Below are 112886 nucleotides of genomic sequence, written 5' to 3' on the forward strand. Positions count from 1 at the left end.
ACCGGCTGGACCAGCACGCCCGGGGGCGGCGGTTCGAGCACGCGCAGCATGGAAGTTTTGAACGGCAGCAGAGACTTGCCGTCGGTGCAGGTGCCTTCGGGGAACACGGTGATCGACCAGTTGTCGGCCAGCGCCTCCTTGAGGCGGTTGATCTGGTCGGCCACGCCCATACGGTCTTCGCGGCTGACGAATACGGTGCGGTTGATCCGTGCCAGCCAGCCGACTACCGGTGCCTGGGAAAGTTCTGCCTTCGCCACGAACGCCGTGCCGCTTGCGCCGCCCAGGGCAAGGATATCGACCCACGAGAGGTGGTTCGAGATGTAGAACACATCGCGCTTCAGTGGCACGCCATGGACCCGTACACGCGCACCGACGATGCGCGCGGCGATGAACAGGAACAGCTTCGGGAAGGGCGAGCCATAGTGCACGACCCGATAGAGATAGTGCAGCGGCACGCACACCAGCATCGCCAGCACCAGCAAGACCCCGCGCAGGCAAATCCGTCCCCAGCCCATCCAGGTGATGGGGGCGCCGCGTTCCGGACCAACCTTGCGGCGGGCCCTACGCCTCGCGATCAGACTTGACACCATAAAGCTCCATGCGGTGGTCGACGAGGCGGTATCCGAGCCGTTCTGCGATCTGGCGCTGCAGTGCTTCGAGCTCGGGATCGACGAATTCGATGACCTTGCCGGTCTCGACATCGATCAGATGGTCGTGATGGGCTTCCGGCGTGGCCTCATAGCGGGCGCGGCCATCGCCGAAATCATGGCGGTCGAGGATGCCCGCCTCTTCGAACAGGCGCACGGTGCGGTAGACCGTGGCGATGGAAATGCGCGGATCGCGTGCCGAGGCGCGCTCGTGCAGCTTTTCCACGTCGGGATGGTCGTCGCTTTCCGACAGGACCTGCGCGATCACGCGGCGTTGCTCGGTGATCCTGAGACCCCGTTCCGCGCAAAGCGCCTCAATGTCGATTGCCTGATGCAAGAGTGCGCCCATCCCGGTTAGCTTGCCCGCAGCATAGTTTGCTGTGCCAATTCTTCAACCGGTCGCGCAGATGTTTTGCGCCATTGGCAGTGCCGGCGCGGGGGAGAACAGCAAGATGGCAAGGCCGCTGGCGCCGCAGCGCGCGGGGCCTCGCCTGTCTTGGTCCCGGTTCAGCCGGCAGCCTTGGCAGGGCGGCCGCGCTTGGGCGCAGGCTTGCGGCCGAGGCCGATCTTCTTGGCCAGTTCGCGGCGCTTCTCAGCATAGGCCGGAGCGACCATCGGATAGTCCGCCGGCAGATTCCAGCGCGTGCGATATTGTTCCGGGGTCATGTTGTAGCGCGTCATCAGGTGGCGCTTCAGCATCTTGAGCTTCTTGCCGTCTTCGAGGCAGACGATGTGATCGTTCTTCACCGAAGCGCGGATCGAAACGGCAGGTTCGGGAGCCGGTTCGGCAGCGGGTTGTGTGGGATTGAGCCCGGCGAGCGCAGCATAGACGTTGCTGATCAGGACCGGCAGATCGTTGACCGCGACGCTGTTATTGCTGACGTGCGCAGCGACAATGTCGGACGTCAGCGTGATGAGCGTTTCCCGCATGTCGTTTTCGATTTCACTCATAGTACCCTTACCTTCTACGGTGGTTATCTTTGTTTTTGCCCAGTCAAGGCTTTTGGCGGCCAGATTAGACCACATTGCATATACGCTTGTGCATCAGGGATACAACCATTTCGGAGTGACAATGGCCTTTTCCTGTCGAAATTTTCACAAATGGACGACAGTAGTCGTAAATATGCCTACTTATCCGAAATCTGAAGTTCCTGCGTGAGCGCGTCGAGCCGCTGACCACCAGCAGTGCGGTAGTAACCGGGCCTTACGCCGATATTTTGGAATCCGAAGCCTGTGTATAACTTGCCGGCCGGATTGTTTCGCCGCATTTCCAGAAACATCCGGCTGACACCGCGGCTTCTTGCACGAGCAATAACCTCGGCCAGCAATGTCGCACCGAGGCCCTTCCGGCGATACTGTGGCAGCACTGCGAAGAGCAGCAGTTCTTCTTCGTCAACAATGGCGCGCGTGAGGGCAAATCCAGCCACTGGTTCGTCGTCAGTGACATCGAACGAACCTCGTGCCCCGATCAGACAATAGCGGGTACTTGGGAGAAGCAGCGCATCCGTGATCTGCCGCCGGTTCCATGCCTCGCCGTATTCGGGCGCGAAGGCACCGGCCATGACCTCCATGATCCGGTCGATATCATCGTCGTGGTCCATCGGTCCAAGGCTCATCGCCGCGCGTCTCTCATGCAGCGCCTCCGCTGGCCAGCCCGGTCATGCCGCAGGAAGACGCGCATCCGGCGCGCGGCCATAGCGGGGCAAGGGATCGGGCCAAAGGGCATCAGTCCCGAGCAGCGCGAAGGCGCGCGCGTCGGGCCAGAGCGGATGGGCGGTCCCTGCGCCGCCGCGCCGCCCCGCCAGCGCCTCTGCCTGGCTTCCGGCGAGCACGGCGGCCTGCGAGCGCGCTGCTGCTGCAGCCGGCAGCAGGGAACTCGCCTCGTCGTTCGCGGTGCCATTGGCTGCGAAAGGCTGGAAGAACCATTCGCCGTGCCCGCCACTCATCACCACGTCGATCGGTATATCGGGATGCGCGGCGCTGGCCATCGCGGCCACCAGCGCGAGACAAGAATAGCCTTCGATCTGCACTTCCCAGGCCAGAGCCAGCGCACGCGCTGCGGCAAGACCCACGCGGATCCCGGTAAAACTGCCCGGGCCCGCGTTGACCGCGATCCGGTCCGCGCGCCCCTTGCCGGGCAGCGCCGCGATCATCGGGACGAGCTGTTCGGCATGGCCCCGGCCCAGCATCGCGTGGCTACCAGCGACAAGCTGCCCCGCTTCGAACAGGGCCACCGAACAGGCTTCGGTCGCGCTGTCGATCACCAGCCTGCGCACGTGCGTGCGCCTCAGTCGAGCCGGTTGAAGGTGGCGAAATCGGGGCGGGGGCTGCGCGGGAAGATCGTAGCCGGATCGCCGTAGCCCAGAGTCGAAATGAAGTTCGAACGCACCCGCGTCCCGGCAAAGAACGCCTCGTCGACCGCGGCATTGCTGAAGCCCGACATCGGACCGGTATCAAGGCCGACCATGCGCGCGGCGATGATGAAGTAGGCGCCCTGCAGCGTGGAATTGCGCATGGCCGAAACCTCGCGCAGCGCTTCGTTGCCCTCGAACCAGCTCTTCGCGTCGGCATGGGGAAACAGCCATGGCAGCTGCTCGTGAAAATCAAGGTCCATGCCGATGACCACGCTGACCGGTGCCTTGCGGATCTTGTCGGGGTTTGTGCCACCGGCGCAAGCCGCCAGCTTCTCCTTCGCCTCCTCGCTCACGCACCAGACCAGCCGCGCGGGCATCTGGTTCGCCGAGGTCGGCCCCATCTTCATCAGGTCCCAGATCGCGTGGAGTTGGGCCTCGCTAACCGGCTTGTCGAGAAAGCCGTTGTAGGTGCGGGCGGTGCGGAAGACCTGATCGAGCGCGGCATCATCGAGAGGCTGGGACATCTGGCGTGAACCTTCGGCAAACGGATCAGGCAGCGCGGACTTCGCTGACTTCGGGCACGTAATGCTTCAGCAGCGATTCGATGCCGTGCTTTAGCGTGGCGGTGGAAGACGGGCAGCCCGAGCAGGCGCCCTGCATCTTCAGATAGACAACTCCTTCGCGAAAGCCGCGGTAGATGATGTCTCCGCCATCGTTGGCGACGGCCGGACGCACACGCGTCTCGATGAGGTCCTTGATCTGTTCGACAATGTCGGCATCTGCCGGGTCGTCACCATAGTTTGTGTCGTCGTCCGCTTCGCCGGGCACCGAGAAATCCGCGCCAGCCGACGTGAACAGCGGCGCCTGCGCCACGAAGTGATCGAGCAGCAGCGCCAGCACTTGCGGCTTCAGCGGTGCCCATTCAGCGCCCGGCGCAATCGTCACAGCGATGAAATCGCGCCCGTAGAGCACGCCCGTGACATCGCCCAGCGCGAAGAGCGCTTCTGCCAGCGGAGACGCCGCCGCTGCCTCGGGCGAGGTGAACTCGCGCGTTCCGGAGGCCATGACGATCTCGCCCGGAAGGAACTTCAGCGTGGCGGGGTTCGGGGTGGTTTCGGTCTCGATGAACATGTCCCTGCATGTAGGCCGCCGCCGATGGGGGTCAAGGGCCTTGGGGGCCATGAAACCGGCGCAGGCGCGAATTGAAGCGGCGGTGCGGCTGCGGCGTGTTTCCCTGCTGGAAGCTGTAACATGGCTCGTCTAAAGGCCCCGGCCATGAGCATACAGCACAGCGGCCTTCGCCGAATCGCCCTTTCCGCTTCCCTCGCCGCCCTGGTGGCCCTGCCGGTGCAGGTCCAGGCCCAGGCTGCAGCCCCGGCGCCCGCCCCCGCTGCGGCGCGCGCGGCCGATATCCTGCCGGTGCCGCTGAACCCGGTGGTTCCGGCCGACAAGCGACAGTGCAGCGTCAAGGAAGCCTCGGGCATCGGCACGCTCGTTCTGCGCGAAGCGGCCGGGCCGAAGCCTTCGGCGGGTGACTTCATCCTCGTCAACTACATCGGCTACCTTGCCGCCGACGGCACCGTGTTCGATCAGAACGTCCAGCAGGCCTTTTCGACCGGCGCCGTGATCAAGGGCTTTGCCGAAGGGCTGCTCAAGATGAATCAGGGCAGCATCTGGCGCATCTGCATCCCCGCCGCGCTCGGCTATGGCGAGAAGGGGGCCGGCCCGATCCCGCCGAATTCCGATATCGTGTTCCAGGTCGAACTGCTCGATTTCAAGACGCAGGCACAAGTGGCGGCGATGCGCGCCGAAGCCGAAAAGCAGGCTGCAGCCCCGCAGGCTGCCGCACCGCAGGGCGATGCCGCCGCAGCCAAGCCCGCGGCAGACAAGCCGGCAGCAGGCAAGCCGAAGAAGTAAGCACCGGCGCGGCAAGGAACGTTGGACCAATTCACTGGTCCTTCATTTCTTGCCGCCCTATACAGTCGGCATGACTTTTCTGTCCCGGTTCGTCCCGCGCAAGCCGCGCACCGTCACACCCGTTCTTGCCGCGATGCTTGCCGGTCTGCTCGGAGCCGGGGCGCCGGCCCTGGCCAAGGCGCCGGCCAAGGTGCCAACCAAGACGCCTGCAGTCCGCGCGGCCAGCGCCGCCGGCCCCTGGCTCTATCGCGGCAGCGACGTTCCGCAGGACAAGGCATGGGTCTTCGGCGTCCTGCCCAATGGCCTGCGCTATGCGGTGCGTCGCAATGGCGTTCCGCCGGGGCAGGTATCGGTGCGCATGCTGATCGATGCGGGCTCGCTTTATGAGACTGATCCGCAGCGCGGCTATGCGCACCTGATCGAGCACCTGACGTTCCGCGATTCGAAGTATCTCAAGGCGGGAGAGGCGATCCCGGCTTGGCAGCGCCTTGGCGCCACCTTCGGCAGTGACACCAATGCCGAGACGAGCCCCACCCAGACGGTCTACAAGCTCGATATTCCTGACGTTTCGCCGGCCAAGCTCGACGAAACGTTCCGCCTTCTCTCGGGCATGATCACGGCACCGATCTTCACCGATATCGGCGTGAAGACCGAAGTGCCAATCGTGCTCGCCGAAATGCGCGAGCGCTCGGGCCCGCAAACGCGCATCGTCGATGGCACGCGTGCGGTGTTTTTCGCCGGACAACCCCTCGGCAGCCGTTCGCCGATCGGGACAGAGGAGACGCTGAACGCCGCCACTCCGGCCAAGGTCAAGGCGTTCCACGATGCGTGGTACCGGCCGGACAACGCCGTAATCGTGGTGGCCGGAGATGCCGATCCGCAGGCGCTGATCGCGCGGATCAAGCAGTGGTTTGGTGCGTGGAAGGGCGCGAAGCTCCCAGGGGGCAAGCGCCCGCCGCATCCCGATTTCGGCGCGCCCAAGGCGCCGGTCGGTGGCGATCCTGCAAATCCGGTGGGCGAAGCCAAGGTCATGGTCGAACCCGATCTGCCGCGCGTGTTCAATTATGCGGTGCTGCGGCCGTGGCATCAGGTGCACGATACGATCGTCTACAACCAGGGCCTGATGATCGACCGGCTCGGCATCGCGATCATCAATCGCCGGCTTGAAGGCCGCGCGCGGTCGGGCGGCAGTTATCTTTCGGCTTCTGTGGAATCGCAGCGCATCAGTCGCTCCGCCGATGCGACGCTGGTGACGGTCACGCCGCTCACCGACGATTGGAAAGCGGCGGCGAAAGACGTGCGCGCCGTGATCGCCGACGCGCTGGCCACGCCGCCTAGCGAAGAGGAAATTGCCCGCGAGGTTGCGGAGTTCGACGTGGCCTTCAAGGTGCCGGTGGAAACGCAGGAAACCCTTGCCGGCTCGAAGCTCGCCGAAGACATCACCGATGCGGTGGATATCCGCGAAACGGTGGCCAATCCCGATACGGTCTACGGCATCTTCCGCTCGTCGATTCCGCTGTTCACCCCGGCTTCGGTGCTGGAGCACACCCGTGCGCTGTTCAAAGGCACCGTGGTCCGCTCCGTGCTGATCACGCCGAGCGCTGCAGACGGCACCGAGGCGGACCTGCGCTCGGTGCTGCTCGCGCCGGTTGCACCTTCGTCGGGCAGCCGCCTTGCCGCCAGCTCGCTGAGCTTCAAGGACCTCCCGCCGATCGGCGAGCCTGGGAAGATCGTCAGCGCCGAAAGCGCGGGCCTGCTCGGGATCGAGCGGATCGAACTGGCGAACGGCGTCCGCGCGCTGCTGTGGTCGAATGATGCCGAACCCGGGCGCGTGATCGTGCGGGTCCATTTCGGCGGCGGCTATGCGGTGATCGATCCGCGCGATGCGGTCTATGCCTCGCTCGGCGAGACGGCGCTGATGGATACCGGCTTCGGCAATGTCGGCCGCGAGGATCTCGACCGGCTGGCGACGGGCCGCAAGCTCAGCCTCGATTTCGATATCCAGGACACGAGCTTCAAGATGTCGGCCGATACGCGTTCGGCCGACCTTGCCGACCAGCTCTATCTCTTCGCGGCCAAGCTCGCGGTGCCGCGCTGGGATGCCAATCCGGTGGTGCGCGCGCAGGCTGCGGCGCGGCTCGCCTACGAGGCGACCAATGCCTCGGCCGCCTCGGTGCTGCAGCGCGATGTGCGCTGGCTGCTGAAGGATGGCGATCCCCGCTATGCGCTGCCCAATCCGGCCGAACTCGCCAAGGCCAGCCCGGACGGCTTCCGCCGTGTGTGGTCGGCGCTGCTCAAGCAGGGGCCGGTGGAAGTCGACATCTTCGGCGATTTCAAGCGCGAGGAGACGGTTGCCGCGCTCGAGCGCACGTTCGGTGCGCTGCCGGCGCGCGATCCGCTCCCTGCCACGGGCTTTGCCCCGCGGGTGCCCGCACCCGTCGGCGATCCGCTGACGCTGACCCACCACGGCGATGCCAACACGGCGGCGGGGCTCGTCGCCTGGCCGACCGGCGGCGGCAATGCCGGGCTTCATGAGGCGCGCCAGCTCGAACTGCTCGCGCAGGTCTTTAACAACCGCCTGTTCGATGCGATGCGTGAGAAGATCGGGGCCAGCTATGCGCCGCAGGTCTCCTCCACCTGGCCGCTCGATCTGCCCTCCGGCGGCTACTTCGCGGCGACGACCCAGCTGCGCCCGGGCGACCTCACCGCCTTCTTCGCCGCGACCGACAAGATCGCCACTGATCTGGCCACCACGCCGCCGACTGCCGACGAGATCGCGCGCGTCACCGAACCGATGAAGCAGCTGATCACCCGCGCCAGCACCGGCAACGGCTTCTACATGTTCCAGCTTGAAGGCGGGGCCTTCGCGCCGGAGAAGTTCAGCCAGATCCGCTCGATCCTTGCGGACTACAGCCAGATCGCGCCGGAGCGGCTGCAACTGCTCGCGCGGCGTTATCTCGTGGCGGACAAGGCCTGGCGGATGCAGGTCGTGCCGGGCAAGTGACCCGGCGCACGGCCCAGTGCCGCTGCGGGCAGCTGACCGCGACCTGCTCGGGCGAACCGGTGCGCATCTCGGTCTGCCACTGCCTCGAATGCCAGAAGCGCAGCGGCAGCGCCTTTGCGGTGCAGGCGCGCTGGCCGCAGGATCAGGTCGAGCTCGGCGGCGCCTACCAGGAATGGGTGCGGGTGGGGGAAAGCGGCAAGCCCGCGACATTCCGCTTCTGCCCGACATGCGGGGCCACCTTGGCGTTTGTTTCGGCTTCGATGCCCGAACTCATCGCCGTACCCGTGGGCGCATTTGCCGATCCGACCTTCCCTCCGCCGCGCTTTTCCGTGTTCGAGACGCGCCGGCATCCCTGGGTGCGCGTTTCCGGGGCTGATGGGGAGCATTGGGATTAGGGCCGCTCTGGTCAGGCACTGCGCGGCGCAAACGGCGCGAAGCAGAGAATTTTAACCCCGTTCGGCTATTCGCAAACGCGGTCCAAGGTTGCGGAGCGGAGCATGACTAACAGGTTGGTCGGGGCCATTGCAGCTTTTTTGATGACGCTCGTTCCGGCCACCATGATTGTCCATGTCATGCTGCTGGGCCAAGGCCTGACAGCGGAAAACCTCTTCGCGGTCAGCCTGCTTGCCGCGCTCATGGGCGTCAGCATTTCCGTCATGCCCGCCGTCATGACCTGGCGGCGACTTTCGCCGGAGGAAGTGGCCGCCGGGCCGATGTGGCGCCGCGCAAGGCCCGCGCGCGTGCCGATCGACGCCGAAGATGAGGTGGCGCTCAGAAAGCGCGCCCTGTTTGTCTTCTTGATCGCCCTGCTTGCGATGCTGGCGGTGCTGAATGCGTGGGACAGCCACGGTATGGGCGCGCTGACTTACCAGCCGCATCCCGCGACGTATTTGCCGGCATTTATGGTTGCGGCCGCCGTCGCCGCTTCGGCCTATCGCCAAGCGCGGGATCGCCTGGCTACCCCGGCTGGCGATGCCGATGAGAAGCCTGTCACCCCGACATCGGAAGCTCCAGCCAAACAGCCATTGCCTCGTGAAGTGGCGGTCCGGACATTTGGCAGGGCAGATCGCAACAAACCATCACGCCGCGCGCCGGCGCATACCGCCCCTGATTGGGGTCTCCTTGCCCTTCTGTTCGGTTTCGGCTGCCTGTTTCTGGCGCTTGGCGTGCTGAGCAACTCCGGCATGTCATTCCTGTTCGCGTCCCTGCAGCTCGGCACGGCGGCGGCAATGGCCTATGATCGCAAGGTCGGCGTGCTGCTGCGAAAGGTGGCCATGCCGGGGCCGCGCCAAGCCCTTTTGCTGGTGGCCTGCTGGTTTACTTTGTTGGTGTTGCTGACCACGCTGGACTATGCGCTGAAGCCGCTCGACGACAGCCGCGCGGTCCCTGCGCAGGTCGCAATCAATCTGATCGCCCGCATCCTGTCTGCTTTGGCCGCATTTCTTCTGGCGTTGCCGCTGCTCGCGGCAATCGTCCGCGAAACGCCTGCCGAGGGCGAGGAACGGCCGCTCTGGCCGCTGTTTGCGGCTTTGGCGGGCGGAGGCCTGTGCTGGTATTTGCTGGCCGTGCTGTGGGCCGCTTTTACCGGGCCCACGGCGCAGTACGGAAACGTTTACTGGGCGGAATCGTCATGACTGCCAATGTCATGCCCCCGGCTTCGCTGCTGATCGGGGCAAGCCTTTCTGTGTGGTGGCAGGCGCTCACCCGCGCCGATCAGCCCAGCCTTGATCGGGACCGCCTGTTCCCCGCCGCGATCCGGGGTGCTGTCGCCATGATAGCGCTGGCGCTGCCAGCGTTCCTCATCGTCGCTTCGGGCCTGTTCGGTTCCGTCCGATCAATCCTCGAGGGGAGCGCAACGCTAAGCCTGATCACCGGCCTTGTCTGGCTCTATGCATTGACGCGCATTCTGCCGCTGCAGCCCACATCAGGGCTGCGGGCACTCGGCGTCGGCTTCGCCCTCACTCTGCTCATGTCGCTCATGTTCGGTATTGCCGGCTACAACGGTTGGGACCCTTATCTCGGGGATCTGTTGCAAGTCCTCGTCGGTTTTCCCGTCCTGCTTGCGGGCTGGTGGCTGGTCGTCACGAAAGTCCCGCGCTGGGCGAGAGAATTTATCTAGGAGCCTGCCGTCCCCGCCAAACCTTTGCATTTGTGCACCGGTACCGCTAAACGCGCGCGTCCTTCAGGAAAGCGAGTACCGTGGCAACGAACTGGAATGCAAACAGCTGGCGCGCGGCAGAGGCCAAGCACCTGCCCACTTACCCCGATGCGGCAAAGCTCGTCGCGGTCGAGGAAACGCTGACCCGGTTTCCCCCGCTGGTGTTTGCGGGCGAGGCGCGCGCGCTGAAGGCCGATCTCGCGCAAGTCGCGGCCGGCAAGGGTTTTCTGCTTCAGGGCGGGGACTGCGCCGAGAGCTTCGCCGAGTTCCATCCCAACAACATTCGCGACACCTTCCGCGTGCTGCTGCAGATGGCGGTCGTGCTGACTTTCGCCAGCAAGCAGCCGGTGGTGAAGGTGGGCCGCATGGCCGGCCAGTTCGCCAAGCCGCGCTCCTCGCCGGTCGAGAAGATCGGCGATGTCGAACTGCCGAGCTACCTCGGTGACAACATCAATGGCATCGAGTTCTCGGCCGAGAGCCGCATTCCCGATCCGGAGCGCATGCTGCGTGCCTATTCGCAGGCCGCCGCCACGCTCAACCTGCTGCGCGCGTTCTCGACCGGCGGCTATGCCAACTTGCGGCAGGTTCACCAGTGGACGCTCGATCATATCGGCAAGAGCCCGTGGGCGGCCAAGTTCGGCGAGATGGCCGACAAGATCGGCGAGGCGCTCGATTTCATGGAGGCCTGCGGGGTCAACCCCGGCACCGTGCCGCAGCTGCAGGGCACCACGTTCTACACCAGCCATGAGGCGCTGCTGCTCCAGTACGAGCAGGCGATGACGCGGCAGGATTCGCTCACCGGCCAGTGGTACGATACCAGCGCGCACATGCTGTGGATCGGCGACCGCACCCGCTTTGAGGGTTCGGCACATGTCGAGTTCCTGCGCGGCGTGGGCAATCCCATCGGCATGAAGTGCGGGCCGAGCCTGACGCCCGACGCACTGCTGCGCATGCTCGACACGCTGAACCCCGCGCGCGAGCCGGGCCGCATGACCCTCATCAGCCGCTTCGGGCACGACAAGGTTGAAGCCGGCCTCCCGCCGCTCGTCCGCGCCGTCGCGCGCGAAGGACACCCGGTGGTGTGGTCGTGCGATCCGATGCACGGCAACGTGATCAAGGCGGACAACGGCTACAAGACGCGTCCGTTCGACCGCATCCTGAGCGAAGTGAAGGGCTTCTTCGCCGTCCACCGCGCGGAAGGCACGCATGCCGGCGGCATCCATATCGAGATGACCGGGCAGGACGTGACCGAATGCACCGGCGGCGCGATCGCGATCAGCGAAGCCAGCCTTGCGGACCGCTATCACACCCACTGCGACCCGCGCCTCAACGCGGCGCAGTCCATCGAGCTTGCCTTCCTGCTGGCCGAGGCGATCAACCTCGAACGCGCCGAACGCAAGGCCGAAGCCGCCTGAGCGCCTAGACCGGCGGCAGCGGGGGCCGGAAGTCCCCCTGCCGCCAGGGCGCATCCGGCATCTCTTCCGCATCCGGCACGGCAAAGCGCAGGTAGCCGAAGAACGTAGCGATGGTCCGTTCCGCGGCGTCGGTGATGGCGCGCCGCCCATGCAGGAAGCGCGTGTTGTCGAGCAGAAGCACGTCGCCTGCCTGCCAGCGCACTTCGGCGGTGAGCGCCTCTCCGGCCGCGTGGATGGCCTGCAGCCACGCCTCCGGCACCGGGGTGAGGTCATCGAGCAGCGGGAAGTTGCCGCGGCCATTGTTGAAGCGGGCAAAGAGCAGGAAATTGCCGAACGCGGGGCCTGCCGAAAACATCGGCCGGTGCAGCGCGGGCCGTGAAAACTCCCGCGCGATGCGGCCATCGGGCATGCGAAAGAAGCGATAGGGGCAGGGGCGCGGCGGGCTTGCCAGCAGCGCATCGCCTGGCGTTTCCGTACCCAGCCAGAACCGCAGCAGTTCGGGCCAGACGCCCATCACGTAGACAAGGCGGCGGTCGGCCAGCCCCTTGCGGACCGGTTCCGGCAGCGCGTCGGCAAGCGCGATCCCGTCACACAGTGTCGTCTCGCCGCCCGTGCCCGGCGGGCTCAGGCAGCCGAACAGCGCGGCATCGGGTTTCCACGGCTCGCGCGCAAGTTCGGGGTGCAGCGCAAAGGGCTGGGTCCCGCCGTCGACGCCTTGGATTGCGTGCACGGCATCGAGCACTGCGCGGCCCGGGGTCTCGTTGATTACTGCGGTGGCGCACACGGTGCGGGCGAAGGTGCGGAAGGCATCGAGGTCTGCCCCGAAGCCGCGCAGCAGCAGCGCGCCGTGGGTCTTGTATGCTTCTTCGACGAAGGCGGGATCGATAGCCCCAATCCCTTCGCAGCCTGAGGGCGTGACCACGGCGTAGGGCCGTCCGGGGGCGGGGGGATTGATCACAGCCATGGTGCTTGTGGCCTAACCCACCCCCAGCCCCTCCCGCAAGCGGGAGGGGAGAAGAGCAGGAGGCTGGCCGCAAGCGGGAGGGGAGAACGACCCGCCAGCACGTGCGGGCGGCGTGAAATCGCGTTAAGGCGCTACGATGCAGCTGACCCTCGCAGCCATTGCCGCCTCGCCCGATCACTACCTTCATTCGTTCGAGGGTGCGGACGCGGTGATCGTGCCGATGGACCGGGCGGCCTATGCGCGGTCCATCTTCCTCGATGCTCGCATTTCGCCAGCGGGGGATGGTGCGGCGCTGTTTCCCGCCTCAGCGCTGGCCGAAGCTGCGCCACCGCCGCAGACCACTGCATGGATCTTTCATGTCGCCCACTGCGGCTCCACCCTGCTGGCCCGCGCGCTGGAGCATGTGTCCAGCGGTCTCGTCCTGCGCGAACCGATGGCGCTGCGCCAGCTGGCATTTGCGCCCGATCCAGTCCGGCTGCGCCTGGCGCTTGCCATGCTGTCGCGGCGCTATGGCGGGGAGGCGCCGACGCTGATCAAGGCCAATGTCCCGGTCAATGCGCTGCTGCCTGCGTTGGCCGCGGCAGACCCTGCGGCGCCTGCCGTGTTCCTCTACCTTGGCCTTGAGGATTACGCTCTGGCCGTGCTGCGCAGCCCGCAGCATCGCGGCTGGGTGCGCGAGCTGGCCGCGCGCTTTGCGGGGGCGCTCCCCGGTTCAGACGATGCGGCCAGCCTCGCCGCGCTGTGGCTCTGGCAGATGCGCGCCTTCGCCGCTGCTCTGGATGTCATGCCGCAGGGCGTCACGCTCGATGCCGAGCGCTTTTATGCAGCGCCCGGGCCAACGCTTGCGGCGCTGGCGCCGCGTCTCGGCCGGGCGGTCGATCCGGCTCGCGTGGCCGAGGCCGTGTCGGGGCCATTGTTCCAGACTTATTCGAAGCGCCCCGGCGCGGCGTTCGACAACACCGCCCGGCTCGAACGCCGCGCTTTGCTGATGCGCGAACTGGCTGGAGACCTGGCGCAGGTGCGCGGGCTTGCCGCGCGCACCGCGCCGGATCTGCCCGCGCTCGAAACGCGGATCGCCTCGGCCGCGCTCTGACCGCGGAGTCTGGTCAGAGCACCAGATCGGCTGCCGTCAGCGCATTCACGCCGGTCAGCAGGATCGCCAGCTCGGGCTTCGCATCGGCGTTGGTGCTGGCATAGAGCATGTGGGTCGCGGCATCGAACCAGACCACGCCAGCGGCCTGACCATCGCCCGGCGCGGCATTCGCGAAGGCGAAGGCGCTGCCCGGCGTGCCCGCGACGCCATCGATCGCCGAAAGGTCGATCTTGTCCACGCCGCTGACGAAATCGGTGATCACGTCGGGCTTGCCGCTGCTGTCGGCAACCGCCGTGAACACGAAGACATCGGCGCCGGCACCGCCCGAGAGCTTGTCAAAGCCGAGGCCGCCCTGCAGCGTGTCGTTGCCGTCGCCGCCGGTGAGGACGTCATTGCCATCGTCGCCGCTCAGATTGTCATCGCCTGCGCCGCCCTTGAGCGTATCGGCTCCCGCGCCGCCAGTGAGGTGATCGCTGCCGGTGCCGCCGTCGAGCTTGTCGTTGCCGAGGCCGCCTTGCAGCGTATCGTTACCATCGTCGCCAGCCAGCGTGTCGTTGCCGTCGGCGCCGGTCAGGCTGTCGTCGCCCGCGCCGCCGTGGAGCGAATCGACGCCGACGCCGCCTGCAAGCGCGTCGTTGCCAGCGCCGCCGTCGAGCTTGTCGTCGCCGAGGCCGCCCTGCAGCGTGTCATTTCCGTCGCCGCCCGCGAGGGTGTCGTTGCCGTCGTCGCCATTGAGATCGTCGTTGCCGAGCCCGCCCTTGAGCGTGTCGGTGCCAGCACCGCCGTTCAGGATGTCGGCGCCGGTGCCCCCGTCGAGGCTGTCCTTGCCGTCACCGCCGCTGAGCGAATCGTCATCCGCGCCGCCGAGCAGCTTGTCGTTGCCGGCGTCGCCCGCGATCACGTCGAGCCCGACGCCGCCGTTGATGGTGTCGTTGCCCGTACCGCCGAACAGATCGTCGTCGCCTTCACCGCCGTCGAGCGCATCGTTGCCGTCGCCGCCATTCAGATGGTCGTTGCCGATCCCGGCGTTGACGTGATCGCTGCCAACCGTGCCGCCGAAGTGCTGGTCTACCCCGCTGTTGCGCGGATCGCCGGGCAGCGCGGTACCGTCGGGCGCGGTGAACAGGTTGCTGGTGCGCACGTAGAACGTCGGATCGTCGGTCGTGCTCGGGGTCTGCGTGAAGACCTCGATTTCAGTGAAAGTCGCGAACTTCGTCGTCAGGGTTACCACGCCGGCGGGATCGGCGCTGATCGTCTGGTTGCGATGCAGATCCTCGGCGTGCCAGTTACCGTCATCGAACTCGAAGCGATGTACGCCGCTGGCGTCGATCACGAACTTGAAGGTACCATTGGAATCGCTGCCATGTTCGCCGCTTCCAGCGTGGGCTTCGCCTTCGCCCTGGTGCTGCGGCGGGGTGATCACGTTGCCCTGCGCGTCCGTGATGACCCGGCTGGTACGCAGATAGAAGGAGGCGTCATCGCTCGTGTCGGGCGTCTGCTTGAACACCTCGGTCACCGTGAACTTGTCGAACTTCGACACGATGGTCACATCGAGCGAGGCCGGGTCGGCAACAGTACCCATGGTGATGGTCTGGTTGCGATGATCATCCGGCTTCCAGGTGCCGTCGTCGTATTCAAAGCGGTGCACGCCGGTGCTATCCTTGACGAACTTGACAATATTATCGAACGGACCGCTCATAAGTATTTCCTGTTATATCTTTTGTTGCAGCAACACCTTGCAGGCCGTTGCTTGTGATTGGTGCTGACTCGCGCATTACTCCGGGCCTGTTACAAAGTAATGCCGGAAATGTTTCGATTTGCAAATTTTCGGATTTGACAGGATGCTTCGCCCAACTGGTCTCGCTAGATCGGATGCGATGGTGGCTTGCCGCTCGCGGGGCCATTCCATAGGCTGAGGGCCTGAATTCCGTTGCGGTCGGGGGGCCAGATGCACGCACGTTTTGGTAAACACGCAGCCGTGCTGGCGGGTCTTGTCCATGCCGTCATGGCTGCGACGCTGGCTGCCGCCGAACCCCCTGCTTCCCAATCCCCGGCCACATCTGTGGCCGTGACAGCTGCCCCGGCTCCGGTGCCATCTCCCGGTGCGACAGGCCTCGCTGGTTCGCCGGAAAAGATTTCGACGGCGCTGCTCTCGCAGCTGCCCTTCCTCACCGGCCCGCGTCTCTCTCCCGATGGGAAGCGGATCGCGGCCTATGTGACGATGAAGGGCAAGCAGATGCTCGGCATCTTCACGCTCGAGGACGGCAAGACGAAGGTGTTCAATCCTGGCGATACGCTTGAACTGGGCTGGTTCCGCTGGGCCGGCAACGGCAGGCTGCTGTTCAGTGTGGGCAAGACCGTGCCGTGGGACGGCGACGATGCCTGGCAGACGCGGCTTCTGGTCTACGATCTGGCCGAGGACAAACAGCGCTTCATCGGTGGCTCGACCGAAGGGCTGACGGGGGACGACGTGCTCTGGGTCGATCCCGAGGGCAAATCGATCCTGCTCGCCTACCAGCGGACGATCTACGACTATCCCAGCGTTTCCTTGATCGACCTTGGCACCAACAAGGGCAGGCAGGTGGTCGCCGCGCGCGACGGGGTATGGGACTGGTATGCCGACGACAAGGGCGTGGTGCGGGCCGGCTTCATGTTTGGCGAGAGCCGCTGGAAAATGATCTATCGGGCGAAGGATGGCGAAGGTTTCCGCACGGTCGTGCGCGCCGACAACGACGATGACGACGCCGGTTTCGACGCCTTCCGCATCTACCAGGGCAGCGACGATGGCTACCGCATCATGCTCAACGAGGCGACCGGGCGCTATGCGCTGTGGCGCTTCAACTTTTCCACCCGCAAGCGCGGCGATCTGGTGTTCGAGGCGCCGGGTGTCGACATCGACGATTTCGACACGCAGGTCGACGGCTCCAATCTCTACGCCGCCTGGTATACCGATGACCGCCCGCGCGCGCACTGGTTCGATGCGGAGCTCGGCAAGGTGCAGGAGGCCATCGACAAGGCCGTCAATGGCGCCGTGGGCGACCGGACGGCGACGATCGTCAGCTACACCCGCGATCGCATGCGCATGCTGGTCCATATAGGCGGGTCCAACGATCCGGGGCGCTATTACGTGTTCGACCGGGATGCCGGGGTCATGCAGCTCTTCGCCCAGGCCAACGAGAAGCTGAAGCCCGCACAACTGACGGCGACGCGCTACACCACCTACAAGACCCGCGATGGCCTGGAGATCCCGGCCTATCTCACGCTGCCAAAGGGACGCGAGGCGAAGAACCTGCCGCTGGTGATCATGCCGCACGGCGGCCCTTATGATGTGCGCGACGACGGGACCTACGATGTCGATGTCCAGTTCCTGGCCAATCGGGGCTATGCCGTGCTGCAGCCCGAGTTCCGCGGGTCGGGCGGCTATGGCAAGGCGTTCTACGAAAAGGGCGAGGGGCAGTGGGGCCGCGCCATGCAGGACGATCTCGACGACGGGATGGACTGGCTGGCGAAGCAGGGCACGATCGATCCCAAGCGGGTCTGCATCGTCGGCAGTTCCTATGGCGGCTATGCGGCACTGTGGGGGGCCGTGCGCAATCCCGAACGGTATCGCTGCGCGGCGAGCTTTGCCGGCATTTCCGATCTCAAGCGCCAGCTCAAGTACCAGATCGCCTTCAAGATTTCGAAGCGCTACCGCAAAGATTGGCGCAAAAAGGTGCAGGGTGAGGAAACCTTCGACCTGACAACCGTCTCGCCGCTCTATGCGGTCGACAAGCTCAAGGTGCCGCTGCTGATCGTCCACGGCGATGCAGACCAGCGCGTGCCCTACAAGCAATCGAAGCTCTATGCCGATGCGCTGGCCAAGGCCGGAAAGAGTTACGAATTCATCACGCTGAAGGGTGAGGGGCACGGGTTTTCGAGCGATACCAACCAGCAGCTCTGGCTCGACAAGCTGGAGGCCTTCCTGACGAAGTACAATCCGGCGTCCTGAGCTCTCGCCATCGGCGCAGGGATCGGGCAGGATGCCCGGCATGACCCGTACTCTGCTCGCCGCTGCCGTGCTGGGGCTCTGCTCCACCACCGCCCCAAGTGCTGCCAATGCCGAAACGCTCTATGTCCGCGCCGGCCACCTCGTCGATCCCGAGGCAGGCGCGGTGCTGGGCCCGCGGCTGCTCAGGGTCGAGGATGGGCGGGTCGCCGCCGTGCTCGCCGATGGCCCCGTCCCGCAAGGGGCAAGGCTGGTCGACTGGTCTGCATTCACCGTTCTGCCCGGCCTGATCGATTGCCACGTCCACCTGGCAGATACCGGCCAGACTGCGAATGTCGCTGAGCCGCTGCTCCATTCGGCGATGGAGATCGCCTATCTCGGCGCGCGCAATGCGCGCACAACGCTGATGGCGGGCTTCACCACGGTGCATGATGTTGGCAGCTTTCGGGCCTTTGCCGATGTCGAGCTGCGCGAGGCGATCAACCGGGGCGATGTGGTCGGTCCGCGCATGCAGGCGGTCGGCGCTTATGTCACGGTGCCTGGCGGGGGCGGAGAAGTGACCGGTTTCGCGCCCGACGTGCGCATTCCGGAGGACCTGCGCGCCGGTGTCGTGACCGATGCGGCGGATGCGCGGGCAAAGGTGAGCTACCTGTTCCAGCACGGCGCGGACTCGATCAAGCTGATCGCGACCGGTGCGGTGCTGGCCAGTGGCACCGAGGCCGGCCAGCAGGAACTGACCGAGGACGAAATGCGCGTCGCGGTCGAAGTGGCTGCCGCGCGGCATTCCTGGGTGACCGCCCATGCGCATGGGGCGGCGGGCATCAAGGCCGCCATCCGCGCCGGAGTCCGCGCGATCGAACATGCCAGCCTGATCGACGATGAAGGCATCGCGCTCGCCAAGGCCAAGGGCGTCTGGCTCGACATGGATATCTATAACGGCGACTACATTGCCGACGTCGGCCGGCGTGAGCACTGGCCCGATAACTACCTGCGCAAGAACGACGAGACCACGGCTGCGCAGCGCGAGAGCTTTCGCAAGGCTGTCAAGGCGGGGGTGAAGCTCTCCTTCGGCACCGACGCGGGGGTCTATCCGCACGGCGAGAACGCACGCCAGTTTGCCTACATGGTGCGCTACGGGATGACACCGATGCAGGCGATCCAGTCCGCCACGACCAGCGCGGCGGAACTCATGGGCTGGAGCAAGGACGTCGGCGCGCTCTCACCCGGCCACTTTGCCGACATGATCGCGGTGCCGGGTGATCCCACCGCCGACGTGACCGTGCTGCAAAAGGTGGCGCATGTGATGAAGGGCGGCGAGGTGGTGCGCTGAGACTTTTGTGGGGCGCGCCGCGCGGCGCCTTGCCATAACCTTGGCGCAGTACAGTCTGGAGGGGAAAGCGGGATGCACGACGTGATCATCCGAGGCGGCAGGATCGTCGATGGCTCGGGCTCCGCGCCATTCATCGGTGATGTGGCCTTCAAGGACGGGGTGATCACCGAGGTCGCCTCCCGGATTTCCGGCCCGGCCCGGCGCGAGATCGATGCCGAGGGCCATATCGTCACGCCGGGCTGGATCGACATCCACACCCATTACGACGGCCAGGTCAGCTGGGACGACGAGCTGGCACCTTCCTCGCACAATGGCGTGACCACGGTGGTGATGGGCAACTGCGGCGTCGGTTTCGCGCCCGTCCGGCCCGGGCAGGAGAAGGAGCTGATCGAGCTGATGGAGGGGGTGGAGGACATCCCCGGAACGGCGCTCTACGAAGGGATCGAGTGGGGGCGCTGGGAGAGCTTCCCCGAATACATGGACTACATCGCCTCCCGTCAATACGCGATCGACGTGGGCGCGCAGATCGCCCACGGCGCGGTGCGTTACTACGCGATGGGCGAGCGCGGGCGGACCAACGAGGACGCGACGCCGGAAGAGATCGAGCGGATGGCCGATCTGGTCGAGGAAGCCGTGGCGGCTGGCGCGGTCGGCTTTTCCACCTCGCGCACCATCGGCCACCGCGCGCTCTGGGGCGAACCGGTGCCGGGGACCTTCGCGCCGGAGGAAGAACTTCTCGCCATCGCACGCCGCTTCAAAAAGCTCGGCAAGGGGGTGATCGAGGCGATCCCGGCGGGCACCGTCGGCAAGCTCGAGGCGCTGGGCGGCGAGCGCAGCGAACCGCTCGCCGAACTGGAGCTGTTCCGCCGCATTTCAGAGGAAAGCGGCAGGCCGCTGACCTTCACGCTGGTGGAGATCCGCGAATATGCGCCCGACCTGTGGCGCCAGATGCTGGACCGCTGCCGGGAAGCGAACGCGGGCGGCGCGCACCTCTTCCCGCAAGTGCCCTCGCGGATCATCGGCTTCATCCATGGGCTCAGCAGCTATCACGCCTTCATGCGCCGCCCGACCTATCTGGAGAAGGTGGCGCACTTGCCGCTGGCCGAGCGCGTCGAAGCGATGCGCGATCCCGAGATCAAGCGGCAGATCCTTTCCGAACGCGATGTGCCGCATGAGGCACCGGGGTCGATGCAGAACGTCTACGGCCTGTTCCGGCGCGGCGCGGCGAGCCTCTATCCGCTGACCGAGCCGATCGATCTGGAGGCCGGCAAGTCCGCCTCGATCGGCGCCAGGGCCAAGGCCGAAGGGCGTGAGGCGCTGGAGTATCTCTACGATGCGATGCTGGAGGACGAAGGCAAGAGCTTTCAGGCGCTGACCCGCGACAACCAGCCCAAGAGCCTTGCCGTGCTGGAGGAGATGCTGCGCCACCCCGATACGGTGACCGGCCTCAGCGATGCGGGCGCCCATGTCACGCTGATCTGCGACGCGACGATGCCGACGACCCAGCTCAGCTACTGGACCCGCGACCGCAAGAGCGGCCCGACGCTGCCGCTGGAGTTCCTTGTCCACAAGCAGACCGCGCGCAACGCCGCGCTCTATGGCTTCACCGATCGCGGGCTGCTGCAGCCGGGCAAGCGCGCGGACATCAACGTGATCGACTACGCGGGGCTTACCGTCTCGCCCCATGTCGCGCACCACGATCTGCCGGCGGGCGGCACGCGGCTGATGCAGCCGGTGAAGGGCTATGCCGCCACGTTCTGCAACGGCGTGCTGATCCGCGAGAACGACACCGATACAGGTGCACGGCCGGGGCGGCTCGTGCGCAGCTGACGAGTCCCGCTGCAGGACAAGTTGACACGGTTGACACAGTCCTGAGGGGAAACTTGCCGGCGCGCGCACGTCTCGTTCCGGCACACCCGGACGGTGCGAGAAACGGCTGATTTGCGTTGGATTCGCGGGGCATCCGGGGATCATGCCGGAAGGCCGCGGCTGTAGGACAGTGGTTTGTCGGCGCCAGCGATGCCGGGAGCCCCTGGGTTCAAGGGCCGCGGCCCTTACCCGTCGGAGGCTTTTTTCCTTGCCTGGTCCTTGCGCCGGCACCGCCAAGGCGCTTCACTGCGGCCATGGCAACAACCCCGCGCCTCACCCGGCGATCCGCTCTGGCACTCGCTGCCGCGTCTGCTGCTGTGCTGGCGGAGGCGCGGGCGGCTGCGGCGCGCCCGTCGGGGCCGATCATGGCGCTGCCGGCGCACCGGCTGGCGACGATGATCGCGGCACGGGAGGTTTCGGCGGCCGAGGTGATGGCGGCCTGCCTCGACCGGATCGAGCGGCTCAATCCCAAGGTCAACGCGGTGATCGCGGTGCAGGACCGGGAGGGGCTGCTCAAGCAGGCGGCAGCGGCGGATGCGGCAGTCAAGGCTGGCGCCGCACTTGGCCCGCTGCACGGCCTGCCCCATGCGGTGAAGGACCTCTCGCCGGTGGCGGGGCTGCCCTTCACAATGGGATCGCCGCTCTTCAAGGGCCAGATCGCCGCCGCCGACGGGCTGATGGTAGAGCGTCTGCGGCGGGCGGGCGTGATCTTCATCGGCAAGACCAATTCGCCCGAGTTCGGACTTGGCAGCCACACCTTCAACCCGGTCTGGGGGACCACGCGCAATCCGTGGGACCTGACGCGTTCGGCGGGCGGCAGCACAGGGGGCGGTGCGGTCGCGCTAGCGCTCGATCTGGTGCCGCTGGCCGATGGCAGCGATTATGGCGGTTCACTGCGCAACCCGGCGGGCTGGAACAATGTCTTCGGGCTGCGGCCAAGCCTGGGCCGGGTGCCCAATGATTCCGCCGATGACTGGCTGACCTCGATGGGTGTCGCGGGGCCGATGGCGCGCTCTGTCGCCGATCTGGCCCTCCTGTTTTCGGTGCAAGCGGGGTTCGATCCGCGCAAGCCGATGATGCTGGAAGGGAGCGGCGAGGCTTTCCGCGCCGTGACGCCCGAGGCGATGAAGGGCAAACGGATCGGCTGGGCGGGCGATCTGGGCGGGGCGGTGCCTTATGAACCCGGCGTGCTCGAGACCTGCCGCAAGGCGCTGGCGCGCTTTGAGGCGATGGGCGCGGTGGTCGAGGATGCGGTGCCCGATTTTCCGGTGGAGCAGGCGTGGCAGGCCTTCGTGAAGCTGCGCCACTGGCAGCAGGGCGGCAACCTGCTGGCGCTCTATCAGGACCCTGCGAAGCGCGCGCTGCTGAAAGAGGCGGCGGTGTGGGAAGTGGAGGGCGGCCTTGCGCTTTCAGCCTATGCAGTGAACGCGCTGTCGGCGGTGCGCAGCCAGTGGAGCCGCGCGGTGCACAATCTGTTTCAGCGCTTCGATTACTGGGTCATGCCGACCTCGCAGCTGTTCCCGTTCCCGGCGGACTGGGTCTACCCCGAGGCTATCGCCGGGCAGACCATGCGCACCTACCACGAGTGGATGAAGGCGACGTGCCTGGTGACGCTTTCGGGCTGTCCGGCGGTGGCGGTGCCGGCTGGGTTCGGCCCTGCAGGCCTCCCCATCGGCCTCCAGATCGCCGCGCCGGTGCATGGGGAGGCGGCCTGCCTCGCGGCGGCGGCGGCCTGGGAAGCGGCGAGCGGCGACATCGTGGGCAGGAAGCCGCCGCTCGTGTGAGGGGCCCAAGCCCTGACCCTAGATCTTCAGCTGGCTGCCGAGTTCGACCACGCGGTTGGTGGGGAGCTTGAAGAAATCCATCGCGCTTTCTGAGGCCTTGAGCATCCAGGCGAAGAGCCTCTCGCGCCACAGCGCCATGCCGGGCACGGCGCAGGAGGCGATGAGCTTTTGCCGGCTGAGGAAGTAGCTGGTGTGGAGCGGTTCGAAGGTGAGGTCTGTCCCCGTGCAGGCGGCGGCAAGATCACGCGGGATGTCGACGTCTTCCATGAAGCCGTAGTGGAGGACCATGCGGTAGAAGCCGTGGCCTTCGGCATGGAATTCGGCGCGGGTGGCGGGGTCTAGCTGCGGCACATCCTCCACCTGCACGGTGAGCAGCACGACGCGCTCGTGGAGGACCTGGTTGTGCTTGAGGTTGTGGAGGAGCGCCGCGGGCAGAACGTCCGGCGAGGCGGAGAGGAACACGGCGGTGCCGCGCACGCGGTGCACCGAAGCGGCGGTGGACTGGATGAACACGGTGAGCGGCAGGCTGCCCTCCAGCATGCTCTCGCGCATCAGGCGGCGGCCGGTGGACCAGGTGGTGAGCAGGGTGAAGATGGCGAGGCCGACGGCAATCGGGAACCACGCGCCTTCAAACAGCTTGGCAAGGCCCGAGGCCAGCAGCACGCTGTCGATGGCGATGAAGGTGAGGAAGCCCACCACCCCGCGCCAGACCGGCGCGCGCCAGATGCGGAAGACGACGACGTACTGCATCAGCGTCGTGATCAGCATGGTGGCAACGACAGCGAGGCCATAGGCAGGAAGCATGGCGGCCGAGGCCTGAAAGCCGATGACGAGCAGCGCGACCATGACCGCGAGGGTCCAGTTGATCGCGGGAATGTAGATCTGCCCTTGCGCGTGGCTCGATGTGTGCAGGATGCGCAGGCGGGGGAGAAAACCGAGCTGGATCGCCTGCTGCGTGACCGAGAAGGCTCCCGAAATGACCGCCTGGCTGGCGATGATCGTGGCGAGCGTCGCGATTACCAGCAGCGGGATTGTGAGATGGGCCGGCACCATGTGGAAGAACGGATTGTCGACGAATTCGGGGTGCTTCAGCAGCATTGCGGCCTGGCCCATGTAGTTGAGCATGAGCGCGGGAACGCAGATCGAGAGCCAGGCGATGGTGATGGGCACGCGGCCGAAGTGGCCCATATCGGCATAGAGCGCCTCGGTGCCGGTGATCGCGTAGACGATGGCACCCAGCGAGAGAAACGAGAACAGCGGATGCGCGGCGAAGAACCGCACCATCCAGACGGGATTGAGCGCGCCGACGACTTCCGGGGTCTGCACGATATGGGTGATGCCCATCGCGGCTATGGTGGCGAAATAGACGAGCATGACCGGGCCGAACAGGCGGCCGACCTTGTCGGTGCCGCGGCTCTGGATGGCAAAGAGGCCGATCAGGATGGCGAGTGCGATCGTCACGATCCACGGCTTGAAGGCGGAGCTGACGACGCCGAGCCCCTCGACCGCCGAGATGACGGAGATGGCGGGCGTGAGCATGGCATCGGCGAAGAAGAGCGCGGTGGCAAACAGCGCGCCGGTGAGGAGCAGGCGCTGGGGTGCACGCGCGCCGAGTTCGCGGTTGATCAGGGCATAGAGCGCGAGGCTGCCGCCTTCGCCCTTGTTGTCGCAGCGCATGACGATGAAGACATATTTGACCGTGACGACGAAGACGAAGGCCCAGAAGATGAGGCTGACGATGCCGTAGAGATCGGTGATCGTGGTGGAGAGGTGATAGCGCGGATCAAGCGTGGCCTGCAGGGCATAGAGCGGACTGGTGCCGATATCGCCGAAGACCACGCCGAGCGCGCCGAGGGTGAGCGCGGCGCGGCTGGTGCCGTGGGCGGGGGTGGGAGAAGGGGCGGGTGATGCCGTGGAGACGGCCGAGTCTGGCTGTTTCATGCCGCGCGAGGTGCGCCGGGTGTGCATTAAGTTTCCATGTGGATTGCGATCAGCCGGGCGCGGCGGCGCGGGACTTTGGCGGTGCGGCGCGGTAGAAGGCGGGCATGACCCCGTCTCAACCCGGATTGCCCGCAGCCATGCGCCCGCGCCTATCGTGGCAGGCCGCCGGCGGGCTGGCGGCGCTGTTCGTGATGGCGACGCTGATCGGGCTCGCCATGGCGGCGCAGTGGGGCCGCACGCCGATCGTGCTGCTCTATCTGCCGCCGGTGCTGGCAGCGGCCGCCTTTGCAGGGCGCGGACCAGCGCTGCTGACCGCGGTGGCGGCGACTCTGGTGTACAATTTCTTCTTCACCGAGCCGACCTACACGCTGCTGATCCGCGATCCGGGCGACGGGGTGACGGTGGCGATGCTGCTCATGGTCGGGCTCGTCACCAGCCACCTGGTGACCTCGCTGCGGGTGCAGGGCGCGCTGGCAGCGTTTCACGCGAGCCGGAATGCGACCATCGCGGGCTTTGCGCGGCAGCTGCTGTCCTGCGCCGACGAGGCGGCGATTGCGGCGGTGGCGGCGGGCGAGCTGGCGCGGATTTTCGATTGCCATGCCTGCGTAGTCGGCGGCGGGCCGGACGCGCGGCTGCTGGCCGGGGTGGACCGGCTGACCGAGGCCGATCTGGCGGTTGCCGGGCAGGCGCTGGCACACGGGGAGCCGGCGGGGCGGCACATTTCCGGGGGCAGCCTGACCGACTGGCAGTTTCATCCGGTGCGCGCGGCGGGGCGCGCGCTCGCTGCAGCCGGCCTCGCTCGCAGCGACGGCATGTCGCCGGTGGAAGCAGAGCGGATGGACCTCCTCGGCAACTTGCTCGATCAGGTCGCGCTGGCGCTGGAGCGGGCGCGGCTGGAAAGCGCGGGGCGCGAGAACAGCGTGCTGCGCGAGCGGGATGCCTTGCGCTCGGCCCTGCTCGGCTCGATCGGCCGCGATCTGCGGCCGCACCTCAACAGTATCGCGGCGGACCTCAGGAAGCTGCAGCGCGCGGGCGGCTGCGATGCCGAAGTGCTGCATGCGGTGGCCGGAGAGACCGCGAAACTGACCGGCCTCATCGACAATCTGGCCGACCTCGATCTCACGCAGAACCAGGATCCGGTGATTGTGGAGGACGTGGCGATAGACCTCTACCGGCGGACGGTTTCGCGGCGCGGCGAGGCGGTGCATCTGACGCCGAAGGAATTTGCGGTGCTTGCCGAACTCGCCCGCAATGCGGGGCGCGTGCTGACGCACCGCTATCTGCTGCGCGCGGTGTGGGGGCCGGCGCACGAGGATCACGTCGATTACCTGCGCGTTGCGGTGAGCGCGCTGCGCAAAAAGCTGGGCGAGGATGTGATCCAGAACGAGCCGGCGGTGGGCTACCGCCTCCCCGTTCAGTCTGCCCAGTAAAGCCGCATCGGATTGTCGACGAGGAGTTTGCGCTGGAGCGCCTCGGTCGGCGCGATGCGCGGGATCATGTCGACGAGGTGGCCGTCGTCGGGTATCTCGGTTTCCATGTTGGGGTGCGGCCAATCGGTGCCCCAGAGGCAGCGGTCCTGATAATCGGCAACGAGCGGCGCGACGGCATGGGCGAAGGCATCCCAGGGATCGCCCGCGCCGCCTTCCTTGATGGCGTCGAGCCGATCGGGGCAGGTGGCCTTGAACCAGATGTCCTCGCGGGCATCAAGTAGGGCGCGGAAAGCGCGCATGTCCGGCCCTTCGGGGCCCTGACGCACATCGGGGCGGCCCATGTGATCGATCACGAGGGGGACGGGGATCGCATCCATGAACGGGCGCAGTTCCTCGAGGATATCGGCCTCGAAATAGATCACCACGTGCCAGCCTTGCGGCAGACGATTGGCAACTTCAAGGAACTTGTCCTTGGGCGCATCATCGACGAGGCGCTTGAGGAAGTTGAAACGGATGCCGCGGATGCCGCCTTGGTGGAGGGCATGGAGATCGGCTTCCGAAATGGCGGGATCGACGACGGCGACGCCTCTGGCAAGGCCGTTGCTGGCCGCGATGGCGTGGAGCGTGGCCGCGTTGTCGGTGCCGTGGCAACTGGCCTGCACGATGACGTTGCGGGCGAAGCCGAGGTGATCGCGCAGCGCGAAGAGCTTGTCGGGACCGGCGTCCTCGGGGAGGTACTTGGCCTTGGCGCTGAAGGGGAACTGGGCCATCGGGCCGAACACGTGGCAGTGCGCATCCACCGCGCCGGGGGGCGGGGTGTAGCGCGGCTTGCTCGGGGCGGCATGCCAACTGGTGATGCGATCAACCATAAACAATTCCATCCATCAGCTTGCGTGCGGTGCGCAGGAGGGCGGCGGTGCGGACGGCGCCGGTCTCATCGGTTTCAAGGACGCAGCTCATTTCGCCGGTGGGGTGCTCGACCGAGAGGAGCTTGCGCGCGCCTTCGGGAATGACTGCGACCTCTGCGGCAGGTGAGCCGGGGATCAGGCAGGCGGTGGCGACGCTGACAGCGCCGAGAACACCGATGGTGGCGTGGGCGCGGTGGGGGATGAAGCTGCGCACGGTGACCGCGCCGCCGTGCTTGGGCGGGGCGACGAGCATCATCTTGGGGACGGACTTGGCGGTGACATCGCCGAGGTTCATGCGTTCGCCGACGGCGAGACGGATGGCTTCGATCCTGGCCTTGAGGTCTGCCGCGCTGTCGAGCCAGTCGCGGTCTTCGTAGCCGGTTATCCCGACATCCTCGGCCTTCATCACGACGCAGGGCATGCCGTTGTCGATGAGGGTGACGGGGACGCCGTTCACGACATCGACCGCGTTGCCGGTGGGAAGGAGCGCGCCGCAGGAGGAGCCAGCGGTGTCGCGGAATTCGAGGGGGACGGGGGCGTGGCTGCCGGGGACGCCGTCGATTTTTGCCTCGCCCGTGTAGGTGACCGCGCCGCCGGGGGTCTGGACCGTAGCGACGGCGACTTGCCCCGTGTTTTCCATGTAGATCGCGACGCGGGTTTCATCGCCGGTGGCGGCGACGAGGCCGCGCTCGAGGGCGAAGGGGCCTATCCCTGCAAGGATGTTGCCGCAGTTCTGCGCGTCCGTCACGATGGCCTGATCGACGAAGACCTGCAGGAACAGGTAATCGACATCGATCCCTTCGCGAGTGGATTTGGAGACCACCGCGACCTTGCTGGTGAGCGGATCGGCACCGCCCATTCCGTCGATCTGGACGGGATCGGGGCTTCCCATCATGGCGAGGAGAAAGGCGTCGCGCTGCGCGGTATCTGCGGGCAAATCGTCCTTCAGGAAGTAGCCGCCCTTGGATGTGCCGCCGCGCATCCACATGCATGGTATGCCTTCGGGGATGCCCTCAGACATACTTGAGGCCTTCCTTCTCCAGCCGTTCGCGCATCTTGTACATGTCGAGGCCGAGGACGCCGGAGGCCAGCTTGGCGCGCTTTTCGCCTTCGTTGGCTTCGCGGGCCTGCGCGGCCTTCAGCACGGCTTCGGCATTGGCACGGGGGACGACGCAGACGCCGTCGTCATCGGCGACAATGACATCGCCCGGATTCACGAACTGGTTGGCGCAGACGACGGGGACGTTGACGCTGCCCAATGTGTTCTTGACCGTGCCCTGCGCGTAGATCGCCTTGGACCAGACGGGGAAATTCATTTCGGTGAGATCGCGCACATCGCGCACGCCCGCATCGATGACGAGGCCGCGGCAGCCGCGCGCCTGCGCGCTGGTGGCGAGAAGATCGCCGAAGTAGCCGTCCTCGCAAGGGGAGGTGGGGGCGAGCAGGAGGATGTCGCCCGCCTTGAGCTGTTCGATGGCGACGTGGACCATCCAGTTGTCACCCGGAGGGGCGCTGATGGTGAGCGCGCTCCCGGCCACGCGCGCGCCGCGATAGATCGGGCGCATGTAGCTGGCGAGGAGGCCGGTGCGCCCTTGTGCTTCGTGGACCGTGGCGACACCGCAGGCGGCGAGGCCGTCGATCACTGCCGGATCGGCGCGTTCGATGTTCTGGACGACGATTCCGGACATGGCCTTCTCCCGATGTGCGTGGTTCGCGCTTCCTTCGGCCTCGTGCGCGGGCGGGGCCAATGCAATGTTTGGTGCGGGGCATAAGGAAATGCTAAGTGAGTGGTCATGAGTGAGCCAGCTTACAACATCCGTCACTATGCCGCCTTTGCCGCGACCGTGCGCCACGGGAGCGTGACGCGGGCCGCGCGCAGCGTGAACCTGACGCAGCCGGCGCTGACGCAGGCCATCGCGCGGCTGGAGGCGGAACTGGGCTGCGCGCTGTTCGAGCGGGGCTCGGGCGGGATGGCACCGACCGAGCCAGCGCGGCTGCTCGCGCCGCGAGCCGAGGCGGCGATTGCGCAGATCGGCAGCCCGCGCGTGACGGGGACGCAAGTGCGCGCGTTTCTGGCGCTGGCGCGCGCCGGGTCTTATGCCGGGGCGGCGGAAGCGACGGGGCTTTCGGCAGCTTCGCTGCACCGCGCGGTGGCTGATCTGGCGGTGGCGCTGGGGCAGCGTCTGGTCGACCGGCGCGGGCGGCGGGCAGCGCTGACCCCGCAGGGCGAGCGGCGGGCGCGCGGGTTCGGCCTTGCCATGGCAGAGCTGCGCAGCGGGCTTGCCGAAGTGGCGGCGTGGCAGGGCAAGGCGGCGGGGCGGATCGTGGTGGGCGCGATGCCGCTCTCCCGCGCACGGTGGCTCCCCGAGACGATCCTGCGCTTTCGCAGCCTCCATCCGGGGGTGGCGATTGCCGTGGTCGAGGGGAGCCATGCGGAACTGGCGGGGCCGCTGCGCGATGGTGATATCGATCTGATGCTGGGCGCACTGCGGGATGGAACGGTGCTGGAGGACCTGGCGCAGGAGCCGGTGTTCGAGGACAGCCCGCAGCTGGTGATGCGGGCCGGGCATCCGCTGCTGGGTGTGGAGGCGCTGGACGCGCGGCTGGCCGATTATCCCTGGGTGCTGCCGGCGCGGGGAACGCCGCTGCGGCAATACTGGGAAGGGATGATGCGGGCGGCGGGGGCGGAGCCTCCGGAGGTGGGGATCGAGTGCGGATCGGTGTTGACGGTGCGGCAATTGCTGCTGGGATCGGACGCGCTGACCCTGCTGAGCCCGGCGCAGCTTGCTGTCGAACTGGAGGCCGGGGTGCTGGCCTGCCTGCCGACTCCCGCACCGGTGCGGCGGCGGATCGGGATCACCACGCGCGAGGGGTGGCAGCCGACGGGGCCGCAAGCGGCGTTTCTGGCCTTGCTGCGCGAGGTGGCGGCGAAAGGTTTCGCATAATCTTATAGGCTCGCCCGGAAATGCATTTGTTTGGCCGTCCGGCGCGACGCAGGAGGGCAGCCATGGAGAGTTTGATCGCCCTGATCGGTTTCGGCGAGGCCGGATCGACTTTTGCCGAGGCGGCTGGCTGGGAAGCCGGGGCTGCGGCCTATGACGTGCTGCCCGCGCGCCGCGCGGCGATGGAAGCGGCGGGTGTGCTGGTCTGCGCGACAGCGGAGTGCGCACTTGGCGATGCAGGACTCGTGCTCTCGCTGGTGACGGCGGATGCGGCGCTGGCGGCGGCGAAGGACTATGCCGCGCTGGTGAAGCCGGGCGCGTTGTGGTGCGACATGAATTCTGTGGCACCCGATACCAAGCGCGCGGCGGCGGCAGCCATCGAGGCGGCGGGTGGGCGCTATGTGGATGTGGCGGTGCTGGCACCGGTGAACCCCGCGCGGATGAACGTGCCGCTGCTGGTTTCGGGCGCCGCGGCGGAGGATGCGGCTGAAGCCCTGCGCGGTGCCGGCTTTGCCAATGTGCGCGTGGTCGGGGCCGAGGTCGGCCGGGCGAGCGCGATCAAGATGATCCGTTCGGTGATGGTCAAGGGGATCGAGGCGCTGACGGCGGAGATGATGCTGGCGGCGGACGCTGCGGGCGTGACCGACGAGGTGCTCGCCTCGCTGGATGCAAGCGAGAAGGCGCAAAGCTGGGCGGCGCGGGCTGCCTATAACCTTGAGCGGATGACGACCCATGGCCTGCGCCGCGCTGCCGAGATGGAAGAAAGCGCCAAGACGCTGATCGGCCTCGGCGTGGAGCCGGTGATGACCAGCGGCACCGTGCGCCGCCAGCGTGAATTGGCCGGACGGGCCGACCTGTTTTCCGAAGAGAGAGAAGCCGCGCAATGACGATGATCATCGACTGCCATGGCCACTATACCGTGCTGCCCAAGGCGCACGACGAATGGCGCGAGGCGCAGAAGGCGGCGTTCAAGGCGGGAACGCCGTGCCCGCCCTATCCCGACATTTCCGACGACGAGATCCGCGCGACGATCGAGGCGAACCAGTTGCGCCTGATCAAGGAGCGCGGCGCGGACATGACGATCTTTTCGCCGCGAGCGAGCGCGATGGCACCGCATGTGGGCGATCAATCGGTCGCGGTGCCGTGGGCGCAGGCGTGCAACACCCTGATCGCGCGGGTGGTGGGGCTGTTCCCCGAGACCTTTGCGGGCGTGTGCATGCTGCCGCAATCGCCAGAGGCAGACCTGACCTCGTCCATCGCGGAGTTGGAGCGCTGCGTGACCGAGCTGGGCTTCATCGGCTGCAATCTCAATCCCGATCCGGGCGGCGGCTTCTTCAAGCATCCGCCGCTCACCGATCCGTACTGGTTCCCGCTCTACGAGAAGATGGTGGAACTGGATGTGCCGGCGATGATCCACGTGTCCGGCTCGTGCAATCCGGCCCAGCACGCGACGGGGGCCTACTACATCGCGGCGGATACCATCGCCTTCATGCAGCTGCTGGAAGGCGATCTCTTCAGCCGGTTCCCGACTTTGCGCTTCATCATCCCGCATGGCGGCGGCGCGGTGCCCTATCACTGGGGGCGCTATCGGGGCCTTGCGGACATGCTCAAGAAGCCGGACCTGCAGAGCCACCTGATGAACAACGTGTTCTTCGATACCTGCGTCTACCACCAGCCGGGGATCAACCTGCTGGCCGATGTGATCGAGACCAAGAACATCCTGTTCGGCAGCGAGATGGTCGGCGCGGTGCGCGGGATCGATCCGACGACCGGGCACTATTTCGACGACACCAAGCGCTATGTCGACGCGCTCGATATCACCGACGAGGCGCGCCACGCGATCTTCGAGGGCAATGCCCGCCGCGTCTATCCGCGCCTCGATGCCAAGCTCAAGGAGATGGGCAAGTGACTGAAGCTGCCAAACCTGCTGCGGACATCCACGCCTATCTGGCGGAGCTCGAGGATATTCCCGGCACGCGCGTCTACACGGCGGCGCGGGCCCGCAAGGGGTACCATATCAACCAGTTCGCGATGAGCCTGATGAAGGGCGACAACCGCGAGCGCTTCAAGGCGGACGAGCGGGCCTATCTCGACGAATGGCCGATTTCGGAAGAGGCCAAGCAGGCGCTGCTGAAGCGTGACTACAACGCCCTGCTGGACATGGGCGGGAACGTCTATTTCCTCTCCAAGCTGTTCTCGACCGATGGCCTCAGCTTTGCCGAGGCGGTGAGCACGATGACCGACATGACGTTCCCGGAATATCGGGACATGATGCTGAAGGGCGGGCGCTCTCCCCTCGGCAATCGCTCGATCAAGGGAGGCTATTGAGATGGCGCGTTTGACTGCCGGTGTCGGCTCCAGCCATGTGCCCTTGCTGGGCGTCGCCGTGGATCAGGGCAAGACCGGGGACGATTACTTCGGCCCGATCTTTGCGGGCTATGAGTGGACCCGCGAGTGGGAAAAGGCCGAGAAGCCGGACGTGGTGGTGCTGGTCTACAATGACCACGCCAGCGCCTTCGACATGAAGATCGTGCCGACCTTCGCGATCGGTTGCGGCGAGCTCTACAAGCCTGCGGACGAGGGCTGGGGCCCGCGTCAGGTGCCCGACGTGGAAGGCCATGCCGATCTTGCCTGGCACATCGCGCAGAGCCTGATCCTCGACGATTTCGACATGACGATCATCAACGAGATGGACGTCGACCATGGCCTGACGGTGCCGCTCTCGATGATGTTCGGCCAGCCGGAGAAGTGGCCGTGCAAGGTCGTGCCGCTGGCGGTCAACGTCGTGACCTACCCGGTGCCTTCGGGCAACCGCTGCTGGGCACTGGGCGAGGCGATTGCCCGCGCGGTGGCGAGCTTCCCCGAGGACCTCAACGTGCAGATCTGGGGCACGGGCGGCATGAGCCACCAGCTCCAGGGGCCGCGCGCGGGGCTGCTCAACCGCGAGTGGGACAACAAGTTCCTCGACATGCTGGAAAGCGACAGCGATGCGGTACGCTGGATCCCGCATATCGAATACCTGCGCGAGACCGGCAGCGAAGGCATCGAGATGGTGATGTGGCTGATCATGCGCGGGGCGCTCGGCAAGAAGGTCAAGACCCTGCACCGCCACTACCACATTCCGTGCAGCAACACGGCCATCGGCCATATCGTTCTGGAGCCAGAGACATGAGAATTGCACTCGCAGGCGCCGGTGCTTTTGGTGAGAAGCACCTTGATGGCCTGAAGAAGATCGAAGGGGTGGAGATTGTCTCCATCATTTCGCGCACTGCCGAGCAGGCGGCGGCGGTGGCGGCGAAGTATGGCGCGAAGCATAGCTCGACCGAGCTTGAGGATGCGCTGGCCCGCGATGATGTGGACGCCGTGATCCTGTGCACGCCGACGCAGATGCACGCGTCTCAGGCGATTGCCTGCATGGAGGCGGGCAAGCATGTGCAGGTGGAGATCCCGCTGGCGGACAGCTGGGCGGACAGCGAGGCGGTGCTGGCGAAGCAGAAGGCGACCGGCCTGACCTGCATGGTCGGCCACACGCGGCGGTTCAATCCGAGCCACCAGTTCGTGCACAACAAGATCAAGGCGGGCGAGTTTGCCGTCCAGCAGATGGACGTGCAGACCTACTTCTTCCGCCGCCGCAACATCAACGCCAAGGGCGAGCCGCGTTCGTGGACCGACCACCTGCTGTGGCACCATGCCGCGCATACGGTGGACCTGTTTGCCTATCAGGCGGGCCGGATCGTCAAGGCGAATGCGCTGCAGGGGCCCAAGCATCCCGAGCTGGGCATCGCGATGGACATGTCGATCCAGCTGCTGAGCGAGACGGGCGCGATCTGCACGCTTTCGCTCTCGTTCAACAACGACGGGCCGCTGGGGACGTTCTTCCGCTATATCGGCGATACCGGCACTTACATCGCGCGTTACGATGATCTGGTGAACGGCAAGGAAGAGCCGATCGACGTGAGCAAGGTCGACGTTTCGATGAACGGGATCGAGTTGCAGGACCGCGAGTTCATTGCCGCCATCCGGGAAGGCCGCGAGCCCAATTCGTCGGTGGGCAAGGTGCTCGATTGCTACCGGGTGCTGGGCGAACTGGAGACGCAGCTTCAGGGCTGAAACAGGAGGCGCGGGTGGAGGCTTGGATTGCCTATTCGGGACGTAACTTTGCCCGCCCGCGCTATTACGCCAACGCGCATGAGCGGGACGAGGTGGATATCGTGCCGGTGTTGATGCCGGTGCTGGACGGGCGCGCGGCGGAGACCGGGGTCGACCGTGAAGGCTTCCAGCTCGTCTCGCACCGGAGCGCAGTGCGCAATTTCCGGGACCGCGAGGAAGTGGCGCGCGTTCACCGGCGCGAGATCGAGGACCTGGTGCAGGCCGAGACGGGGGCGGATTTCGTCCATGTCGGCGCGCCGGGGCTGCTGCGGTTTTCGGAACGGTCTGGCCTTGCGGGCAGCCTCAACAATTCGATGCCGGCGCGCTTTGCGCACATCGACATTTCCGATGACACCGCGGCACAGTTTGCCAAGGCCGGCGCGAATGGGCGCGCGTTCAGCCGCTGCGCCCACTACAACGTGTGGCGCGCGCTATCCCCGGCGCCGCAAGACGTGCCGCTGGCGATGTGCGATGCGCGGTCGCTGGCGGCGGCGGACCTGATCGCGGCCGATGCGGTGTTCGACGAGCCGGGGAAGCCCGAATGGTCGTTCGAGGGGCTGGTTGTGGCGCACAATGCGGCGCACCGCTGGCACGCCTTTCTCGATCTGAACCCCGACGAGGCGATCCTGTTCAAGACCCACGACAGCGACCGCGCGCGGGCTATCCATGTGCCGCATGTGGCCTTCGATCTGCCCGGATGTCCGGCCGATGCTCCGCCGCGGGTTAGCATCGAAATGCGCGCGACAGCGTGGTGGTGGCACTAGAGCAACACTTTGCAGCGCGAAGGGCCCGCGCCATCAGAAGTCTATTGCACCCACTCTCTTTATTGTTATGAATCATACCTGATCGCGCGAGCCAATCGCCGACATAGGGAGGGTACCATGGCCAGATTGACGGCCGCCAAGCGCGTAATGCGTCTTGCCGGCATGACCGCAGCGATGATCTCCGTGCCTGCTTTTGCGCAGGAAGCGAGTGCGCCTCAGGCCGCCGGCGATGCTGCGGCCGCGCCTTCCACGCAGGAAATCGTCGTCACCGCGCAGTTTCGCGCGCAGAAACTGCAAGATACGCCGCTGGCGATCACCGCGGTGAACTCCGCCGTGCTCGAGGCGCGCGGGCAGACCGACATCTCGCAGATTGCGGCGCAGGCTCCGAACGTGACCCTGCGCGCGCAGCCGCAGAGCGGCGGTATCGGCCTGATCGCGTTCATCCGCGGCATCGGCCAGACCGACTTCAACTACGCGCTGGAGCCGGGCGTCGGCATCTATGTCGACGACGTCTATATCCCGACGCTGTCGAGCTCGCTGCTCGACCTCATGGATCTCGAGCGCGTCGAAGTGCTGCGCGGGCCGCAGGGCACGCTGGCGGGCAAGAACTCGATCGGCGGTGCGATCAAGCTGTTCAGCAAGAAGCCCAACGGCGAAGGCGGCGGCTATCTGCAGGCGACCTATGGCAGCTATAACCGCATCGACGTGCGCGGCGTGGCTGACCTGAAGATCACCGACCACCTGTTTGCGCGTCTTTCGGGCGCGACCAAGAACTCGGACGGCTATGTCAAGCTGCTTGACTACGGCCTGTCGCATCCGAATTCGAACGTGCCGGCCAACACCAACCAGGGCAACGGCATCGAGCGCGGCACGCTGGGCGGCCGTTCGTTCTCGGCCGGGCGCCTTGCGCTGCGGTGGGAAGCCTCGCCGGATATCGAGGTCAACATCGCTGCCGACTACACCCGCGAGCGCAACGATGCGGGTGCGCAGGTGCTGCTCTATGGCGGCAGCCCGGCCACGACGCCGGAAGGCCTTCCGTGGCTGAAGGGCAAGGACGGCAACGCCGTGCCGCTGAGCAACGCGTTCGTGCCCTACAGCACGCGCTTCCAGCAGAGCGGCTCGGCCACTCCGGCCGGCTATGACCCGCGCTTCATCAACTACGCCAACTTCCTCGACGCGCGCACCCCGACGACGCAGGCGCCGTTCAAGCCCTATGCGGCCACCAACCAGCAGAACTATGATGGCTGGGGCGTGACCGGCAACGTGACGGCGAAGCTGGCCGACAACCTGAGCGCGGTGTGGATTTCCTCCTTCCGCCGCTACAAGATGAGCTTCGGCTTCGACCAGGACGGCTCGCCCGTGCCGGTTGCGCAGCTTGACAACATTCTCAAGCACCGCGCGTGGAGCCAGGAACTGCGCCTCAACGGCAGCTTCATGGACAAGCGCATCGAGTACACGCTGGGCGGGTTCTACTTCGACCAGAACGGCACGTACAACGCACGCGTCGACCTGAACTATGCGGGCATCGACTTCATCCACGGCCCGGACAGCACCCCTTCGACCTCGAAGGCGCTGTTCTTCAACGGCACGTTCCATGTGACTGAAGCGTGGGGCGTGACAGGCGGCATCCGCCACACGTGGGACAAGAAGGACTACACCTACTTCCGGTCCAACCCGGACGGTACGGTGCCCGGGCCGCTGCCGTGCGAATTCTTCCTTGGCGCGCCCACCGCGGGCCCGACCGGCGTGGGCAACTCTCCGAACTGCCTCCTGATCGGCCTCTACAACGTGACCGGCCAGTTCAAGGGCGAGCGCACCGACTGGCGCGTGGAAACCGACTACCGTTTCAGCCCGGAAGTTTTCGCCTATGCCTCGGTGGCGACGGGCTACAAGGGCGGCGGCGTGAACCCGCGTCCGTTCTTCGGTCCTTCGGCGGGTGATTGCACGAAGCTGCCCTTTGGCGCGCCGTGCAACCAGATCACCTCGTTCCAGCCGGAAACGCTGCGCACCTATGAAGCGGGCGTAAAGACCGACCTGTTCGATCGCAGGCTGCGCTTCAATGCCTCGGCGTTCTACAACAAGTACGACAACATCATCCTGACGCTGACGCGCTGCCACGGCTTCTCGCCGTGCCTCATGCCCGCCAACGTCGGCAAGGCGGATGTCTGGGGTCTGGAAGCCGAGACGACTATCCGTCCGGCCGAAGGCTTCACGCTGGATGGTTCGCTCAGCTACCTGCACTTCAAGTACAAGGACACCGGCACCACGAATGTGCCGCTGACCAACGTCACGCCTTATACTCCGAAGTGGAACTGGAGCTTTGGCGCGCAGTATGACTATGCGCTCAAGGCCGGCAAGATCAGCGTTCGTTTCGACGGCACGTACCAGTCGTCGATCTTCACCGAGGCCTTCAATGGCGCCGACAACCTCGTTGACGGCCGGTTCCTGGGCAATGCCAAGGTGACCTACACCAGCCCGGACAAGGCCTGGCAGCTTTCGGGTGAAGTGCAGAACGTGTTCAACAAGTACTATTACAACACCATCGAAGACGTGAAGAGCTCGCTGGGCGCGATCACGGCCAACCCCGGCCTGCCGCGCACCTGGGCCCTGACGCTCAAGCGCACGTTCTGATCGGCACGCGCCGGTAAGGCTTGAGGGCCGCTCCACTCCGGTGGGGCGGCCCTTTTGCTTGGGCGAAACGGGTTGAAATCGGCTCGGCGCGTGATAGACCTATTCTAACAATTGATAGAATGGGGCGAGGGCCATGGATGCGTTTCCGCAGACGATGTATTTCACCGGTCTCAACGCGCCGGTGGGCGAGGAAGTCAGCCTGACCGGTTTGGCCGTGGAAGGCACCTTGCCGCCGGAAGTGCGCGGCAGCTTCTACCGCGCGGTGCCCGATCCGGCCTTCCCGCCCAAGTTCGCAAACGACCATACGCTTTCGGGCGACGGCATGGTGAGCCGGCTTTCGTTCAACGGCGATGGCACCGCAGATTACGCGATCCGGTTCGTCGAGACCGCGCGCCATCTGGCAGAGAAGGCGGCGGGGCGGGCGCGCTTCGGCAAGTACCGCAACCCCTATACCGACGATGCCGACGTGGCGGGCGTGGATCGGACCGTGGCGAACACCACGCCCGTCTGGCACGCGGGGCGGCTGCTGATGGCGAAGGAGGACGGGCGACCCTACCGCGTCGATCCGGTCACGCTCGATACGCTGGGCTCCTATGATTTCGGTGGTGCGCTGAAGTCCGAGACAATGACCGCGCATGTGCGGATCGATCCCGTCACCAAGGAGCTGTTCTTCTATGGCTACGAGGCGGACGGCCTCGCCTCGACGAAGGTGGCCTATTGCGTGGTCGGGCCGGACGGGGCGCTGAAATCGGAGCAGTGGTTCGATGCGCCCTACTGCGCGATGATGCACGATTTCACGATATCCGAGAACTACGCGCTGTTTCCGATCTATCCGACGACGGCGGACCTTGAGCGGCTGAAGGCGGGTGGCGAGCACTGGCACCATGAGCCCGAGACGGTATCGTGGCTGGGCGTGATGCCGCGCTATGGCGATGTTCCCGAGATCCGCTGGTTCAAGGGGCCCAAGGGCGTCCATTCCTATCACATGATGAATGCGTGGGAGGATGCCGACGGGCTGTTGCACTTCGATGCCTGCCTCAATTCGACCAATGCCTTCGCCTTCATCCGAGAACCTTCGGGCATTCACATCCAGCCATGGGAAATGCAGGGCGCACTGACGCGCTGGACCGTCGATCCCAAGGCGGATGGCGGCCCAGAGACACTTGCAGTCAAGGAAACGGTGATCGGGCCTCCGGGCGACTTTCCGGTGATCCCCGCGGTGCGGCAGGGCCGGCCCTATCCGCACGGCTGGATGCTGACGATGAACCCGGAGCTTCAAGGGCCGCCGCTGCCGGGCGGGCCGGTGGGCGCAATGTTCAATCTTCTGCTGCGGCTCGATATGCGCGGAGGGCCTCCGCAGGCGCTGGCCTTGCCGCCGTTGTCAGGGTTCAACGAGCCGGTGCATGTGCCTTCGGCGACCGAGGGCCATGAGGGGTGGCTGGTGACGATTGTCGACCAGCAGATCGGCGATGATCGGTTCCTGCATCAGGCGTGGGTGCTCGATGCGGCGAACGTGGCGGCCGGACCGGTGGCGAAGGTGACGATCCCGCATCGCCTGCGTCCGCAAGTCCACGGCTGGTGGGTCCCGCAGGCGGAACTGGACGCGGCTTCGGCATGAGCGCCATCGTCATTACCGGAGCCTCGGGCAACTATGGCCGCGGCCTTACCGACCGGCTGATCGCGGCAGGCCGCGCCGAGGACCTGATCCTGATCACACGCAGCCCGGACAAGCTGGCCGACCGCGTGGAGCAGGGCTGCACCGTGCGCTATGGCGATTTCGACAAGCCGGAAACGCTGGCCGCCGCGGTGCAAGGTGCGGAACGGATGCTGCTCATTTCCGGCACGCGCGTTGGCGCCCGGGTCGTGCAGCACAAGGCGGCGATCGATGCGGCGGCCGCAGCGGGCGTGCGCCATATCGCCTATACCAGCTTCATCGGCATCGACGATCCGGCCAACCCCGCCGAAGTGCGCCACGACCATATCGAGACCGAGCGCCTGATCCGCGCCTCGGGCATGGCCTGGACCATGCTGCGCGACGCGCACTATGCCGATGCCATGATCCTGATGGCCGGCCCGGGGGTGATGCAATCGGGCCAGTGGGTGAGCAATGCGGGCGAGGGGCTGGAGGCGATGGTGTGGCGCGACGACTGCATCGCCTCTGCCGCGGCGGTGCTGACAGGCGAAGGCCATGAGGGGCAGGTCTACAACATCACCGGCCCCGAATTGCAGACCTTCCGCGAAGTGGCGGCTATCATGGCCGAGGTGACGGAGCGGCCCGTGGCTTACGTTTCGACCACCGACGAGCAGCAATATGCCATGTTTGATGCCATGGGCATCCCGCGCCGCCCGGTGGACGACCAGAGCGTGGCGGGTATCCCGTGGAACAGCGATGACATGGTGAGCTTCGGCCGCGCGATCCGCGAGGGCTTCCTCGCGGTGTGCAGCGATGATGTCGAGCGATTGACGGGGCGCCGGGCGCGTTCGGTGCGCCAGATGATCGAGGACAACGTGGAGATGTTGCGCAGCGTCTAGTGCCAGGTCGCCTTCATCGCACGGACCACGTCGGCGGTTTGCTGGAGGATATCGTCGAGCTGTTCGGACAGGAAAGCCCTGGGGTCACGGTAGGCCATGGCCCACGCTCCGTAGCGGCGTGACACGAGCGGCGCATCGGCCAGGACTGTAAGGCTGTGGTGGCGCGGATCGCCGATGATGCGCCGAAGCGCTGCCCGCACGGCATCTTCGGGGCCTTCGAGTACTTGTGCGAACCGGCCGCGGTGCAGCGTCAGCACGCTGGAGACGCCGATCCGGGCGTTGCGATCTTCGGAGCGGGCGCAGATTTCGTGCGCCTGCCGCAAGGCCTCGTCGTGCGAGCCAACCGCGACGCTGGTGTAGGACAACTTCCACAGGCGCATGGGCGGATGGGTCCTGCCGGTCCCCCCCGCACCCGTTGCGCGGTCATGGAACGCTAACTTGTGGTAGGCTTTCCCCGCGGAATTGGAAGAGGGCGGGCGGCCACGCGGCCCAAAAGTACCAGCAGGTGTGGCCGCAGTGCCGCTATCACGCTCCTAGAGGTTCGCCGCGTAGAGCGCGAGCATACGGCTCCATGCCTTTTCGGCCTGCACCTTGTCGTAGATCGGGGCGTCGATCGTGCACCAGCCGTGCTGGGCGGGGTAGACTTCGACCTCGGCGGGGCGACCGGCGGCCTTGGCGGCGGCGGCAAGGGCGGTCTTGTCGCTGGGCGCGCTGGCATCGTCGTTCTGGGCGATGGCGAAGAGGAAGCCGGCCTTTGTTTTGGCGAGCAGGTTGACCGGGCTGTCTGCGTCGGGGCCGACAAGGCCCGCGCCATGGAACGAGGCTGCGGCGCCGACGCGGGTGGGCACGGCGGCGGCGGTGCGCACGGTGTAGGGGCCGCCCATGCAATAGCCGCAGGTGCCGATGCGCCTGGTGGTATCGACTTCGGCTTGCGCATCGAGCCATGCAACAAAGGCCTTGGCGTCGCTCATCGTGCCGGCTGGGGTGATACCGGCGATCAGAGGCTTCAGTTTCGCCTGACCTTCAGGCGTGCGCCACGCGACGAGCGAATCGAGGACCGGGGCGACGGCGCCGCGGTAGTAGTGGTTGACGACGAGGACGGCATAACCGGCAGAGGCAAGGCGGGCGGCCATGGTCTTGTAGGCCTCGCGCAGGCCGGCGATATCGGGCCACATGATGACGGCGGGATGCTTGCCGGTTTCGGGCGCGTAGAACCAGGCATCGACCTTGCCATCAGGCGTGGTGACGGTGACCGCGCGGCCCTTGACGGGGAGTGCGCCCGGCGCAGGCTCGGCCATGCTGCAACCGGGCAGGCTGGCGAGCACGGCGGCGCTGGCACCGGCGGCGCCGAACTCGCGGCGGCTGAGCCAGAGGGCGTTTTCGGCTTCGGTCTGTTCGTCACACATGGGTTGGGCCTTTGGTTGGGGGAACGGTCGCGCGAGGAAGATTATCGCAGCGGGTAGGCCGCGCAAGCGTCTCTCAGGTCAGGTTAGATCGCTCAGGCCGATGATCGTTCCGGCTTCGGCAGCGGCCATCGCGGCGCGGCGGAGGCGTTCGATCTCGAGCCGGGCGGGCGGGGCTTCTTCGTCCGGAAGGGCAGCGAGGCTCTTTTCGTAGATAGCGCGGAAGTCGTCGGCAAATTCGGGGTGGGTGAGGATGAGACCGTCGCCGCGTTCCATGCCGGCGAGGATCTTGGTGCCGACTTCGTACGGGTCCATGCCGGCTTCGAAGGCGGTGCCGAACTGTTCGAGTTCGCTGCGGTCGGCGGGGGCAAAGCCGCTCTCGGCAAAGGCTTCGGGTCGCTTGAGCGCGGAATCCCACGCGTTGGTGCGGGTGAGCGCGGGGCAGCAGAGCGAGCAGCCAATGCCGTGGGGCGCGAGATTGTAGCGCAGCGACTCGGTGAGACCGCGCACCGCGAACTTGCTGGCGGTGTAGATGCCCGCCTGTGGCCCCGGCAGGAACGCGGCCATGCTGGCGACGTTGACGACGTGGCGGCGGCCGGTGGCGGCCTTGAGGCTGGGCAGGAAGCTGACGAGGCCATTGACCACCCCGCCGAAGTTGACGCCCATGATCCAGTCGTAATCGGCGTAGCTCGCCTCGTCCGTGGGCCCGAAGACGCTGACCCCGGCGTTGTTGACGAGGACGTGGACCGCCCCGAAGCGTGCCTCCACTTGCGTGGCAGCGGCGGCGAAAGCGGCGCGGTCGGTGACGTCGAGCTTGACGAAGAGCGGCTCCTCCCGGCCCTTGGCGGCGAACCACGCGGCGGTCTGGGCGCGGTGGTCCTCGTTGCGGTAGCTCAGGGCAAGGCGCAGGCCCGCATCGCTGAAGGCCTGCGCGACACCGAGGCCAATGCCGGTGACGCCGCCGGTGATGAAGGCGACTTGTCCTTGGAAACTCATGGCTTTTCATTCTCCACAAGGCGTTTGCCGGCCGTTTCAGGAAGGCCGAATGTGGCGACCACGGCAGCGATCGCGACCATGGCGAAGGGATACCAGAAGCCCGCCATGACGTTGCCGGTGCTGGCGACGATGGCCTGCACGATGAAGGGCATGAACCCTGCAAAGATGCCGACGCCAAAGTTGTAGGAGGTGGCGAGCGAGGAATAGCGGGTGCGCGCGGGGAACTGTTCGGTGAGCCATGCGCCCATCGGGCCATAGGTGAGGATGCCGGGCAGGCCGATCACGACCATGGCGATGACGATCACGATGAGATTGCCCGCAGGCGGCGTGACGGGCTTCGTGGTGTATCCCGCAGCGGCAAGGGCTGCATCGAGGCTGTCCATCGCGGCGGGCCTGCCGCCGATGGTGATGGCAGGCGGCGAGCCGGCGGGCGCGTCGACCTTGGTATAGGGCACGCCCGCACGAGTGAGGGTATCGAGCACTTTGCCGCAGGCGGTCGCCTGCCCGTGCTGGGCGAAGGGATTGAACGTGCAATCGGCGCCCGACACGACGACCGGATGCTCCTTCGCGGCCAGGGCAAGCGCGGGATTGGCCGCATCGCCGAGGATGTGGAAGCCGGGGAACAGCACCACCATCATCATCACGTAGCCCGCCAGCACCACGGGCTTGCGCCCTACGAAATCGGACAGCCAGCCGGCCAGCACGTTGGTGAAGGCCATCACGGCCAGTACACCGATGAGCAGCGTGCGCGTCAGCACCGGGTCCATGTGGACCGAGACCTGCATGAAATTGAGCAACTGGATCATGCCGACATAGCCGCAGATCGCCTGTCCCACCGCGCCGCCGAAGGTGACGGCGAGGAGGCGGCGCAACTGCTTCGGGGTCGCGTAGGCTTCGCGCAGCGGGGTGCGGGCGAGTTCGCCGGCCTTCTGCATGGCGGCAAAAACCGGGCTTTCGGACAGCTTCAGGCGCATCCACACCGAGACGGCGAGGAGCACGAGGCTGGAGATGAAGGGCAGGCGCCAGCCCCACGCGAGCCAGGCTTCCTCTCCCACCAGGGTTTCGGTGGCGAGGACGACAAGGAGGCTGAGCGAGAAGCCCGCCGAAGCGCCGATCTGGATCCAGCCGGTGTAGAAGCCGCGCTTCCTGAGGGGAGCGTGTTCTGCAACGTAGATCACCGCGCCGCCATATTCACCGCCAACGGCAAGGCCCTGCAGCGCGCGCAGGAGGACGAGGAGGATCGGTGCGGCAATCCCCCACTGCGCATAAGTGCCGATGAGGCCGATGGCGGTGGTGGCAAGGCCCATGAGCGTGATGGTGACGAGGAAGGTGACCTTTCGCCCGAACCGGTCTCCGAAGGTGCCGAAGATCGCCGCGCCGAAGGGCCGCGCGGCAAAGCCGACGCCAAAGGTGGCAAGCGCGAGGAGGAAGCCCGCCGCCGGGCTGGAGCCGGGAAAGAACAGCTTGCCGAACAGCGGCGCGAGTGTGCCGTAGATGTAGAAATCGTACCATTCGAAGGCCGTTCCGGCCGCCGAGGCGGCAATCACGGTGCGGATATCGGCCGCGCTGGGCTGCCCTTTCGAATCCATTCTTCTCTCCCCTTTGCCGCAGCATGACCGCAGCAGAGGCGATTGCCAATCGTTTCGAGATTAGTTAGCCTCGCTTACAAATTTCCGCTGGAGCGGAATCGATGGGAGCGGGATAAATGTCTGATATGGAAGCGCGTCTTGCCGCCCTTGAAAACCGCGTCGGCGAACTGGAAGACATCAACGCGATCCGCCGCCTGCAATGGGCCTATGGCTACTACATCGACTACAACCGGCCCGAGGAAGTGGCGGCGCTGTTTGCCGAGGACGGTGCGGTGGTTTTCCTCTCGGGCGAATACCGCGGCCATGCAGGCGTGATGCGGCTTTATGGCACGTGGATCCAGGAGCTGTTCACCAAGGGCAAGCGCGGGCCCGTCCACGGCCTGCTGCTCGATCATTTCCAACTGCAGGACGTGATTACCGTGGCGCCCGACCGGCAGACCGCCAAGGGCCGCTTCCGCGGTATTCTGGCGGGCGGCTGGCACGACGAGGTGCTGGGCGAGAAGCCCGAGCACATGCCCCAGCAGTTCTGGGAATCGGGGATCTACGAGAACGACTATGTGCGCGAGAACGGCGTGTGGAAGATCAAGCGGCTCGACTACCTGATGCAATGGCAGGGCGATTACGAGACCGGCTGGGCGCACACCGTCTCGCACCTCCAGCCCGCCGTGGTGTGCTACCCTGAGAACCCCATCGGGCCCGACGTGATCCTGCCCGAAAACAACTACCGCCAGACCTGGCCGCACCGGCAGGAAGTGCCGATGAGCTTTGCGCACCCGGTGCTTGCGGAAGCGTTCAGGCTGGAGGCGTTTGCGGCACTGAAGGGGAAGTAAGGGGCGTTTCTGTCCGGGGCGCGTCGTTCGCTGCAAGAAACCACGCCCCGTGTCAGGCACAGGGCGACAAGGGTTTTTCGTGTTGCCTTGAAGGCTGAACTAACCGCCCGTCATCCGCGCCAGGATGGCCTGTGCCGCTGCGTGAAACACCGCGCGTTCTTCGGGTGTGAAGTCCGCGAACAAGTGCCCGCCGACCTGGGCCATTGCCGGGATTGTCTGGCGGAACAGGTCCATGCCCGCGGCTGTCAGGCGCACCGGCTTGCGGCGGCGGTTCGAGGCGTCTTCGCCGGGTTCGACCAGCCCGCGCGCGGTGAGTGCGGCGATTGCGCGGCTCACGTTCATCGGTGGCAGGCCCATGATTTCGGAGAGCTCGTGCCCGGCGAGTTCGCCCTCGCCGCCCAATGCGAGGATGATCTTGAGGTCGTTGGCCGAGAGTCCCATCGGCTCGGCCACGCCTTCGCGCATGGGCCTTGCGATGAAGGTGCCCAGTTTGAGCAGATCGACGAGCAGCGCGGCATCCTCGCCCAGATCGAGATCGGGGCTGGCAGGGGCTGCAGTTTTGGCGGACATGGTTGCCATGGCGCGCTTATCGCGTTGCCGGGGCGGGACGGCAAGGGGGCTGGTGCGGTTGAACCACGCCGGTGGAAAGACCGACGCACCGCGTGTCGCAAGGGTCTTGCCAAGGCGAAATTTGTATGCCTTACTAACAATCGGTAGAACGGCCCCGCAGAGGGCTTCAATAGGAGAGGGGTTCCCCATGGCGAAGACACCCACGCAATTCGTGCGCCTGCTGGCTGCAGGCAGCGCCCTCGCGCTCGCGCTCGGTCAGACTGCTCCGGCGTTCGCGCAGGCGGCTCCGCAGAACGCGCAAGCTGCTGATGACGCGGCGGCCGACACCGGCGGCATCAAGGAAATCGTTGTCACCGCGCAGTTCCGTTCGCAGAAGCTGCAGGATACGCCGCTCTCGATCACCGCGGTGGACGCGAGCCTGCTGGCCTCGCGCAACCAGACCGACCTTTCGCAGATCGCCGCGCAGGCCCCCAACGTGACGCTGAATGCCATGGGCGGCGCCTATGGCTCCTCACTCGGCGCCTCGATCCGCGGCATCGGCCAGTTCGACTTCAACCCCGCCTATGAACCGGGCGTGGGCATGTATGTCGACGATGTCTACTACGCGACGCTCACCGGCGGCATCTTCGACCTGCTCGACCTTGACCGCGTCGAAGTGCTGCGCGGGCCGCAGGGCACGCTGACGGGCCGCAACTCGATCGGCGGCGCGATCAAGCTGTTTTCCAAGAAGCCGACCGACGAGAATTCCGGCACGGTGGAATTGGTCTATGGCAGCCGCCAGCGCATGGACGTGCGCGGCAGTGCCAACTTCAAGCTGGCCGACGGGCTCTACGGCCGCGTTTCGGGCGTCTACAAGCACCAGGAAGGCTATGTCGACCAACTTGACTACGGCTGCGTCTATCCGAACAACGCGCAAGGCATCGGCGCGCGGCCGAGCAGCGGTCAGGGCTGTCTGATCGACAAGCTGGGCGAGAAGGGATACGCCGGCGTGCGCGGTTCGCTGCGCTACAACCCGAACGACGCGATCGATTACACCGTCATCGGCGATTACACGAACGAGAGCCGCACCAACTCGGCCGAAGTCGTCACCAGCGTCAACCCTGCCAAGGTGAGCAGCACTTATCTGTGCGGCCGCTACTGCACGTTCGCCAACTTCTACGCCAAGGGCAACACCGCGCCTCCGGGCCTTTCGATCCCCGGGCCGTGGGGCCAGGTCAAGGACGGGTACTACATGCCCAATCGGACCAAGTTCACCGGGTGGGGCGTTTCGGGCAACGGCACGTTCAAGCTGGGTGATGGTTTCAACGTCCAGTCGATCACGGCCTACCGCGAATACCGCCAGAAGTGGGGCACCGACGACGACTTCACGCCGGACCTCAACGTGGTCGGCCAGGGCTACAATGATCTCAAGTTCTGGTTCTTCAGCCAGGAACTGCGGCTCAACGGCAAGGTGGGCGACAAGATCGACTTCACCCTCGGCGGGTTCTATTCCAAGCAGAAGTCGACCTACTTCACCCGTCAGGACATCCGCTACATCGCGCCGGGCCTGAACTTCCAGTTCCAGGGCAACGACCCGGTCAACGCGGACAGCAAGGCGGTGTTCGGCACGGTGATCGCACGGCCGATCGAAGGCCTGACCCTGACCGGCGGCCTGCGCTATACCAAGGAGCACAAGGACTACACCTTCGTGCGCCAGAACTTCGACGGGTCGGTCTCGTACTTCCTCGGCGCGCTCAACGGCGTGAAGGCGGTCTACGATGGCCACAAGACCGACTGGCGCGTTTCGGCGGACTACCGCTTCAGCCCGCAGATCCTCGCCTATGTCACCGTCGGCACCGGCTTCAAGGGCGGCGGCGTGACCGCGCGTCCGTTCGACGCCCCGCAGGCCCTGAACGGCAGCTTCGGGCCGGAAACCCTGACGGCGTATGAAGTGGGCCTCAAGACCGACCTGTTCGACCGCCGCCTGCGCCTGAACCTTTCGGCCTTCATCAACGATTACAAGGATATCCAGCTGCCGCTGATCACCTGCGCCTCGCTGGGTTCGAACGCGCCGTGCGGTGCGCGCCAGAACGCGGGTGATGGCAAGATCAAGGGTGTCGAACTGGAAATGCAGGCCAACCCGATCGACGGGCTCTCGCTTGACGGGTCGATCAGCTACCTGACCGGCAATTGGTCGAAGATCGATCCGCGCGTGGGCAATGCCTATCTGCTGGATGATCCGATCGTGACGCCGGAATGGAAGTGGAGCATCGGCGCGCAGTACCGCGCCGATCTGGGCAAGTCCGGTTCGCTCACGCCGCGCATCGATGCCAACTATGTCGGCAAGAACAATGCGGGCCGCCTCGTCGGTGGTGGGCCGATCGACTACTACCCCTCCTACACCCTCGCCAATGCGCGCATCACGTGGCGCAACGCGGGTGAGGATCTGTCGATCTCGGCCGAAGTGCAGAACCTGTTCGACAAGTACTACAACCCGTTCCGCTTCGCGGCGGTCTACTCGTTCACCGGCACGATCTACAGCCAGGTGGGCAAGCCCCGCGAATGGGCGATCACGGTGCAGAAGAAGTTCTGAGCCTAGCGCACGACAGGTTCGTTTTCCCGGATATGGGGCGAAGGGGCGGCCAGCGATGGCTGCCCCTTTTTGCTGGGCGGGGCCCTTTTTGCGTGGCGGGCCTTGCCTCAATCGTAACAAATGGTAGATTTTTGGCAAAGGCGCCGGAGCGTGCGCCGCAGGGAGAGAGTACCATGCTGCCAGCGGGCATCCACATCGCGCATCCCGAACGGCTCTACATCGGCGGCGCGTGGGTGCCGGCGCTCAGCGGGCGGCTGATCGATCTCGTCTCGCCCGATACCGAGCAGGTCGTGGCGCGCGTGGCCGAGGCGGACGCGGCGGACATGGATGCGGCAGTGGCGGCGGCGCGGGCGGCGTTCGACGCGGGGCCCTGGCCGATGACCCCGCCGGCGGAGCGGATCGCCGCGTTCCGGCGCATGGTGGGCCATCTGCGCGCGCGGGTGGACGAACTGGCGCGGAGCTGGACGGCGCAGATGGGCGGCCTCGCCAGCTTTGCCGGGCCGATGCATGCGGGTTCGGTCGCGGTGCTGGAAGGCCTTGCGGCGATGGCCGAAAACTTCGCCTTCGTGGAGCAGCGGCCGAGCATGGGCGCGGCGGCGGGGTTTGTCGCCTATGAGCCGGTGGGCGTGGTGGCGGCCATCGCGCCGTGGAACGGCCCGTTCGGGATCATGGCGAACAAGGTGGCCTATGCGCTGCTGGCGGGCTGCCCGGTGATCATGAAGCCTTCGCCCGAGACGCCGCTCGAGGCCTATATCATCGCCGAGGCAGCGGAGGCAGCGGGACTGCCGGCGGGGGTAGTGAACCTTGTCACCGGGCACCGCGCGGCGAGCGATCATCTGGTGTGCAATCCCGGCGTGGACAAGGTCAGCTTCACCGGATCGACCGTGGCGGGGCAGCGGATTGCCTCGGTTTGCGGGGAGCGGATCGCGCGCTGCACGCTGGAGCTTGGCGGCAAATCCGCCGCGCTGGTGCGCGATGATTTCCCCATCGAGATTGCTGCGAAGATGCTGGCGGGCACGATCACGATGATGAGCGGGCAGGTCTGCGCGATGCTGAGCCGCGTGATCGTGCCGCGCGCGCGGCATGACGAACTGGCGGAAGCGATTGCGGGCGAGATGGGCCGGGTGGTGATCGGGCATTCGGACGATCCCGCCACACAGCTCGGGCCTTTGGCGATGGAGCGGCAGCGCGACCGGGTGGAGATGTATATCGAGGAAGGCCGCAAGGTGGCCGATCTGGTCTGCGGCGGCGGGCGGCCGGCGCACCTCAACCGGGGCTTTTTCATCGAGCCGACGCTGTTCGCCAATGTGCCCAATGACAGCCGGATCGCGCAGGAAGAGATCTTCGGACCCGTCCTGAGCCTGATCCCGGCCGAGGACGAGGAGGACATGATCCGCATCGCCAACGAGTCGCGCTTCGGGCTCAATGGCTCGGTGCTGACGCATGATGTGGATGCGGCCTACCGGATCGGGCGGCGGGTGCGCACGGGCGGGTTTGGCCAGAACGGCCTCAGGATGGATTTCGGGCTGCCCTATGGCGGGTTCAAGCAATCGGGCATCGGCCGCGAGGGCGGGCGTGAGGGGTTCATGGCCTATCTGGAGGTGAAGACACTGCTGCTGGACGGGGTGCCGAGCGCGCTTTGAAGAACCCCTCCGACCCGCTTCGCGGGCCACCTCCCCATTTGTGCTGCGCAAAAATGGGGAGGGAAAACGGGTTTCAGCCCAATTCCACGCAGCCCCCGTCTACGTAGAGATCGACGCCGTTGATGAAGCTGGCTTCCTTGCTCGAAAGGAAGAGGACGGCGCGGGCGACTTCTTCGGCTTCGCCCATGCGGCCCAGGGGGACGACACCGCCGAGCATTGCGCGGGTGGCCTCGATTTCGGCCTCGCTCGCGCCGCGCTTGAAGATTTCGGTCTCGGTCGGGCCGGGGCTGACCATGTTGACGCGGATGCCGCGGGGGAGGAGTTCCTTGCCAACCGTGCGGGCCATGGCGCGCAGGCCGGCCTTGGCCGAGGCATAGGCGACGTTGCCCGCAAGCGCGAGTTCGCTGCCGATCGAGCCGGTGATGACGATGGCGCCGCCATCGCGCAGGAGCGGCAGTGCGGACTGGATCGCGAAGAACGCGCCGCGCAGGTTCACATTGTGGATGCCGTCCCAGAATTCCTCGGTCACATGCGGCATGGCGGCGAATCCGCCGACACCGGCGTTGACGAAGAGGACGTCGATGCCGCCGAGCGTGTGCTCGATCTCGGTGAGGGCGGCCTGCGTCTGCGAAACATCGCCCATGTCGCTTGCGATGCCGAGCGCGCCGAGTTCCTCGGCGGCGGCGGCGAGAGTCTCGCGGTTGCGGCCAGTGATGGCGAGCTTCGCACCTTCGGCGGCGAACATCCGCGCGGCGGCAAGGCCGATCCCGGCATTGCCGCCGAGGATGACGACGCATTTGTGGGTAAAGCGCATGGCCACCTCAGAACATCGTGTTGGTGTTGGCGGACGTTTCGGGGACGGGGCTGATGACGTCCCAGTGTTCCATCACCTTGCAGCCTTCCACGCGGAACATGTCGACCACCGCGAAGCCGCGCTTCTGTTCGGGCGTGCCCTGTTCCTGCCAGCCGTGGCTGTGCGCGGCGACAAGGTTGCCATCGGCGATCACGCGGTGGATCGTGGTGCGCTGGCCGGGGTTGCCTTCCACGAACTTCGTGAGGAACGCGATGGCCGCCTCGCGCCCGGTCTGGGCATAGGGGTTGTGCTGGATATAGCCCGGATCGACCCACTTTTCGAACGAGGAGCGCACCTTCTTCTCGATGTAGAATTCCTGGAGGAACTGGGTGACGACCTCTTTGGGGGTGAGCTTGCACGTCTCGGCATGCGCAGCCGGAGCGGCGAGGAGGGCGATGGCAGCAAGAAGGGCGCGGCCCATGGCGTTTCCTTTCAGAACATCGAGTTGGGATTGACGGGATGGGCCGGCACGTCCTGCAGCACGTCCCAGTGTTCGACGATCATGCCGTTCTCGCAGCGGAAGATATCGACCACGGCAAGGCCCGGATCGCCTGGCCAGCGCTCGACATGGGTGTGGACGATCACGTGGTCGCCATCGGCAAAGCTGCGGTGGATGGTCTGCTTCGCATCAGGGGATTCAACTTTCACATGGTCGAGAAAGGCCTTCAGCGCCTCTCTGCCGGGCGGGGCGAGCATCGAGTGCTGGATGTAGTCGGGCGAAATGTAGCGGTCCACCGCGCTGCTATCCATCGCGATCAGGACCTTGTGGTACATTGCGATCACGAGATCGTGGTTGGCCTGTTCCGTGGCGGTTCGCGCCATCGACTCTCTCCCCTTTTATTCTAACATTTGATACGGTATGCCGGAAATCGAAGGGCGTCAAAGCCCCAAGAACAGGTGGCTCCGGGAGAGATTATGGACCGCGAGGGTCTTTACGCCGCACTCGATCAGTTCCTTGCCGCGCTGAATGCCGGGGACCACACCCGGCTGACCTGGGCCAAGGGCGCGCATCACAGCGAAAACAACGTGATGCTGGCAATCGGCGACGGCGTGTGGGGGACGATCCAGAAGCTGGGAGAATACCAGCTGCGGTTTGCGGACACCGCCACGTCCCAGGTCGGCTATTTCGGCACGGTGATCGAGGCGATCGAGGAATCGGCCTTCACGCTGCGGCTGAAGATCGACGAGACAGGCGCGATTGCCGAGTGCGAGATGCTGATCGTGCGGCAATCGGACAGCGGCATCAAGTTCGAGAACTGCCGTTACTGGGACAAGCCGATCCTGCACCGCGAGGTCGTCGCGCCGGTGCCGCGCGCGGAGATGGTGGCGCTCGCGAACGGCTATTTCGATACGCTCCAGCGCAATGACGGGACGATCCACACGAAGTTCCATCCCGATTGCAACCGCGTGGAAAACGGCGTGCAGACGACGCGCAATCCGGAATTTGCCAAGATCGTGCCGGTCTCGGCGCTGGGCTGCGAGGAGCAGTTCCGCATGGGTAACTACCGCTATGACGACGATCTGCGCGCGCGGCGGTTTCCGCTGGTGGACGAGGAGCGGGGCCTCGTGCTGGCCTATGGTTTCATCGACCATTCGGGACGGATCGACGAATACCAGCTGACCGACGGGCGCACGGTAAAAAGCCCGGTGCGGCGGCCGCACAGCTTCTACATTTCCGAGCTGTTCAAGATCGACCACGGGATGATCGAGCAGATCGAGGCGAACTTCATCACGGTACCCTATCGGATGCCTAGCCCGTGGGACGCGCTGTGATCCGGCGGATTGCCCTTGCCGCGTTGGCGGCCTGCGCTTTGGGCGCGGCGCCGCCGATGGTGGGCGCGGGGAGCGAATGGACCAGCCCCGGCGGGGATGCGGGCAAGACGCACCATTCCGCGCTCACCCAGATCAACGCGGACAATGCCGGCTCGCTGGGTCTTGCCTGGCAGGCCGAGCTTGGCACCGCGCGGGGCATGGAGGCGACGCCGGTCATGGTCGGCGGTGTGCTCTATACCTCGGGCGTGGCGGGCCGGGCCTATGCCTGGGATGCGGCGACGGGCAAGCAGCTCTGGGCGTTCGAGCCGGACGTCGACATGCAGCTCAACCGCACCGCGTGCTGCGACATGGTCAACCGCGGCGTCGCGGTGGCGCGGGGCAAGGTCTATGTCGCGACGCTCGATGGCTGGCTCTATGCGCTGAACGCGAAGACCGGCGCGGTGGTCTGGAAGACGGACTTCATCGAGAACCGCAAGAAGGGCGACAATTCGACCGGTGCGCCGGAGATTGCCGGCGATGTGGTCGTGATCGGCATGGCGGGCGCGGAATATGACGTGCGCGGCTATGTCACTGCGCTCGATCTGGAGACGGGCAAGCTGCGCTGGCGCTGGCATGTGGTGCCGCGCGATCCTGCGCTGGGGCCGCAGGAGACGCCCGAACTCGACGCCGCGATGAAGACCTGGGACCCCAAGAGCCGTTGGGATGTGGGCGGCGGCGGCGCGCCTTGGGACGCGATCGCGTTTGATCCGGAGACCGGGTACTTGCTGGTCGGCACCGGCAATGGCGGACCCTATGCGACATCGAAGCGCAGTCCTGCGGGTGGCGACAACCTTTACCTCGGCAGCCTGGTCGCGCTTGATCCGAAGACGGGTCGGATGGTGTGGCACTATCAGGAAACGCCGGGGGACAACTGGGACTTCACCTCGACCCAGCCGCTGATCCTGACGCACCTGAAGGTGGACGGCGCGGATCGTTCGGTGATCCTCCATGCGCCCAAGAACGGTTTCCTCTATGTGATCGACCGGGCGACGGGGCACTTGCTCAAGGCCAATCCGCTGGTGCGGATGAACTGGGCCAAAGGGATCGATCCCGCCACCGGAAGGCCGATCCTGACCCCGCAGGAGAGCGATTACACGGCGGGTCCGAAAATCGTGTTTCCCGCGACGCCGGGCGCGCGCAACTGGCATCCGGCTTCGTTCGATCCGGCAACGGGGCTCTATTATGCTGCGGTGCTCGATCTGGGGAACCTGATCTTCATGACGCCGGGGCAGAAGCCCCTGAAGGCGCGCGGGCTGAACAACGATGCTGCCCTGATCTTCACCACCGATGTGAAGGACGCACTGGCGGCGTTTCCGGCACCGATGGCGGATGCGGTGCGCGCGCTGCCGGCCTATGCCGAGGCGCTGAGGGACCCGGGCACCGCCCAGATCCGGGCGATCGAGCCGCTGACCGGCAAGACCGTCTGGGCAGCGAACACGGCAGGCTGGCAGGACCGCGCCGGCGTTCTGACGACGGCTTCGGGGCTGCTGATCCACGGCGATGTGGGCGGGCGGCTGTATGTGCGCGATGCGAAGAGCGGCAGGGTCCTCAAACAGATCGAGACGGGCACGCCGATCATGGCCGCGCCGATGACCTATCAGGTGAACGGGGTGCAGTATGTCGCGGTCATGGCCGGGTGGGGCGGGGGCGGGTTCCCGTTCGTGCCGCGCTATGCAGCGGCCTATGACCGGGGCAACCTTAACCGGCTGCTGGTGTTCAAGCTGGGTGGTGGTGCGGTGGAGCAGCCGCCGCTTTTGCCGCCGCTGGAAGTCGCGCCCGAGCCGCCGGCGCAAGGCTCCGGCGTGACAGCTGAGACGATTGCGCGGGGGCAGGGGCTGTTCTTCGGCAATTGCGCGATCTGCCACGCCAACCGGCACCGCTCGATCACGCCGGACTTGCGCCGGATGCAGCCGGAGACGCACGCGATGTTCCGCCAGATCGTGCTGGAAGGGGCGCTGGTGCCGGGCGGGATGCCGCGCTGGGATGACGTGCTTTCGCCCGGCGATGCCGATGCGATCCATGCCTATCTGATCGACCAGCAGAAGCAGACGCGCGCCGATGAACTGGCGAAGGTGAAGGCAGGCAAGCCGCTGGATGGGCCGAGCCTGACCATTCTCTCGAACTACTGATGCCATCCACCCCACCATCGTCATTGCGAGCGCAGCGAAGCAATCCAGAGCGGCGTGCATTGACGCTCTGGCTTGCTTCGTCGGCTTCGCCTCCTCGCAATGACGAAGGTGCGGTGGGCATATTGGGAAAGGCATAGCTGACATGGACTTTTCGACGCTCGACAACCCGCGGCTGGAGTTTGCCTTCGCCTGCACGCTGCGCTTCACCCGGGTCCAGGCGATCCCCGATGTGCCGACGGGCGGCATGCGCAGCGCGGTCTATGTCGATGGCGGGGAATTCGAGGGGCCGCGGCTGAAGGGCAAGGCGGTGCCCAATTCGGGCGGGGACTATGCGTTCTTCCGGCCAGACGACACCGCCGTGTTCGATGCGCGCTACATGCTCGAGGTCGATGATGGCACGCTGATCTACATGCAGAACAAGGGGTTCCTGTGGGGCCGCGAGCCGGGGACGATGGAGCGGCTGCGCAATTGGGCCTTCGCCGGCGGGGCGCCGGTGCCACATGCCGAATACTACCTGCGCGCGCAGCCGACGTTCGAGACCAGCAAGGGGCCGCATGACTGGCTGACCCGGCACGTGTTCATCGGCGTGGGCGAGCGGCGGCCTGATGGCAACCACGTGCGGTACTACGCCCTCACTTGACGCGGGGACCTCTTCGCGGCAGAACGCTAACAATTGGTAGAAAAATACAGATGGGAGAATACCGCCGGTGAAGCTGCACCTGCCGCCCCGCGTCAGTCCCAAGGCCTTCGATGCCATGCTCACTGCGTCTGCCGCAGTCGTGGGCAAGGACTGGGTCATGGCCACCGACGCCGACCGCGACGCCTATTCGGATGTCTATGCGCCGGGATCGTCCGAGGAATGGCCGGCGGGCGCGGCGATTGCGCCTGCGAGCGTCGAGGAAGTGCGCGCGATCGTGCGGCTGGCGAACGAGCACAAGACGCCGCTCTGGCCCGTCGCGCGCGGCAAAAACCTGGGTTACGGCGCGGCGGCACCGCGCATGGCGGGTTCGATCGTGCTTGACCTTGGGCGCATGAACAAGATCCTCGAACTCGATAGCACGCTTTCCTATTGCGTGGTCGAGCCGGGGGTGGGTTTCTTCGATCTCTATGACGCGATCCAGCGCGCCAAGGCGCCGCTTTGGCTTTCGGTGCCGGGGAATGCCTGGGGATCGGTGCTCGGCAACGCGCTCGATCACGGGATCGGCTACACATCGTATGGCCTGCACGCGCGGAACTTGTGCGGGATCGAGGCGGTGCTGCCCGATGGTGATCTTGTGCGCACCGGCATGGGGGCGATGGAGGGCAATCCTTCGTGGCACCTGTTCCCGTTCAGCTATGGTCCGACCTTCGATCTGGCCTTCACCCAGTCGAACCTCGGCGTGGTGACAAAGGCCGGCGTGTGGCTGCAACCCGCCCCTGAAACCAGCCTCGAGATCGTGTGGGACATCCCGAACGAGGAAGACATCGCCTGGGTGATCGACACGATCGCGCCGCTCAAGATTTCGGGCTTGATCGACCAGAACGTGTTCGTGCCCTCGTGGCTGGGCAAGATGGTGCTCAAGGGCCAGCGCAAGGACTTCTGGGACAAGCCGGGCGCGATCCCGGAATGGCGGGTGCAGGAGCTGCTGAAGCAGTACAAGCTCGGCTACTGGCAGGTGGCGCTCAGGCTTTATGGCGACGAGAGCGTGGTCAAGGCGCGGGCCGAAGTAGTCAAGGCGGCGATGAAGCGGCACCTCGATGCGGCGCCCGCCGAGCACTGGTGGCGGCAGGGCGATCCCATCGGGCAGTACGAGACGACGATGGGCGTGCCCTCTGCCGTGCCGCTGCAGATGTCGGACTGGATCGGCGGGCGCGGGGCGCACATGGGCTTTTCGCCGGTGGTGCCGGCAACGGGCGCGCATGTGATGGACCAGCTCAAGCGCAGCCGGAAGATCATCGCCGACCACGATGTGGACTTCTACGCGAGCTTCACCATCGGCGGGCGCTTTGCCAATAACATCAACATGCTGATGTATGACCGCGACCAGCCCGAGATGGTGGCTAACATGCGCAGGCTGTTCGACGCGCTGATCAGCGAGACGGCCAAGGCAGGCTACGGCGAATACCGCACCCATCTCGGCTGGATGGACCCGGTGGCTGAGACCTTCGGCTTCAACAACCAGGCACTGCGGCGGATGACCGAGAAGGTGAAGAACGCGCTCGATCCGAACGGGGTGATCGCGCCGGGCAAGCAGGGGATCTGGCCGGCGGCTTATGCCGCTGAGCGGGCCCGGAACGCGGGAGGCAAGGCATGACACGGATGTTCTCTCGCGCGGTGCTGGTGGCCGCGATGGTCGTGGCGGGCGGCAGTGCCGTGCTCGCCGATCCACCTGCGATGATGATGCCGCCCTACATGCTGCGGCCCGCCGCGCCCGCGGGTGACCGGCTGAAGCCCGGCGGCGACGGCAAGACGCTGTTCGAGGTCCATTGCGGCTATTGCCATCTGCTTGGCGGCATGGGCACCAACCTGCTCACCAAGCAGCGGATGATGATGGGCGAGACGCCGGACAAGGGCCTGCTCGCCAACCGCACCGACCTGACGGCGGACTACGTGAAGAGCGTGGTGCGCGCAGGCAAGGGCGCGATGCCGGCGCAGACGAAAGTCGACGTGACCGACGCCGAGCTTGAGGCGGTCTCGAAGTATCTCGGGAAGGCGGGCTGATGCGGACGACGCGGCGCGGGGTGCTGAAGGGCGGAGCGCTGGCGGGCGCGGTTGCGGCTGTGCCGGTGGCGGCGCACGCGTCTGCCCAGGCGGTGGCGGTGATTGTCCATGATAGCCGGCTCGCCGAATCCGCGAGCTTTGCGGGCGGGCGGGGGATCGACCTTGCTGCGGTGTCGCTGCGGGATGCCCAAGCAGCGCTCGAAAGTGCGACGCGGGTCGAGGGCCTGACGCGGTGGAGCGACTGGACCGTGCTGCGCGGCCTGCTGGAAGAGCAGGGACTGCGGCGGACGGCGGAGGCGCGGATCGGCGCGCCGCTTTCGGGACACGACGGTCTGCTGCGCTGGAGCATGGCGGCGCGCTGAGGGCGGTTTCTCTGCGTGAAACATGACCGCTCCGCAGCGCTTAGCGCGGCGGGCGATGAGCGCCTAAGCCATGGACCTGTTCCTGCCTCTGCGGGCAGGACTGCTTGAACCGTCAGGCGTGCTGATTTAGTATGCAACACTAACAATCAGCTCCGCGTGTCCGGAGTCGGGAGAGAGCTTGCTGCCATGGTCCGTTCCGCATGACCGATGTGACGCTCTATCACTGGGAGCCCAACGCCAATTCGGGCAAGCCGATGCTGGCGCTGATGGAAAAGGGCGTGCCCTTTGCCAGCCACTATATCGACATGCTGCAGTTCGATCAGCACAAGCCCGAATACCTCGCGATCAACCCGCAGGGCACGATCCCGGCGATGACGCACCGGGGGGCTTGGGGTTCGCGCGTGCTGACGGAAAGCACCGCGATCATGGAATACGTGAACGCTGCGTTCCCCGGGCCTGACCTGATGCCTGCGGATGCGCAGGACCGCTGGCGGGTGCGCTGGTGGATGAAGTTCATGGACCAGTGGCTGGGGCCCAGCTTCTCGATGATCGGCTGGAGCGTGTTCGTGGGCCCGCGTGTGCGCGAGCGCGATCCGGAGGAACTGGCCGCCGCGATCGAGCGCATTCCCCTGCCCGAGCGGCGGGCGGCGTGGAAGAAGGCGATCAGCGGGGAGTTCAGCGCCGAGGAAATGGCCGAAAGCCGCCGCCGCGTGGCGCTGGGCATTGCCAGGCTGGAGGAAGAGCTGGGCAAGCGGGATTACGTGGGATCGAACGCCTACAGCCTCGCCGACATCAACATCTTCAATTCGACCTATTCGCTGCCGCTTTCGCAGCCAGACCTCGCCAGCAAGGAAAAGACCCCCAACATCATGCGCTGGCTCAAGCGCGTCTATGAGCGCGAGGCGGTCGGCAAAACCTGGGCAATGGGCAAGACCGACATGGCGGCGCGCTACAGCCTCGTGATGGAAGGGATCGTCTGATGGGTGAGGCGGTGCTCTATCACGGCGAGCCCAACGGCGCTTCGCTTACCGTGCTGGCGGCCCTGGCCGAAACCGGGCTCGACATTTCCTGCCGGCCCATCGAACTGCTGGCAGGCGCGCGGCATCACCTGCCGGGCCTTGCCGAGCCGATCGCGCTCGACCTTGGCATCGAGGGCGAGGGGCCGGTGCTGGTGATCGGCGGCGAGGCGATGACCGAATCGGTCTTCCTCGCGCAATATCTCGATGAGCTGGCGGGTGGCTGCGGGCTCCAGCCTGATGACGCCTACGCGCACTGGGACATGCTGATGTGGTGCCGGCAGATCACCGAGCGGCTTTCGCCGGCGGCGGCGCTGCTGGGCAATCTGGCATCCGCGCAAGCGGCGATTGCGGCCATTCCGGCGGACCGCTTTGCGGCGCTGACCGGCGCGATTGTCTCCGATGATCTGCGCGGCCGCTGGCAGGCGCTGCACTCCGGCGTGGTCGATCCGGCGCAAGTGGCCGACAGCGAGGCCAAGGTCGATGCGGCCGCGCAGCGCTGCGAGGACAAACTGGCCGATGGCCGCGACTGGCTGATGGGGCCGTTCTCGATCGCTGATCTCGTCACCTACAGCTGGCTGGCCGGGATGGAGTCGATCCGCCCTGCCGCATTTGCGTGCAGACCGCTGACCCGTGCATGGCTCGCCCGCGTTGCCGCGCGGCCCTGTGTGGTGACGGCGCTGTCGCTCGCCACCGTTTCCGAACCACTCCGTTCCTGGGCCCCGGGCCCTGAAATCAACCGTTGGGGATAACTGCACAATGCGTGCCATTGATTACTTCGACCGCGGCCATGACCGCGATCCTTCGCGCCTCGCGATCATCGACACCGAGAGCGGCCTCAAGCTGACGTTCGCCGAGACCAAGGCGCTTTCCGAGCGGATTGCCGCCGCGCTGCAGAAGCACGGGTTCGAGAACCAGGACCTCCTGGGCCTCTACGGCCCGAACGACGGCATGCTGCTGGTGGTGGTGCTGGCGATGTGGCGCGCCAACGGCAAGTGGATCCCGGTCAACACCCGCAACGCGATCGAGGCCAATGCGGCCTATATCAACTACGTGCGGCTGAAGTGGATGGTCTACCACTCGTCGAAGGCGGACGAGGTGCAACAATTGAAGGACCTGTGCCCCACGCTGCAGCACTTCGTGTGCCTCGACCAGCGCATGGGCGATGATCCCAGCCTTGAGGAATTCATGGCCGGGGTGAGCGAGGCCGATTTCGTCGAGCCCGAGACCGACGCGTTCGGCAACCTCATGGACATGGTCGGCATTTTCCCGACCGGAGGCACCACGGGGCCTTCCAAGGGCGCGAACGTGACGAACCTCGGTTGGGGCACGATGATCGAGACAGCGGCGGACGGCATGGGCGGGCGCACCGACAATCCGGTCGCGCTGGTTTCCGCGCCGATCACCCACGCCGCAGGCCCGATCGCGCTTTCGACCATGAGCCTTGGCGCGACGCAGGTGATCCTGCCCGGCTTCGATGCCGAGGACGTGCTGCGTACGATCGAGGAATACAAGGTCACGCACATGTACCTGCCGCCGACGGCGATGTACCAGTGCCTCGCCAGCCCCGAGATCGGCAAGCACGACTACTCGTCGCTGAAGATCTTCATCCTCGTCGGCTCGCCCTGCAGCCCGGAAAAGCTGCGCCAGGCAGTCGACATCTTCGGGCCCTGCATGTGCCAGGCCTATGGCCAGGTCGAATGCCCGATGATCGTCGCGTGGTTCCCGCCCGAGGACGTGGCACGCTTCGCCAAGGAAGCGCCCGAGAAGCTGGCGTCCTGCGGGAAGCCGACGCGGTCGATCAAGGTCACCCTGATGGACGACGACGGCCAGCACATGCCGCTGGGCGAGGCCGGCGAGATCTGCGTGCGCGGCGCGCTGGTGACGCATTCGTACTTCGAAAAGCCCGAGGAAACCGCCGAAATCCGAAAGTTCGGCTGGCACCACACGGGCGACGTCGGCAAGTTCGATGCGGACGGCTACCTCTATATCGTCGACCGCAAGAAGGACATGGTCGTCTCCGGCGGGTTCAACGTGTTCACCGCGGAAGTCGAGGCGGCGGTGACCGAACTCGCCGCGGTGCGTGAGGCCTGCGTGTTCGGCATTCCGCACGAGAAGTGGGGTGAGCAGGTCCACGCCGTGGTCGTTGCCGAGGGCATCACCGGCGAGGAGATCATCGCCTATACCAAGCAGCGCCTCGGCGGGGTGAAGGCGCCGAAGTCGGTCGAGTTCATCGATGCGATCCCGCGGACTGCCGCGGGCAAGATGGACAAGAAGGCTCTGCGCAAAAAATACTGGGGCGATGCGCAGCGTATGGTGAATTGACCCATGGCGGTTTAATTGAGGGTGGTTTAAACAGCCGGTTAAAGCGATCCGGGAAGGCATCGGACCGAGAGGAGAGGGTGAGTAGATATGCGCGTTTCGTTTGTTCGCAAGCTGGCCATGGCATCGGTGCTCGCCCTTTCGGTGGGGGCGGTGGCCCAATCGGGCGCGATGGCCGGGGTGACCGAGGCCATGCTGCGCAACGTGCCGGCTGGCGAATGGCTGAGCTATGGCCGTGACTACGCCGAGCAGCGCTATTCGCCGCTGACGCTGATCAACGAATACAACGTCGATCAACTGGGCCTTGCCTGGTCTGCCGACCTCGATACGGCGCGCGGGCAGGAAGCCACCCCTCTGGTGCACGATGGCGTGCTCTACGTCTCGACCGCCTGGTCGATGGTCAAGGCCTACGACGCCAAGACCGGCAAGCCGCTGTGGGCCTTCGATCCCAAGGTGCCGCGCGAAACGCTGGTGCGCACCTGCTGCGATGCGGTGAACCGGGGCGTGGCGCTCTATGGCGACAAGGTCTTCGTGGCGGCGCTCGACGGGCGCCTCATCGCGCTCGACCAGAAGACCGGCAAGGTGCTGTGGTCGAAGGTGACGGTGCCGAACCAGACCGACTACACGATCACCGGCGCGCCGCGCATCGTGAAGGGGCGTGTTCTGATCGGCGCGGCGGGTTCCGAATACAAGGCGCGCGGCTACCTTTCCGCCTATGATCCGGAAACGGGCAAGGAAGTGTGGCGCTTCAACACCGTGCCCGGCAACCCGGGCAATGGCTTCGGCGTGGAAGGCGTCAACAAGGACGCACACGCGGCTGCGGCCAAGACCTGGGGCAACAAGTGGTGGGAACTCGGCGGTGGCGGCACCGTGTGGGATTCGATCACTTATGATCCCGAAACCAACCTCGTGCTGTTCGGCACCGGCAACGCCGAGCCTTGGAACCCGGCCGCGAACGGCCGCGATGGCGACAGCCTCTACACCTCCTCGATCGTCGCGGTGAATGCGGATACCGGCCAGTATGCCTGGCACTTCCAGGAAACGCCGGAAGACCGCTGGGATTTCGACTCGGACCAGCAGATCACCATTGGCGACGTCGTGATCAACGGCGAAAAGCGCCACGTGGCCATGCATGCGCCCAAGAACGGGCACGTCTATGTGCTCGACGTCAAGACCGGCAAGTTCCTCTCGGCAACGCCGTGGGTGCCGGTAAACTGGGCTACCGCCATCGATCCCCAGACCGGCCGCCCCACGATCAACCCCGCCGCGCAGTATGAAAAGACCGGCAAGCCTTTCGTCAGCCTGCCTGGCGCGGTCGGCGCGCACAGCTGGCAGCCGCAGAGCTACAGCCCGAAGACCGGCTATCTCTATATCCCGACCAACCTCGCCGCGTTTCCCTATATGGCTGCGGCAGGCTGGAAGCCGACCCAGATCGGATTCCAGACCGGGCTCGACAGCTATACTGTGGCTATGCCGGCAGATGCCAAGGTCCAGGCCGGCGCCAAGGCGGCGACCACCGGCCAGCTCGTTGCGTGGGACGTGGCGAACAAGAAGCCGGCGTGGAAGGTCGATCTGGTCGGCCCGTCGAACGGCGGCGTGCTCTCGACCGCCGGCAACCTTGTGTTCCAGGGCACGGCAGCGGGCGAATTCGTCGCCTACACGGCCGACAAGGGCCAGAAGCTGTGGTCGTTCCCCGCGCAGACCGGGATCATCGCCGCGCCGATGACCTATGCTGTCGATGGCGAGCAATATGTCGCGATCCTCGCTGGCTGGGGCGGCGTCTGGGATATCGCGACCGGCGTGCTGGCCAACAAGGCGGGCGCGGCGCGCAACATCAGCCGGCTGCTGGTGTTCAAGCTGGGCGCCAAGGGCGAGCTTCCCGCACCGCCGCCGATGAACCAGATGGTGCTCGATCCGCCGCCGTTCACCGGCACGACCGCGCAGGCGACGCATGGCGGGCAGCTCTATGGCCGCTACTGCGCGGTGTGCCATGGTGACGCTGCCGTGGCGGGCGGGCTCAACCCCGACCTGCGCCATTCGGCGATCATCGGTTCAGCCGAGGCGCTGAAAGCCATCGTGATCGGCGGCCAGCTCCACGAACTGGGCATGGTGTCCTTCAAGTCGGCGCTCAAGGCACCTGACGCGGAGGCCATCCGCATGTATCTCGTCAAGCGGGCCAACGAGGACAAGGCGCTGGCTTCGCGCTGAACAACTGCTATAACCTAGAACAATCTTAGTGGACGGAGAGACCCATGACGAAACTCTACCCCAATCTGATCGACGGCGAACTGGTGACCACGGCAAAGGCACTCGACGTGCTGAACCCGGCAAACGAGCAGGTTATCGGTCAGGTGCCGGCCTGCGGCGCCGAAGAGCTTGACCGCGCCGTGGCCGCTGCCCGCCGCGCCTTCAAGACCTGGTCGAAGACCCCGGTCGATGATCGCCGCGCTGTGATCCGGGCCATGGCCGCTGCGATCGACGCCAACTTCGACGAGCTGTTCCGCCTGCTCACCGCCGAGCAGGGCAAGCCGCACCAGCAGGCCCAGTTCGAGATCGGCGGCTGCTCCGCCATGATGAACGCGCAGTCGACGCTGACGCTGGAAGAAACGATCAACGAGGATAGCGACGAGCGCCTCAGCCGCACGCGCCGCGTGCCGGTCGGCGTTGTCGGCGGCATCGTGCCGTGGAACTTCCCGGTTCTGATGGCCGTGCAGAAGATTGCGCCCGCGATTCTCTCGGGCTGCACCATCGTGCTCAAGCCCTCGCCGTTCACCCCGCTGACCACGCTGCGCTTTGCCGAGCTGATCAAGGACATCGTGCCTGCCGGCGTCGTCAACATCATCACCGGCGAGGATGCCCTCGGCCCGATGATCACCGCGCACCCCGACATCGACAAGATCACCTTCACCGGCTCGACCGCGACCGGCAAGAAGATCATGGAAGGCGCCTCGAAGGACCTCAAGCGCATCACGCTCGAGCTGGGCGGCAACGACGCCTCGATCGTGCTTCCGGATGCCGACGTCGCCAAGGTGGCAGAGCAGCTGTTCTGGTCGAGCTTCACCAACGCCGGCCAGATCTGCGTTGCAGCCAAGCGCATCTACATCCACGAGGACATCTACGACGAGCTGAGCGCGGCGATTGCCGAATACGCGAAGAACGTGAAGGTGGGTGACGGTTCGGAGCAGGGCACCGGCGTGGGCCCGATCCAGAACAAGAAGCAGTTTGACCGCGTGTGCGAGCTGATCGAGGACGCGAAGACCAACGGCTACAAGTTCCTTGTCGGCGGTGATGTCGATCCTTCGGGCTCGGGCTACTATGTGCCGATCACCATCCTCGACAATCCGCCGGAAGATGCGCGCATCGTGGCCGAAGAGCAGTTCGGCCCGGTCATGCCGCTGATGAAGTTCTCGAGCGACGATGAAGTGATCGCGCGCGCGAACAACTCGGAATATGGCCTTGCCGGCGCGGTCTGGACCAAGGACACCGAGCGCGGGGTGAAGATCGCCGAGCAGCTCGAGACCGGTACGGTGTGGATCAACGAGTTCCTCCACCTCTCGCCGTTCGCGCCCTTCGGCGGCCACAAGCAGTCCGGCTTCGGCGCCGAATACGGCATCGAGGGCCTGAAGGAGTTCACCTACAGCCAGGTGATCACCGTCAAGAAGGACGCGCTCGTCTAAATGTCCGGGCGGGCCCCGGCTGCGCGAGGTTTGCGCGGCCGGGCCCTGCCATGGGAGCCGATCCTGTGACCCATGTCCGCAATGCGTGGCATGTCGCGGCATGGAGCTGCGATATTGCAGCGGAAAAGCCCTTTGCTATCTCGATCCTTGGCGAGCCGGTGGTTATCTGGCGCAGTGCCTCGGGAGCTATCAGGGCGCTGGAAGATCGCTGCATTCACCGGCTGGCGCCCCTTTCGCTTGGGCGATGCGAGGGCGAAAACCTGCGCTGCCTGTATCACGGCCTGTTGTTCGCGCCGGACGGCGGGCTTCTGGAAATTCCTGGGCAGGATCTGATACCGCCAAAAGCCGGAGTACGCTCCTATCCGGTGGCCGACCGCCACGACTGGATCTGGGTCTGGATGGGTGATCCGGCGCTGGCGGACGAAGCGCTGATCCCGCCCGCGGTGGGCACGTCCGACCCCGACTGGATTCTGGGATACGGCCAGCTTGATTATGCGGCGGATGCCCGCCTGATCTGCGACAATCTGCTCGATTTCAGCCACCTGCCTTACGTTCATGCGCAGAGCTTTCAGGCAGGGCCGGAATTTGCCGCAAACCCGCCGAAGATCACCCCGGTCGAGCGCGGCGTTCGCGTGACGCGCTGGCTGCCCGCCGACGTGGGAAATTGGCGCAATCCGCACGATGTGCCGGTAGAGGTCTATCAGACATACGATTTCCTCGTGCCGGGCGTTCTGCTGATGTGGTCGGCCAACTATCCCGAAGGCACCGCAGCGCGGCTGGGCGATGCCATTCCGGCGATGGACGACGCGCTCTCCGGGCTCAATTTCACCAGCCAGGCCGTGACGTCCACCGGCCCAGGCACGGCGCGCTACTACTTCTCGTGGGGTCCGCATTGCCGCCATGGCGATGCGGCCAAGCGCGATGGCATGATGAAAATGGCGGGGCTGGCCTTCGCCGAAGACAAGACCATGATCGAGGCGCAGCAACGCGTGATCGCCATGACGCCCGATCCGAAAGTCATGCCAACCGCGCACGACCGCGGGGTGACCCTCTACAACCGGCTGGTCGAGAAACTGGCCCGCCACAATCCTTCCGAACTGGAGTCTGCTGCGTGATCGACATCACCAAAATCAAAGCCATCGACGTGCATGTCCACGCCGAGGTTTCGTGCCACGATCCGGAAGATCCGGTGATGGGGAAGTTCTTCGATGCGGCATCGGCCTACTTCAAGGCGCCGCGCGAACGGCCCAAGATGCCCGAGATCGCGGATATCTACCGCGAGCAGCAGATCGCCTTCTGCATCTTCACCGTGGACTGCGAGAGCGGGATCGGGGCCAAGCGCATCTCGAACTACGAGGTGGCGGAGTTCGCCGCGAAGAACGACGACATCTGCATGGCCTTCGCCTCGATCGACCCGCACAAGGGCAAGATGGGCGCGCGCGAGGCGCGGGATCTGATCGAGAACTACGGGGTCAAGGGCTTCAAGTTCCACCACATCATGCAGAACATCGAGCCTGCGGCGCGCGTGGGCTATCCGATCTACGAAGTGATCGCGGAATATGGCTTGCCGGCGATCTTTCACACCGGCCATTCCGGCATGGGCACCGGCATGCGCGGCGGGGCGGGCGTGCGCCTCAAGTATGGCCAGCCGATGCTGGTGGACGATGTGGCCGCCGATTTCCCCGACATGAAGGTGATCCTCGCGCATCCCTCGTGGCCGTGGGTGGATGAGAGCCTTTCGATGGCGCTGCACAAGGACAACGTGTTCATCGATCTGTCTGGCTGGAGCCCGAAGTACTTCGCGCCGCAGATCATCCAGTATGCCAACACGCAGCTGAGGAAAAAGATGCTGTTCGGATCGGACTTCCCGCTGATTCACCCGCAGAAGTGGATCGATGCCGCGCTCAAGGTGGGCTTCCGCGAGGATGTGCTGCCGGGCATCATGAAGGACAACGCGCTCGGCGTGCTGGGCCTCGCCTGAGCGCAGCGCCGTGGACTTTGCTGGCCAGCATGTGGTGATCACCGGCGCTTCGACCGGGATCGGCAAGGCCGCGGCGCAGCGCCTGGTGCGCGGCGGGGCGCGAGTGACGCTGATCGCCCGGCGGGGCGAGTTGCTTGCCGACTTGTGCGCGGAGCTTGGTGCGGGCGCGGGCTGGGCGGCGGCGGATGTCGGCCAGCAGGACCAGCTGATCGCGGCGCTGGAGAGTGCAGCTGTGCAGCATGGGCCGATCGACGCGCTGTTCCTGAATGCCGGCACGGGCGGGACGTTTGCGCCGCTGGAAGCCTATTCGGACGCCAATTTCGACGCGCTGATGGCGGTCAACATGAAGTCCGCCTTCTGGGCGGTGCGCCATGTCCTGCCGGCGATGAAGGCGCGGCGGAGCGGCGCGATCCTGATCACCGGTAGCCTCGCGTCGGAGCGCGGCATGGCGATGAACGTGGGCTATGTGATGAGCAAGCACGCGGTGCTCGGGCTTGCGCGCGCGGCGGCGCTGGAGGGGGCGGCGCACGGCGTGCGCGTCAATTGCCTGGTGCCGGGTTTTATCGAGACCCCGTTGCTCGACGGCGTGCCGGCCGAGCAGCTGACCTCGCTTGCCGCCAATGTCCCGCAGGGGCGGTTGGGCTCATCCGAGGACGTGGCAGAAGTCGCCGCCTTCCTTCTTTCGCCTGCCGCTGCACATGTCACCGGCCAGTCCTGGGCCGTGGACGGCGGCGTGTTGGGCACTCTTGCCATCAGGTAAACTCATGACACTCAAGTACTATCATGCCGAACCGCTCGCCAACTCGCTGAAGTCGATGGCCCCGCTCAAGGAGAAGGGGCTGGACTATGAAAGCATCTACGTCGGTCTGCACAAGTTCGAGCAGCATCAGCCGTGGTTCACTGCGATCAATCCTGAGGGGCAGGTGCCCGTGCTCGATCACGACGGCACGATCATCACGCACACCACGGTGATCAACGAATATCTGGAAGACGTGTTTCCCGAGGCCCAGCCGGCGGATGGCCCGCTGCGCCCGCGCGATGCGGTCGGCGCAGCAAGGATGCGTTACTGGAATAAGTTCGTCGACGAGCAGGTGATGAACTTCGTTTCGATGCACGGCTGGCACCGCATGGTGGGCGTGATTGCGCGGAACATCGAAAGCGGCGAGTTCGAGAAGCTGCTTGAGAACATCCCGCTGCCGGATCAGCGCAAGAAGTGGGCAACAGCGCGCTCGGGCTTTTCGGAGGCCGATCTCGCCAATGCCACCGCCAAGATCGAATACGCGGTCGACAAGGTGGAGAAGCAGCTGGCGGAAACGCCATGGCTGGCAGGTGCGAGCTATACGCTCGCAGACATCAATTTCTATTCGCATTGCGGGATGATGGTGGAGCGGATGTTCCCGGAAATGGAGATCGCCAAGCGCGCGCCGCGCCTTGTCGAATGGCGCGAGCGGGTGACGGCGCGGCCGGGCATGGCGGCGGCGCTCAAGAGCGAAGACCGCACGGCGCCGGGTCTGCGCACCTGGTCGGGGCACGTGCGCTGATGGCGGGGTTCGTTCTAATCCACGGTTCGTGGCATGGCGGCTGGTGTTTCGATCCGGTAGCCGATTTGCTGCGCGCGCGGGGGCATACGGTTGTCGCGCCGACATTGCCGGCAATGGGCGGTACGCCTGAGGATATGGCGGCGATCACGCTGGATGAATGGGGTGAATTTGCTGCGCAGCATTGCCGCGATCTGAAAGCCGCGCTCGGCGGCGGCCCGGTGGTGCTGGCGGGGCATTCGCGAGGCGGGCTTGTCGTCAGCACAGCGGCGGAGCGTGATCCCACAGCAATGGATGCGCTGGTCTATATCTGCGCGATGATGCTGCCTTCGGGGGTCTCCCGCGCCGAGTTCAAGGTTTTGGAAGAGCCCAACCCGGATTTCGACGCCATCATCAGCAAGGTGCACGGCGGGGTGGCGACGGTGATCGATCCGGCGCGCGCCGGGCCGGTCTTTGCGCAGCTTTCGCCGCCGGAGCTGGTGGCGGATGTGCTGCCGCGCCTCGTCGCGGAGCCGCATGGGCCGCGCGCCGAGCCGCTGGCGCTGACGGCGGAGCGGTGGGGCTCGCTTCCGCGTACTTATGTGGAATGCACGGCTGACCGCACAATCCCGATCGCCAGCCAGCGGCGGATGCAGGCGATGTCGCCCGGCGCGCGGGTGGTGACGCTGGATGCCGATCACAGCCCTTACCTTTCGCGCCCGGTCGAACTCGCCGATGCGCTGGAGGGGGCGATTCCCGCCTGATGGAGACACGCTGATGCGCGAAGTGAGGCTGAGCCCGCAGGGCGATTTCGACAATGCGGCGCGGGCCTATGCGCACATCACCGCACATCCGCTGACCGCCGCGATGGGCGCGGAAATCGCTGGCGTGCGGCTGGGGCATGATCTGGCGCCCGAAGCCTTCGACGAGATCCGCGATGCGCTGTGGCGGCACAAGATGGTCTTCCTGCGGGATCAGCACCTCACGCATTCCGAGCACGAGGCGTTCAGCGCGCGGTTCGGGCCCTTTGCGGTCGATGCGTATACGCAAGGCGTGGAGGGGCACCGCAATGTGCATCCGCTGATCAAGGAAGCGGATACGAAGACCAAGGCGCTGTTCGGCAGCGGCTGGCACACGGATTCCCCGTTCCTCGACGAGCCGCCTTCGGTGACGATCCTGCGCGCGGTGCAGGTGCCGCCCTATGGCGGGGACACGACCTGGGCCGATACGCAGCTGGCGTGGCGGATGCTGAGCCCCGCGATGCAGGCGATGCTGCAGCCGCTGAAAGTGCACATGTCGGCCGAGGCGAACGTGGCGACGCAGGAGCGGATCAGCGGCAAGCCGATGGCCTTTGCCAATGACGACCGGCGCTCATCGGCGCTGCAGGGCAATTTTCACCCGCTGGTGCGCACGCATCCCTTCACCGGGTTGCCCTCGCTTTATGTGGATGAAGTCTATGCCGTGGGGATCGAGGGGATGACCGAGGCGGAGAGCCGCCCGATCCTCGATTTCCTGACGCGGCATATCACGCAGGCCGGCTTCACCTGCCGGCTGCGGTGGGAGCCCGGCATGATCGCGATGTGGGACAACCGCGCCGCGCTGCATCTGGCGCCGAACGATTACGACGGGTTCCGGCGGGAGATGTACCGCACGACGATGGCGGGGGAGCGGCCGGAGTAGTGGGGCTCGCGCTTGCCGCCCTGGATTCCCGCCTTCGCGGGAATGACGAAGTTTTGGGGGCGCAAACTTGGTTCGTCATTCCCGCGAAGGCGGGAATCCAGGGCGTACAGTCCCCCCCTCAATCCCCGAAGAAATTGAGTTCCAGCAGGACGTTGTTGGGATCGCTGACGAAGATCTGCCTGAGGCCGATGGCGTCCACGGTGTTGCGCTGGAACGGAGTGCCGAGCGCGTCCACCCGCTGCATCAGTTCGTCATAGCCCGAGCAATTCAGCGCCACGTGGTGCACCGCGCCGGTGAGGGCGCCGGGTTCGACGTGGCGGTCGAAGGCGCGGGGGCAATCGACCGAGTTGATGTGGACGATGGCCTTGCCGCCGGCGTCGTACATCCACTGCGCGTTCTCGGGCGTCAGCGGGGGCGGGGCGTTGCGGCGTTCTAGGTTCAGCAGCGCCTTGTAGAACTCGGCGGTCTCGTCGAGCTTGTCGGTGATCACGTTGACGTGATCGAGCCAGTTGACCTGCATTGTTCTCTCCCAAGTGCTGCGGGCGGCAGCATTTCATGCTTCCGCCCGCCACACAATCAGCTGCGGAACACGACTGTCTTGTTGCCGTTCAAAAGCGCGCGGTCCTCGAGGTGGAGGCGCACCGCTTCGGCCAGCACGCGGCGTTCCACGTCGCGGCCCTTGCGGACGAGATCGTCGGGCGTGTCGGCGTGGGTCACGGTCGTCACGTCCTGGTGGATGATCGGGCCTTCGTCGAGGTCGGTCGTCACGTAGTGACCGGTCGCCCCGATCATCTTCACGCCGCGCGCGTGAGCCTGGTGATAGGGCTTGGCACCCTTGAAGCTCGGCAGGAACGAGTGGTGGATGTTGATGCATCGGCCATTGAGGAACGAGGCCATGTCGTCCGAGAGGATCTGCATGTAGCGCGCCAGCACGACGAGTTCGGCGCCGGTTTCGGTCACGATCGCCTTCACCTGTGCTTCCTGCTGCGGCTTGGTGTCCTTGGTGATCGGCAGGTGGTGATAGGGGACATCGCCCAGCAGCGTGATGTTGAGCGCTTCCTTGGGGTGGTTGCCGATGATCGCGACGACTTCCATCGGCAGTTCGCCGATACGGGTGCGATAGAGCAGATCGCCGAGGCAGTGATCGAACTTGCTGACCATGAGCACGGTGCGGCGCTTTTGCGAGGCATCGCGCATCGTCCATTCCATGCCGAACTGTTCGGCCACCGGCGCGAAGGCGCCGCGCAGCGTATCGTGATCGCCCGAGCCCGGATCGAGCACGACGCGCATGAAGAAGCGGCCGCTTTCGGTATCGTCGAATTGCTGCGCCTCGAGGATGTTGGCGCCGGCCTCATAGAGGTTGCCGGTAACCCGGGCGACGATCCCGGGCTTGTCCTCGCACGAAAGCGTCAGGATCACTGGTGCAGTCATTCAAATCTCTCCCCGTCCATTCGTGGGCCGCGCGCGCCATAGAGCGCGCGGTCGCTCGCCGCCAGCAATGCATTTCGCCCGCATGGGGCGTGCACAATTTGGCATTGCGAATCTGTCGTGATATTGTATGTGTTGCATACAAATTTCAACCAGCCATTTTTGATCGGGAGAGAAGGCATGGCAGCGAACCTCGAAGAGGTCCTTCAGGGCCAATCCAATATCGTTGAAATGCTGCGCAATTCGCAGCTTGGCGCCTATGTCTATCCGGTGGTGGCGCCGGAATTCTCCAACTGGCGTTCCGAGCAGTGGGCCTGGCAGCATTCTGCGGTGCTGTTCGATCAGTCGCACCACATGGTGAACCTCTACATCCGCGGCAAGGACGCGGGCAAGTTGCTGTCGGACACGATGATCAACAGCTCGAAGGGCTGGGCGGTCAACAAGGCCAAGCAGTATGTGCCGACGACGCCCTATGGCCACGTGATCGGCGATGGCATCATCTTCTGGGAAGAAGAAGAGAGCTTCACGTACGTCGGCCGCGCGCCGGCCTCGAACTGGCTGCGCTATCACGGCGCGACTGGCGGCTACGATGTCGAGATCGAGCTGGATGACCGCTCGCCGATGCGCCCGATGGGCAAGCCCGTCACCCGCAAGGAATGGCGCTTCCAGATCCAGGGTCCGCAGGCGTGGAACGTGATCGAGAAGCTGCATGGCGGCCCGCTGGAGCAACTCAAGTTCTTCAACATGAGCACGATGAACATCGCCGGCAAGACCGTGCGCACGCTGCGCCATGGCATGTCGGGCGCGCCGGGCCTCGAAATCTGGGGTCCTTATGCCGAGCAGGAAGAAATCCGTGCTGCCATTCTGGAAGCGGGCAAGGAATTCGGCCTGATCGCCTGCGGCAGCCGCGCCTATCCTTCGAACACGCTGGAATCGGGCTGGATCCCCTCGCCGCTGCCGGCGATCTACACCGGCGAGAAGCTCAAGGGCTTCCGCGAGTGGCTGGGTGCTGACTCGTACGAAGCGACCGGCTCGATCGGCGGCTCGTTCGTGGGTGAGACCATCGAGGACTATTACCTCAATCCGTGGGAACTCGGTTACGGTCCGTTCGTCAAGTTCGACCACGATTTCCATGGCCGCGAGGCGCTGGAAGCCCTGAATCCCGCCGAGCAGCGCAAGAAGGTGACGCTGGCGTGGAACCCCGAGGACATGGCGAAGATCACCGCTTCGCTGTTCAACCCGGACGGCGAGCAGTACAAGTTCTTCGACGTGCCGCTGGCGAACTACGCCTCGTCGAACTACGACCGCGTGGTCGATGCTGGCGGCAAGACCGTCGGCCTCTCGATGTTCACCGGCTATTCGTACAACGAGAAGCAGGCGCTTTCGCTGGCGACGGTCGATCCGGAAATTCCGGTCGGCACCGAAGTGCGCGTGGTTTGGGGCGAAGAGAACGGCGGCACGCGCAAGACCACGGTCGAGCCGCACAAGCAGATCGAAGTCCGCGCGATCGTCTCCTCGGTGCCCTATAGCCGGGTTGCACGCGAGAACTACGCCGAAGGCTGGCGCACCGGCCGCTGAGGCACGCTGCCCCTCCCTCCAACGAGGGGGAGGGGCTGTCTCTGGAAGAGGACTCTGCCATGGCCGCAGCACTGATCCATCCCAATTGGGATAAGCCGCCGCTCGGCGTGACCGACGGTTTCAGCCTTGAAATGACCGCGAAGGACGAGGGCTCGCTGCGCGAGGCCGCGCCGCTCATCCCGGTCGACACGCCGATTGCGGTGACCTTCCTGCCCGGTGAGGATGTTGCCGCGCGCGTCAAGGCGACTGTGGCGGTGCGCGAGCTTGGCTTCGAGCCGATGCCGCATTTCTCGGCGAGGCGGATCACCTCGGAGGATGACTTCGAGGGCTATCTGAAGGCCGTGGTCGAGCAGGCGGGAGTGCAGCGCGCCTTCATCGTGGCGGGCGATCCGCCCGAGCCGGTTGGGCCTTACTTCGATACCTCGGCGCTGATTGCGACGGGCGCGTTCGAGCGCAGCGGGATCAAGGCCATCGGCATCGGGGGGCACCCGGACGGCCACCCCAACATGACCGAACAGCAATGCTGGGACGTTCTGGTGAAAAAGGTGGCCGAGATCGAGGCGCGCGGCATGGCGCCGCTGATCGTCACGCAGTTCGGCTTCGATCCCGATGCCTTCCTCGCCTGGCTGCTCAAGCTGCGGGCGCTGGGTATCGATGCGCCGGTGCGGATCGGCGTGCCGGGGCCGGCGGGGATCAAGCGCCTGCTGGCCTTTGCCGCGCGCTGCGGCGTGGGTGCCTCGACGGCGGTGCTGCGCAAGTACGGGATTTCCGTCACGAACCTCCTCGGCAATGCGGGGCCGGACAAGCTGGTCGATGCCTTTGCCAAGGGGCTCGGCCCCCAGCATGGCCGCGTGCGGCTGCACTTCTATCCCTTCGGCGGCATGGTGAAGACGCTGGAGTGGATCCACGCCTATAACGCCAAGCACGGGATTCCGGCATGACGGACTATGTGCTGGTCCATGGCGCGTGGGGCGGCAGCTTCGGCTATGACCGCGTGGCGGGCGAACTGCGCGCGGCAGGGCACCGCGTGGTGCTGGCGCAGCTGACGGGGCTGGGGACGCGCAAGGGCGAGTTTCATCCGGGCATCACGCTGACGACGCACATCGACGATGTGTGCAATCAGATTTCGTCGGCCGGCTTCGACAAGTTCGTGCTGGTCGGTCATTCCTATGGCGGGATGATCGTGACCGGCGTGGCGACGCGGTTGGGCGCGCGGATCACCGCGCTGATCTACATCGATGCGTTCCTGCCGCAGGACGGGCAATCGCTGTGGGACCTGACCGGCGACTTCGAGCACCATCACTATATCGACAGCCAGAAATTCACCCCCGGCGGGGTGGCGCCGTTGCCGGGGCTGGAAAGCCCGGTGCTGACGCGGCACCCGTTGCTGACTTTGCTGGAAGCGGTGAAGTTTACCGGCGAGGAAGCCAAAGTGGGCCGGCGCATCTATGTGTTCGCCAATGCCTGGGAGCCGACACCCTTCCGCAAGTTCGTAAAGCGGGTGACGACCGAGCAGGGCTGGGAATACCACGAGGCCAAGGCCAGCCACAACGTGATGGGCGATCAGCCGGAACAGACCCTGCAGATCCTGCTGGGCTGTGCCTGAACGGCTTTGGCGCTGCCCGGCATGACCGGGAGATGACGACGAGTTCATTTGATGGGCATCCTGATCGGACGCTAATTTCCGCTCACATTTTTTGTGGCGGAGAGGCTTCCGATGGAAATCAGGGTTGCAGGCGACGCGCGCATCGACGTGCTCAGGAATGACGATGGATATAGCCGCGCACTGGTCGCGGTGGCGATCGGCAAGGACGAAGTGCTCGCACAGTTCGGTGCGCGCGAGACGCTGGCGACGCCGAACTACCTGACCGTGCAGACCGGGCCGGAGACGCACATCCTGCTCGCGCCCGAGCATCTGCAGTACATCAACCACAGCTGCGAACCGAACGTGTTCTTCGACACCACCCGCATGGAAATCATAGCGCTGCGCGATATCGCGGCGGGCGAGGAATGCACCTTCTTCTATCCTTCGACCGAGTGGACAATGGACCGCGCGTTCGACTGCCTGTGCGGCAGCAGCGCGTGCCTTGGCCGGATAGCCGGCGCGGACATGCTCGATGCCGATGCGCTGGAGCGCTACGCGTTCAACCAGCACATCCTCGACCGGCTGGCCGAGCGGCTGGCCGAAGCAGCCTGACGCTTCAGAAATCCGCCGCGCGCGATTTGGCGCGGGCCTGCGCGAAGGCGTCGCGGCGGAATTTCTCGAAGGCCACGCGCTGGTCGTGGCCGGGGTCCTTGGGGTAGTCCTGATATTCGGCGATGATCTCGTCGAAGATCTCGCGCATCTCGTCCTTGTGGTCGGGATGGCTGAAGATGTGGAGGCGGTTGGCCTTCATTGCCTCGATCACCCGCGCGCCGATCACGTCGGGCTCCATGCCGAATTCGTGGATGCCGGCGAGGCGCTCGACGGCTTCGCTGTTGACCGGCTTCATCGCGCCCTTGAGTTCGTCGGGGCGGATATCGTCGCTGGCGTATATGTAGCTCTTCACCAGGCCGGGGCAGAGCACCGAGACGCCGATTTCATACTGCAGCAGCGAATAGTGCAGCGATTCCGAAAGCCCGCGCACGGCGAACTTGGTGGTGTTGTAGATGCCCGGGGTGCCGGCGGCGAGGAACGCGGCCATCGAGGCGGTGTTGACGACATGGCCGCCCTTCTGCTCGCCTGCCTTCACGCGCGCGACCATGCGCGGCACGAAAGTCATCACCCCGTTGATCACGCCGTGGAGATTGACGCCCAGCAGCCAGTCCCAATCGTCGAACGAGCTTTCCTCGATCGGCTGGAACAGGTTGACGCCCGCGTTGTTGCACAGGATCGAGACGGGGCCGAACTTGGCCTCCACCTCGTCCGCCGCGGCCTTGAAGCCCTCGCGGCTGGAAACGTCGAGCTGGACGCCCATGACCTCGCGGTTGTCGAGGCTCTTGAGCGCCTTGTCGATGGAGTCCTGCCGGATATCGGCGATGGCGACCTTGCAGCCTTCATTGAGGAGCTGGCGAACGAGCCCGATGCCGACGCCATTGGCGCCGCCGGTGACGAAGGCGGTGCGGCCTGCGAAATCCTTCATGCTGCGTCTCCCGTCTGGTCAGATTTCTGGCGCGCGGCCTTCAGTGCGTCCTGCCGCGCGATCTCGGCGGTAATCGCCGGATTGCGGAACAGCATCGCGAAGGTCTGCTTGTATTCGTCGTTTTCGGGCAGGTGTGTCTGCACCGCCGCCGTGGTCGCCTCGCCGCGTTCGCGCACCCCGGTGAGGAATTCGCTGTGGGTGAGAATGTAGAGCTCGTCGTTCAGGATGCCTTCGAGCACGCGCTGCCCGACGTCTTCCTTGGTCTGGTAGAGGTGCATGAAGTTGCCGCCCGAAGCGCGGCGCTTGTCCGCCTCGGCATAGCCGGTTTCGGCAAGATCGGCGGGGCGGGTCTTGCCGGCTTCGGCGATATTGGACTGGACCGCGCCGGGGCAGAAGGCGGAGCAGATCACGCCGCGCGCCTCGAGTTCGGGGCGCATGCATTCCATCATCGCGGTGACGGCGGCCTTGCCGCTGGAATAGATCGTGGTGCCGCCGACCGGGACGAGCGCCGACATCGAGGCGGTGTTGACGATATGGCCGCCCTCGCCATGGGCAAGGATGCGCGGCAGCACGGTGACGATCCCGTTGATCGTGCCGCCCAGGTTGACGCCCATGACCCAGTCCCAATCGGCGAAGGTCGCGAGCTCGGTGGGGCCGACGACGGCGACCCCGGCGTTGTTGCACAGGATGTGGATCTTGCCGAACTTCGCCTCGGCGGCGTCTGCCGCAGCGGCATAGGCGGCGCGGTCGGTCACGTCGAGCTTCAGGGGGAGGACGCGCTCGCCGCCCGCGAGTTCGGCTTCGGCTGCGGCGAGGTGATCATCGCGGATATCGGCGATCACCACGTTCATGCCGGCGCCCAGCAGCGCCTTGGCGATGCCGAGGCCGATGCCGCTGGCACCGCCGGTAATGAAGGCTGTCTTGCCGGGGAGGTTCTGCATGATCGCTCTCCTGAGGGCGCGGGGGGTCTTTTCTGACTCCACCGATTGTTAGATTGCCTTTTCTATTCACCACGCCGAGATTGTATGCAAGACTAACAATTGTTCGAGACGAAAAAGGGCTCCGGCGATTCCAGCGCGGGGCGGCCGGGCGAGAGGAAACAGGATGGCGGGTCCGACGGTTTTGACCGATCCGGGTGCAGCGGCAGACCCGGGTGCGGAGCGAGATTGGCCCTCGGCCGGAGCCGCCTATTGGGCGCTGACCGTGATCGTTCTGGCGACCTTCATCACCTTTTTCGATGCCGTCACGTTCGGGATGCTGGCCGAGCGGATCAAGCACGATTTCGGCCTCACCGATTCGCAACTGGGTTTCCTGGCCGGGCCGGCAAGCATCATCTGTTACCTCTTCGTCGGCATTCCGCTGGCGCGGCTCGCCGATATCTATCCGCGCAAGTATGTGCTGGCAGGCGGCGCGGCGGCGGTGGGGCTGGTGATCTCGCTGGGCGGTCTGGCTCAGACTTTCGTGCAGTTCGTCGGCAGCCGGGTGTTTTTGGCGGCAGGCGGATCGGCTCATGCGCCCTCGTCCTACTCGCTGCTCGCCGATGCCTTTCCGCCCAAGCGGCTGACCCGTGCTTTTGCGCTGCTGCAGTTCGGCTTCATCGGCGGGACGGTGCTGGGGCCGCTGATCGGCGGCAAGCTGGTGGTGATGTCGGCAAGCTGGGCACCAACGGTGCTGGGCCCGCTGACCATTCGCGGCTGGCAGTGGATCCTGATCGTGATGGGGCTGCCGGGCCTGCTGGTCGGCCTGCTGTTCCTGACGGTGAAGGAGCCTGCGCGCCTCGCCCCTGCGCCCGATGCGCCCAAGGTGCCTGAGCACGCGGGGCTGGGGCGCCGCGTGCTGACGTTCATGGGGCTCGATGCGCTGCGCGCGATCAACGCGAAGCCGCGCGTCTACTATCCGCTGTTCGGCGCGCTGGCGCTGAGCGCGGTCGAGGTGTTCGGCCTGCAGTTCTGGCGTGTGCCGTTCATGGTGCGCACCTTCGGCTGGGACGAGGCGCAGATCGGCGCGGCGCTCAGCGTTACCGTGCTGGCGGGTTCGCTGGCGGGCCTGCTGCTGGGCAGCGTGATGGTCGAATGGCTGGCGAAGCGGCACAAGGACGCCAACGTACGGGCGGCGGCGATCTGCTTTGCCGGCACGACGGTGAGCTCGATCGCTGCGATTCTCATGCCGACCGCGTGGGGCTCGATGATCCTGTTCGGCTTTTCAGGCATGTTCGGCATGGCCGGGGCGGTGCCCCAGAATGCGGCCGTCCAGCGCGTGGCGCCCAATGCCATGCGGGGCCAGGTGACGGCGTTCTACCTGTTCATGTTCACCTTTTTCGGCGCGATGGGCAGCTTCCTGGTGGGGCGCGTGCAAGACGTGGTGATCGGCGATCCGCACCAGCTGTGGAAGGCGCTGCTGATCACCGCGGGTACGCTGCTGCCGCTCGCGACATTCCTGATGGTCCGCGCAATCCGGCCCTACCGCGAGGAAGTTGAGCGGCTGGAGGCGGCAGGGCTCTGAACAAGATGGCCCGTTGACAACGACGCGCCGGATCATGATTGTTAGGTATACAAACTAATTAGGAGAGTCTGGATGTCCGAAGACTGTATCGCAGCGCTGGAAGGCAAGCTGGCCGAACTGGAGCGCCGCCTCACCGTGCGCGAGGATGAGCTCGATATCCGCAAGTTGCAGCACCTCTACGGCTATCTGATCGACAAGTGCCTCTACAACGAGACGGTCGATCTGTTCACCGAAGACGGCGAAGTGCGCTTCTTCGGCGGGGTGTGGAAGACGCGCGAAGGCGTGCGGCGGCTCTATTGCGAGCGGTTCCAGAAGCGCTTCACCTATGGCAACAACGGGCCGATCGACGGCTTCCTGCTCGATCACCCGCAGCTGCAGGACATCATCAATGTGCAGCCCGGCGGCGAGATCGCTTTCGGCCGCGCGCGTTCGATGATGCAGGCCGGCCGCCACAAGGACTATGAAGGCGATGCCCCGCACCTCAAGGCGCGCCAGTGGTGGGAAGGCGGCATTTACGAGAACACCTACAAGAAGGTGGACGGCGTGTGGCGCATGCACATCCTGAACTACATGCCGATCTGGCACGCCGATTTCGAGCACGGCTGGGCCAACACGCCGCACGAATATGTGCCGTTTCCCAAGGTCACCTATCCGGAAGATCCGACCGGGCCGGACGAGCTTATCAAGGACCACTGGTTGTGGCCGACGCACAAGCTCAACGCCTTCCACATGAAGCACCCCGTCACCGGCGAGGAAATCGTGGCGCAGCGCTGGCAGGGTGATATCGACCGCGAGAACGCGCGGAAGGGGTGAGCAGGCCGATCCCCGTACCCTATCCTATGTGGAGGGGGAGGGAAGACGAACTCAGCCCCAAAACCGTCCGTCCTGAGCTTGTCGAAGGACCGCTTTTCTTTGCCGCGCGCGCAAAGACAGGACTACCCTTCGACAAGCTCAGGGTAGACGGGATTGGCAGGAATGATTTTGGAGATATGACGTGACCGCTTACCCTTCGCTCCACATGATCATCGACGGCGAGCGGGTGACCGGTGGCGGGCGGCGCACGCATGCCGTGGTCAACCCGGCGACGGGCGAGACCCTGGCAGAACTGCCGCTGGCCGAGGCCGCTGATCTCGACCGCGCGCTGGAAACCGCGCAGCGCGGCTTCAAGCTGTGGCGCAACTCCACGCCGCAGCAGCGTGCCGCCGTGCTGCAGGGCGCCGCCAAGCTCATGCTGGAGCGGCAGGAGGACCTCGCGCGCATTGCCACGATGGAGCAGGGCAAGACGCTGCCCGAGGCACGCATCGAAGTGCTGATGAACGTCGGGCTGTTCAATTTCTACGCAGGCGAGGTGTTCCGGCTTTATGGCCGCGCGCTGGTGCGGCCTGAGGGCATGCGCTCAACGGTAACCCATGAGCCGGTCGGTCCGGTTGCGGCCTTCGCGCCATGGAACTTCCCGCTCGGCAATCCGGGGCGCAAGCTGGGCGCGCCGATTGCGGCCGGGTGTTCGGTGATTCTGAAGGCCGCCGAGGAAACCCCGGCCTCGGCACTGGGCGTGCTGCAGTGTCTGCTCGACGCCGGGCTGCCCAAGGAGGTCGCGCAGGCGGTGTTCGGCGTGCCCGATGAAGTCAGCCGCCACCTGCTGGGCTCGCCGATCATCCGCAAACTCAGCTTCACCGGCTCCACCATGGTTGGCAAGCACCTCGCCAAGCTCGCCGCCGAAGACATGAAGCGCACGACGATGGAACTGGGCGGCCATGGCCCGGTGCTGGTGTTCGGCGACAGCGATCTGGACCGGGTGCTCGATACCGTGGTCCCGCACAAATACCGCAACGCCGGGCAGGTCTGCGTCAGCCCGACGCGCTTCATCGTGGAGGAAAGCGTCTACGACCGCTTCCGCAGCGGCTTTGCCGAGCGGGCGAAAGCGGTGACGGTGGGCAATGGTCTGGAAGAGGGCATCCGCATGGGCCCAATGGCCAATCCGCGCCGGCCCGAGGCGATGGACCGCCTGATCGGTGATGCCGTCGCGAAGGGCGCAACGCTCCACACCGGCGGTGAGCGCATCGGCAATGCCGGCTATTTCTATGCGCCTTCGGTGCTCTCGGACATTCCGCTCGATGCGCTCATCATGAACGAGGAGCCGTTCGGCCCGGTCGCGCTGATCAACCGCTATGTCGGTGAGGAAGCCATGATCGCCGAGGCCAACCGCTTGCCCTATGGCCTTGCCGCGTATGCCTGGACCAGCGACGGCAAGCGCCAGCAGCGTCTGGCGCGCGAGATCGAGGCGGGCATGGTAGGCATCAACACCACAATGATCGGCGGTGCCGATGCGCCGTTTGGCGGGGTGCGCTGGTCGGGCCATGGGTCTGAAGACGGGCCGGAAGGCGTGCTCGCCTGCATGGTGACCAAGGCCGTCCACGAAGGATAAGGACAAGAGCATGACCGAACTCAAGACCAGCGGCGCGCAGGGCTACTTGCGCATCGCGACCGAGGAAGCCTTCGCCACGCGCGAGCAGATCGACGTGTTCCTGCGCATGATCCGCGACGGGACGGCGGACAAGGGGATGGTTTCGCTCTGGGGTTTCTACGCCACGAGCCCGTCCGAACGCGCCACGCAGATCATGGACCGGCTGCTTGATCTGGGCGAGCAGCGCATCGCTGATATGGACGCCACCGGGATCGACAAGGCGATTCTCGCGCTGACATCGCCCGGCGTGCAGCCGATGCTGGATATGGATGAGGCGAAGGGCATTGCTTCGCGCGCCAACGATACGCTGGCGGCGGCCTGCGAGAAGTATCCGGACCGTTTCATCGGGCTGGGCACGGTCGCACCGCAGGACCCGGAGTGGTCGGCGGCGGAAATCCGGCGCGGGGCGAGCGAACTGGGGTTCAAGGGGATCCAGATCAACAGCCACACGCAGGGCGAATATCTCGACGATCCCAAGTTCGATCCGATCTTCCGCGCGCTCGTCGATGTCGGCCAGCCGCTCTATATCCATCCGGCCACTTCGCCCGACAGCATGATCGGGCCGATGCTGGAGGCAGGGCTCGACGGCGCGATCTTCGGCTTCGGTGTGGAGACGGGGATGCACCTGCTGCGCCTCATCACCATCGGCATTTTCGACAAGTATCCGGACCTGCAGATCATGGTCGGCCACATGGGCGAGGCGCTGCCCTACTGGCTCTACCGGCTGGACTACATGCACCAGGCCGGCGTGCGCTCGCAGCGGTATGAGCGGATGAAGCCGCTGAAGAAGACCATCGCCGAATACATGCGCAGCAACGTGCTGATCACCAATTCGGGCGTGGCCTGGGAGCCCGCGATCAAGTTCTGCCAGCAGGTGGTGGGCGAGGACCGCGTGATGTATGCCATGGACTATCCCTATCAGTACGTGGCCGACGAGGTGCGCGCGATGGACGGAATGGATATGGCGCCTGAGCTCAAGAAGAAGTTCTTCCAGACCAACGCCGAGCGCTGGTTCAAGCTGTGAGTGAGGCCGGCACGCCGACGCTTCCCACGGCTGTCGCCCGGGGCGGGCGCTACGCACTCGTTCTGCTCGCGCTGACCCAGGCGATGAGCCTGCTTGACCGGCAGATCCTCGCGATCCTTGCGCCCGCGATCAAGAAGGACCTTGGCGTGGGCGATGCCGAGATGGGGCTGCTCTACGGCACCGTTTTTGCCCTGTTTTATGCGCTGTTTTCGCTGCCGGTGGGGCGGCTTTCCGATGGCTGGGTGCGCACGCGGCTGCTCGCTATCAGCCTGCTGTTCTGGTCTGCCGCGACCGGCCTTGCGGGCCTCACCACCAGCTTTGCCATGCTCGCGCTTTCCCGGCTGGGGGTGGGGATCGGCGAGGCGGCGACTTCGCCCGCGGGCACCTCGCTGCTCTATGACTACTGGCCGCGGCGGCAGCGCGGGTTCGTGATGGCGGTGATGGCCTCGGCCATCGCGCTGGGGCTGGGCGGATCGCTGATCCTCGGCGGGCTGGCGGCGAACTGGTGGGATATGGCGCATCCTGGCGCGGCGCTGCGCGGCTGGCAGTTCGCCTTCCTCGTCGCCGCTGCGCCCGGTTTCGTACTGGCTGGGTTCCTGTGGGGTCTGCGCGAGCCGGAGCGCGGCGTGATGGACGGCATCGCGACGCCGCCCGATCCGCGCCCGTTTGCCGCAAGCCTCGAAATGCTCGGCGCGGTGACGCCGGGCCTCCACTTGCTGGTGATGCGCGCGCGCAAGGCCGGGGCGGCGATGATCGCGCGCAATCTGGCGCTGATCGGTGTGATCGCGGCGGTGATGGTCGCGCTCACCCTCGCCAGCACCGCGATTTCGCCGCGCCCGCCGCTGGTGTTCGGCAGCCTGGCGGTCAACCCGCATGCCCTGCAATGGGCGGTGATCGGGTTCGGGCTCGTCGTGATCGTCAACCTCGTGCAGAGCGTTAGCCTGTCCGACCCGCAGGCCAGCCGTGTGATCCGGGGCTCGCCGACGGTGATCATGTGCATGACGGTGGGCATGCTCCAGTCGGTGATCAACTACGGGATGATGGCGTTCAACCCCACCTTCCTGATCCGCACCTACCACCTCTCGCTGGGCGAGACGGCGCTGAAGTTCGGGCTGCTCTCGGCGGGCATGGGCATTGTCGGGCCGCTGCTGTGGGGGCCGCTATCGGACTGGCTGCAGAAGCGGTATCCGGGTTCGGGCCGGGCCGGCGTGGCGCTCTTTGCGATGGCGGCCTCGCCGCTGATGTCGCTGTGGGTCTATACCGCGCCCGATGCGGAGACGTTCTTCTGGCGCTTCCTGCCCTACAGCTTCATCCTGACGGGCTGGATGCCGCCGCTCTACGCGATCATGTACGAGCAGGTGCTGCCGCGGATGCGCGGGCTGACCTCGAGCCTCTACCTGCTGGTGATGACGATCCTGGGCCTCGGTATCGGGCCCTATGTGGTGGGCCTCTTGTCCGACGCAACGGGCAACCTGCGCCTTGCCATGCTGAGCATCCAGTGGGTGGCCGTGCCGATCGCGGTGCTGATGGTGCTGATCGCCCGGCGGGCAGAGCGCGACGAGCAGGGCCTGCTGGCGCGGGCGGCGGGGTAGGGGCCGTTGAGCAGTTGCCGCTGGAGCGATGTTTGCTAGGTAGTGCGGTATGGCTATACCCGACTATCAATCGCTAATGCTCCCTGTACTGACTTTGGCAGCCAAAGGAGAAATCCGGGTTCCAGAAGCTGCGCAGATCATCGCCGATCAACTTGGTCTAAGCGATTTGGAGCGTGAGGAAATGCTTCCCAGCGGACGCCAGCGAGTGCTGCATAACCGCATTCATTGGGCGAAATTCTACATGACCAAAGCCGGGCTTATAGATAGTCCGAAGCGCGGAACATTTGTCGCATCGCCCTCCGGGCTCGAGCTACTTGCCAGCCATCCCGCGCGGATTGACGTAGACACGTTGAAGAGAATTCCAGCATTCGAGAATTACTATAATCACTTCACCAAGGGGGCAATGCAGTCGGTCGAAAGTGAGGTTTTTGCGGCTTCATCTCCCTCCGATATCACGCCTGAAGAGCAAATCGATGCGGCGCACGCATTGCTGACCACAGCGCTCAAAGCGGACTTGCTTGCAAGGGTATTGGAGCAGTCGCCTGTCTTCTTCGAGCACCTCATTGTCGATCTGCTCGTCGCTATGGGTTATGGAGGTTCGCACGAGGACGCAGCCCGGAAATTGGGGAAGTCAGGTGACGGTGGTATAGACGGCATCATTGACGAAGATCGCTTGGGTTTGGACCGTATCTATGTGCAGGCAAAGCGCTATGCTGAGGGATCGACTGTTGGCCGTCCCGAAGTGCAGGGCTTTGTTGGCAGCCTGGTTGGGCAGGGAGCAAACAAAGGCGTTTTCGTCACTACCTCAGTTTTCAGTAAGCAGGCACTGGACTATGCACGTGCGCTTCAGCAGCGTGTAATACTGATAGACGGGGCACGGCTCACAGACCTCATGGTTGAGTTCGGAGTTGGCGTGCGTGCAAGCCGGACAATCGAAGTAAAACGTCTGGACGAGGATTTCTTCTCGGAAGACTCCTGACCGTGATCAGCGTCCCTTCTTCGCCGTCCCCGCGGTGAAATCGGGGTCCTTGTTCGCCACCCAATCGACGAACTTGCGGATGGCGGGGTTGGCGAGGAGTTGCTCGACATCCATCCCGGCGCGTTGCAGTTCGGAATTGGTGAAGTTCGTGATCAGCGTGTTCTGGCAGATCGCGTGCATCGGCACCGTCTCACGCCCGCCGCGGCTTTTGGGCACGGGGTGGTGCCAGACAATGGTGGAACCGCAAGGACGGCCGCACAGCCAGCAGGGCGGCGGGGGCGGTGCCTCGGCGGCCTCGTCCTCGTCGTCTCGCCAACCGCCTTTGGAATGCTTGCGGGCCATGCGCCTGCCTTTCGTGCCGGATCGAGGCTGCGCCTTAGCCGCAGCGGACGCGAGCGGCTAGGTCTGTTCGGTTTCGGCTTCCAGACGCTCCAGCCAAGCGCGGGCCTGCTTGGGTTCACCTACCGCCTGCGCGCGCACCGGGCCGCGTGCGGCAAGGAACTGCCGGTGCAGCGCAAAGGGTTCGTCCAGCATCAGCTGCTCACGCAATTCGGCGATCTCTTCGGCAAGGCCTTCCAGTTCGGCCACCACCGGCGCAGCGCGGGCGCGGTCGTGGCGGTCCTGGCGGTGGTCAAACAGGCCCCAGCTCCCTGCCGCCGTGATCTTGAGGGCGGCGATCAGCGCCGTGCGGTAGTCTTCCTCCAGCCCTTCGCGGCGGCGGTCGAGGCGATCAAGGCGGTCGGCACGGGCCAAGGCAGGCTCCTTTCGGGATGCGGCGGCGGTCTTACAATACCCGCCATACCCACAGCTTTATCCCCAGAGGATAGCGCGCGCCCGAGCAGATGAAAATGGAGCGGTTCATCCAGTCGTATGGTCCTTCCGGCGCTATGAATTCGGGCACGGTGCGGAAGTAGTAGGCGGACGGATCCACTTCCTCCCCCGCCGCGAGCCGGGCCATCACTTCTGGGGGACCGTGGCGCAGGCCGCGGTTGCGGATCTGGATCACCACGCCGTCGTCGGTTTCGAGCGCATAGATCGCGTCGGCCACGGTCACGCCGTCGGAGCGGGTGAGCTGCCAGTCCGCCGCGTTGCCGACGAGCCTGCCCTTGATGCGCGGGCCTTCGACGCGGCCGCCGCCAAGGATGGGAATGATCCGCCGGGTGCCGTCGTACGTCGGTCCGATGGCGACTGGCGGTTCGAGATCGCCGGTCGCTTCGTAGACGAATTCGAGATCGGGCTTGATCACGGCTTGGCAGGCGCGCGCGTGATGGCGTGGAAATAGCTCAGAACTTCCGGGGTCAGCCATTCGGGTTCGACCGGCGGGTTGTAGCTCAGCTTGACGATCACCGTGCGCGTGGCCGGGTGGACGTAGATGAACTGGCCGGCAAGGCCGACCGCGCTGTAGGCGCCGGGTTCGCTGTCAACCTGCCAGGTCTGGAAGCCATAGCCCTTGAATTCCGCCTTCTTGGCATAGTCAGCCGTGAAGGGGATCATCGTGGTCATCTGCCCCACCCAGCCGGCGGGGATGACCTGCTGGCCGTTTGCCTTCCCGCCGTCGAGCATCATCTGGCCGAGCCGGGCGAAATCGCGCAGCACGGCGTTGTAGCCCATGCCGTTCAAGGCGCGGCCCGTGCCCGGCGGGCCATCGGCCATCCAGAACGCGCCCGCTTCGGCGCCGAGCGGGCCCCACAGGCGGCTGGCGGTGTAGGTCTCCAGCTTCTCGCCCGTCGCGCGCTCCAGAATCCAGCCGAGCACGGCGGTATCGAGCGTGGCGTAGTTGAACGTGCTGCCGGGGGCGGTTTTCTTGCCGATGGTGATGGCCGGATCGGCAAAGCGCATCTCGTTGCGCACGATCGCCTTCATGTGGATCGTCGCGGCGAGGCTGGGATGCTCGCCGAAATCGTAGCGTTCCTCGTAGTCCACGCCCGAGCGCATCTGGAGGATCTGGCGGATCGTGGCATCGCCATAGCCGCCGGCCTTGAGTTCGGGGACATAGTCGCCCGCCTTGTCATCGAGCGAGCGGATCTTGTGCTCACCCAGCGCGATGCCGACGAGGAGCGCGGTGATCGTCTTGGCCATCGAGAACGAGATGAAGTGCGTGGTGGCGTCAGACTTGTTGCGGTAGTCCTCGAACACGATCTTGCCGTCCCGCATAACCAGCAAGGCATTGGTGAAGGTGCGGTCGGCCCACCCCTCGTAGCCAAGGACCATGCTGCCGGTGCTGTGCACGGGCATCGCGAGCTTCGCCCCGTTTTCCAGCGGCCAGGCCGGGCCGGAGCGCGGCACGGCGCGGTTTTCGAAGACCTTGTCGGTATCGCGGAAGGTGAAGCTGTTGATCGCCGGGTTCAGCCACTGCTCGCGCATGGAGATGACGGTGGCGGATGGACCCGCAGGCGCTGCCGTCTGCGCGGAAACGGCCACGGGGGCCAGGGCAACGCTTGCAGCCAGCACGGCATGCCAAAGGCGAACAGACATCAGACTCTCCCTCTCCGGTTATTGTTATAAACAATAGCAATAACCGGAGAGGCCGGGAAGAGCTTTCAGGCGGCGAGGCCAATATCGGCCGCATCGGCCCAGTTGCCGTGGAGGCCGAAGCGCAGGCGGATGGGGATCTGCACCGTGGCGACGGGGCCCTTGGCGATATCGAGCGCATCGAAGATCAGGAGATCGCTGCGGTGTTCCTCCAGCCGGTTGCAGACTTGCAGGATCCAGCCGTCGCCTTCAGGCGCGTCCTTGCTGCGGGGGACGAAGCAGGGTTCCTGCAGGGAGGAGACGGGGCCGCACCACCAGTGCTGCTCGGCGCCGGTTTCGAAATCCTTGTGGAACAGGCAGTTCATCAGCAGACCGCCGGCGCTGCCGCCGCGCAGCTCGACCGGGCGGCGGACATCCATTTCGAGGAACCATCCATGGCGCGTCTTCTTGCCCGTGAAGCGGTCGTCGATACGGGGGAACTCGCCCATCGTGTCGGAGAGCTTCACGATTGCGGCGAAGTCCTCGCCGTTTGAGGCCATATCGACCACCCAGTCGGTCGGGTAGCTCATCGCTTCCATCCCGTTGAACGGTGCGCCGTGGACGTCCGGGAAGAAGGGGAACATGTTGTTCTTCGCCTCGCAGGTGACGAAGTGGACCTTCGTGCCTTCCTGCCAGGCGTTGAGCACGTGGCTGGCGAAGCAGTTGCCGCGCTTGAACCAGCGGATGTCGTCTTGCGTCACCCCGTCTCGGCGGGGGATGATCCCGAGGTAGACTGGCATCGTGGTATCGAAGCCGAAGTGGGGCAGGCCCTGCTCAAGCCGTTCCCAGCTGCCGATAGAGGGAACGATATGGAGCACGAGGTAATCCTCGGTGATCCCGAAATCGTGCATCATGCAGTAGTAGGGGGCCTTGAACCACACCTCGCGGATCAGTTCGCCCTCGGGGCTCACTTCCATGTAGGTCACGTCATCAGTGCACAGGCCGCCCGCGGCATAGCCGATGGCGACCATGTTGCCCGTCTTCGGATCGACCTTGGGATGCGCGGTGAAGGTCTGGCCGATCATCTTGCCGCCGAACTTCTCATAGCCATGGGTTTCCATGGTGGCCGGGTCCATCACCAGGCCGGGGCTGTCTTCCTTGAGCGCCCAGAGCTTGCCGCCGAAGACGAAGGCGTTGGTATTGGCGGTCCCGCGGATTTCGCCCTTTACGGCCTCGTCGTCGGTTAGCGGATTGCGGTAGGCGCCGAACAGGCCCTTGCCCGCGGCATTCTCCAGCTTCCATTTGTCGGTCTTGGCCCAGCGCTGGCAGAAATCGACCTGACCATCGTGGATGTGGAAGCGGGTGATCATGCCATCGCCGTTGAAGGCGATATCATCGCCCAGACGTGGGGGAAATTGCGGGTCGGGCTGGACGCGGAAGAACGCGCCGTTTAGCTCTGTCGGGATCGTGCCTTCGTGTGCGAGGTCGGCAATGTCTGCCTCGATCCGCGAGGGCGTGTTGAACCCGGTGAAGCTCGGACTGTTTGGGAATTGGGCCATGGCGTCCTCCTCGAACGTTTTTGCTTGGGTGTGGATTGTAAGTGTTGCTAACGAATAGGCAAGGCGCAACAAAGGGCCAACTGCGGGGATGCGGCATTGATCAAGGACAAGTTTGCCGATGCGGTGACAGCGCCGCCGCCCGATGACGGCGAGGCCGATATCGGCGCGATCAAGGACATTCTGGGCTTTCACATCCGCCTCGCGCACGGGGCGTGTCTGCGCCACTTTACCGAGACGTTCACCGATCTTGATCTCACCCAGAAGCAGGTTTCGGTGCTGTGGCTCGTCGATGATCATCCGGGCATCGCGCAGACCGATCTGGCGCAGCGCCTGCGCATGGACCGCGCGACGACCATGGCGATCATCAACCGGTTGCAGGCCAAGCATTTCCTGCGCCGCGACCGCTCGGACAAGGACGGACGCAAGCAGGCGCTGTTTCTGGAGGAGCCGGGCAAGGCCATGCTCGCGCGCGCCAAGACCGCAATCGGCGAGCATGAGGCCTGGGTGAAGAGCCGCTTCAGCGACAAGGAAGTGCGCCAACTGATCGACCTGCTTTCGCGGATTCACGAATAACGACGGCGGCGCATGGATGCCGCACGCCAGGGAGAATGACGGACATGAACACCGATCCACGCGAGATCATTCGCAGCACGCCGATGAGTGCGGCGCAGTGGATCGCCGTCGTGCTGATGATCGCGCTCAACGCGCTCGACGGCTTCGACGTGCTTTCCAGCGCCTTTGCCGCGCCGGGCATCGCCAAGGAATGGGGCATTGCGCGCGATGCCCTGGGCGTGGTGCTGGCGATGGAACTGATCGGCATGGGCGTCGGCTCGATCCTGCTGGGCGGCGCGGCGGACCGCTTTGGCCGCCGACCGACGATGCTGGGCTGCCTTGCCGTGATGGCCGGCGGCATGGCGCTTGCGACGACGGCCGCAAACCCGCAGATGCTGGGGCTTTGGCGCTTCATCACCGGGCTCGGCATCGGCGGCATGTTGGCGGCGATCAACGCCGTCACGGCCGAGCTTTCAAGCGCCAAGGGCCGCAGCCTGGCGATGTCGCTGATGGTGATCGGCTATCCGCTGGGCGCGACCATCGGCGGCACGATTGCCGCGCTCCTGCTGAAAAGCGGCGACTGGCGCGTGGTGTTCGAATTCGGCGCCATCGCGACGGTGGTGTTCATTCCGCTGATCTGGTTCTTCGTGCCCGAAACGCCGGCCTATCTGCTCGCGCGGCGGCCTGCAGGCGCTCTGGAGCGCATCAACCGCTCGATGGCCAAGCTGCGCCTGCCGGGTATCGACGCGCTGCCGCTGGTCGATCAGCGTGACGGCAAGGCGAGCGTGCTCGATATCCTGAAGCCAGGCCTGATCGGCACGACCTTGGTGCTGACGATCGGCTACTCGCTCCACGCGATCACGTTCTATTATATCCTCAAGTGGTCGCCCAAGATCGTGGCGGACTTCGGATTTGCCGCCCCGCAGGCCGCCAGCGTGCTGGTCTGGGCCAATGTCGGCGGGGCGACCGGCGGGGGGCTGTTCGGCTTCCTGATGCACCGCTTCGGGATCAAGTGGCCGACGATTGCGATGCTGCTGCTGGGTGCGGCGGCGGTCGCGGTGTTCGGCCTTGGCGGCAGCGATACCACGCTGGTCGGCTGGCGCTTTGCGGTGTTCTGCACCGGCTTTGCCACCAATGCCGCGATTGTCGGCTTCTACAGCGCGTTTGCCCACGGCTTCCCGGCGCACGTGCGCGCCACCGGCACCGGCTTTGCCATCGGGGCAGGGCGCATCGGGGCGGCGGGATCGCCGATCCTGGCGGGTGATCTCTTTGCCAAGGCGGGCCTCTCGCTGTTCCAGGTTTCGGCGATCATGGCATGCGGTTCGGTCATGGCCGCAGCGCTTATGCTCATGCTGGCCCTAAGAGAGGCTGATTGAGCCGCGAACCTGATTGAACACTTGGCACGCTTTGCCTATCGGCAGGGCTGACTATTTCCCCGGGGAGGATTTACCCATGAAGACCCGCGCCGCTGTTGCGTTTGAAGCCAAGAAGCCGCTCGAAATCGTCGAACTCGATCTGGAAGGCCCCAAGGCGGGCGAAGTGCTGGTCGAGATCATGGCGACCGGCATCTGCCACACCGATGCCTATACGCTCGACGGGTTCGACAGCGAGGGCATCTTCCCCTCGGTGCTCGGCCACGAAGGCGCCGGCATCGTGCGCGAAGTGGGCGCGGGCGTGACGTCTGTGAAGCCCGGCGATCACGTGATCCCGCTCTACACGCCGGAATGCCGCCAGTGCAAAAGCTGCCTTTCGGGCAAGACCAACCTCTGCACCGCGATCCGCGCCACGCAGGGCAAGGGACTGATGCCGGATGGCACCACGCGCTTTTCGTACAAGGGTAGCCCCGTGTTCCACTACATGGGCTGCAGCACCTTCTCGAATTTCACCGTGCTGCCCGAAATCGCGGTCGCCAAGATCCGCGAGGACGCACCGTTCCAGTCCTCGTGCTACATCGGTTGCGGCGTGACCACGGGCGTCGGCGCGGTGATCAACACCGCCAAGGTGCAGGTGGGCGACAACGTCGTGATCTTCGGCCTCGGCGGCATCGGCCTCAACGTGATCCAGGGCGCGCGCCTTGCCGGCGCCAACAAGATCATCGGCGTCGATATCAACCCCGACCGCGAGGAATGGGGCCGCAAGTTCGGCATGACCGACTTCCTCAACTCGAAGGGCATGAGCCGCGAGGACGTCGTCGCCACGATCGTCGCAATGACCGACGGCGGCGCGGATTACACCTTCGACGCGACCGGCAACACCGAAGTGATGCGCATCGCGCTGGAGGCCTGCCACCGCGGCTGGGGCACCTCGATCATCATCGGCGTGGCCGAAGCGGGCAAGGAAATCAGCACCCGTCCGTTCCAGCTTGTCACGGGCCGCAACTGGCGCGGCACCGCCTTCGGCGGGGCCAAGGGCCGCACCGATGTGCCCAAGATCGTCGACATGTACATGCAGGGCAAGATTGAGATCGACCCCATGATCACGCACGTCATGGGTCTCGAAGAGATCAACACCGCTTTCGATCTGATGCACGCGGGCAAGTCGATCCGTTCGGTCGTCGTTTTCTAATCCAAGGAATAGATCCATGTTTTCCCATTCGTTTCTCGGCACCAATGATATCGACAAGTCGCGTGCGTTTTACACTGCCGTGATGGGTGCGCTCGGCTACCCGGCCGTGCCGCTGCCGCATGGCACGCTGATCCCCGGCGAGGCCGGCGCGCTGATCGTGGGCAAGCCTGCCAACGGCGAACCGCACACCGTCTCGAACGGTCACACGCTGGGCTTCGTCGCCAAGACCTTTGCCGAGGTGGATGCCTTCCACGCCGCCGGCCTTGCCAATGGCGGCACCTGCGAAGGCGCGCCGGGCGTGCGTGAAAACGCGCCGGGCAAGCAGTATGGCGCGTATCTGCGCGATACGGACGGCAACAAGATCTGCGCCTTCGCGCCGAACCCGAACGCCTGATCTGTTTATCTGACCTGCAGCCCCCGTTGCCTCACGGCGACGGGGGTTTGTCATGCGTGGGGCTCAGGCAAGGCGCAGCAGCATCGCCCCGCAGGCGATGATCCCTGCCGCAGCGATCCGCGCCGGGCCGACCCGCTCGCGCAGGATCAGCGCCGAAATCGCGGTTGCGAACAGGATCGAGGTTTCGCGCAGCGCTGCGACCATGGCGATGGGTGCCATCGTCATGGCCCAGAGCGCGATTGTGTAGGACACGATCGTGCCGAACCCGCAGACGAGGCCGATGGCCCAGTTGCCCCGCGCATGGGCGAACACGGCCTTGCCGCGCGTGCGCAGCGCAAGCGCGGTCAGCGCCGCGCCGGTGAGCAGCGAGAGCCACAGGGTATAGGCCGCCGGGGTGCCCGAGGCCCGCGCACCGGTGCCATCGATCAGAGTATAGGCGGCGATGATCGCGGCATTGGTCAGAGCCGCGATGAGCCCCGCCGAGCGCAGTGTGCCGCGCGCGGCAGTCGTCATCGTGAGGATCCCGAGGCAGATCGTGCCGACACCGATCCAGGCGATCACCGGCAGTCCCTCGTCCAGCCAGAACCGGCTGGCCAGGGCCACGCCCAGCGGCGCGCAGCCCCGCATCAGCGGATAGGCAAGGCTCATGTCGATGGTGCGGTACACGCGCACGAGCAGCACGAGATAGCCGACCTGCAGCAGCGCCGACGCCGCCAGATAGGGCCAGCTCGCCCGCGCCGGCACTGGCAGGAACGGGAGCGCCAGAGCCGCGATCACGGCGGCGCCGCCCATCACCATCACGGTCGAGAGCAGCGTGTCGCCGCTGCCCTTGAGGAACGCGTTCCAGCTTGCGTGCAGCGACGCGGCAAACAGGATGAGGAGGAAGACCGGCAGATCGATCATGAGACACAAACCCCTTGCGGGGGCGCTCACATCGCCGAAATGCCGCCGTCGAGCTTGAGTTCGGCCCCCGTCATGAAGCGGCTCTCATCGCTGGCGAGATAGAGCACGCCCTGCGCGATATCGATGGGTTCGCCCACGCGGCCGAGCGGGATCTGGCGGGCCAGCTTGCCCATCACGACCTCCTTGGTGAGATTCGCGTTGGCACTGATACCGTCGAGGATCGGGGTATCGACAAAGGTCGGGTGGACCGAATTGCAGCGGATATCCCAGCCGCGCTTGGCGCAATAGAGCGCGACCGACTTGGTCAGCATCCACACGGCCGCCTTGCTGGCATTGTAACCGGGCATCGTGTCGGACGCGATGAGGCCCGCGATCGAGCTGATGTTGACGATCGAGCCGGGCTGGTTGTCCTTCAGCAGCGGCAGCGCCTTCTGGCAGCCGAGGAACACCGAATCGACGTTGATCGCAAAGCCGCGGTGCCAGTCTTCCAGCGTGCAGGTCTCGATATTGCCGCGCACGCCCACGCCCGCGTTGTTGACGAGCACGGAGAGGCCGCCGAGCTTTTCCGCCGCCATGGCGATGGCCGCGTCCCAGTCGTCGGCGCTGGTCACATCGTGGCGCATCGCGAAGGCGGTTCCGGCACCCAGCTCGGCGTTGATCGCCTCGGCCTGCGCGGCGGCGGCATCGCCCTGGATATCGGTCAGCAGCACGCGCGCGCCTTCGCGCGCCAGCAGCGCTGCATGGGCCGCGCCCAGCCCCTGTGCCGCGCCGGTCACCAACGCCAGCTTGCCCGAAACCCTGCCCATACCCTGCATCCTCTCGTTTTTTGTCTATAGCCAGAGAGGGCTTAGCAACATCAGCATCCGGGTGTCGATGCCATACCCTTGCGCGCGCTTGGCCGCGATGAAATCGGCAAGCCCGGCGCGCGGCACGTGGTGGACGGTGATGCCTTCGCCTTCCACCCCGCCCCCGGGGCCCACGCGTTCAAGGTCATGCGCGCGAAACAGCGTGAAGGCCTCGCTCACCATGCCGGGGCTGGAGTAGTATTCCCCAAGGTCTTCCATGCGACCGGCGCGGTAGCCGGTCTCTTCCTCCAACTCGCGGATCGCGGCGGTGGCTGCTTCCTCGCCCTCGCCGCCCGCATCATCGCCGATCAGGCCGGCGGGCAGTTCGATGCAGGGGCGGCCGAGCGGGATGCGGAACTGCTCGACCAGCACCACTTCGTCCTCGGGCGTAAGCGCGAGTATCACCGCCGCCTTGATGCCGCGCGCGCGGGAGACATATTCCCAGCGCCCCCGCGTCTTGGCGGTGATGAAGCGGCCCTGCCACTGTGTGATTTCGGGCTCGTCGCGATATTCGTCTTCAAGGCTCATACTTCGATCACCCGGTCTGGCAGTTCGTTTTCATCGTCATCGGCGCGCGGGAGATGCTGCGCCAGCACCGCGCCGACCTTGCCGATCGCGGCCACCATGCCTTCGCCCACTGCTCCTGCGCGGATCGGGCCGAGCAGCGCGTGCATGGCATCGCCCCAGACTTCGGGCGCGACCTTGCTGGCGATGGCCTCGTCGGCGATGATTTCGGCGCGGCGTTCGGCAAGCGAAAGGTAGATCAGGATGCCGGTGCGCCCGGTGGTCCGTCCCTCCGCGCCGATGCGGAAGCAGGTGAGCGCGCGGGCATGGACACGCGCGGCCTTGATCGGCGCTGGCGTGAGGAGAAGGCGCAAGGGGCGCCACGCCATGAGCAGCAGCATGGCGAGGAACTTGATCACCGCGACGGTGAGCGCGATCCCCAGAACCTGGCGCGGTGTCCATTCGTGCGCCCAGAGGCCCAGCGCGCGCTCGATCAGGCCGAGGTAAAAGGCGGGCGCGAGTTCGAGCGCGGCAAGCGCGAGGAAGGCAATGGAGACCGCCCACGCGAGCGCGACATCGCGGTAGGCATCCGACTGCGGGGTGATAATCGTGACGATCTCGCCGGCGCTGTGCGCTTCGGCTGCCGCGACGGCGGCAGCGATCCGATTGCGGTCCGTATCGGTCAGCATGTCACCAGCTCCCCGAAGAGCCGCCGCCGCCGAAGCTGCCGCCGCCGCCCGAAAAGCCGCCGCCGCCGCCCCAGCCGCCACCGCCACCACCCCAGTCGGAACCGCCACCGCCCCAGCCGCCGGAGGGGAAGATCATCACGCCGGGCGCGCCATAGCGCCGTCCGCCGCCGCGCATGGCCCGGAGGAACGGGAGGACGAAGAACAGGAAGAAGATGACGAGGAACACCACCGTGCCCGCATCAAAGCGCGGACCCTTGGCCTTCCTGGCTTCGTCCGCAGCAGTGGCGGCGACCTTGCGCGCCTCGTCCTCCGGCAACTGGAGCTGCGTGATCAGTTGGTCGGTCGCGGCGGCGATGCCGCCGGGATAGTCGCCCGCCTTGAAGCGGGGCACCACCTCGCGGCTGATGATCATGCTGGACAGCGCATCGGTGATGATCCCTTCAAGGCCGTAGCCGACCTCGATCCGCACCTTGCGCTCGTTCGGCGCGACGACCAGCAGGATGCCATCGTTGCGCTGCTTGTCGCCGATGCCCCAGGCGCGCCCGAGCCGGTAGCCGTAGTCCTCGATCTCGTAGCCTTCGAGATCGGGGATGGTGGCGATGACCATCTGCCGCTGTGACTGTGTCTCGAGCGCCGCGAGCTTGGCATCCAGCGCGGCGGCCTGTTCGGGCGAGAGCAGATGCGCTTCGTCGACCACGCGCCCGGTGAGCTTGGGAAACGTCTGCGCGGCGGCCGGCCCGGCGAAGAGGGCCAGCAGTGCCAGCAGGAATGGCAGGATCAGGCGGTGGTGTCGCATGGAAGCGTTCATGTCCGTGTGGGATGCGCGGTCAACACATCGATGATCCGCCGCGTTCCGGCTTCGATCCCCGCCTCGTATGCGCCCGCCTTGAAGCGGGGTACCATGTCCTCGCTGATGATGCGCGCGCAAAGCGGATTGCTCAGTGTGGCCTCAAGGCCCTTGCCGACTTCGATGCGGGTCTTGCGTTCGTTTGGCGCGACGATCAGCAGCACGCCGTCGTTGCGCGCCTTGTCGCCGATGCCCCAGCCGTTGCCAAGCGCGAGACCGAACTGCTCGATCGTCATGCCCTTGAGATCAGGGACGGTGACGATGACCATCTGGGGCCCCGCCTTCTGCTCCAGCGCGGCGAGCCGCTCGTCAAGGCTCTGGCGGGTGACTTCGGGGAGGAGCCCGGCGTTGTCGACCACGCGCCCGGTAAGGGCAATCGGGGCCTTGGGCCGCGTTGCCAGCTCCGCCTCGGCTGTGTTGCCCGCGCCGCACCCTGCCACGACCTGCGCAAGGGCGAGGGCAAGCGCGAACCCGAGGCGGCGCATGGCGCTAGGCCCCTCGGGCCCGAAGCCCTACTGGCCCGCCGCCTTGCTGGCCGGTGCGCCTGCGTTGTCGTTGGCCGCCGGGGCAGGCGCGGCCGGGCCATCGAAGCTCACCGTGGGGGCGGTATCGGCGCCCGGTGTGGTCGCGGCGAAGGGCACCATGGGCTTCGCGCCATAGACGACCTTGGCGGCGATGATCGCGGGGAAGGTGCGGATCGTGGTGTTGTAGGCCTGCACCGCCTCGTTGTAGTCGCGCCTCGCCACAGCGATGCGGTTTTCCGCGCCTTCGATCTGGCTCTGCAGCGTCTTGAAGTTGTCGTTGGCCTTGATGTCCGGATAGGCTTCGACCGAGGCGAGCAAGCGGCCGAGGCCCTGCGAAAGCTGCCCCTGCGCGGCCTGATACTGCGCCATCTTGTCCGGATCGGTCACGTCGGCGGCGGAGATCTGGATCGAGGTCGCCTTGGCGCGGGCCTCGGTCACCTTGACCAGCGTGCCCTGCTCGAAGTTGGCCGCGCCCTTTACCGTGGCGACGAGGTTCGGGATCAGGTCCGCGCGCCGCTGGTACTGGTTCTGCACATCGGCCCACTTGGCCTTGGCGGCTTCCTCGGCGGTCGGGATCGCATTCACCCCGCAGCCGGCAAGGCCGGCGGCAGCCATGGCGACGAAAGCGAAACGGGAAAAGCGGGCAAGCAGCGAAGCGGCCATCGAGATGTGTTCCCTCAAGATCTCCGGCGCGGATGCGGCGGGGTTGATCGCTCCTAGATGTAGCGGGTCCGGGTGGCGGTTCAAGGGCTGCCGGCATGTCGGGCTCGGCCCAATTCGGTGCATCCGCCCACTTGTTACAAAGGTTTGCAGATGGCACGAAGCAGATGGGTGAATATGCCTAACGGGAGAACAAGTGATGGGCATGATGGGAGAATTCAAGGACTTCGTTTCGCGCGGCAATGTGCTTGATCTCGCGGTTGGCGTGATCATCGGCGCGGCCTTCGGCAAGATCGTCACCTCGCTGACCGAGGACATGATCATGCCGGTGATCGGCGTTGTGACGGGCGGGGTGGACTTCACCAACAAGTTCGTGGTGCTGGGCAAGGTCCCCGATACCTACAAGGGCTCGCTCACCGACTATGCCGCCTTGAAGGCTGCGGGTGTGCCGATGCTGGGCTATGGCGCCTTCATCACTGCGGTCATCGGCTTCGTGCTAATGGCTTTCGTGATCTTCCAGATCGTGCGCATGGCCAACAAGATGATGCCGGCCAAGCCGGAAGCGCCGGCCGCGCCGGCCGGGCCGAGCGAGGTCGATCTTCTGACCGAGATCCGCGACGCGCTGAAGAAGGCCTGAGATCGGAAGGGGAAGGGGTATGCCCCTTCCCTTTCCTTCGCCGCGCTCCTATATCGGTTACGCCGGCTCAGGCCGGCTATGACGATAAAGTGTACCGTACAATAGGCGCAGCGGACCCGGGGGCGGTACCCGGCGGCTCCACCATCACCACCGGCTGAAACAGGTCGGGCTCTGTTGTCGCAGAGGTGTTGATGGGGCCGAACTAGGATCGACGTGTGTTGAAAAGCGGTGTTTTCGTCCGGGCTGAGTAACCCGTTAAAGGCTCAAAACCCACAAGTGCCAACGACAACGAAGCACTCGCTCTCGCGGCGTAATCTGACGGCTTAACGGCCTGATCTTACAAAGCTAAAGCGCGGTTGAACCCACCGGGCAACAGAAGGGAATTCAGCGGTTCGGAGGCGTACCGGGCAACAGAAACGCCTCCACTTTACTCATTGATCCAGATCGACCGTCACTGGCGCCGCGGCCGCCCTGGCCTCGCGCTCGTACTTCATCGCGTCCATGATCTTGGCGCCGGCCATGAACACGGCGAGGCAGCTTGCCAGGAACAGCAGCTTGCCGCCGAAGCCGGGATACTGCGCGAGATAGATGTGGCCGCGCTCGGCCGATCCCAGCGCCAGCGCGTAGATGATCGCGCTGGCCTCGAACCGGTTCTTGATCACGAACAGGCGGCTGATCTTGCGCAGCAAGGGGGTCTTCTTCTGGGTCACACCACCTCTTCCGCAACCTTCGTGCCAGATCAGCAATCACTGGGCTGCTGTGCACATCCTAACCTGCTCTTTGTAAAGCATGGCGACAGGCCTTGGTAAAGGCGCGCTTAACCCTCTGCCCTGCGGGGCGTATCGTTTCAGGTCAGTGCGGAAAGATCGAGCGCATCGAGCAGTGCGGCGCGCGCGGCGATCACGCTGGAAGCCAGCGAGTCGCGCCCGATATCCGCCGGGTCGATCTGCTCGGGCCAGGCTTTGGCAATCAGCATTTCCAGCATGTCTGCGCGCGCTTCGGTGAGGAGGAAGCGCGGATCGACGGTGGCAGGATCGGCGACAACGCGCAGGCGCAGGCAGGCGGGACCGCCGCCGTTGGCCATCGACTGGCGCACATCGACGGGCAGCACGCGGCGGATCGGGCCGTTGGATGCGAGCATGCCGTCGAGCCAGGCCCGCACGGCGGGGTGCTCCCAGGCTTCGAGCGGGATGACGAGGCCCATCTCGCCCGAGGGCAGGGTGAGGAGCTGGGCGTTGAACAGGTAGCTGGCGATGGCGTCCGTGAGGCTGACCGCGCTGGCCGGTACGATCACGATCTCGGCCTCCGGCAGTGCGGCGCGAATCGCGCCATAGGTGCACTCGGGATCGGCAAAGGCCTGCTCGTGGGTGAACAGCACGCGCTCGTTGGCGACGGCGACCACGTCGTTGTGGAAGGCACCGGCGGCGATGGCCTCAGCAGACTGCTCGACAAACAGGCAGCGCGCAGGGTTCAGGCCGTGAAGCCTGGCGACGGCGCGGCTGGCCTGTTCGTTCTGGCGGGCCGGGAAGGCACCGCCGGGCTTGCCGTAGACGAAGATTTCAAGACCCGGCGCGGCATGGTGCGTGCCCATGCGCATGTGGTTGGCTGCGCCTTCATCGCCGAAGCAGGCGGGCACCGCATCGTGGACGGCGAAGTGGGCGGTGTCGCTGAAGGCCAAGCGCAGCTGGCGCACGGTGTCGGGCCATTCCTGCGAACGGTGCGGCATGGTGACGAGGTTGGCGGCCGTCAGGTGGCAGCGCCCGTCTGCCGTATCAGGCGCGGGCGAGACAGTGGCGGCGTTGGCCGTCCACATCGAGCTGGCCGACCACGCCGCGGCGCGCAGCCGGCGTTCGGCTTCATCGGCAGGTTCGCCGATGCCGAGCGTGCCGAGGAAGGCGTGGTTGGGGCGCGGCAGCGGGCAGAGCAGGCCCTGCACGAGGCCGAGGCCCATGTTGTGGCGCATCTTGGCCACACCCTGCAGCGCGGCGGCGCGCGGGTAGGACACGGTGCCGCCGTGCTTTGCGGAGGCAAGATTGCCGAGGCTGAGCCCGGCGTAGTTGTGGCTCGGCCCGACGAGGCCGTCGAAGTTGATCTCGACCAGAGTGCTCATTGCGGGTTCCTTCAGCGCGCCACGTGCCACACGGTATCGCCGGGGCCGATGCCGAGCGCCTTGGCGGCGTCGGGATCGAGCGCAACGCCCGCTCCGTCCGGCGTGATGCGGGCAAAGCAGCAGCGGAAATCGGCGAGGCGGCCGGTTGCGACGAGCGCGCGGGTCGCGGTCTCGTCGGGCGGGCGGACTTCGGTGACTGGCACCGTCTTCGCATCGGCAATCGAGCGGACCCGATCGGTGCGCGCGGTCATCGTCGGGCCGCCGTCGAAGATGTCGAAATAGCCCTCGGCGGCGAAGCCTTCGGTCTCCAGCATGCGCATCGCGGCGCGGCCGCTGGGATGCGGGAGGCCGATGGCCGAGCGCGCGGTTTCGGGCAGCATGGCGATGTAGACCGGATGCTTGGGCATGAGGTCTGCGATGAACTGGTTGCCGTTGATCGCGTTGAAATAGTCGGCTTCCTGGAAGCTCATGCCGAAGAAGCGGCCGGCCACGCCATCCCAGAACGGCGAGCCGCCGCGCTCGTCGATCACGCCGCGCAGTTCGGCGAGGATGCGGTCGGCAAAGCGCCCCCGGTGCATTGCGATGAACAGATAGCGGCTGCGCGCCAGCAGCATGCCGAGCCCGCCTGCGCGCTCGCCGGGGTGGAGGAACAGGCCGCCGACTTCGCTCGAGCCTTCAAGGTCGGTGACGAGATTGAGCATTTCGGCGCGGAAGGTACGGCCGAGTTCCTTGGAATGCTGGGTCAGCGTTGCCATGCGGTAGGAATAGAACGGCCAGGTCTGCCCGACGCGGGTGAAGATCTGGCAGGTGCCCCGCACTTCGCGGGTGGCGACGTCCTCGAGGATGAGGACGAAGAGCTCGTCCTTCTGGGTCTCGGGATCGCCTTCCTCGCTGTTGGCGAAGGCGGCGGCGGCGCGTTCCAGCTTGGCGGTGAGCGCGCGGCGGTCGGGCGGGAGGTTGGTGAAGCCGCCGCCGGTGAGCTTGGCCATCTCGTACAGATGTTCGAGATCCGCGGCGCGGGCCGCGCGGATGACGTGGGTCACGGTGCTTATTCCCCTCCGGAAAGCCGGTGCAGCACGAGCGCCGACAGCGCGGCCCGCTCGGCCAGCGATGGCACGATCATGTATTCTGACGGCGAGTGGATCGCGCCGCCGCGCACGCCCATGGTATCGACGACAGGCACGCCGAGCGCGGCAATGTTGTTGCCGTCGCAAACCCCGCCGGAGCTTTGCCAGCGGATCGGCTGGCCGAGCGCGGCACCGCAGCGGCGGACAAGATCGAAGAGCCTTTCCGCTTCGGGCGTCAGCGGCTTGGGCGGACGGCTGATGCCGCCGTGGAGGTGGATGCTGACTTCATGCGCCAGTTCGACCTCACGCAACAGGGTGCCGATGGCGGCGGTGAAGCGCGCGGCGTCTGCCTCGCTGCGGGGGCGGATGTTGAAACGCAGGACGGCGTGATCGGGCACGACGTTGTTGGCCGAGCCGCCGTCGATGCGGGCGGGGTTGATGGCCAGGCCGTCTCCCTGCAGCGCCTTGAGGCCGAGCGCGAGATCGGCTGCGGCGACCACGGCGTTGCGGCCGTCCTGCGGGTTGCGGCCGGCATGGGCGGAGCGGCCGGTGACGATCGCGCTGTAGTTTCCGCTGCCGCCGCGCGCGCCGGCCAGCGTGCCGTCCGGGAGGGCCGAGGGTTCGTATGTAAGCGCCGCCGCCTTGGCGCGCGCCAATTCGGCGATGAGGGGCGCGGAAGCGAGGCTGCCGGTTTCCTCGTCCGAGTTGATCAGCACATCATAGCCGACCGACGCGGCCTGCGGGCTTGCCTCGAACGCTTTCAGCGCGGCGAGGATGACGGCGATGCCGCCCTTCATGTCGGCCGTGCCGGGGCCGCCGAGAGTTTCCGCATCGAGCCAGGTGAGCGACTGGAACGGGTGGTCCGCCGGGTAGACGGTGTCCATGTGGCCGGTCAGGAGATAGCGACGCCCAGCCTCCGGGCGGACCGAGAGGACCACGTGCGCGCCGTGTCCGATCTCGACCGCGCGGCCATCGGCGGCGATGGCTTCGACCGGCGCGGGCGGCGCGAGGCGCACGTCGCCGGGCAGCGCCGCGAAGGCATCGGCGAGGAGCGCGGCCTGCTGCGCGAGGCCGGCGAGGTTGCGGGTGCCGGTGTTGATGGGGCACCACGCCTCCACCTGCTGCAGCATGGCAGCGGCGTCGATCCCCTCGACGAGGGCGGCCTCGGTGGCGGCAAGCGTTCCCATCGCCGACCGCTCTAGCCTGCCCGCGCGCCGGGGTGAACCCCCGCGCCGCAGGATTGTTTCATCCGCAACCGGTGCGCGGGCAGAGGCCCTCAATTTAGGTCAGGTTGACACGGTTGACACAGTCCTGAGGGAAAACTGCCGGGCCCGGGTCCGGCAGGTGCAAGCGGCTGGAATGAAGGGAAAATCCGGGAGCAATGCGGCGCGGCGGGAGGCATGGACGCCTTATGTCAGGTTCGGGCCTTGTAGGAAAATATCAGGCCGTGAGCACCCGCGCGATGGCCACGAAATCGGCAACGGCCAGCGTTTCGGCGCGGCGCTGGGAGTCGATGCCGAGGGCTTCGAGGGCATCGAGCGCGCCGGGGAGGCCCTTGAGCGATTGGCGCAGCATCTTGCGGCGCTGGCCGAAGGCGGCCTCGGTCACGCGCTCGAGCATGCGGGCAGAGACGCCCTCCGGCATGGCGGCGGGCTCGACGTGGATGATCGCCGACATGACCTTGGGCGGCGGGGTGAAGGCGCTGCGGTGGACGCGCATGGCGATGCGGGGTTTGCTGCGCCACTGGGCGAGGACGGCGAGGCGGCCATAGGCATCGCTGCCGGGTGCGGCGACGATGCGTTCGGCGACTTCCTGCTGGAACATCAGCGTGAGGCTGCGCCACTGCGGCGGCCAGCCTTGCCCGGAGAGCCAGCCGGTGAACAGCGCGGTGCCGACGTTGTAGGGGAGGTTGGCGACGACGTGCCACGGTGCGTCGAACAGCTCTGCGGGCGCGATCTTCATCGCATCGCCCTCGATCACGCGGAGCTGGCCGGGGAACGCTTCGGCCAGTTCGGCGAGTGCGGGCAGGCAGCGGCGGTCCATCTCGATCGCAGTGACGTTTGCCCCCCGGCGCAGGAGCGCGCGGGTAAGGCCGCCGGGGCCGGGGCCGACTTCGAGGACGTTCTCGCCCTTGAGATCGCCTGGCACCGTGGCGATGCGGGCGAGGAGCTGTTCGTCGAACAGGAAATTCTGGCCGAGCGCCTTGGTGGCGATGAGGCCGTGGCGCTGCACGACATCGCGCAGGGGAGGGAGGTCGGGAAGGCTCATCCGGCGGTGGCCCGGCGCGCGGCGCATTCGCCGGCCATGCGGATCGCGGCCACGGTGGCGCCGGGACGGGCGGTGCCGGTGCCGGCGATGCCGAAGGCGGTGCCGTGATCGGGCGAGGTACGGATGATCGGCAGGCCGAGCGTGACGTTCACCCCCTCATCGAAATCGAGCACCTTGATCGGGATGAGCGCCTGATCGTGGTACATGCAGATCGCCGCGTCATACGTGGCGCGCGCTTCGGCATGGAACATCGTGTCGGCGGGCAGCGGGCCCCGCGCGTCGATTCCGGCGGCCTTCAGCGCGGCGACGGCGGGGGCGATGACCTCAGCATCCTCGTGGCCCATGCGGCCATCCTCGCCGGCGTGGGGATTGAGCGCGGCCACGGCAAGGCGGGGGTTGGCAACGCCGAAATCGCGGGTGAGCGCCGCCGCCGCGATGGCGGATCGGCTGCGGATGAGCTCGGTGCTGAGCAGGAACGGCACATCGCGCAGCGCGACATGGACGGTGACGGGAACGACGCGCAAGTTCGGCCCGGCGAGCATCATCACCGCGTTTTCCGGCGTGATCCCGCAGGCTTCGGCCACGAATTCGGTTTGGCCCGGCTGGTTGAAGCCGATGCGGGCAAGGCGGCTCTTGGCGATGGGGCCGGTGACGAGCGCAGCAGCCGCGCCCTGCTTGACGAGGCTCGTCGCGACTTCGAGCGCGCGCAGGGCGAGCGCGGCCCCCGCATCGTCGGGCTGGCCCGGCGCCCAGGGCGCGGTGCCGACATCGAGCACAGGCAGCGCGTGGGGAAAGACGGCGGCGGCTTCATCGGGCGCGGCGATGGCGACGACGGGAATGGCAAGGCCCCGGCTCCGCGCGGCGGCCTCGATCAGATCGCGGTTGCCCACGGCGAAGAACGGCGGGAGCCCTTCCGCTTCCCGCTGGGCCCATGCGGCGGCGATCAGCTCGGGGCCGACGCCGGCGGGATCGCCAAGGCTGATGGCGAGGGGTAGAAGCGGGATGCGGACGGTCATGGCGCGGCTCTAGCAGAGCCGGGCGGCGAGCGAGAGGGTATAATGCCTCAGTTGTATTCGATCACCGCATCGCGGCGCAGGTCGCGCAGGTAGGTCTGGGCGCGCTTGTTCACGCGGTCGTCTTCCATCTGCGACTGGAGCTGCTCGAAGTTCGGGCCGCTTTCGACCTTGGGATCATCGCGGCCGCAGAGCATGAGCACGCGCACGCCATCCTCGATCGAGCCGAACGGCGGGGTGGTTTCACCCACCGAGAGCTTGAGGATCGTTTCCTGCAGCGCGGTGGGCAGATCGCGCACGCGGATCTGGTCGTTGGCGACGACAGTGGCCCCGAGCGCGACCCCGGCGGCATCGGCCGCGCCGCAGCCCTTGATGGTCTTGACCGCAGCGGCGAAGGCCGAGGCCTTGCCGGCGGCTTCCTTTTCAGGCGTGCCCTTGGGGAAGGCGATCGAGATCTGCTTGAGGCTGAGCACCGCATCGCGCGGATCGGCGGTGAGGACCTGGCGCTTGTCGATCAGGTAGAGCAGCGAATAGCCCGAGGCGAGCTCGATCGGGCCGACGAGCTGACCCGGCGACATCTGCGCGGCGGGGGTGGAGAGTTCGGGCGGGAGCTGGGCGAGGCGGATCCAGCCGAGATCGCCCCCGACCGAGGCGCTGGAGGATTGCGAATACTGGCGCGCATAGGCGACGAAGCTGCCGCCGCCCTTCAGCTGTTCGAGGATCTTCTGCGCATTGGCGAGGACCTGCGGCTTGGTTTCCTGCGTGGCGGCGAGGTAGATTTCGCCGATGCGGTACTCCTCGGTGCCCTTGGCGGCCTTGAGCCGGTCCATCATTTCGCGCACTTCGCCGTCCGACACGTTGATGAACGGCTGGACGTTGCGGCGCAGCAGGCGCTGCCACGCGAGTTCGCCCTTGATCTGGCGCTTGAGCGAGCCCGAGGACGAGCCGATCCCGGCGAGATACTTTTCGAGCGCGGCAGGGTTCTGGCCGAAATTCTGCTGCGCGACGCGTTCGAAGGTCTGGGTGACCTCTCCCTCGTCGATCTCGATGTTGGCGGCCTTGGCTTCCTGGATCTGCAGCGTCTCGTCGATCAGGTTGCGCAGGACCTGCAGGCGCAGGCGCTCCAGTTCCTCCGGCGGAACCTTGCCGCCATTGGCGCTGACGATGAGCGCGAGGCGCTGGTCGACATCGGTGCCGGTGATGATCTCTCCGTTGACGATCGCGGTGGCGCGGCGGAGGTGGGGATCGGCCTTGCCGAAGATGGTGGGATTGGCCGGCAGGTTGAGCGCGCTGGCGGGCGCGGACACGGACGTATCGTCAGCCGGATCGAGCAGGGTCTGCGCGTGCGCGAGCGGGGCCACGACGGGGGCGATGACAACGGCCAGAGCGCCCAGCCCGAGCGCGGCGCGCGGGGCGAGGGAAAGCAAACGAAACCCGGTCTTCATGGCAGTACGATATTCCTGTCTTTCGGCTCCGCGTGGCGCAAGCGCCGAACGGTCATCACGCCGCCGCTACCTCGCATGGTCCGGCTGAACCCGAGGTGAGTGGCGCGGCGATAGCCCGATTGCAACGACGATGGAAGCGAAACGGAGGAAAAGTCCGGAGCGGACCGGGCTACCGTACCCCGAGCCCCTTGAACGCGATGTTGAACTGGACGGTGCTGCCGCGCCGGGCATCGCCGTTGGTGATGTAGTCGCGCCGCCAGGTGAGGGCGAGATCGAGGCAATCGTCGTCATAGGCAAAGCCGAGGCGGTGGCGCAGCATCTGGAAACCGTCCTTGGTCTTGGTCGGATCGTCCACCCGGCTGGTGAGGTTGGCGACGGCCGAGCCGAACACCGACCAGCGGCGGGCAAAGGCCACGCGGCCGGACAGGCGCAGCTCCTCGCGGTCGCGCAGGTCCTCGAACGTGGCGGGAATATCGCGGTTGAGCCGCAGATAGCCGATCTCGGCATACGTGCGGTGATTACCGATGGTGGCGTCGAATTCGTTGCGCCTCAGCTTCAGGCTGTCCTTGTCGAGCCGGAAGCGGTGGGTGAACTGGACGATATCGCGGAAGCGCAGATCGGTGCGGCCGACGATATCGGACGCGCGCGAGGAGAGGCCCGTGCCATCGGGCAGCAGGGTCTTCTGGGTGGAGAGCCGGTAGGACTGGCCGATCGTGGTCATCACCCGCCAGCCGGGGCGGGTGAGCTGCCAGTCCGCGCCGTAGGTGACGCGCACGCCGTCCTCTATGCGGTCGTAGCCGGGGAAGCGGTTGAGCGCGAAGAGGTTGGAATCCTCAAGTTCCACCGAGCGCGAATCCTCGTTGGGGATGGCGAGGTTGCGGATGTGCGGGATGGCGACGAGCTGAACGCGCGGGGTGAGCACCTGCGTGCCGCCGAGCGCCGCGCCGATCAGCGGCCACTTGATGTCGACCGCGGCGGTGGCGATGCCGCGGCCCTGCCAGCCGGGGACCCCGCGATAGAACGCGTTGGTGGTGAGATCGTTCTGCAGCGAGTGGTAGACATCGCCGCGCGCGAGGGCGGTGAAGGTGATTTCCTGGCCGAGGCCGGTGATCGTGCGCAAGTCCCACTGCGCCTTGGCGAAGGCGCGCTGGGTATCCTGCCCGCCGGGGCGGGTGAGCGCGAGGCTGTTGACCTGCAGTTCGAGCGTGCCGCCGATGGCCGGCGGGACGAGCCGGCGGCGGTATTCGAGTGCGGGCAGCGCGATGGGGACGAGGCCCTGCCGGTCGCCGCTGCGCAAGGTCTGCACCGCCCAGCCGGCAAGGCTGAAGTAGCTGTTCGCGTCGATCCGTTCGAGCGCGATGGTCGAACGCAGGCGGTCGTCGCGGCTGATATCGTAGCGGCGCAGGAACGTGCGGTCGCTGGCATAGCGGCCGTAGCCGGTAAGGCTCCAGTTCTCGCCGAGCTGGAAGCGGCCGTTGGTTTCGAAATAGCCGCGGAAGACCTGCTCCTGCGCCTTCGGGTCGGTGGCGGAGCCGCCGATGTTGATGCGCTTGGACCGCGTGAGATAGCCGGTGACCTGGAAGGCGCCCTTGTCGGTCAGCTGGCGATAGCGCGCGGAGACCATCGGCAGCGCGGCGGTATAGAGATAGCCGGTGACCGCGAGGTCCTTGTTGTCTGCAAGGCGCCAGTAGTAGGTGTCGTTGATTTCGATCCCGTTGGCCGCGCTGAAGCGGAAATCGGGGATCAGGATGCCGCTTTCGGCCCGGAAGTCGGACGTGTGGGCAAGGCCGGGCAGCGGCACGAGCGGCAGGCCGAACACCCGCAGCAGCGCCCCCTTGTAGTGCACGCGCTGCTGGCGGGCATCGTAGGTGACGGCGACAGCGGTGACTTCCCAGCTCGGCTTCTTGGTGCAGCCGTCCGAATCCTCCACCGAACAGCCAGAGAAGGCGGCGTTATGCAGCACCATGTTGCCATTGGCCGAGCGTTCGCCGCTGCGTGCCGCAAGGCGGCCGCCCTGACGCAGGACGAGCAGGAGATCCTCGATCGCGCCGGCCTTGAGCTGGTCGGTGAGCTCCACCTTGTCGGTATAGAGAACGTTGCCGCCATCATCGACGAAGCGGATGTTGCCGCTGGCCTCGATCAGGCCGGACTTGCGGTTCCACGTGACGACATCGGCGCGGACGGTCTGCGCCGCGCGCTGCAGGATGACGTTGCCGGTGGCGGTGACGGTTTCCGCATCGCTGGCATAGGTGACGCGATCCGCCTGGAAGCGGATGGCGGCCCCTGCGCTTGCCTCCTCGGGCAATGGCGACGTGGGCGTGGCCGCGGGTGCCGGCGTGGTCTGGGCGTGCGCCTGGACGAAGCCCAGCGCCAGCGCGCCGATCACCGCGAGGACCGGGCGGATCGGGGCGACGCGCGCACGCCGCAAGCATCGGGACAAGGCTTGCGGCAGGGGCCGCGGGGGGGCTCGCATGGCCTTGCCTATCGCACCGGTGCCGCTTAACTGCAAACCCACAATTCGCCTCGGGTGCCGACCGGCCGCGAGGTGTGCCCCATTTTCGGCAGGAGCCTCTCATGATCATCCAGTTTGCCACAGCCGATACGGCCCTTCCCCGCCTTGTAGCGCAGCTGGTGGCGCAGGACGGCCTTGCGGCGGACGCCGATGTGCTGGTGCGCGAGGCGGCCGCGGCCGCGCGCTTTACGGGCAAGGCGGGGCAGCTGTTCGAGGCGATGGTGCCGGCGGGTGACGGGGTCGCGCGGCTGGCTTTTGCCGGGATCGGCGAGCCGGGCGCGGCGGGCCGCACGGCTGCGCTGGAGCGTGCGGGCGGGGGCCTGACGGCCCGGTACCTCACTTCCGGCGAGACCGAACTGGCCATCGACTTTGCCGGCAGTGGCCTCAATGCAGAGGAAGCGGCTGCCGTGCTCCTTGCGGCGCGGCTGCGCGCATGGCGGCATGATGTCTACCGCACCAAGCTGAGCGACGAGCAAAAGCCCTCGCTGGCGAAGATCGTGGCGGTCGCCGCGCCCGAGGGCACCGAGACGCTGTGGGAAACCGAGGCGGCGATTGCCGAGGGCGTGGAGTTTACCCGCGAGCTGGTGACCGAGCCGGCCAACGTGATCTATCCGGCCAGCTTCGTGGAGCGCTGCAAGGCGCGGCTCGAAGGCACCGGCATCGAGATCGTGGTGCTGGGCCGCGACGAGATGAATGCGCTTGGTATGGGCGCGCTGCTCGGCGTGGCGCAGGGTTCGGTGCGCGAGCCCAAGATCATCGCCATGCGCTGGAAGGGCCGCGCGGGCACGAAGCCGACCGCGTTTGTCGGCAAGGGCGTGACTTTCGACACCGGCGGCATCTCGATCAAACCGGCGGCGGGCATGGAAGACATGAAGTGGGACATGGGCGGCGCGGCGGCGGTGGCCGGCACGATGCTCGCGCTGGCGCGGCGGAAAGCCCAGGCAGACGTGATCGGCGTGTGCGGCCTCGTGGAAAACATGCCCGACGGCAATGCGCAGCGCCCGGGCGATGTCGTCACCACGATGTCGGGCCAGACGGTGGAGGTGATCAACACCGACGCCGAAGGCCGCCTCGTGCTGTGCGATGCCGTCACGTGGGTGCAGAAGGAATATGCCCCCGCCACGATCATCGACCTTGCCACGCTGACCGGCGCGATCATCATTTCGCTCGGCCATGAGCACGCGGGCATGTTCAGCAACGACGACCTGCTGGCGGGCCAGCTCGATGCAGCCGGCAAGGCGAGCGGCGACATGCTGTGGCGCTTCCCGCTGGGGGCGGCCTACGACAAGCTGATCGACAGCCCGATTGCCGACATGAAGAACGTGGGGCCGCGCTATGGCGGCTCGATCACCGCGGCACAGTTCATCCAGCGCTACGTCGACAAGGGCGTGGCCTGGGCGCATCTCGACATCGCGGGCACGGTGTGGGTCGAAAAGGCCGGCGCGACGCACGACAAGGGCGCGACCGGCTTCGGCGTGCGGCTGCTCGATCGCTACGTGCGCGACGTGCTGGAAGCCTAAAATGCCCAAGATGCGCCGCAAGGCGGACTTGCCGAGCAAGCTCTGCGCCGCCTGCGGCCTGCCCTTCACCTGGCGCAAGAAGTGGGAACGCGATTGGGACAACGTGAAGTTCTGTTCGGATCGCTGCCGCTCGGGGAAGGGGAAGGCGGGATGATCTGGTCGCGGCGCGGGGTTCTTGCCGGGGCGGGCGGAATGGCGGCGCTGGCGGCCATGCCGCTGAAGGGCGCAGCGCCGGGCGGCCTCGCCGATGCGGCGGTGCCGATCACGCCGGCAGAGCGCATGGCGCGCATTGCCAAGGTGCAGGGGCTGATGGCCGAGCAGCGGATCGCCGCATTGCTCGTCGAAAGCGGCACCACCCTGACCTACTTCACCGGCATTCGTTGGTCGCGGTCGGAGCGGATCACGGCAGCGGTGATTCCCGCGACCGGCCAGCCCATCGTGGTGACGCCGTTTTTCGAAGCGCCTTCGGTGAAGGAAACGCTGGCGGTGCCGGCGGACCTGCGGACGTGGCACGAGGATGCGAGCCCCTTTGCGCTGATCGCCGACGCGCTGAAGGGCCGTCCCGGGCCGGTTGCCGTGGAACAGACGACGCGGGCGTTCATTACCGAGGGGCTGGCGCGCGAGGGCAGCTTTGCGGTGGTTTCGGGCGCGGCTCTGGTGAACGCCTGCCGGCAGATCAAATCGCCTGCCGAACTGGCGCTCATGCAGCGGGCCAATACGATCACGCTCGCCGCGATGCGCGAGGCGCATGGCGCGGTGCGCGCAGGCATGACGGCGGCGGATATCGGCGCGCTCGTCGAGAAGGCGACCGTACGGCTGGGGGCGACGAGCGACTTTGCGCTGGTGCTGCTGAATGAGGCAAGCGCCTATCCGCATGGGTCGCATAGCCCGCAGACAGTGCACGAGGGCTCTGTGGTGCTGATGGACTGCGGCTGCGTGGTTGAGGATTATCAATCGGATATCTCGCGCACCTTCGTGTTCGGCGAGCCGACGGCGCGGCAGCGCAAGGTGTGGGACACGGTGCGACGCGGGCAGGACGCGGTGTTCGGCGCGGCGAAAGTGGGCACGCCCGTCAGCGCGCTCGATGCGGCGGTGCGCCGGTTTTACGAGAGCGAGGGTTGGGGCCCGGGCTTTGTGCTCCCCGGCCTGCCGCACCGCGCGGGGCACGGGATCGGGATGGACGGGCACGAGAGCCCCTACCTTGTCGGAAGCGATCAGACGCCGTTGGCGCCGGGGATGTGCTTTTCGAACGAGCCGGGGCTTTATACGCCGGGTGCGTTCGGGGTGCGGCTGGAGGACTGCTGGGTGATGACCGAGGCGGGCCCGAAGAGCTTCACGCCGCTGGCCCGCTCGCTCGACGATCCGATCTGAGGCGGCGGTGCGGGTCGATTTCTATCAGCTTTCGCGCGATCCGGTGGAGCTTGTTCTGCCAAAGCTGGCGCAAGGCACGCTGGGCGCAGGCGAGCGTCTGCTGCTGGTTGCGGAGGATGCCGAGCAGCTTGGCCGGATCAGCGAGGCGCTGTGGACGCGGCTGCCCGAGAGCTTCCTCGCGCACGGGATGGCGGGCGGCGAGCATGACGCGCGCCAGCCGATCCTGCTCAGCCATGAGCCCGTGCCCGCCAACGGCGCGCGCTATCTGGCGCTGGCGGACGGGGTGTGGCGCGAGATGGAGAATGCGGCGCGCGTGTTCCTGCTGTTTCCGCCCGAGCGGATCGACGATGCGCGCGCCACCTGGCGGATGCTGGGGCAGCGCGATGGGGCAGAACGCAAATACTGGCGGCAGGACGGCGGGAAGTGGCTGGAGGGGCCGCGCTGACGCCCACAACCTTGCAGTGCAGCACAAACCCCGCTAGGGGCGCGGCCAACCGAAAGCCTCCCCCATACGCAAGGAACATCCCATGGCGGTTACCCGCACCTTTTCGATCATCAAGCCCGATGCCACGCGCCGCAACCTGACCGGCGCGGTCACCAAGATGCTCGAGGAAGCCGGCCTGCGCGTCGTCGCCTCGAAGCGCATCCACATGAGCCGCGAGCAGGCCGAGGGCTTCTACGCCGTCCACCGCGAGCGCCCCTTCTTCAACGACCTCGTTGAATTCATGATCTCGGGCCCGGTTGTGGTGCAGGTGCTGGAAGGCGAAAACGCCATGCAGCGCAACCGCGACATCATGGGCGCGACCAACCCCGCCAACGCCGAGCCCGGCACGATCCGCAAGGAACTGGCCGAATCGATCGAAGCCAACACCGTCCACGGTTCGGATTCGGACGAGAACGCCGCGATCGAGATCGCCTACTTCTTCAAGCCGGAAGAAATCGTCGGCTGATCTGCCGCGCGCAGGTTGCTATAGCAGGGGCCGCCGGAGCGATCCGGCGGCCTTTTGCGTTTCGGGAGAGAGCAGGCGATGCTGGGGATGGGGGACGGGTCTTGCCCGTTCGAGTTCAATTTCGATCCCGCCACGTTCAAGGTGGGCGATCATGTCAGCTATCGCGTGACGGGGAGCCTCGAGGGCATGCCGTTCGTGGGCACCTTGCTGGAGGTGCATGACGACCACGTGGTGATCTCGCCCGGTGAGAGCGAGCCCGAGGCGCGCTATCGCGGCACGCGCGAAGACCGGCCGGTGGTGGATATCAGCGAGATCTAGGCCGGGCTGGGCTGCCGGGCATACCAGCGGCCCAGCATCCAGGCCATGGCGCCGATGGGGGCGAGGCCGAGCAGGATCGGCAGGCGGAAATCTGCACCGCCCGCGAGCAGGGCAGCGGCGGTGAGGCAGGCGGCGGAGCAGCCGAGGTCCCAGCCGCCTTCGGTCGCCATCGAGAAGCGCAGCACGCAGGGGCCCTGCCGCGCCATGGCATAGAGCGGGGCAAGCATGGCGGTGCTGGTCATCGGCACGACCAGCGCGCCGAGTGCGGTTGCGGCGACGGCGAGCAGCGGATGGCCGAGCGCGGTGCCCTTGACGGCGAGGGCGAGCGCGGCGGCGCCATAGGCGATCACGAGCGAATGGCTGGGGCGGCCGCCATCGATCAGTCGGCCGACAAGGAGCCCCCCGGCGGCTGCGGCAACCCCGGCGGCGGCCATGGCGGCGCCGAACTGGTCGAAATGCTCACCCAGCGAGGCGAACAGCGCGAGGTTCCAGATCACCACCGCGCAGCCCGAATGGAAGCCTTCGTTGAAGTAGAGTCGGCGCGCATAGGCCGCGACGCCGGGTTCAAGCGCGGCGGCGGGGTCGATCGCGGGATTGGGCGCGCCGAGCAGCGGCAGGGCGCTGGCCAACTGCAGCGCGGTGATCACGGCGAAGGCCGCGCCGGGTCCGCCATGCGCGAGGAGCAGTCCGCCGAGCGCGGGGGCCGCGATGCCGACGAGCGCGCTGGTCGCCTGCTGCATGCTGATCTGCTGGCCGCCGCGCCCGGTATCGGTGAGCGCCGGAAGGAAACCGTGCCATGCCGTCCAGTAGAGCACGCTGCCAAGGCCGCTGACGGCAAGGAACAGCGCGAGCAGCGGGCCGACTTCGTGGACCAGCGGCAGGAGCGCGAAGCTGACGGCGCGCACGGCGATGCCGATCAGGAGGACATTGCGCACGCCCACCCGCACCGCCAGCGGCAGGATCACGCCGCGCAGCGCGAGCCGCGAGAGGACGATCAGCGCAAAGCTCGCGAGGGCGGCCGGG

General features: G+C 66.1%; 109 protein-coding genes and 1 other RNA gene (2 of these 110 cut by a window edge). 64 read left to right on the top strand and 46 right to left on the bottom strand.

The annotated features are described in order from the left end of the window. From AQZ52_RS07080 to AQZ52_RS07110, 7 genes are all read right to left on the bottom strand, one after another. Positions 1-590: the 5' portion of a lysophospholipid acyltransferase family protein gene (locus AQZ52_RS07080; RefSeq protein ID WP_067907787.1), read on the bottom strand. Its footprint begins 283 nt before the window's first position; only the first 590 of its 873 coding nucleotides appear in the window; the start codon lies at positions 588-590; its stop codon lies beyond the left edge, outside the window. Further along, entirely contained in the window at positions 562-984 is a 423-nt protein-coding gene (locus tag AQZ52_RS07085; protein ID WP_054122249.1) for a Fur family transcriptional regulator, read from the bottom strand. The genes AQZ52_RS07080 and AQZ52_RS07085 overlap by 29 nt, the downstream gene beginning before the upstream one ends. A gap of 170 nt (positions 985-1154) precedes the next feature. Continuing rightward, entirely contained in the window at positions 1155-1598 is a 444-nt protein-coding gene (locus AQZ52_RS07090) for a Ros/MucR family transcriptional regulator (RefSeq protein WP_067907790.1), read from the bottom strand. A gap of 176 nt (positions 1599-1774) precedes the next feature. Beyond that, positions 1775-2248, bottom strand: coding sequence for a GNAT family N-acetyltransferase (locus AQZ52_RS07095; RefSeq protein ID WP_240481476.1), 474 nt, complete (start codon positions 2246-2248; stop codon positions 1775-1777). 57 nt (positions 2249-2305) lie between these two features. After that, the gene (tsaB, locus tag AQZ52_RS07100; protein ID WP_067907796.1) at positions 2306-2923 is read right to left on the bottom strand and encodes a tRNA (adenosine(37)-N6)-threonylcarbamoyltransferase complex dimerization subunit type 1 TsaB; all 618 of its coding nucleotides are present in this window, start codon (positions 2921-2923) and stop codon (positions 2306-2308) included. Positions 2924-2934: 11 nt separating this feature from the next. Continuing rightward, entirely contained in the window at positions 2935-3525 is a 591-nt protein-coding gene (locus AQZ52_RS07105) for a malonic semialdehyde reductase (protein ID WP_067907799.1), read from the bottom strand. A 25-nt stretch (positions 3526-3550) separates the two neighbouring features. Next, positions 3551-4132 (bottom strand): NifU family protein, encoded by a 582-nt coding sequence (locus AQZ52_RS07110; RefSeq protein WP_067907802.1) that lies wholly within the window; start codon positions 4130-4132, stop codon positions 3551-3553. Between the two features lie 144 nt (positions 4133-4276). Here AQZ52_RS07110 and AQZ52_RS07115 point away from each other — a divergent pair, with 144 nt between their 5' ends. The 6 genes from AQZ52_RS07115 to AQZ52_RS07140 all read left to right on the top strand — a co-directional run bounded on the left by AQZ52_RS07115 (position 4277) and on the right by AQZ52_RS07140 (position 11495). Next, entirely contained in the window at positions 4277-4918 is a 642-nt protein-coding gene (locus AQZ52_RS07115; RefSeq protein ID WP_067907805.1) for an FKBP-type peptidyl-prolyl cis-trans isomerase, read from the top strand. 70 nt (positions 4919-4988) lie between these two features. After that, positions 4989-7922, top strand: coding sequence for a M16 family metallopeptidase (locus tag AQZ52_RS07120; RefSeq protein WP_082697716.1), 2934 nt, complete (start codon positions 4989-4991; stop codon positions 7920-7922). Further along, the gene (locus AQZ52_RS07125) at positions 7919-8317 is read left to right on the top strand and encodes a GFA family protein (protein WP_067907808.1); all 399 of its coding nucleotides are present in this window, start codon (positions 7919-7921) and stop codon (positions 8315-8317) included. Before AQZ52_RS07120 ends, AQZ52_RS07125 begins: the two co-directional genes overlap by 4 nt. A 102-nt stretch (positions 8318-8419) precedes the next feature. After that, positions 8420-9556: a hypothetical protein gene (locus AQZ52_RS07130; protein WP_156424805.1), complete on the top strand. Its 1137-nt coding sequence runs from the start codon at positions 8420-8422 to the stop codon at positions 9554-9556. After that, a complete protein-coding gene (locus AQZ52_RS07135) occupies positions 9553-10041 on the top strand; it encodes a hypothetical protein (RefSeq protein ID WP_067907814.1) in 489 nt (162 codons plus the stop codon). Before AQZ52_RS07130 ends, AQZ52_RS07135 begins: the two co-directional genes overlap by 4 nt. Positions 10042-10121: 80 nt before the next feature. After that, complete coding sequence (locus AQZ52_RS07140) at positions 10122-11495, top strand: class II 3-deoxy-7-phosphoheptulonate synthase (RefSeq protein WP_067907817.1); 1374 nt, start codon at positions 10122-10124, stop codon at positions 11493-11495. A 4-nt stretch (positions 11496-11499) separates the two neighbouring features. Here the strand turns inward: AQZ52_RS07140 and AQZ52_RS07145 are convergent, their stop codons facing one another. Then, positions 11500-12459 carry a TauD/TfdA family dioxygenase gene (locus tag AQZ52_RS07145; protein ID WP_067907820.1) on the bottom strand — a complete coding sequence of 320 codons (960 nt, stop codon included), beginning with the start codon at positions 12457-12459 and terminating at the stop codon, positions 11500-11502. A gap of 136 nt (positions 12460-12595) precedes the next feature. On the opposite strand from AQZ52_RS07145, the gene AQZ52_RS07150 reads away from it, so the two are divergent. Beyond that, positions 12596-13552 carry a hypothetical protein gene (locus AQZ52_RS07150; RefSeq protein ID WP_067907823.1) on the top strand — a complete coding sequence of 319 codons (957 nt, stop codon included), beginning with the start codon at positions 12596-12598 and terminating at the stop codon, positions 13550-13552. Positions 13553-13565: 13 nt separating this feature from the next. On the opposite strand, the gene AQZ52_RS07155 is transcribed toward AQZ52_RS07150, so the two are convergent. Then, on the bottom strand, positions 13566-15251 hold the full coding sequence (locus tag AQZ52_RS07155) for a calcium-binding protein (protein ID WP_067907825.1): 1686 nt from the start codon (positions 15249-15251) through the stop codon (positions 13566-13568). A 249-nt stretch (positions 15252-15500) separates the two neighbouring features. Here AQZ52_RS07155 and AQZ52_RS07160 point away from each other — a divergent pair, with 249 nt between their 5' ends. From AQZ52_RS07160 to AQZ52_RS07175, 4 genes are all read left to right on the top strand, one after another. Beyond that, complete coding sequence (locus tag AQZ52_RS07160; RefSeq protein ID WP_082697608.1) at positions 15501-17540, top strand: alpha/beta hydrolase family protein; 2040 nt, start codon at positions 15501-15503, stop codon at positions 17538-17540. Between the two features lie 40 nt (positions 17541-17580). Beyond that, positions 17581-18867, top strand: a complete 1287-nt coding sequence (locus tag AQZ52_RS07165; RefSeq protein WP_067907831.1) for a Xaa-Pro dipeptidase — start codon at positions 17581-17583, stop codon at positions 18865-18867. Positions 18868-18939: 72 nt separating this feature from the next. Beyond that, a complete protein-coding gene (locus AQZ52_RS07170; protein ID WP_067907837.1) occupies positions 18940-20697 on the top strand; it encodes an N-acyl-D-amino-acid deacylase family protein in 1758 nt (585 codons plus the stop codon). Between the two features lie 293 nt (positions 20698-20990). Further along, positions 20991-22520, top strand: coding sequence for an amidase (locus AQZ52_RS07175; protein WP_082697609.1), 1530 nt, complete (start codon positions 20991-20993; stop codon positions 22518-22520). Between the two features lie 18 nt (positions 22521-22538). Here the strand turns inward: AQZ52_RS07175 and AQZ52_RS07180 are convergent, their stop codons facing one another. Beyond that, on the bottom strand, positions 22539-24488 hold the full coding sequence (locus AQZ52_RS07180) for a potassium transporter Kup (RefSeq protein ID WP_082697610.1): 1950 nt from the start codon (positions 24486-24488) through the stop codon (positions 22539-22541). 77 nt (positions 24489-24565) lie between these two features. Between AQZ52_RS07180 and AQZ52_RS07185 the strand changes: the two genes are divergently transcribed. Next, a complete protein-coding gene (locus AQZ52_RS07185) occupies positions 24566-25891 on the top strand; it encodes a DUF4118 domain-containing protein (protein ID WP_082697611.1) in 1326 nt (441 codons plus the stop codon). On the opposite strand, the gene AQZ52_RS07190 is transcribed toward AQZ52_RS07185, so the two are convergent. Genes AQZ52_RS07190 through ligK form a run of 3 tightly spaced genes read right to left on the bottom strand, consistent with a single transcriptional unit; the run spans position 25876 to position 28487 of the window. Continuing rightward, positions 25876-26760, bottom strand: a complete 885-nt coding sequence (locus tag AQZ52_RS07190) for an amidohydrolase family protein (protein WP_067907843.1) — start codon at positions 26758-26760, stop codon at positions 25876-25878. The genes AQZ52_RS07185 and AQZ52_RS07190 overlap by 16 nt on opposite strands. Continuing rightward, positions 26753-27820 (bottom strand): 4-oxalomesaconate tautomerase, encoded by a 1068-nt coding sequence (locus AQZ52_RS07195; RefSeq protein ID WP_067907846.1) that lies wholly within the window; start codon positions 27818-27820, stop codon positions 26753-26755. Before AQZ52_RS07195 ends, AQZ52_RS07190 begins: the two co-directional genes overlap by 8 nt. Continuing rightward, the gene (gene ligK / locus AQZ52_RS07200) at positions 27813-28487 is read right to left on the bottom strand and encodes a 4-carboxy-4-hydroxy-2-oxoadipate aldolase/oxaloacetate decarboxylase (protein ID WP_067907849.1); all 675 of its coding nucleotides are present in this window, start codon (positions 28485-28487) and stop codon (positions 27813-27815) included. Before ligK ends, AQZ52_RS07195 begins: the two co-directional genes overlap by 8 nt. A gap of 105 nt (positions 28488-28592) precedes the next feature. Between ligK and ligR the strand changes: the two genes are divergently transcribed. The 10 genes from ligR (at position 28593) to AQZ52_RS07250 (ending at position 39817) form a co-directional block, all read left to right on the top strand. Next, positions 28593-29744 carry an aromatic metabolism transcription factor LigR gene (gene ligR / locus AQZ52_RS07205; RefSeq protein WP_067907852.1) on the top strand — a complete coding sequence of 384 codons (1152 nt, stop codon included), beginning with the start codon at positions 28593-28595 and terminating at the stop codon, positions 29742-29744. Positions 29745-29806: 62 nt separating this feature from the next. Then, positions 29807-30628, top strand: a complete 822-nt coding sequence (locus tag AQZ52_RS07210) for an NAD(P)-dependent oxidoreductase (protein ID WP_067907855.1) — start codon at positions 29807-29809, stop codon at positions 30626-30628. Beyond that, positions 30625-31650 carry an amidohydrolase family protein gene (locus AQZ52_RS07215; protein WP_067907858.1) on the top strand — a complete coding sequence of 342 codons (1026 nt, stop codon included), beginning with the start codon at positions 30625-30627 and terminating at the stop codon, positions 31648-31650. Before AQZ52_RS07210 ends, AQZ52_RS07215 begins: the two co-directional genes overlap by 4 nt. Continuing rightward, on the top strand, positions 31647-32069 hold the full coding sequence (gene ligA, locus AQZ52_RS07220; RefSeq protein ID WP_067907861.1) for a protocatechuate 4,5-dioxygenase subunit alpha: 423 nt from the start codon (positions 31647-31649) through the stop codon (positions 32067-32069). Before AQZ52_RS07215 ends, ligA begins: the two co-directional genes overlap by 4 nt. Position 32070: 1 nt before the next feature. Next, positions 32071-32913, top strand: coding sequence for a class III extradiol dioxygenase subunit beta (locus AQZ52_RS07225; RefSeq protein ID WP_067907864.1), 843 nt, complete (start codon positions 32071-32073; stop codon positions 32911-32913). Continuing rightward, positions 32910-33851, top strand: coding sequence for a Gfo/Idh/MocA family oxidoreductase (locus AQZ52_RS07230; protein ID WP_067907867.1), 942 nt, complete (start codon positions 32910-32912; stop codon positions 33849-33851). The genes AQZ52_RS07225 and AQZ52_RS07230 overlap by 4 nt, the downstream gene beginning before the upstream one ends. A gap of 14 nt (positions 33852-33865) precedes the next feature. After that, positions 33866-34654, top strand: a complete 789-nt coding sequence (locus AQZ52_RS07235; RefSeq protein ID WP_156424806.1) for a CmcJ/NvfI family oxidoreductase — start codon at positions 33866-33868, stop codon at positions 34652-34654. Between the two features lie 117 nt (positions 34655-34771). After that, positions 34772-37285, top strand: coding sequence for a TonB-dependent receptor (locus AQZ52_RS07240; protein ID WP_082697612.1), 2514 nt, complete (start codon positions 34772-34774; stop codon positions 37283-37285). A 133-nt stretch (positions 37286-37418) separates the two neighbouring features. Continuing rightward, positions 37419-38903, top strand: a complete 1485-nt coding sequence (locus AQZ52_RS07245) for a lignostilbene-alpha,beta-dioxygenase NOV2 (protein ID WP_067907873.1) — start codon at positions 37419-37421, stop codon at positions 38901-38903. Next, positions 38900-39817 (top strand): SDR family oxidoreductase, encoded by a 918-nt coding sequence (locus tag AQZ52_RS07250; RefSeq protein WP_067907876.1) that lies wholly within the window; start codon positions 38900-38902, stop codon positions 39815-39817. The genes AQZ52_RS07245 and AQZ52_RS07250 overlap by 4 nt, the downstream gene beginning before the upstream one ends. Here the strand turns inward: AQZ52_RS07250 and AQZ52_RS07255 are convergent. From AQZ52_RS07255 to AQZ52_RS07270, 4 genes are all read right to left on the bottom strand, one after another. After that, on the bottom strand, positions 39814-40197 hold the full coding sequence (locus AQZ52_RS07255; protein WP_067907879.1) for a BLUF domain-containing protein: 384 nt from the start codon (positions 40195-40197) through the stop codon (positions 39814-39816). The genes AQZ52_RS07250 and AQZ52_RS07255 overlap by 4 nt on opposite strands. 153 nt (positions 40198-40350) lie before the next feature. Continuing rightward, positions 40351-41223 carry a dienelactone hydrolase family protein gene (locus AQZ52_RS07260; RefSeq protein WP_067907882.1) on the bottom strand — a complete coding sequence of 291 codons (873 nt, stop codon included), beginning with the start codon at positions 41221-41223 and terminating at the stop codon, positions 40351-40353. A 78-nt stretch (positions 41224-41301) separates the two neighbouring features. Beyond that, complete coding sequence (locus tag AQZ52_RS07265; protein ID WP_067907885.1) at positions 41302-42216, bottom strand: SDR family NAD(P)-dependent oxidoreductase; 915 nt, start codon at positions 42214-42216, stop codon at positions 41302-41304. Next, complete coding sequence (locus AQZ52_RS07270; protein WP_067907888.1) at positions 42213-43805, bottom strand: MFS transporter; 1593 nt, start codon at positions 43803-43805, stop codon at positions 42213-42215. Before AQZ52_RS07270 ends, AQZ52_RS07265 begins: the two co-directional genes overlap by 4 nt. A gap of 116 nt (positions 43806-43921) precedes the next feature. Between AQZ52_RS07270 and AQZ52_RS07275 the strand changes: the two genes are divergently transcribed. Next, the gene (locus tag AQZ52_RS07275) at positions 43922-44635 is read left to right on the top strand and encodes a nuclear transport factor 2 family protein (protein ID WP_067907891.1); all 714 of its coding nucleotides are present in this window, start codon (positions 43922-43924) and stop codon (positions 44633-44635) included. A gap of 99 nt (positions 44636-44734) precedes the next feature. Here AQZ52_RS07275 and AQZ52_RS07280 read toward each other — a convergent pair whose 3' ends face one another. Continuing rightward, positions 44735-45214 (bottom strand): MarR family winged helix-turn-helix transcriptional regulator, encoded by a 480-nt coding sequence (locus AQZ52_RS07280; protein ID WP_067907894.1) that lies wholly within the window; start codon positions 45212-45214, stop codon positions 44735-44737. Between the two features lie 178 nt (positions 45215-45392). Here AQZ52_RS07280 and AQZ52_RS07285 point away from each other — a divergent pair, with 178 nt between their 5' ends. Then, a complete protein-coding gene (locus AQZ52_RS07285; protein ID WP_067907898.1) occupies positions 45393-47777 on the top strand; it encodes a TonB-dependent receptor in 2385 nt (794 codons plus the stop codon). Positions 47778-47950: 173 nt separating this feature from the next. Then, a complete protein-coding gene (locus tag AQZ52_RS07290) occupies positions 47951-49420 on the top strand; it encodes an aldehyde dehydrogenase (RefSeq protein WP_067907901.1) in 1470 nt (489 codons plus the stop codon). A gap of 73 nt (positions 49421-49493) precedes the next feature. Here the strand turns inward: AQZ52_RS07290 and AQZ52_RS07295 are convergent, their stop codons facing one another. The 3 genes from AQZ52_RS07295 to AQZ52_RS07305 are packed head-to-tail and all read right to left on the bottom strand — an operon-like array spanning position 49494 to position 51095. Further along, positions 49494-50234 carry an SDR family oxidoreductase gene (locus AQZ52_RS07295; RefSeq protein ID WP_067909623.1) on the bottom strand — a complete coding sequence of 247 codons (741 nt, stop codon included), beginning with the start codon at positions 50232-50234 and terminating at the stop codon, positions 49494-49496. A 7-nt stretch (positions 50235-50241) separates the two neighbouring features. Beyond that, positions 50242-50694 carry a nuclear transport factor 2 family protein gene (locus AQZ52_RS07300; protein ID WP_067907904.1) on the bottom strand — a complete coding sequence of 151 codons (453 nt, stop codon included), beginning with the start codon at positions 50692-50694 and terminating at the stop codon, positions 50242-50244. An 11-nt stretch (positions 50695-50705) separates the two neighbouring features. Beyond that, positions 50706-51095 (bottom strand): nuclear transport factor 2 family protein, encoded by a 390-nt coding sequence (locus tag AQZ52_RS07305; RefSeq protein WP_067907907.1) that lies wholly within the window; start codon positions 51093-51095, stop codon positions 50706-50708. 93 nt (positions 51096-51188) lie between these two features. Here AQZ52_RS07305 and AQZ52_RS07310 point away from each other — a divergent pair, with 93 nt between their 5' ends. The 17 genes from AQZ52_RS07310 (at position 51189) to AQZ52_RS07390 (ending at position 69470) form a co-directional block, all read left to right on the top strand. Then, positions 51189-52046, top strand: coding sequence for a DUF8021 domain-containing protein (locus tag AQZ52_RS07310; protein WP_067907909.1), 858 nt, complete (start codon positions 51189-51191; stop codon positions 52044-52046). Beyond that, entirely contained in the window at positions 52031-54214 is a 2184-nt protein-coding gene (locus AQZ52_RS07315) for a PQQ-dependent dehydrogenase, methanol/ethanol family (RefSeq protein ID WP_240481477.1), read from the top strand. The genes AQZ52_RS07310 and AQZ52_RS07315 overlap by 16 nt, the downstream gene beginning before the upstream one ends. 142 nt (positions 54215-54356) lie before the next feature. After that, positions 54357-54854 (top strand): DUF3237 domain-containing protein, encoded by a 498-nt coding sequence (locus AQZ52_RS07320; RefSeq protein WP_205626419.1) that lies wholly within the window; start codon positions 54357-54359, stop codon positions 54852-54854. 67 nt (positions 54855-54921) lie between these two features. Then, positions 54922-56508, top strand: a complete 1587-nt coding sequence (locus tag AQZ52_RS07325; RefSeq protein WP_067907916.1) for an FAD-binding oxidoreductase — start codon at positions 54922-54924, stop codon at positions 56506-56508. After that, the gene (locus AQZ52_RS07330; protein ID WP_082697613.1) at positions 56505-56915 is read left to right on the top strand and encodes a c-type cytochrome; all 411 of its coding nucleotides are present in this window, start codon (positions 56505-56507) and stop codon (positions 56913-56915) included. The genes AQZ52_RS07325 and AQZ52_RS07330 overlap by 4 nt, the downstream gene beginning before the upstream one ends. Then, positions 56915-57277 carry a hypothetical protein gene (locus tag AQZ52_RS07335; protein WP_067907922.1) on the top strand — a complete coding sequence of 121 codons (363 nt, stop codon included), beginning with the start codon at positions 56915-56917 and terminating at the stop codon, positions 57275-57277. Before AQZ52_RS07330 ends, AQZ52_RS07335 begins: the two co-directional genes overlap by 1 nt. A gap of 200 nt (positions 57278-57477) precedes the next feature. Beyond that, positions 57478-58257, top strand: coding sequence for a glutathione S-transferase family protein (locus tag AQZ52_RS07340; RefSeq protein WP_067907924.1), 780 nt, complete (start codon positions 57478-57480; stop codon positions 58255-58257). Beyond that, positions 58257-59045 carry a glutathione S-transferase family protein gene (locus AQZ52_RS07345; RefSeq protein ID WP_067907927.1) on the top strand — a complete coding sequence of 263 codons (789 nt, stop codon included), beginning with the start codon at positions 58257-58259 and terminating at the stop codon, positions 59043-59045. Before AQZ52_RS07340 ends, AQZ52_RS07345 begins: the two co-directional genes overlap by 1 nt. 7 nt (positions 59046-59052) lie before the next feature. Continuing rightward, positions 59053-60618, top strand: a complete 1566-nt coding sequence (locus AQZ52_RS07350) for a class I adenylate-forming enzyme family protein (RefSeq protein WP_067907930.1) — start codon at positions 59053-59055, stop codon at positions 60616-60618. Positions 60619-60705: 87 nt separating this feature from the next. Continuing rightward, positions 60706-62823 (top strand): PQQ-dependent dehydrogenase, methanol/ethanol family, encoded by a 2118-nt coding sequence (locus tag AQZ52_RS07355; protein ID WP_067907932.1) that lies wholly within the window; start codon positions 60706-60708, stop codon positions 62821-62823. Between the two features lie 44 nt (positions 62824-62867). Further along, positions 62868-64292: an aldehyde dehydrogenase family protein gene (locus tag AQZ52_RS07360; protein ID WP_067907935.1), complete on the top strand. Its 1425-nt coding sequence runs from the start codon at positions 62868-62870 to the stop codon at positions 64290-64292. 50 nt (positions 64293-64342) lie between these two features. Next, positions 64343-65407 carry an aromatic ring-hydroxylating dioxygenase subunit alpha gene (locus tag AQZ52_RS07365; RefSeq protein WP_240481478.1) on the top strand — a complete coding sequence of 355 codons (1065 nt, stop codon included), beginning with the start codon at positions 64343-64345 and terminating at the stop codon, positions 65405-65407. After that, the gene (locus AQZ52_RS07370) at positions 65404-66273 is read left to right on the top strand and encodes an amidohydrolase family protein (protein WP_276203264.1); all 870 of its coding nucleotides are present in this window, start codon (positions 65404-65406) and stop codon (positions 66271-66273) included. The genes AQZ52_RS07365 and AQZ52_RS07370 overlap by 4 nt, the downstream gene beginning before the upstream one ends. Positions 66274-66283: 10 nt before the next feature. Further along, entirely contained in the window at positions 66284-67033 is a 750-nt protein-coding gene (locus AQZ52_RS07375) for an SDR family NAD(P)-dependent oxidoreductase (protein WP_067907938.1), read from the top strand. Between the two features lie 4 nt (positions 67034-67037). Next, positions 67038-67814, top strand: coding sequence for a glutathione S-transferase family protein (locus AQZ52_RS07380; RefSeq protein WP_067907941.1), 777 nt, complete (start codon positions 67038-67040; stop codon positions 67812-67814). Then, positions 67814-68554, top strand: a complete 741-nt coding sequence (locus AQZ52_RS07385) for an alpha/beta fold hydrolase (protein ID WP_169793722.1) — start codon at positions 67814-67816, stop codon at positions 68552-68554. Before AQZ52_RS07380 ends, AQZ52_RS07385 begins: the two co-directional genes overlap by 1 nt. A 13-nt stretch (positions 68555-68567) precedes the next feature. Next, positions 68568-69470: a TauD/TfdA dioxygenase family protein gene (locus tag AQZ52_RS07390; protein ID WP_067907947.1), complete on the top strand. Its 903-nt coding sequence runs from the start codon at positions 68568-68570 to the stop codon at positions 69468-69470. A 118-nt stretch (positions 69471-69588) separates the two neighbouring features. On the opposite strand, the gene AQZ52_RS07395 is transcribed toward AQZ52_RS07390, so the two are convergent. Both AQZ52_RS07395 and purU read right to left on the bottom strand, forming a co-directional pair. Continuing rightward, positions 69589-69990, bottom strand: coding sequence for a VOC family protein (locus AQZ52_RS07395; protein ID WP_067907950.1), 402 nt, complete (start codon positions 69988-69990; stop codon positions 69589-69591). Between the two features lie 56 nt (positions 69991-70046). Then, positions 70047-70901, bottom strand: coding sequence for a formyltetrahydrofolate deformylase (gene purU, locus AQZ52_RS07400; RefSeq protein WP_067907953.1), 855 nt, complete (start codon positions 70899-70901; stop codon positions 70047-70049). A 177-nt stretch (positions 70902-71078) separates the two neighbouring features. On the opposite strand from purU, the gene ligM reads away from it, so the two are divergent. The 4 genes from ligM (at position 71079) to AQZ52_RS07420 (ending at position 74673) form a co-directional block, all read left to right on the top strand. Then, on the top strand, positions 71079-72476 hold the full coding sequence (gene ligM / locus AQZ52_RS07405) for a vanillate/3-O-methylgallate O-demethylase (protein WP_067907956.1): 1398 nt from the start codon (positions 71079-71081) through the stop codon (positions 72474-72476). Positions 72477-72535: 59 nt separating this feature from the next. Continuing rightward, complete coding sequence (locus tag AQZ52_RS07410) at positions 72536-73417, top strand: methylenetetrahydrofolate reductase (protein ID WP_067907960.1); 882 nt, start codon at positions 72536-72538, stop codon at positions 73415-73417. Then, on the top strand, positions 73414-74082 hold the full coding sequence (locus AQZ52_RS07415) for an alpha/beta fold hydrolase (protein ID WP_067907963.1): 669 nt from the start codon (positions 73414-73416) through the stop codon (positions 74080-74082). The genes AQZ52_RS07410 and AQZ52_RS07415 overlap by 4 nt, the downstream gene beginning before the upstream one ends. Positions 74083-74193: 111 nt before the next feature. Next, on the top strand, positions 74194-74673 hold the full coding sequence (locus AQZ52_RS07420) for an SET domain-containing protein-lysine N-methyltransferase (protein ID WP_067907966.1): 480 nt from the start codon (positions 74194-74196) through the stop codon (positions 74671-74673). 4 nt (positions 74674-74677) lie between these two features. Here the strand turns inward: AQZ52_RS07420 and AQZ52_RS07425 are convergent, their stop codons facing one another. Beyond that, positions 74678-75598 carry an SDR family NAD(P)-dependent oxidoreductase gene (locus tag AQZ52_RS07425; protein ID WP_067907969.1) on the bottom strand — a complete coding sequence of 307 codons (921 nt, stop codon included), beginning with the start codon at positions 75596-75598 and terminating at the stop codon, positions 74678-74680. Continuing rightward, the gene (locus AQZ52_RS07430) at positions 75595-76539 is read right to left on the bottom strand and encodes an SDR family NAD(P)-dependent oxidoreductase (protein ID WP_067907971.1); all 945 of its coding nucleotides are present in this window, start codon (positions 76537-76539) and stop codon (positions 75595-75597) included. Before AQZ52_RS07430 ends, AQZ52_RS07425 begins: the two co-directional genes overlap by 4 nt. A gap of 163 nt (positions 76540-76702) precedes the next feature. On the opposite strand from AQZ52_RS07430, the gene AQZ52_RS07435 reads away from it, so the two are divergent. The 6 genes from AQZ52_RS07435 (at position 76703) to AQZ52_RS07460 (ending at position 84159) form a co-directional block, all read left to right on the top strand. Then, complete coding sequence (locus AQZ52_RS07435) at positions 76703-78100, top strand: MFS transporter (RefSeq protein WP_067907973.1); 1398 nt, start codon at positions 76703-76705, stop codon at positions 78098-78100. A gap of 72 nt (positions 78101-78172) precedes the next feature. Further along, entirely contained in the window at positions 78173-78913 is a 741-nt protein-coding gene (locus AQZ52_RS07440; RefSeq protein ID WP_067907975.1) for a nuclear transport factor 2 family protein, read from the top strand. Between the two features lie 181 nt (positions 78914-79094). Then, positions 79095-80525, top strand: a complete 1431-nt coding sequence (locus AQZ52_RS07445) for an NAD-dependent succinate-semialdehyde dehydrogenase (RefSeq protein ID WP_205626420.1) — start codon at positions 79095-79097, stop codon at positions 80523-80525. A 10-nt stretch (positions 80526-80535) separates the two neighbouring features. After that, positions 80536-81588 carry an amidohydrolase family protein gene (locus tag AQZ52_RS07450; protein ID WP_067907981.1) on the top strand — a complete coding sequence of 351 codons (1053 nt, stop codon included), beginning with the start codon at positions 80536-80538 and terminating at the stop codon, positions 81586-81588. After that, positions 81585-83180, top strand: a complete 1596-nt coding sequence (locus tag AQZ52_RS07455; RefSeq protein ID WP_067907984.1) for an MFS transporter — start codon at positions 81585-81587, stop codon at positions 83178-83180. Before AQZ52_RS07450 ends, AQZ52_RS07455 begins: the two co-directional genes overlap by 4 nt. Positions 83181-83229: 49 nt before the next feature. Then, complete coding sequence (locus AQZ52_RS07460; protein WP_067907988.1) at positions 83230-84159, top strand: restriction endonuclease; 930 nt, start codon at positions 83230-83232, stop codon at positions 84157-84159. A 6-nt stretch (positions 84160-84165) separates the two neighbouring features. Here the strand turns inward: AQZ52_RS07460 and AQZ52_RS07465 are convergent, their stop codons facing one another. The 5 genes from AQZ52_RS07465 to AQZ52_RS07485 form a co-directional block, all read right to left on the bottom strand. After that, positions 84166-84501 carry a hypothetical protein gene (locus tag AQZ52_RS07465; protein WP_067907991.1) on the bottom strand — a complete coding sequence of 112 codons (336 nt, stop codon included), beginning with the start codon at positions 84499-84501 and terminating at the stop codon, positions 84166-84168. A gap of 57 nt (positions 84502-84558) precedes the next feature. Next, positions 84559-84912 carry a hypothetical protein gene (locus AQZ52_RS07470; RefSeq protein WP_067907993.1) on the bottom strand — a complete coding sequence of 118 codons (354 nt, stop codon included), beginning with the start codon at positions 84910-84912 and terminating at the stop codon, positions 84559-84561. A gap of 31 nt (positions 84913-84943) precedes the next feature. Then, on the bottom strand, positions 84944-85405 hold the full coding sequence (locus AQZ52_RS07475; RefSeq protein WP_067907996.1) for a DUF3237 domain-containing protein: 462 nt from the start codon (positions 85403-85405) through the stop codon (positions 84944-84946). Next, the gene (locus AQZ52_RS07480; RefSeq protein WP_067907999.1) at positions 85402-86634 is read right to left on the bottom strand and encodes a serine hydrolase domain-containing protein; all 1233 of its coding nucleotides are present in this window, start codon (positions 86632-86634) and stop codon (positions 85402-85404) included. Before AQZ52_RS07480 ends, AQZ52_RS07475 begins: the two co-directional genes overlap by 4 nt. A gap of 65 nt (positions 86635-86699) precedes the next feature. Beyond that, the gene (locus AQZ52_RS07485) at positions 86700-88169 is read right to left on the bottom strand and encodes a lignostilbene-alpha,beta-dioxygenase (protein ID WP_067908001.1); all 1470 of its coding nucleotides are present in this window, start codon (positions 88167-88169) and stop codon (positions 86700-86702) included. Positions 88170-88265: 96 nt separating this feature from the next. Here AQZ52_RS07485 and AQZ52_RS07490 point away from each other — a divergent pair, with 96 nt between their 5' ends. The 4 genes from AQZ52_RS07490 to AQZ52_RS07505 all read left to right on the top strand — a co-directional run bounded on the left by AQZ52_RS07490 (position 88266) and on the right by AQZ52_RS07505 (position 91680). After that, positions 88266-88742, top strand: a complete 477-nt coding sequence (locus AQZ52_RS07490) for a Saro_0803 family transcriptional regulator (protein WP_067908004.1) — start codon at positions 88266-88268, stop codon at positions 88740-88742. A 44-nt stretch (positions 88743-88786) separates the two neighbouring features. Beyond that, complete coding sequence (locus AQZ52_RS07495; RefSeq protein WP_156424808.1) at positions 88787-90097, top strand: MFS transporter; 1311 nt, start codon at positions 88787-88789, stop codon at positions 90095-90097. Between the two features lie 76 nt (positions 90098-90173). Continuing rightward, positions 90174-91286: an S-(hydroxymethyl)glutathione dehydrogenase/class III alcohol dehydrogenase gene (locus AQZ52_RS07500; RefSeq protein WP_067908010.1), complete on the top strand. Its 1113-nt coding sequence runs from the start codon at positions 90174-90176 to the stop codon at positions 91284-91286. 16 nt (positions 91287-91302) lie between these two features. After that, complete coding sequence (locus AQZ52_RS07505; protein ID WP_067908012.1) at positions 91303-91680, top strand: VOC family protein; 378 nt, start codon at positions 91303-91305, stop codon at positions 91678-91680. A 63-nt stretch (positions 91681-91743) separates the two neighbouring features. Here AQZ52_RS07505 and AQZ52_RS07510 read toward each other — a convergent pair whose 3' ends face one another. From AQZ52_RS07510 to AQZ52_RS07540, 7 genes are read right to left on the bottom strand one after another with little or no spacing between them, the layout of a single operon-like run. Then, positions 91744-92583 carry a DMT family transporter gene (locus AQZ52_RS07510; RefSeq protein ID WP_205626421.1) on the bottom strand — a complete coding sequence of 280 codons (840 nt, stop codon included), beginning with the start codon at positions 92581-92583 and terminating at the stop codon, positions 91744-91746. Positions 92584-92609: 26 nt separating this feature from the next. Next, positions 92610-93389: an SDR family oxidoreductase gene (locus AQZ52_RS07515; protein ID WP_420806443.1), complete on the bottom strand. Its 780-nt coding sequence runs from the start codon at positions 93387-93389 to the stop codon at positions 92610-92612. A 24-nt stretch (positions 93390-93413) separates the two neighbouring features. Continuing rightward, entirely contained in the window at positions 93414-93956 is a 543-nt protein-coding gene (locus AQZ52_RS07520; protein ID WP_067908018.1) for an NUDIX hydrolase, read from the bottom strand. After that, positions 93953-94621 (bottom strand): TPM domain-containing protein, encoded by a 669-nt coding sequence (locus AQZ52_RS07525; RefSeq protein WP_067908021.1) that lies wholly within the window; start codon positions 94619-94621, stop codon positions 93953-93955. The genes AQZ52_RS07520 and AQZ52_RS07525 overlap by 4 nt, the downstream gene beginning before the upstream one ends. A 1-nt stretch (position 94622) precedes the next feature. Next, the gene (locus AQZ52_RS07530; RefSeq protein ID WP_067908024.1) at positions 94623-95417 is read right to left on the bottom strand and encodes a TPM domain-containing protein; all 795 of its coding nucleotides are present in this window, start codon (positions 95415-95417) and stop codon (positions 94623-94625) included. 8 nt (positions 95418-95425) lie between these two features. After that, positions 95426-95953 carry a TPM domain-containing protein gene (locus AQZ52_RS07535; protein ID WP_067908027.1) on the bottom strand — a complete coding sequence of 176 codons (528 nt, stop codon included), beginning with the start codon at positions 95951-95953 and terminating at the stop codon, positions 95426-95428. 27 nt (positions 95954-95980) lie between these two features. Next, positions 95981-96607, bottom strand: coding sequence for a LemA family protein (locus AQZ52_RS07540; RefSeq protein ID WP_240481546.1), 627 nt, complete (start codon positions 96605-96607; stop codon positions 95981-95983). Between the two features lie 250 nt (positions 96608-96857). Here AQZ52_RS07540 and mscL point away from each other — a divergent pair, with 250 nt between their 5' ends. Both mscL and ssrA read left to right on the top strand, forming a co-directional pair. Then, on the top strand, positions 96858-97289 hold the full coding sequence (gene mscL / locus AQZ52_RS07545; protein ID WP_067909638.1) for a large conductance mechanosensitive channel protein MscL: 432 nt from the start codon (positions 96858-96860) through the stop codon (positions 97287-97289). A 22-nt stretch (positions 97290-97311) separates the two neighbouring features. Next, positions 97312-97676, top strand: a transfer-messenger RNA (tmRNA) gene (ssrA, locus tag AQZ52_RS07550). Between the two features lie 44 nt (positions 97677-97720). Here the strand turns inward: ssrA and AQZ52_RS07555 are convergent. The 8 genes from AQZ52_RS07555 to AQZ52_RS07590 all read right to left on the bottom strand — a co-directional run bounded on the left by AQZ52_RS07555 (position 97721) and on the right by AQZ52_RS07590 (position 107665). Further along, the gene (locus AQZ52_RS07555) at positions 97721-97978 is read right to left on the bottom strand and encodes a hypothetical protein (RefSeq protein WP_067909641.1); all 258 of its coding nucleotides are present in this window, start codon (positions 97976-97978) and stop codon (positions 97721-97723) included. A gap of 158 nt (positions 97979-98136) precedes the next feature. Beyond that, positions 98137-99399: an N-succinylarginine dihydrolase gene (locus AQZ52_RS07560; protein ID WP_067909644.1), complete on the bottom strand. Its 1263-nt coding sequence runs from the start codon at positions 99397-99399 to the stop codon at positions 98137-98139. Between the two features lie 11 nt (positions 99400-99410). Further along, positions 99411-100442: an arginine N-succinyltransferase gene (locus AQZ52_RS07565; protein ID WP_067908031.1), complete on the bottom strand. Its 1032-nt coding sequence runs from the start codon at positions 100440-100442 to the stop codon at positions 99411-99413. A 5-nt stretch (positions 100443-100447) separates the two neighbouring features. Further along, positions 100448-101653, bottom strand: coding sequence for a hydrolase (locus tag AQZ52_RS07570; protein ID WP_067908034.1), 1206 nt, complete (start codon positions 101651-101653; stop codon positions 100448-100450). A 253-nt stretch (positions 101654-101906) separates the two neighbouring features. Beyond that, positions 101907-102734 (bottom strand): 16S rRNA (adenine(1518)-N(6)/adenine(1519)-N(6))-dimethyltransferase RsmA, encoded by an 828-nt coding sequence (gene rsmA, locus AQZ52_RS07575; RefSeq protein ID WP_067909647.1) that lies wholly within the window; start codon positions 102732-102734, stop codon positions 101907-101909. Further along, positions 102731-103750 carry a 4-hydroxythreonine-4-phosphate dehydrogenase PdxA gene (gene pdxA, locus AQZ52_RS07580; protein ID WP_067908037.1) on the bottom strand — a complete coding sequence of 340 codons (1020 nt, stop codon included), beginning with the start codon at positions 103748-103750 and terminating at the stop codon, positions 102731-102733. Before pdxA ends, rsmA begins: the two co-directional genes overlap by 4 nt. A gap of 47 nt (positions 103751-103797) precedes the next feature. Beyond that, on the bottom strand, positions 103798-105192 hold the full coding sequence (locus tag AQZ52_RS07585) for a peptidylprolyl isomerase (RefSeq protein WP_067908040.1): 1395 nt from the start codon (positions 105190-105192) through the stop codon (positions 103798-103800). 169 nt (positions 105193-105361) lie between these two features. After that, a complete protein-coding gene (locus AQZ52_RS07590) occupies positions 105362-107665 on the bottom strand; it encodes an LPS-assembly protein LptD (protein ID WP_067908043.1) in 2304 nt (767 codons plus the stop codon). Between the two features lie 101 nt (positions 107666-107766). On the opposite strand from AQZ52_RS07590, the gene AQZ52_RS07595 reads away from it, so the two are divergent. From AQZ52_RS07595 to AQZ52_RS07615, 6 genes are all read left to right on the top strand, one after another. Beyond that, positions 107767-109224, top strand: coding sequence for a leucyl aminopeptidase (locus AQZ52_RS07595; protein ID WP_067908045.1), 1458 nt, complete (start codon positions 107767-107769; stop codon positions 109222-109224). 1 nt (position 109225) lies between these two features. After that, positions 109226-109378, top strand: a complete 153-nt coding sequence (locus tag AQZ52_RS18125) for a DUF2256 domain-containing protein (RefSeq protein ID WP_082697619.1) — start codon at positions 109226-109228, stop codon at positions 109376-109378. Beyond that, positions 109375-110595, top strand: a complete 1221-nt coding sequence (locus tag AQZ52_RS07600) for a M24 family metallopeptidase (RefSeq protein WP_067908048.1) — start codon at positions 109375-109377, stop codon at positions 110593-110595. The genes AQZ52_RS18125 and AQZ52_RS07600 overlap by 4 nt, the downstream gene beginning before the upstream one ends. Positions 110596-110602: 7 nt before the next feature. Then, complete coding sequence (locus AQZ52_RS07605; RefSeq protein WP_067908050.1) at positions 110603-111040, top strand: DNA polymerase III subunit chi; 438 nt, start codon at positions 110603-110605, stop codon at positions 111038-111040. Positions 111041-111122: 82 nt separating this feature from the next. Further along, complete coding sequence (ndk, locus tag AQZ52_RS07610; RefSeq protein WP_067908053.1) at positions 111123-111545, top strand: nucleoside-diphosphate kinase; 423 nt, start codon at positions 111123-111125, stop codon at positions 111543-111545. 78 nt (positions 111546-111623) lie between these two features. Further along, positions 111624-111863, top strand: a complete 240-nt coding sequence (locus tag AQZ52_RS07615) for a hypothetical protein (RefSeq protein WP_067908056.1) — start codon at positions 111624-111626, stop codon at positions 111861-111863. Here the strand turns inward: AQZ52_RS07615 and AQZ52_RS07620 are convergent. Further along, positions 111860-112886 carry the 3' portion of a hypothetical protein gene (locus tag AQZ52_RS07620; protein ID WP_067908059.1) on the bottom strand. It continues 122 nt past the right edge of the window, so only the last 1027 of its 1149 coding nucleotides appear in the window; the start codon falls outside the window, past its right edge; the stop codon is at positions 111860-111862. The two genes, AQZ52_RS07615 and AQZ52_RS07620, sit on opposite strands and share 4 nt — an antisense overlap.

The sequence above is a fragment of the Novosphingobium fuchskuhlense genome, assembly GCF_001519075.1.
GTDB classification, from domain to species: Bacteria; Pseudomonadota; Alphaproteobacteria; order Sphingomonadales; family Sphingomonadaceae; genus Novosphingobium; species Novosphingobium fuchskuhlense.

Coding starts and splice junctions, on each gene's coding strand:
- AQZ52_RS07090 (WP_067907790.1), bottom strand. CDS start 1,598: ATGAGTGAAATCGAAAACGACATGCGGGAAACGCTCATCACGCTGACG.
- AQZ52_RS07095 (WP_240481476.1), bottom strand. CDS start 2,248: ATGGACCACGACGATGATATCGACCGGATCATGGAGGTCATGGCCGGT.
- AQZ52_RS07105 (WP_067907799.1), bottom strand. CDS start 3,525: ATGTCCCAGCCTCTCGATGATGCCGCGCTCGATCAGGTCTTCCGCACC.
- AQZ52_RS07110 (WP_067907802.1), bottom strand. CDS start 4,132: ATGTTCATCGAGACCGAAACCACCCCGAACCCCGCCACGCTGAAGTTC.
- AQZ52_RS07115 (WP_067907805.1), top strand. CDS start 4,277: ATGAGCATACAGCACAGCGGCCTTCGCCGAATCGCCCTTTCCGCTTCC.
- AQZ52_RS07120 (WP_082697716.1), top strand. CDS start 4,989: ATGACTTTTCTGTCCCGGTTCGTCCCGCGCAAGCCGCGCACCGTCACA.
- AQZ52_RS07130 (WP_156424805.1), top strand. CDS start 8,420: ATGACTAACAGGTTGGTCGGGGCCATTGCAGCTTTTTTGATGACGCTC.
- AQZ52_RS07135 (WP_067907814.1), top strand. CDS start 9,553: ATGACTGCCAATGTCATGCCCCCGGCTTCGCTGCTGATCGGGGCAAGC.
- AQZ52_RS07145 (WP_067907820.1), bottom strand. CDS start 12,459: ATGGCTGTGATCAATCCCCCCGCCCCCGGACGGCCCTACGCCGTGGTC.
- AQZ52_RS07150 (WP_067907823.1), top strand. CDS start 12,596: ATGCAGCTGACCCTCGCAGCCATTGCCGCCTCGCCCGATCACTACCTT.
- AQZ52_RS07155 (WP_067907825.1), bottom strand. CDS start 15,251: ATGAGCGGTCCGTTCGATAATATTGTCAAGTTCGTCAAGGATAGCACC.
- AQZ52_RS07160 (WP_082697608.1), top strand. CDS start 15,501: ATGCACGCACGTTTTGGTAAACACGCAGCCGTGCTGGCGGGTCTTGTC.
- AQZ52_RS07165 (WP_067907831.1), top strand. CDS start 17,581: ATGACCCGTACTCTGCTCGCCGCTGCCGTGCTGGGGCTCTGCTCCACC.
- AQZ52_RS07170 (WP_067907837.1), top strand. CDS start 18,940: ATGCACGACGTGATCATCCGAGGCGGCAGGATCGTCGATGGCTCGGGC.
- AQZ52_RS07175 (WP_082697609.1), top strand. CDS start 20,991: ATGGCAACAACCCCGCGCCTCACCCGGCGATCCGCTCTGGCACTCGCT.
- AQZ52_RS07180 (WP_082697610.1), bottom strand. CDS start 24,488: ATGCACACCCGGCGCACCTCGCGCGGCATGAAACAGCCAGACTCGGCC.
- AQZ52_RS07185 (WP_082697611.1), top strand. CDS start 24,566: ATGACCCCGTCTCAACCCGGATTGCCCGCAGCCATGCGCCCGCGCCTA.
- AQZ52_RS07190 (WP_067907843.1), bottom strand. CDS start 26,760: ATGGTTGATCGCATCACCAGTTGGCATGCCGCCCCGAGCAAGCCGCGC.
- AQZ52_RS07195 (WP_067907846.1), bottom strand. CDS start 27,820: ATGTCTGAGGGCATCCCCGAAGGCATACCATGCATGTGGATGCGCGGC.
- ligK (WP_067907849.1), bottom strand. CDS start 28,487: ATGTCCGGAATCGTCGTCCAGAACATCGAACGCGCCGATCCGGCAGTG.
- ligR (WP_067907852.1), top strand. CDS start 28,593: ATGAGTGAGCCAGCTTACAACATCCGTCACTATGCCGCCTTTGCCGCG.
- AQZ52_RS07210 (WP_067907855.1), top strand. CDS start 29,807: ATGGAGAGTTTGATCGCCCTGATCGGTTTCGGCGAGGCCGGATCGACT.
- AQZ52_RS07215 (WP_067907858.1), top strand. CDS start 30,625: ATGACGATGATCATCGACTGCCATGGCCACTATACCGTGCTGCCCAAG.
- AQZ52_RS07225 (WP_067907864.1), top strand. CDS start 32,071: ATGGCGCGTTTGACTGCCGGTGTCGGCTCCAGCCATGTGCCCTTGCTG.
- AQZ52_RS07230 (WP_067907867.1), top strand. CDS start 32,910: ATGAGAATTGCACTCGCAGGCGCCGGTGCTTTTGGTGAGAAGCACCTT.
- AQZ52_RS07240 (WP_082697612.1), top strand. CDS start 34,772: ATGGCCAGATTGACGGCCGCCAAGCGCGTAATGCGTCTTGCCGGCATG.
- AQZ52_RS07245 (WP_067907873.1), top strand. CDS start 37,419: ATGGATGCGTTTCCGCAGACGATGTATTTCACCGGTCTCAACGCGCCG.
- AQZ52_RS07250 (WP_067907876.1), top strand. CDS start 38,900: ATGAGCGCCATCGTCATTACCGGAGCCTCGGGCAACTATGGCCGCGGC.
- AQZ52_RS07255 (WP_067907879.1), bottom strand. CDS start 40,197: ATGCGCCTGTGGAAGTTGTCCTACACCAGCGTCGCGGTTGGCTCGCAC.
- AQZ52_RS07260 (WP_067907882.1), bottom strand. CDS start 41,223: ATGTGTGACGAACAGACCGAAGCCGAAAACGCCCTCTGGCTCAGCCGC.
- AQZ52_RS07265 (WP_067907885.1), bottom strand. CDS start 42,216: ATGAGTTTCCAAGGACAAGTCGCCTTCATCACCGGCGGCGTCACCGGC.
- AQZ52_RS07270 (WP_067907888.1), bottom strand. CDS start 43,805: ATGGATTCGAAAGGGCAGCCCAGCGCGGCCGATATCCGCACCGTGATT.
- AQZ52_RS07275 (WP_067907891.1), top strand. CDS start 43,922: ATGTCTGATATGGAAGCGCGTCTTGCCGCCCTTGAAAACCGCGTCGGC.
- AQZ52_RS07280 (WP_067907894.1), bottom strand. CDS start 45,214: ATGGCAACCATGTCCGCCAAAACTGCAGCCCCTGCCAGCCCCGATCTC.
- AQZ52_RS07285 (WP_067907898.1), top strand. CDS start 45,393: ATGGCGAAGACACCCACGCAATTCGTGCGCCTGCTGGCTGCAGGCAGC.
- AQZ52_RS07290 (WP_067907901.1), top strand. CDS start 47,951: ATGCTGCCAGCGGGCATCCACATCGCGCATCCCGAACGGCTCTACATC.
- AQZ52_RS07295 (WP_067909623.1), bottom strand. CDS start 50,234: ATGCGCTTTACCCACAAATGCGTCGTCATCCTCGGCGGCAATGCCGGG.
- AQZ52_RS07300 (WP_067907904.1), bottom strand. CDS start 50,694: ATGGGCCGCGCCCTTCTTGCTGCCATCGCCCTCCTCGCCGCTCCGGCT.
- AQZ52_RS07305 (WP_067907907.1), bottom strand. CDS start 51,095: ATGGCGCGAACCGCCACGGAACAGGCCAACCACGATCTCGTGATCGCA.
- AQZ52_RS07310 (WP_067907909.1), top strand. CDS start 51,189: ATGGACCGCGAGGGTCTTTACGCCGCACTCGATCAGTTCCTTGCCGCG.
- AQZ52_RS07320 (WP_205626419.1), top strand. CDS start 54,357: ATGGACTTTTCGACGCTCGACAACCCGCGGCTGGAGTTTGCCTTCGCC.
- AQZ52_RS07330 (WP_082697613.1), top strand. CDS start 56,505: ATGACACGGATGTTCTCTCGCGCGGTGCTGGTGGCCGCGATGGTCGTG.
- AQZ52_RS07335 (WP_067907922.1), top strand. CDS start 56,915: ATGCGGACGACGCGGCGCGGGGTGCTGAAGGGCGGAGCGCTGGCGGGC.
- AQZ52_RS07340 (WP_067907924.1), top strand. CDS start 57,478: ATGACCGATGTGACGCTCTATCACTGGGAGCCCAACGCCAATTCGGGC.
- AQZ52_RS07345 (WP_067907927.1), top strand. CDS start 58,257: ATGGGTGAGGCGGTGCTCTATCACGGCGAGCCCAACGGCGCTTCGCTT.
- AQZ52_RS07350 (WP_067907930.1), top strand. CDS start 59,053: ATGCGTGCCATTGATTACTTCGACCGCGGCCATGACCGCGATCCTTCG.
- AQZ52_RS07355 (WP_067907932.1), top strand. CDS start 60,706: ATGCGCGTTTCGTTTGTTCGCAAGCTGGCCATGGCATCGGTGCTCGCC.
- AQZ52_RS07360 (WP_067907935.1), top strand. CDS start 62,868: ATGACGAAACTCTACCCCAATCTGATCGACGGCGAACTGGTGACCACG.
- AQZ52_RS07365 (WP_240481478.1), top strand. CDS start 64,343: ATGGGAGCCGATCCTGTGACCCATGTCCGCAATGCGTGGCATGTCGCG.
- AQZ52_RS07380 (WP_067907941.1), top strand. CDS start 67,038: ATGACACTCAAGTACTATCATGCCGAACCGCTCGCCAACTCGCTGAAG.
- AQZ52_RS07385 (WP_169793722.1), top strand. CDS start 67,814: ATGGCGGGGTTCGTTCTAATCCACGGTTCGTGGCATGGCGGCTGGTGT.
- AQZ52_RS07390 (WP_067907947.1), top strand. CDS start 68,568: ATGCGCGAAGTGAGGCTGAGCCCGCAGGGCGATTTCGACAATGCGGCG.
- AQZ52_RS07395 (WP_067907950.1), bottom strand. CDS start 69,990: ATGCAGGTCAACTGGCTCGATCACGTCAACGTGATCACCGACAAGCTC.
- purU (WP_067907953.1), bottom strand. CDS start 70,901: ATGACTGCACCAGTGATCCTGACGCTTTCGTGCGAGGACAAGCCCGGG.
- ligM (WP_067907956.1), top strand. CDS start 71,079: ATGGCAGCGAACCTCGAAGAGGTCCTTCAGGGCCAATCCAATATCGTT.
- AQZ52_RS07410 (WP_067907960.1), top strand. CDS start 72,536: ATGGCCGCAGCACTGATCCATCCCAATTGGGATAAGCCGCCGCTCGGC.
- AQZ52_RS07415 (WP_067907963.1), top strand. CDS start 73,414: ATGACGGACTATGTGCTGGTCCATGGCGCGTGGGGCGGCAGCTTCGGC.
- AQZ52_RS07420 (WP_067907966.1), top strand. CDS start 74,194: ATGGAAATCAGGGTTGCAGGCGACGCGCGCATCGACGTGCTCAGGAAT.
- AQZ52_RS07425 (WP_067907969.1), bottom strand. CDS start 75,598: ATGAAGGATTTCGCAGGCCGCACCGCCTTCGTCACCGGCGGCGCCAAT.
- AQZ52_RS07430 (WP_067907971.1), bottom strand. CDS start 76,539: ATGCAGAACCTCCCCGGCAAGACAGCCTTCATTACCGGCGGTGCCAGC.
- AQZ52_RS07435 (WP_067907973.1), top strand. CDS start 76,703: ATGGCGGGTCCGACGGTTTTGACCGATCCGGGTGCAGCGGCAGACCCG.
- AQZ52_RS07440 (WP_067907975.1), top strand. CDS start 78,173: ATGTCCGAAGACTGTATCGCAGCGCTGGAAGGCAAGCTGGCCGAACTG.
- AQZ52_RS07450 (WP_067907981.1), top strand. CDS start 80,536: ATGACCGAACTCAAGACCAGCGGCGCGCAGGGCTACTTGCGCATCGCG.
- AQZ52_RS07460 (WP_067907988.1), top strand. CDS start 83,230: ATGGCTATACCCGACTATCAATCGCTAATGCTCCCTGTACTGACTTTG.
- AQZ52_RS07465 (WP_067907991.1), bottom strand. CDS start 84,501: ATGGCCCGCAAGCATTCCAAAGGCGGTTGGCGAGACGACGAGGACGAG.
- AQZ52_RS07480 (WP_067907999.1), bottom strand. CDS start 86,634: ATGTCTGTTCGCCTTTGGCATGCCGTGCTGGCTGCAAGCGTTGCCCTG.
- AQZ52_RS07485 (WP_067908001.1), bottom strand. CDS start 88,169: ATGGCCCAATTCCCAAACAGTCCGAGCTTCACCGGGTTCAACACGCCC.
- AQZ52_RS07495 (WP_156424808.1), top strand. CDS start 88,787: ATGAACACCGATCCACGCGAGATCATTCGCAGCACGCCGATGAGTGCG.
- AQZ52_RS07500 (WP_067908010.1), top strand. CDS start 90,174: ATGAAGACCCGCGCCGCTGTTGCGTTTGAAGCCAAGAAGCCGCTCGAA.
- AQZ52_RS07505 (WP_067908012.1), top strand. CDS start 91,303: ATGTTTTCCCATTCGTTTCTCGGCACCAATGATATCGACAAGTCGCGT.
- AQZ52_RS07510 (WP_205626421.1), bottom strand. CDS start 92,583: ATGATCGATCTGCCGGTCTTCCTCCTCATCCTGTTTGCCGCGTCGCTG.
- AQZ52_RS07515 (WP_420806443.1), bottom strand. CDS start 93,389: ATGGGCAGGGTTTCGGGCAAGCTGGCGTTGGTGACCGGCGCGGCACAG.
- AQZ52_RS07520 (WP_067908018.1), bottom strand. CDS start 93,956: ATGAGCCTTGAAGACGAATATCGCGACGAGCCCGAAATCACACAGTGG.
- AQZ52_RS07525 (WP_067908021.1), bottom strand. CDS start 94,621: ATGCTGACCGATACGGACCGCAATCGGATCGCTGCCGCCGTCGCGGCA.
- AQZ52_RS07530 (WP_067908024.1), bottom strand. CDS start 95,417: ATGCGACACCACCGCCTGATCCTGCCATTCCTGCTGGCACTGCTGGCC.
- AQZ52_RS07535 (WP_067908027.1), bottom strand. CDS start 95,953: ATGCGCCGCCTCGGGTTCGCGCTTGCCCTCGCCCTTGCGCAGGTCGTG.
- AQZ52_RS07540 (WP_240481546.1), bottom strand. CDS start 96,607: ATGGCTGCCGCCGGCCTTGCCGGCTGCGGGGTGAATGCGATCCCGACC.
- mscL (WP_067909638.1), top strand. CDS start 96,858: ATGATGGGAGAATTCAAGGACTTCGTTTCGCGCGGCAATGTGCTTGAT.
- AQZ52_RS07560 (WP_067909644.1), bottom strand. CDS start 99,399: ATGAGCACTCTGGTCGAGATCAACTTCGACGGCCTCGTCGGGCCGAGC.
- AQZ52_RS07570 (WP_067908034.1), bottom strand. CDS start 101,653: ATGGGAACGCTTGCCGCCACCGAGGCCGCCCTCGTCGAGGGGATCGAC.
- rsmA (WP_067909647.1), bottom strand. CDS start 102,734: ATGAGCCTTCCCGACCTCCCTCCCCTGCGCGATGTCGTGCAGCGCCAC.
- pdxA (WP_067908037.1), bottom strand. CDS start 103,750: ATGACCGTCCGCATCCCGCTTCTACCCCTCGCCATCAGCCTTGGCGAT.
- AQZ52_RS07585 (WP_067908040.1), bottom strand. CDS start 105,192: ATGAAGACCGGGTTTCGTTTGCTTTCCCTCGCCCCGCGCGCCGCGCTC.
- AQZ52_RS07590 (WP_067908043.1), bottom strand. CDS start 107,665: ATGCGAGCCCCCCCGCGGCCCCTGCCGCAAGCCTTGTCCCGATGCTTG.
- AQZ52_RS07595 (WP_067908045.1), top strand. CDS start 107,767: ATGATCATCCAGTTTGCCACAGCCGATACGGCCCTTCCCCGCCTTGTA.
- AQZ52_RS18125 (WP_082697619.1), top strand. CDS start 109,226: ATGCCCAAGATGCGCCGCAAGGCGGACTTGCCGAGCAAGCTCTGCGCC.
- AQZ52_RS07600 (WP_067908048.1), top strand. CDS start 109,375: ATGATCTGGTCGCGGCGCGGGGTTCTTGCCGGGGCGGGCGGAATGGCG.
- ndk (WP_067908053.1), top strand. CDS start 111,123: ATGGCGGTTACCCGCACCTTTTCGATCATCAAGCCCGATGCCACGCGC.
- AQZ52_RS07615 (WP_067908056.1), top strand. CDS start 111,624: ATGCTGGGGATGGGGGACGGGTCTTGCCCGTTCGAGTTCAATTTCGAT.